Genomic DNA, 115343 nt, shown 5'->3' on the forward strand with positions numbered 1-115343 from the left:
CTTGATCGGGCGCCCTCCCAGAATCACACCGCCATTGGCTGCATTGTCAGAAATCGTGTCAAATACCTTGCGTGGGCGCTGTGTTTCCGGATCGATTTGATGACAGCGGGCATCAATCAATTCCAGGGCCGGAATAACGTAATCTGTCGCATTATAAACATCAAACAGCGTACAGTTCGGGCCACTCAAGGGTTTTGCCAGCACAAATGCAAGTTCAACCTCAATGCGTGGCACAATAAAACGTTCGCAAGGGATGTCACCGCCATCCTGAAAAAACATATCATCCAACAAGACCCCGTAATCCGGTTCATCAATTTGTGAACTGGCTTGCATGGCCTTGGAGGTCAGGCCAATTTTATGGCCTTTGAGATTTCGGCCTTCCATGATTTTTAAATCTACCCATTCGCGCTGAATGGCGTAAGCATCCTCAATCGTCATTTCCGGGTGATCCAATGAGATTTGGCGGATTTGCTCACGATTTTTTTCTGCCTGATGTAAACGGCGAGCAATCAGTGACACGATTTCTTGCTGTAGCATAGCGTCTTACGCTCCTTTGGCTTCTAATCCTCCGAAACAGAGGTATTTTACTTCCAGATAATCTTCGATACCGTAACGCGAACCTTCACGGCCTAACCCTGATTGCTTGATGCCACCAAAGGGGGCAGTTTCATTGGAAATCAAACCTTCATTGATGCCTACCATGCCGCTTTCCAGTGCTTCTGCGACGCGGTAAATACGTCCAATATCCCGGGAATAGAAATAAGCCGCCAGACCAAACTCAGTATCATTGGCTATGCGAATGGCTTCGTCTTCATCACGGAACTTGAACAGAGCCGCCAATGGGCCGAAGGTTTCTTCGTGGGCCACCAACATGGATTCGGTGACATCAGCCAATACGGTAGGCTCAAAGAACAGGCCTCCCAATGCATGGGATTTGCCACCCACCAAAATGCGTGCACCGCCGGAAACCGCATCGTTGATATGAGACTGGACTTTTTCGACGGCAGCCTGATTAATCAGAGGACCTTGTTGGGATGTGAGATCAACGGCCGGCCCGACTTTTAACTGTTGCACTGCCTGTGCCAAACGTTCAGCAAAAGCATCATAAATGCCTTCCTGCACCAGAATGCGGTTGGCACAAACGCAAGTTTGCCCGCTATTGCGGAATTTCGCTGCCAATGCGCCTTGAACCGCGGCATCAAGGTCAGCATCGTCAAAAACGATAAAAGGCGCATTGCCTCCCAGTTCAAGCGAGAGCTTTTTCACGGTATCAGCGCTTTGTGCCATAAGCAACTTACCTACACGGGTAGATCCGGTGAATGAAAGCTTGCGAACGATGGGACTTGCCGTCAGTACTCCACCAATCGCTTTGGCATCCATTCCTGTCACGATATTCAAAACCCCGGCCGGAATGCCCGCCCACTCCGCCAACTTGGCCAAGGCCAAAGCAGAAAGTGGGGTTTCCGCCGCAGGTTTCAGTACGACAGTACAACCTGCTGCCAATGCCGGGCCAACCTTACGGGTGATCATGGCATTGGGAAAATTCCATGGTGTAATGGCCGCGACAACACCAATAGGCTGCTTGATGGTAGTGAGACGGCGCCCCGGCATGGGAGAAGGGAGCGTTTCACCATAAATACGCTTGCCTTCCTCAGCAAACCATTCGATGAAACTGGCACCGTAGGCAATTTCCCCCATGGCTTCTGCGTAAGGTTTGCCCTGCTCCGCAGACAATATTTCCGCCAGTTCATCCTGATTATGCATGATCAGCTCAAACCAGAGCCGGAGTTTTTCACTGCGTTGTTTTGCGGTTAATGCCCGCCATGCCGGAAGGGCATTATTCGCGGCTTCAATGGCACGCAGTGTCTCCGCGGCGCCCAGATCACTGACATTGGCAAGGATGTCACCATTGGCAGGGTTAATGACATCAAAGGTGGTTTTATTGTCAGCATCAACCCATTGGCCGTTGATATAAGCCTGCTGGAGTGCCAATGCTGTATCCAGATTACACGACATAATTTCCTCTTTATTTAAAAATAAGCGCGAGTGTGGCCTTAATTATGCCACCTAATATTCTTATTTTTTTGCTTTAAACAGGTTATGAACGTTATTGGATTTATAATTCAGCACCGGATCGAGTTCTTCCATGGTAAAAGAGATTCCCAGATAGCGCTGCGCCATCAAATCAGCAAAATGGGCTTTGATTAAGGCAAACAGCATTTCGCCGACTGTTTGCCGATCTTCAAGGCTGCGTCCCGCGCCAATTTTCAATGTCATATGGACAAAGGCGTAATCTTGCTGACCATCCGCCATCTGCCAGGTATCCAGCCAGATGGCACGGCTGCGGATACCGCCCTGCGGAAAAATACCGGTATCAGCCAGCGCTTGATTTACTTTGGAAAATAACTCCGGCAGCTTAGCTTCTTCACGGATATTTTCAGTGCATTCTGCATAAAAGTGGGGCATGGTTTACTCCTGTCAGGCATTGATTTTATCGACAACTTTCTCGTCATGGTTTTCATTCATGCTTTTGGCATTGACAACATAATCCGGTAATGGGAACACCGCATTAACCTGTCCTGTCCCTGAACTGGCAAACAATTCGGTCAGAAATTCAACTTTGCCGTCATATTTATCCCATCCCAGCAAGCCGAGCAGCATCACCGTATCGTGCATGTTGCCTTCTCCGCGACAATAGTGGGCATATTCCGGCAGCATCTTGCAGAATGCCTTGAATTCACCGTCTTTCCAAAGCTGCACGACGCGGCGATCCATTTGTTCATCAAACTCACGGGTATAGCTGTTCATGCCTGTTTCGGCGCGTTGATCCTCAATAAAGCTGTGTGATAATGAGCCACTTGCCAGTACCGCAACTGTACCATCGTATTTTTCAATGGCCTTTAATATGGCTTCTCCCAGTTTGCGGCTGTCTTCAAAAGCATGAACAGTACAAAAAGCTGAAATTGAAATGACCTTGAAATGGCGGTCACTGTTCATATAGCGCATGGGCACCAACGTGCCATATTCCAGAGTCAGGCTTGGAATTTCATGTGACTGTGCCCTGACTCCCATTTGGCGCGCTTCTTCCGCAATCATCCTTCCCAATTCAGGATTGCCGTCATATTCATAGGTCATATTGCGGATAAAATGCGGCAGTTCATTGCTGGTATAGATGCCTGAAAAATGGTCAGAGCAGTTAATGTGATAGGCACTGTTCACCAGCCAGTGGGTGTCGAATACAATGATGGTATCAACATCCATTTCACGGCAACGGCGGCTGATCTCTTTATGCCCATCAATGGCGCCTTGTCGGCAGCCATGATGCTTTCCCGGTAATTCAGAAAGATACATAGAGGGGACATGTGTAATTTTCGCTGCTAACGCTAACTTTCCCATAAATCCTCACTTGGTATCAGGGTGGAGAACGTGGTTAACGCTGAAATTTATGTTCCTTTTGCGGCTCAAACGCCCCAACGGGGAATAGGGTGCTCTCCCATTGAAATACAGACGTTTTTTACTTCGGCAAAGACTTCAAAGCTGTACTCTCCGCCTTCACGCCCGACACCGGAAGCTTTTATGCCGCCGAATGGCTGACGCAAATCACGGATATTCTGGGCATTGACGAAAACCATGCCTGCTTCAATACCACGAGCCAAACGCAACACTTTGCTGACATCCTGTGTCCAGATATATGAAGCCAGCCCATACTCCACATCATTGGCCATACGCAAACCCTCTTCTTCGCTCTTGAACGGCAGCAAACAGGCTACAGGGCCAAAAATCTCTTCTTGTGCGACACGCATGCGGTTATCGACATCCGCCAGAACAGTTGGATTCAGGAAATTGCCATTTTTCAGGTGAACAGGGAGGCCACTGGGTTTATCAGGGCCACCGGCCAGCAAAGTTGCCCCTTCTTCAATACCCAAGCGAATATAGCCAGAAACTTTTTCCCAGTGTTGCTGAGTGATCAGGCTGCCAACCTGAGTATTGGGATCTTGGGGATCACCAACCCGTAGACGGCTGGCCCGTTCAGCAAAGCGTTTAACGAATTCAGGATAGATGCTTTCTTGAATGAAAATGCGGGAGCCTGCTGTGCAGCGTTCACCGTTGAGGGAGAAAATGGTAAACAGAGCGGCATCCAGTGCACGTTCAATATCAGCATCTTCAAAAATCAGAACAGGAGATTTTCCGCCCAGCTCCATTGAGTATTTTTTTAGCCCGGCATTTTGCATAATCAGGCGACCGGTTGCGGTTCCACCGGTAAACGAAATCGCCCGAACATCATGATGTTTTACCAGTGCATCACCGGCAGTATTGCCATAACCCTGCACCACATTCAGCACGCCGGCGGGAATACCCGCTTCAAGGGCTAGTTCTCCCAAACGATTCGCTGTAAGCGGAGAAAGTTCGGACATTTTCAACACTGCTGTATTTCCCAACGCCAGACAAGGTGCGACTTTCCACGTTGCTGTCATGAAAGGCACATTCCACGGGGAGATCAGCGCACAAACACCGACAGGCTGAATCAGCGTATAATTGAGCATTTTGTCATCAACGGGATAAGTACGGCCATTCATTTGCTGACAAATTTCAGCAAAGAAATTGAAATTCTGTGATGCCCGCGGAATTAATACATTTTGTGTTTGATGGATAGGAAGACCGGTATCTTGGGTTTCCATTGCAGAAATACCGGGAACATTCTGATCGATTAACTCACCCAAACGGCGCATCAGGCGAGCGCGCTCTTTCATTGGGGTATTCGCCCACTTAGGAAAAGCCTCTTTGGCGGCAGCAACAGCCTGATCAATCTCTTCTTGCCCGCCTGAAGCCACTTCAGCCAGAACTTCGCCTGTTGCAGGATTCGTGGTTTCAAAATAGGTTTTACTGCCAACGTTTTTACCGTTGATCCAATGATTAATCGTGCTCATGACAAACATTCCTCATATTCTTGCTGGCTGACAATATAATTGACCAGACGTCCCACACCTTCGACTTCCACAATGACTTCATCCCCCGGAACAACATCGGACAGCCCCTTGGGGGTTCCTGTGGCGATCATGTCTCCGGGCTGCAAGGTCATAAAATCGCTGAGATAGGCAATCAGGAAAGGAATATCGAAGATCAAATCGGCGGTTGTGCCTTGTTGGCGTAATTCCCCGTTTACCCACGTTTTCAACGTCAGATTATGGGGATTGGCGATGAGGTCTTTATCCACGATCCATGGGCCAATAGGGGTGAGCGTATCGCGGCTTTTTACGCGGAGATTGGGGCGGTAATAATTTTCCAGATAATCGCGGATGGCATAATCATTGCAAACAGTATAACCGGCAACATAATCCATGGCATTTTCACGGGAAACCTTGTGGGTGGTTTTCCCGATAACCACCACTAATTCTGCTTCATAATGCATATATTCCACATTATCCGGTCGGACAGAAACTTGGTGGTGCCCGGTCAAGCTATTGGCTGCCTTGATAAAGACCAGCGGTTCTTCCGGTGGCTTAAACTCCAGCTCTGTAGCGTGATCAGCATAATTCAGCCCCAACGCAAATAACGTTCCGTTCGCCGGAGGAAGCCACACAACCTCTTTATTGCTAGTGCTGCTAGTATTGCCGGCAGTACGGTGGATTGTATTGTGGGTTGTATGGTGGATCGAACAGTTGATCGTACTGCCGTCAGGCAGATGAATATTTTCATGTTCATCAACGGTGACATTCAGGTCTTGTCCCTGATAATGGATTCTGGCGTATCTCATGCCTGACCTCCTGCCAGTACAACCGTGTTTTCCAGATGCGGAAAACCTTCGGCTTTCACGGTGACTTTATCTGAAGGGTGGAGAGTGACGCGGTGATGGGGTGTTCCCAGCAGGATGACATCACCTTCTTTCAGCGTTGCGAATTCACTGAGCGCAGCTATCAACTCGGGTGCGGATCGGACAAGATCTTTGGTTGACCAGCGATCTACAACTTTTCCATTGATTTCAGTGACAATATCAAGTGAATCCACTATCTTTCCTTTGCTCATCTGACCTATCGGGCAAAACCCATCGCGACATTTTGCTTTAATGGCAGGCCGGTAAAATGAGGTTTCCGGCAGGCTGACTTCATTGGCCAATGCAAATCCAAGAATATACTTATCCGCATCTTGAACAGAAACGTGGCGAGCGTTTTTTCCGATAGTATTATTTCCAATAAATAGCGCCAACGTTGCACCACTTTGAACGGTTTCCCCGGGGGGATGAGGGATCACATCTCCTGAGCCAATCACTGTATTACGGGGTTTTATAAACCAAATTGGCGTCTTTGGCGGGGTTTTATAAGGTGATTCATGAAACGCGTCATGCCAGAAATCGATTTGGCTTTTATGGTTAAGGGCGACGGCAAAAACAGTGCCTTTCATTGACAACTCCTTGAAACCTAAGCAAGGTATTGCTGGATAGTTATTAATATATTAATAAACTATCTTTTGATGATCTTCAATATGTTAAATTGATTGTTAATTTTAATTGTGATCCATGTAGCACTGCACCAAGATTAACCATTTTTAACACAGGGAGATCAAGTTGTTATATTTTTAATCAATACCATTTGGTGCTCTTATTAACTTTTATTTAACTTTTTTGTGGCATGGCTGTTTTATTTATTTGTTAATATTGAAGTCTTTTCCCTTTGTGGATGATTATGAGCGTGTTAGTCTTTTTGGTGTTTATGTTATCTATAATAAATAGCATTGGCGTTACACTTATAGATAATGGCTAGTGATTAACTAAAGAGTCTCCTTTACTTATGCATGAATCCTTGACAATAGCATTGCTTCAAGCGAGAGAAACCACGATGGTTTACTTTCGGCCTATCTTGAAGAGTTACAATTTAACCGAGCAACAATGGCGTATTATTCGTGTATTGGTGGGTAGCCGTTCGATTGATTTTCATGATCTGGCTTGCCTCACCTGCATATTGCGCCCAAGCTTGACCGGAATTTTGACGCGAATGGAACGTGATGGGCTAATTTTCCGCCTGAAGCCAATGAACGATCAGCGTAAGCTGTATGTCTCTCTGACTCCACAAGGACAAGAACTTTACGAGCAGGCGAAAGGAAAGGTAGAAGCAGGCTATAAAGCAATTGAAGATGCGTTCTCTCCAGAAAAATTGAGCCAGCTTTTAAGGTTGCTGGACGAGCTCATTGCTATTGGGAACCATTCCCAAGAAGATTTGGATGAAGAAAGCGAACTATAGATTTTATAAGCCTTTATTAATGTATTAATTGACCTATTTATCCAGCAATAGTGTAAGTGTAAAGACCGCCGTAATGAACTGCCTGAACTCTGTATTGCAGTATATTGCGGCGGTTTTTCTATTCTTGGGATGAAAAAACTATTTGAGATATCGATGTTTAATTTGAAATAAAACGAACATCATTTAATTATGTTAATGGAAAAATTAAAGTCCTCGGATTTTATTAAATATTAATTTCATTTCTTATTTTAAGAATAACTTTAGTTATATAATTTAAATTAGCTGAATTTATATATTCCAATCTTATTGGAATAAAAATATTTAACAAATTATTGAAAAGTAACTTATTAATATATTCATGAAAAGTATTTGGCGTTAAAAAAGTGGGCGTTAAAAAAGGGAGTAGCAACGGAGACAGGAGCGAACAGGCGATCAAATTGCAGCCTGTAGCTCAATAAGCCTAAAATCGGTAAAATTCTCATATATTTTTGCTCTTTCCCTGATGACAAATTTATTTCTTATCCAGCCTTATAACTGAAGTAAGGAAAGCCGATATGATGTTCAATAAAATCAGTGAATTGAGCCAATTAAAAGGTAAGCGAGTTGTGGTAACGGGCGGAGGGCGCGATTTTGGGCAAGCGGTTCCATTCTTTTGACCAAAGCGTTATTGCCGAGTCTGCGGCAGTCACAGGGAGCGGATATCGTTGCCATGGTTTCAGTTTGCGGTGTTCCTCAACCCGCAGTTGTCATATTAAAGCTGTTTATTTTCAGGGACCCTCTTTTCAGGATTTTGAATAATCTGCGGTGATCTGTTTACCCTATTGGATTTCAAGTTGCAGCACCCACAAAGCTGCAACTTGACAACACATGCCATTAATTGGCATTTCCTTGCCGATAAGCCAGTGCCACCGCTAAAGACTGCACTAAACACAGCGTTGCGGACTGGGAACGAAATGCATCAACCTGAGCTTCTTTTACGACAAAACAAATATCACTGAAACTGGCCAGCGGGCTAATTTGGCTATCGGTAACCACAATTTGTTTAGCCCCTGCTTTTGCCGCTTGTTCACTGACCATCACGGTTTCTTCGGCATACGGTGTAAAACTGATGGAAACGACAACATCATTGGCATTGATCATATTCATCTGCTCACGAAACATCCCGCCTAAACCATCCACCAGCAGAGGGCGGCATTGCAAGTGACTGAGGGCATAAGCAAAGTATGATGCAACACTGAAAGAACGGCGCAGTCCAATAATGTAAATATTGTGTGCACCCGCCAGTAAATCTACTGCATTATTCAAATCTTCTGCTGATGTACGGGCGGCGAGCTGTTGCATTGCCTGTGCATTCGAATGGGCAAATTCCTGCAAGATATGCTGCGGCTCTTCTGGTATGTCATGCTCACTATCCATCGCCTTAAATAACCTCACCCGATCGGTATAGCTGGCTGTTTCTTCCACCAGATTCATGCGAAACAGTTGTTTCATTTCATTGAATCCGGTGAAATCAAAGGCATTGGCAAAACGGATTAATGTAGAAGGTGGGACATCAGCCTCTTTTGCGATAACGGCAACAGTATCAAATGCGACGCTGTTCGTGTTATCCAGTATGTATCTTGCAACTTGCTGTAATCGTTTGCTTAACTCACCATAACGTGAGCGTACCTGTTCTTGAAGTTCATTCAGATTAGATGCAGCAGACATAATGTCCCCATAAAAAGTGTCATGAAATGGATAATTGATTCATCATCAGGCAATTATGCTTGATGCGGGCGAAGATGCTCGCAAATTGCCGCTATGTAATGAATGTAATTGCATAAAAATAGAGAGTTGATCACATTAATTAAAGTGTATTTCAATTTTCATTGAAAATGAAATGTATATTTCATATACCTGTGGCATCGTAATTCAACGCTTATTGATTCAATCATTATTGTATTCAGAGAGGCTCAGAATGGAACAGATTAAAAACTTTATTGGTGGTCAACTTATTGATAGTAAAAGTAATCGAACTTCATCTGTCTTTAATCCGGCCATCGGGCAGGCGATCCGGCAAGTTGCCCTGAGCACGGCGGATGAGACAAAACATGCCATAGAATCTGCCCATCTGGCCTTCAATGAATGGTCAAAAACATCTCCGTTGAAACGAGCCAGGATCTTGTTCAGATTCAAATCATTGCTTGAAGAGAATCGGGATAGGCTCGCCAGGCTGATTTCTGAAGAACACGGCAAAATCTATTCAGATGCCATAGGTGAGTTGACTCGTGGCCTTGAAGTGGTGGAGTTTGCCTGTGGCATTCCCCATCTGCAAAAAGGGGAGCACTCAGCAAATGTGGGAAGCGGCGTGGATAGCCATTCCCTGATGCAACCATTGGGTGTCTGTGTTGGTATCACACCATTTAATTTTCCGGCAATGGTGCCGATGTGGATGTTCCCGCTGGCATTGGCGACAGGCAATACTTTCGTTCTGAAACCATCAGAAAAAGATCCCTCGCTTTCGATTGAACTGGCGAAATTGTTACAGCAAGCCGGGTTACCGGATGGAATATTTAATGTTGTACAGGGAGATAAAGAAACCGTTGATATTCTGCTCACAGATCCTCGTGTTCAGGCGGTGAGCTTTGTTGGTTCCACGCCGGTTGCAGAATATGTTTATGCCACGGCATCAGCGCATGGCAAACGTTGTCAGGCATTAGGAGGGGCAAAGAACCACAGTATCCTGATGCCTGACGCGGATATGGATATGGCGGTGAATGCCATAGTCGGGGCGGCTTTCGGCGCAGCAGGAGAACGTTGCATGGCATTGTCCGTTGTACTGGCTGTCGGAGATGAGATTGCCGATCAACTGGTAGAAAGACTTCAGCAACACATTGGTCAAATGTCAGTCGGCTCTGGGATTACAGAAGGAAAAGAGAACGACATGGGCCCTGTGATTTCTGAACAGCACAAAGCAAAAATTTGTGATTACATCCGAAGTGGTGTTGACCAGGGGGCCAGATTATTGGTGGATGGCCGCGGATATCAGGTTGCCGGCCATGAACGGGGTTATTTCGTTGGGCCAACATTGTTTGATTACGTCACTCCGGACATGAAAATCTATAAAGAAGAGATATTCGGGCCTGTACTTGTCATTGTCCGTGTTCCGGATTATGGGACAGCTTTGCAATTGGTGAATCACCATGAATATGGCAATGGTGCGGCCATTTTTACCCGTGATGGCGAAGTTGCCCGCCAATTCGGTGAAGATGTTCAGTCTGGCATGGTGGGCATTAATATCCCCATTCCGGTACCAATGGCTTTCCACAGTTTCGGCGGTTGGAAACGTTCTATTTTCGGTCCACTCAACGTACATGGCAATGATGGCGTTCGCTTCTATACCCGCATGAAAACCATCACCAGCCGTTGGCCTGCCAGCGTGCGTCTGGAACATCACGATAGCCACTTTGTTATGCCAACCATGGAGTAGCTACTGCCATGAACGATAAATCAATCAGTGTGAGAGCAATAAAGACGCAAAAAATGACGATGGCGCAGGCGTTGGTCAAATTTCTCAATCAACAGTACATTCATATCGATGGTGAGGAATGTCCCTTTATTCAAGGTATCTTCACGATATTTGGTCACGGCAATGTGGTTGGATTGGGGCAGGCACTGGAGCAACAACCCGGGCATCTTCGGATATATCAGGGCTGTAATGAGCAGGGAATGGCGCATATAGCGACAGGCTTTGCCAAGCAGAAAAAACGTCGGCAGATTTTTGCTGTCACTTCTTCAGTCGGGCCTGGTGCTGCCAATATGATCACGGCAGCCGCAACCGCAACAGCGAACCGAATTCCGTTATTGTTATTGCCGGGAGACACCTTTGCTTGCCGGCAGCCTGATCCCGTTTTGCAGCAGGTTGAACAATATGGTGATGGCACAATCAGTACCAATGATTGCTTCCGTCCGGTATCCCGTTATTGGGATCGTATTTCCAGACCTGAACAATTGATGGCCGCCATGATCAATGCCATGCGGGTATTGACTGATCCGGCAGATACAGGGGCGGTCACCATTTGTCTCCCGCAAGATGTGCAGGGGGAAGTGTGGGATTACCCTGATTACTTTTTCCAGAAGCGTGTTCATCAAATTGAGCGCCGCCCCGCATCTTCATCCCGGGTTCAGGATGCATTGGCATTAATTCAGCGCAAGAAAAAACCACTGATGATTTGTGGCGGTGGTGTACGTTATTCTGAAGCACATGATGCTTTTCGTCAGTTTGCTGAAATATTCAATATTCCCTTTGCCGAAACACAGGCGGGCAAAAGTGCAATTGTGGCAGACCATTCGCTGAATTGTGGCGGAATAGGGACAACAGGATGTTTGGCTGCCAATCTACTCGCTAAAGAAGCGGATTTAATCATTGGTGTGGGAACGCGTTTCAGTGATTTCACCACTGCTTCAAAATCATTGTTTCAGCATTCTGAAGTGGAATTTATTACCATCAATGTTGCGGAATTTGATGCCTGCAAACTTGATGCCATCGGTGTTCTGGCTGATGCCCGTGACGGGTTGAATGCCATAGCTCATGGGCTGGCGAAAACAGCCTGGCGTTCAGGATGGCAACAGGAAATCCCGCAAGCTAAAGCCGCCTGGAAACAGGAATTAGAGCGGCTGTTTTCCATTCAATATCAAGCTGGGTTTAAGCCGGAGATTAGCGGGCATTTAGATGAAAAGTTAGCTGAATACAGTGAGGCCTTGCAGACCAATCTGACTCAGACCCGTGTGCTTGGTTTGATGGATCAATATTTAGAGCCCAATGCCATTATTGTCGGGGCCTCGGGTTCACTGCCAGGGGATTTACAGCGGATGTGGCAACCCAAAGTACCTGATACTTACCACCTTGAATATGGCTATTCCTGTATGGGATATGAAATCGCGGCCTCACTGGGGGCCAAACTTGCCTGTCCGGAACAGCCGGTGTACGCCATTGTGGGGGATGGTTCATATCTGATGTTGAACAGCGAATTGCAAACGGCCATACAGGAAAATATCAAAGTCACCGTATTGCTGTTTGATAATGCGGGGTTCGGATGCATCAACAACTTGCAGATGAGTCAGGGCATGGGAAGTTTTGCCACAGAAAATCGCTATCGCAACCCGCAGAATGGGCAACTGGATGGTGCATTGATACCGGTGGATTTTGCCAAAAACGCTGAAAGTTACGGCTGTAAAAGTTATCGGGTGCATAATGAACAACAATTGATAGCCGCTTTGTTGGATGCGCAAAAACAATCGAATGCAACACTAATCGATATTAAAGTTTTGCCAAAAACCATGACGCATGACTATGAATCATGGTGGAGAACAGGAACTGCCCAGATTGCTGATAATCCTGCTATCACTGAATCGGCAGAGAGAATTCGGGAATATATCGAGAAAAAAGCACGTCAGTATTAAACAATACCTGAAGTGACGGGGAATCAAAATGTGTCATCTGAGAGCACAGGTAACGGCTTATCCTGTGCACCATGGCCCCGTCCTTCAGGGTTGGAATCATATTGAAAATAAGTAAAAAAGTTCAGCTTCATGAAGAAAATAAACAGCAGAATGAGTGAGTCAATGAGCATTTTATGAGCTGGCTCTAAAAAATAAATTTTTCAAATAAAACAAAATTGAAATAAATATTTTATTTGATATATTTTTACCCACACCAAAAGCAGACACCAAGTTATCAAGGAGCATTCATGTTCAATATTGCATTATTTGGCGCTGGGCGAATTGGGCAGGTTCACGCTGCTAACATTGCCAACCATAAAGAAACTTGTCTCCATTCTGTGATAGATCCCCATCTGGCAAATGCTGAGGCATTGGCAAAAAAATATCAGGCAAAAATACAAACCGCTGAAGAGGCTATGTCAGATCCTGACATTCATGGGGTCTTAATTGCTTCAGCCACGGATACTCATGCTGATCTGATAGAACTGGCCGCCCGCAACAATAAAATAATTTTCTGTGAAAAACCGGTGCATCTTGATCTTGAGCGGGTTCGTCAATGCCTTGATACGGTGAAAGCATGTCAGGTTCCTCTGTTTGTTGGGTTTAACCGCCGTTATGATCCTCAGTTCCGTCGACTGAAAAACCTGCTTGGTGCTGGCACTGTCGGCAAAGTGGAATCTTTACTGATTACTTCCCGTGATCCTTCCCCTCCGCCTGTTGAATATGTTCGGGTATCTGGCGGTATGTTCAGGGATATGAGTATTCATGATTTTGATATGGCGCGTTTTATTCTTGGTGAAGAGCCGTGTGCGATTTATGCGCAGGGCAGTAATTTGGTTGATCCTGCCATTGGGTTGGCTGGGGATATTGATACCGCATTCATTGTCATGAAGTTCCCGTCAGGGGCAATGGCGACTATCACGAATAGCCGTCGTTCAGGTTATGGTTACGATCAACGCCTTGAGTTGCACGGTGAAAAAGGCTTGCTGACAGCCGGAAACATCAAAGAAAACAGTGTGGAATTCTGGGGAGAAGAGGGGTGTATTTCAGCAAAACCGGAGCATTTCTTTTTGCAGCGATACCGTGAAGCCTATATCGCGGAATGGCATCATTTTGTTGATGTCATGGCCGGCAGGGCAATTCCTGAAACCAGCGGTATTGACGGGGAGCAAGCATTGTACCTTGCCGATAAAGCGCTTGAATCCCTGAAATCAGGTAAAGAAATCAAATTATAACGATGGCAGACAGTTTTTATCTATCCGGTATTTTTCAGGTTGATATATTTAAAGCCAATCAGTTTCAAATCAATAGATTTTAAACTAATACCTTTCAGATAAATAAATTCCAAGTGCAGATTATACATAATGGGTTGCAATTTTCATCACGGTACTAAGAAAATGGTAAATTTATTGGGAATGAATTTGTTCAGTTAAAAGCTTAATTTCAATAAAAGGCATGATTAATTCTAAGAAATATAGATAACTATATAATGATGAGCATAACTGGAGTTAATGAGCAAAGCCAATAAAGAGGAAAATTGAAAGACGACAGGTATCGATATTAATTTTTGCCATTTCCACAAATAAGAATGGGAACGATTGTTTTTATAAGCTGATTTTTAGGGATTAGTTTATAAGGAATACCTTTCCTGTCAGCTCATTACTGCCTGAAAGCGGTTAATCAGGGTGGAGGGTCATATGTTAGCTTTTCTTTCTTTTATGGGGTTTACCTTATTAGTCGCAGGGTTTTCTTATTATAAAACGCGAAATAAACAATTAAGTGCGTCTACTGAAGGTTATTTTCTTGGAGGGCGATCCCTGACAGGAATATATATCGGCAGTTCTATGTTATTAATGAATTTATCTACTGAACATTTGGTTGGGTTAAATGGTCTGGCATTCAGAACTGGGTTTATTGTTATGGCCTGGGAAGTGATTGCGGCATTGACGATTGTATTATTTGCCATTTATTTCCTGCCTAAATATCTGAAATTGGGAATTTCGACTATTCCTGAATATCTGGAACGTCGGTTTGATAAAAATACATTATTGATTACATCGGTTTTATTTTTGGCGATGTATGTCATTTCATTACTACCTATCGTGCTATATACCGGTGCGATTGCATTGGAAAGTTTGTTTCAGGTTTCACACGTTCTTCATGTCGATAAAACGACGGCGCTTTGGATCATCGTTTGGGGTGTAGGTGGGCTAGGGGCAATTTACGCCATATTCGGTGGGATAAAAGCCATTGCGGTCGCTGACACCATTAACGGTGTTGGCCTGATTGTTGGCGGTTTGATGGTGACTGTTTTTGCTTTGCTGTATGTCGGGGATGGCAATGCATGGAAAGGGTTGGTTGACATCTATGAAACTCATCCGGATAAATTCAATTCCATAGGGGCAGAAGACTCACTTGTACCATTTTCGACGCTGTTTACAGGGCTGATTGTTTCTAACATGTTCTTCTGGTGTACCAATCAGTCTATTGTGCAGAAATCATTGAGTGCAAAGAATCTGGCAGAAGGGCAAAAAGGCGTTATGCTGTGTGCCTTATTTAAGCTCATCATCCCTTCTATCATTATCCTGCCGGGGATCATCGCATTCCATATTTTCAGTGGTCAGATAGATAATCCAGACAATGCCTATCCCGCATTAGTGCAGCTGGTTCTTCCCAAAGTTCTGGTTGGTTTCTTTGCTGCGGTGGTAGTTGGTGCGGTATTTTCAACATTCAGTGGCGGCCTGAACTCTTCTGTGACGTTATTTACCGTTAACATCTATAAACCACGAATTAATCCGGACGCCACAGAAGCCCAGACGGTAATGGTGGGGAAATATCTGGGGCTTGGATTAGCTTTGGCAACGATGATTATTGCTCCGCTTGTCGCCAATGCACCTGATGGCCTGTTTTATTTGATTCAGCAATTACAGGGAATTTTCAATGCGCCGATCCTGAGTGTGGTGCTGGTCGGATTGATGACAAAACGCGTGCCTCCAATTGCAGCAAAACTGGGGCTATTGTTTGGTATGTCGGCTTATATCATGGGTAATTTTATTCTGGATATTGATCTTCACTTCTTCCACTTGGTTGGCATTCTGTTTGTCCTCAATATTATCTTCATGCTGACGATTGGTTATTTCTTCCCTGCCGAATCTTACGAAGAAGTGTACACAGGACAAGTAGATATTACACCGTGGTCCATGGTGAAACCGATGGGCTGGCTAATAACATTAGCGGTCATTTCTATGTATATCTTCTTCGCCCATAACGTACCAGCTTATGTAATGACCCTCTATTATGTCTTGGCTGTAGGTATTTTGGGCTACGTTTTCTACCTGATGGGCAAAGCACTGTTTAAGCGTCCTGTTGCAACAAATTGATACAGATTTTATTGGATTATCAATTGAAGCCGATATTTTTTTCACATAAAAAATGAAACAAACATTTCAGATAAAAACAAAGAGAAATAGGGAATGGAGAGTAAATAGCATGAAAGACATTCGAATCGGGTTGATTGGTACAGGGTATATCGGTCGTGCTCATGCCATTGCGTATGCACAGGCTCCTGCTGTATTTCCGTTAAAAGGCCGGCTGATATGCGACATGATTGCCGATATCTCCGCAGAACGAGCCTGTGAGCAAGCAAAAATGCTGGGTTTTCGCCGGTCGACAGGTAATTGGCATGAACTGGTTTCTGATCCGGATATTGATGTTGTTGATATCTGCACCCCTAATTTTCTGCATAAAGAAATGGCATTGGAGGCCATCAGGCACGGTAAGCATGTTTATTGTGAAAAACCGTTGGCACTGAATTCTGTTGAGGCAAAGCAAATGGTAGAGGCCGCAGCCCGAGCGGGTGTTAAGACACTGATCGGTTTCAACTACATGAAAAATCCCACGGCACAATTGGCTAAGGAGATTATTGCCAATGGTGAGATTGGTGATGTTGTGCATTTTTATGGCACTCACAATGAAGATTACATGGCCGATCCCCTCAGCCCGATTCATTGGCATTGTTTCAAAGAACAAGCCGGCCTGGGGGCGCTAGGGGATTTAGCCGCCCATATCATCAACATGGCGCAATATTTGGTCGGGGACATAGTAACCGTATGCGGTGATATGGAAACCGTTGTGAAAGTGCGCCCAGAGAAAATGGGATCTTCGCTGTTGGTTCCTGTGGAAAACGAAGATCAGGCCCATGCCATGATGCGTTTCAATACTGGGGCAATGGGGATCATTGAAACATCCCGTGTCGCTTGTGGCCGAAAAATGGGCTTGAGCTATGTTGTGACAGGTACAAAAGGCACTTTGAGTTTTACTCAGGAACGGATGGCGGAATTACAACTTTATCGCCATGACGACCCTGTGAATCGCCAAGGGTTTAAAACAATTCTCGTTGGGCCGGAACACCCTGATTACATTTATTTTTGCCAGAGCGCAGGGCACGGTATCGGCTTCAACGATCAAAAAACAGTAGAAGTCAGAGACTTGATTAATGGCATCGCACAGGGGCAGGACATATGGCCTGATTTCACTGAAGGCTGGAAAGTTTCTCGCATACTGGATGCCATTCTCTGTTCTTACCAAGAAAAACGCTGGGTTCATGTCACTGACATTAATTAGATGCTGATACTGAAAATTATCCGGGGTTCAACAACATTAAACGGTTAGCAAGATAAAGCATTCAGCAAAGTACTGTAAAAGTACCGTATCAGGTAAGAGGTAAATCAATGGAGCAGCATAAAAAGTTTGATGTTATCTGCATGGGGCGTATTGCCGTTGATCTATATGGCCAGCAGATAGGTGCGCGTTTGGAAGACATGGGAAGCTTTTCAAAATATCTTGGTGGTTCGTCGGGAAATGTGGCTTATGGTACAGCGCGTCTGGGCCTGAAATCCTCCATGCTGGCAAGGGTTGGTGATGAACACATGGGGCGTTTTTTGCGTGAAGAGCTGGAACGGGTAGGTTGTGATACCAGCCATTTGATAACGGACAAAGATCGATTGACCGCTTTGGTTCTGCTGGGCATCAAAGATAATGAAACCTTTCCTCTGATTTTTTACCGTGATAACTGCGCCGACATGGCCATTACCCGCGATGATTTCAGCGAAGATTATATTGCATCGGCCCGTTGCCTGGCGATCACGGGAACCCATCTCTCTCATCCGCAAACCCGTGATGCTGTATTAATGGCACTGCAATATGCGCGTTGTAACGGGGTCAAAACGGCTCTGGATATTGATTATCGCCCTGTTTTGTGGGGGCTGACTTCACTGGGTGACGGAGAAACCCGCTATATAGCCTCAGAACAGGTAACCAAGCAATTGCAGGAAGTTTTCTCTCAATTTGACCTGATTGTCGGGACAGAAGAGGAATTTCATATTGCAGGCGGCTCAACGGATACCATAAATGCCTTGCATTGTGTGCGGAAATTTACGTCTGCAACATTGGTGTGCAAACGGGGGGCCTTGGGATGCTCTGTATTTCCTGCGGATATTCCCGATACTCTGGACGAAGGAATAACGGTTAAAGGCGTGAAAGTGGATATCCTCAACGTCCTGGGAGCGGGTGATGCTTTTATGTCCGGATTTTTACGCGGTTACCTGAATAATGAAAGTTGGGAACAAGCCTGCACTTATGCCAATGCGTGCGGTGCCTTGGTTGTTTCCCGCCATGGTTGTGCGCCGGCCATGCCTGATAAAATTGAACTGGATAACTACTTAGCGCGTGCAACCAAAATATCGCGCCCAGATTTAGATCCTTATCTCAACCATCTGCACCGAATTGGTAGCCGTCAAAAACAATGGGATGAGCTGTGTGTGATGGCATTTGATCACCGCATTCAATTTATAGAAATGGCACGTAAAGTGAATACTGACCTCAACCGTATCCCGCAACTTAAAAAATTGCTGTTTCGTGCCAGTCAGGAAGCCAGCTCAGAAGTTCATTTACAGGGAAAAACCGGGATATTGTGTGACAGCAGCTTTGGTCAGGAAGTATTGAATGCGGCAACTGGGCAAGGGTTATGGATTGGGCGGCCGATAGAACTGCCAGGCTCCCGGCCGCTTTGCCTTGAGCACGGTAATATTGGCTCTCAGCTTGTCAGTTGGCCACAGGAACATACCGTGAAATGTCTGGTGTTTTTTCATCCGGAAGATGAGCATCCCTTACGTCTAGAGCAGGAAAAAATCATACAGGAAGTTTACTCAGCCTGTTGCCAGTCCGGCCATGAATTGTTGCTGGAAGTTATTTTACCGGTCGATATGCCCCATTCTGATGAGCTTTACCTGCGAGCACTCCAGCGTTTTTACAATCTTGGTATCCGGCCGGATTGGTGGAAACTGCCACCAATGCAATCAGCGGGTTGGGATCAGATGGGCGCATTGATTGAACAGCGTGATCCTCATTGCCGGGGGGTTGTGATCCTTGGTCTTGATGCGCCAGAAGAGATGTTGAAAGCCAGTTTTAAGGCGGCTGCCGGTAAATCAATCGTCAAAGGTTTTGCTGTCGGAAGAACGGTATTTGGGCAGCCTTCATTAAAATGGCTGGCTGGAGAAATTGATGAAGAAACACTGATCCTTCAAATCAAAACAAATTACCTCAACTTGATTCGCCACTGGCATCAGCGCGGGTAAAAAACGAATAAAAGATTCCCTATTTTTCATTTCACAGGAGAACCCTTATGGCTGTTCAACTTGGTATTAATCCCCTGACATGGACAAATGATGATCTTCCTTCTCTGGGGGCTGAAACATCTTTGGAAACGTGTCTGACAGAAGGACGACAAGCGGGATTTGTCGGTTTTGAGCTGGGTAATAAATTCCCTCGTCAGGCACAGATTCTGGGGCCTATTTTGGCGAAGCATGATTTGCAACTGGTATCTGGTTGGTATTCTGGTGAATTGCTGACGCGCAGCGTTGAAGACGAAATTATCGCTGTCCAGCCACATTTGACGTTGTTGCGTGACTTGGGAGTCCGTGTCATGGTTTTTGCCGAAGTTACACATTGTATTCATGGCAATCAAACGGAGCCTGTACATTTACGCCCACGATTCCCCGCAGATTGTTGGCAAGAATATGGTGAAAAACTGACGGAATTTGCTCGTTATACCCAATCACAGGGTGTGCAAATTGCTTACCACCACCACATGGGAACGGTGATTGAAAGCGCAGAAGATATCGATAATTTGATGGTCCATACGGGCGAAGAGGTTGGCTTGTTGCTGGATACCGGGCATCTTACTTTTGCGGGAGATGATCCCTTGGTTGTGGCAAAGCGTTGGTGCAAGCGCATTAATCATGTGCATTGCAAAGACATTCGCCTTGATGTGCTAAAAGATGTCAAAAATAGAAAAACCAGCTTCCTTGATGCGGTATTGAATGGCGTCTTCACCGTACCGGGAGATGGCTGCGTGGATTATCCAGCTATTTTTGAGGTATTGAAATCAAACCATTATAACGGTTGGCTGGTGGTGGAAGCTGAACAAGATCCAGCTGTAGCCCACCCACTTACGTATGCCACGCTGGGTTATCACAATCTGTACAGTTTTGCCAAAGAAGCGGAATTAATTTAACGCGGAGGTGGAAATAAAATGTCTGAACTATTGTCAAAATACCACGCACCTGATCAGGACAAAAGAACACAACATATTACGCCGGAAACAGCAAACTGGGGATATGTCCATTTTGCTGTTTATGAATTGAAGGCAGGGGAATCTGTTGTTTTACCGGCATCGGAAAATGAAACTTGTCTGGTGTTGGTGGCGGGAAAAGCGACAGTGATCACTCCCGAAGAACGGTTTGAACAAATCGGGGAGCGAATGGAGCCTTTTGAACGTAAAAAACCCTATGCTGTCTATGTTGCCCCACAGGAACGGATGGAAATTATCGCTGAAACTTACCTTGAACTGGCTGTTTGTCAGGCTAAAAGCAAGGGAAACTATCCTACCCGCTTAATTACACCGCAGTATATTGGTGCAGAACAACGTGGCAAGGGTAATAACCGACGTTATGTCCATAATATTTTGCCAGATAACGAACCGGCAGACAGCTTATTGGTTGTTGAGGTTTATACCGATGAAGGTTGTACCAGCTCTTATCCTAGCCATAAGCATGATACTGACAATGAACCCAAAGAAACCTATTTGGAAGAGACTTATTATCATCGCTTGGAACCATCACAGGGTTTTTGTCTACAACGGGTCTATACCGACGATCGCTCTCTGGATGAAACAATGGCTGTTTACAACAAAGACGTTGTGATAGTCCCAAAAGGTTATCATCCGGTTGCAACTGTTGCGGGATATAATAACTATTACTTGAATGTTATGGCAGGGCCGACGCGCAAATGGCTATTTACGTGGGAACACGATCACCAATGGGTGAACGGTAAAGAATATGCAGCGAAACATGAGGGTGGCTAAATAGAAAATTGCTCCTTATTAGGGAGCAATTTTACAGGCAGGGCATACTGCAAGCAATTAAGAACGCTGACAGGCTAACTTGATTAACCAGTAGCTGACACTTGCTATTAATAATGAATTAATTGTGGGTACGCCCCATTGAATGACGAGACCAACAATGCTGCCGATTGTGCTGGAAATAATGGCAGCCCAGCCAATCATGGGAGTCTCATTTGGAAGTGTGCCTTGCTGTCTGCTCTCATCCAACGCCTTGCGATGAGAGCGTAAGAGATAATAATCAATCAGCATAACGCCCAAAATGGGGGGAAAGACAACGCCCAGTATGGTCAGAAACTCTTCGAACCGCTCCAGAATGCCCAGAATAGAAAGAAGAGTGCCTAACATGCCAATGACGATAGTGGTGATGCGGTAACGGAATTTTTTTCCGGTGATACCCTCTATGGCATTAATGATACCGAGCGATGAAGAATAAAGATTCAGGTCATTGACTCTTAATGTAGAGAAAACGACAACAAGAAGACCAGCACCACCGGCAGCTTGTGACATGATAGTCACAACATCGCCGGAGTTCAGGGCTTTTGCAATAAGAATAGCTAACCCATTAATGATAAATTCACCCGCAATGATTGTGAGTAACGTAATTCCAAAAACATGCTTGCCTGATTTTGTATAGCGGGTTAAATCAGGCGTCATCAGGCTGGCAACAATCGCACCACCAACGACAATGGTAATACCTGCACTAATGGACAATGTGTTGCCATCGTGAGGAAGTTGAATAATCTCATACAGAGAATTTCCGGTTCCACCGGATAGCACGAGAGTAGAAATATAGATAACCAAAAGAATGAACAGGGGAACAGCAATTCTGGCGGTAAGTCGTAATGCTTTAAAACCAAAGGCAACCAATGTTGTTAATAACATCCCGGATAATGCAGCCGACCAACCAAATCCGAGCTTGTTACCTAATGCGTAATTAAGGGACTTGGCAAAAATGGCATTCTGGATACCGAACCAACCCAATAAACTAATGGCAACAATTAAACCAATCAGTACCGAACCTATACGGCCAAATCCACACCAGCGAGCCAGCAGACTACCGGATAGACCTTCACGCATCCCGGCAAGTCCTAGCCCATAAGTAACAACACCAAAAATCAGACTGCCGATAAAAATGGCGATAAAGGCATCGGTTAATGTCATTGAGTGACCGAGTAATGCACCGAGCATAAATTGATCCAATGCTGTCAACATCCCCATATGGACAATCGCTACGCTTAAAAATGACAAGCGCTGCGTTTGCGGCACTCGGCTAAGTGGGTAGTCTTCAATTTTAACCATGATATTTTGTTATTCCTCGGGAGGCTTAGTCGTCAGATAAATAGAATGCCTTTCTCGATCAGGCGTTCGGGAATGTAATTGTCCAGCTGTAAATGCCGACAGAATTCTTCAAATTGTTGATAAGAATGGACATCGGCTTTTTGGTACATGTTATATATTCTGTTTTCGATGGTCTTATGGCTCACATTGTAAATTTTGGCTATTTCCTTATTTGAAAACCGATGCAATATAAAAAAAATGATATCCATTTCCGCCTTAGTGAATAGCTTGGTATCAATTTCGGTTGTCAAAATACTGGGCTTTTGTTGATTGATATATTGTAAAGGAGACAATGTATTCAATGGTTTAGCATTCCATACTATCCAGATGCACTGTTTTTCATTGTTGTATACGGGGAATTTTTCACTAATGAATGGGGTTAAGAAATTTTTGCCATACCAGTAATGAGTTTCTATGACAGAAACTCTGTCCTGCGATTTTTCAGTTCTTTTATCATGCTCGGTTAAATCTTCGGCTAATTCAGCCCAATCGGCTGGAAATTCATGATCAAGCTTACCGTCTATATCGAATTTTACCGGAGTATTCGTGTAAAGAAATGCAGCCTTATTCATGTAAATATGGCGAGAGTTTAAATCCTTAATTCCCCAAGGCTCACTTAAATGTTCCATCATCGCGATCAGCCCCTTGAGATAGGAATTATTATCGTTGTAGGGTGAATGCATATTTATCCCACTTGGCTAGATATACTTAATTTCTTCGCGAAATAGCGGGCAATGATGAAGCTCTTTTTTCAATTTTTCGCAAGTGTTAAGATCAAATTTTTCATAAAAATATCTGACCTGAAAACTAAAAACGTTTATGCAAGCGACATGGCAGAATCTCTTAAATATGTCATTCAGTGAGCTTGGGTTATCTGTAATGTGTACTTTCATTTTTAAATATACTTCTCAAAAACAATAGTTTTATATATAATTATTATTCAATGAAACTAACCTCTGGCCTAATTATCACTTTTTTGTTTTCATTTCAAGAGTGATCTTCACCTATTTAACTTTTTATAAAAAGTTATTATCTTTATCCGTGGTAGACAGAAAAATACGAAATATACCGTTCCGTAGTAGCTATCTGCCTTTCACTTATTTTTAGTGGAAAGAAGAAGTGCCTGGCCAGGGCATCACCAGGGAAATCTATTTGTACTTATGTTTTTGATATAAAAAATAACCACAAGAATTTCGTTCAAATCTTAGGATAAGATCTATTAAATAATGGTTATTCAAGATGCATAAGCGACATAACAATATAAACATTATCCGAGATAATGACTGATTGATTTTTTTATATCATTAATCGGTTTTGTCTTTTTTATGATGATCGTTGAGCTCTCCTTTTTTGGGGATCGATACTCTGTTTTTGTGTAATTTCTATAAAATAGGCTAAGGGACTGTGAAGGTCTCTGATGCCTTTTGTAAACCACACTTTGTAAACTAATTGTAAAATACTTACATTGTTTGATCTTGATAACAAGACCCTACTGAATTTATTGTTGCTATTTAGCAGAAAAAAAACAGTCTGTCATCTAATGAGTATTTATTTGAAGGCAATATTAAATATATTGTCAACAGTTCATTCTTATAGCTCAATTGTTTTTTATTCACTTCCTCATAGAATGTATTAACCATGAGTTAATTAATCTAAATTCTTTAGATAAGTTATTATATATTTCGTTACTTTATTTTTAGTTAATATATGGTGATTTTTATCATTCTTTAGTGTGGGATAGATCAAATATTAAATTGTGTTAAGTCATATTATCGTTACCTTTCAGAATGTAACTCTATTGCTTAAGCTTACTATATGGTCTGTTAGGTTACCGGTATCAGCTTGTTAACCTTTCGACAGCATCTTGTTTTTTGCCATTCAAAAAAACGATAATTTATTGAAAATATAGTTATTTTAGTAAAATTGTGTGAAAGGGTTAATTGTTGATCTGCTTTTCATTTTTTGTAATGACTAAAAAATATTATTTACTCTTATTCTTTATATGGACTTTTTTATTATGGTTATTTTGGATTACAAAATAACCATAATAAAAAATGTAATACAACCATTGAAAATGGAAATCACTGCATAACGTAAATGCATCGAAGTTGTGTCACTTTATGGAACGCGTTTTGTTCACTTTTATGTAACATATTTTCATTGGACGGAAAATGAGATAGTCAAAAAGACAACTCATTTAATGAACAATGAATGGAAAGCATGATGGGGCAAAAAAAAGATCTGGGTTAGGTAATATTGTTTCTATAGGTGAAATTTTTGTTTTGCCTCTTCTATTATTGCGATATTGATTTTTACAATACCTTGTATTTCTATCTTAAATAGCTATGTTTGTTTGAATAAACAAATTCAACTCTCTCTTTCAATTTTTCTTGTTTTTATAAGATTGCATTTTTAGATTACTTTTCGCCCTATTAAGCGTGTTTCTGAAGTAATCTCCTGCCTCAGCACAATTTGATTATAAAATATTCTAAATATCCGGTGTATGACCCCGAACAATAAGAAAAAATGCAAGTATATACTTAACCAAATCTTCTGATTGGTGCGGTAGCTATTATGCTTTAATCTTAAGTGTTTTGATAAGCTGACTTATCTTTATAGGTGTAACAAAACATGCAAGTTATTTTCCATTATCAGATTAAACTGATAATGGTCATATGCTTGTTGTGTTATTTTGTTGCGGTTTTCTTATATTTTCTATCCAGATCTAGGCTGTTTACATCTAAAAGGATAGAGGGTAATGACATGAAGGAATAACGGGTAATATCACTCAGTTAATTATTTTGTATGGATTTAAGTGATGAAGGGGACAGTATGAATGCAAATTATCGTACTTTTCATTTGTTATATCGACAATATTAATTAATTATATTAATGTTTTATTGCTTTTTAGTATGCTCTCACATTTGAATTGGTTATGACTTAAATGTGTCCTGCTATCTTTTGGTTTATGGTTTGATCTAAGTTGCTGAGCCATTTATTGAGGGTAGAAAAGGACTATTGAGGACAGAAGAACCATTGCTATAGGACAGCAGACAGTCACTTGTTTTGAAGGACAAAAACCATGTCAGACAGTTTCCAGAACGAAGTCCCCAAGGCCCGCGTCAACATCAGGCTTGACCTGCACACGGGCGGGGCACAGAAGAAAGTGGAATTGCCCCTGAAATTACTGGCGGTGGGGGATTACAGCAACGGTCAGGACACCCGTCCCCTGTCCGAGCGCGAAAAAATCAACATCAACAAAAACAACTTCAACAGCGTGCTGGCGGATTTCAGCCCGCGGGTCAACCTGACGGTGGAAAACACCCTGGCGGGGGACGGCAGTGAGGAGAGCGTGGCGCTGACGTTCAGGGACATGCAGGACTTTGAGCCGGAGCAGGTGGCGCGCCAAATCCCGCCGCTGCGGGCAATGCTGGCGATGCGCAACCTGTTGCGCGACCTGAAATCGAACCTGCTGGACAACGCGACGTTCCGCCGGGAGCTGGAAGCTATCCTGAAAGACCCGTCCCTGAGTGACGAGTTGCGCAGTGAACTGGCGGGGCTGGCCCCGGAACACGACTAACCCACTGGACCCATTCATAACAGGATTATGCTGATGTCTGTCAATACGGAAACAACCCAAGCGGCACAGGAGACGGTGCTGGCGCAGCAAGCGGCCAGCAGTGTGTATGCGTCCCTGTTTGAAAAAATTAACCTGACCCCGGTGGGCCGGCTGGGGGATATCAATGCCTACCAGGACAACGCGGCGCTGGCGGATGCGACGGCGGACGAGCGCGTGACGGCGGCGGTGCAGGTGTTCCTGGAGCGGCTGAAGGCGGCGGGCCAGCAAGTAGAGCGGCTGGACAAGACGCTGCTCGACCACCACATTGCGGAGCTGGACCAGCAAATCAGCCGGCAGCTGGACGCGGTAATGCACCACCCGGCATTCCAGCAGGTGGAATCGGCGTGGCGCGGGCTGAAATTTCTGGTGGACCGGACGGATTTCCGCCAGAACGTGAAACTGGAGCTGCTGGACATCGCGAAGGATGACCTGCGGCAGGACTTTGAGGACAGCCCGGAAATCATCCAGAGCGGGCTGTACCACCACACCTACATCCAGGAATACGACACCCCGGGCGGTGAGCCGATAGCGGCGGTCATCTCGAACTATGAGTTTGGCCGGGGCCCGCAGGACGTGGCACTGCTGCGCAACATCGCGAAGGTGGCGGCGTCGGCGCACATGCCGTTCATCGGCTCGGTGGGACCGGCGTTCTTCGGCAAGGACACCATGGAAGAAGTGGCGGCCATCAAGGACATCGGCAACTACTTTGACCGGGCGGAATACATCAAGTGGAAGGCGTTCCGGGAATCGGATGATGCGCGCTACATCGGGCTGACGATGCCGCGGGTGCTGGGCCGCCTGCCGTACGGGCCGGACACAGTGCCGGTGCGCAACTTCAACTACGTGGAAGAGGTGAAGGGGCCGGACCACGAGAAATACCTGTGGACCAACGCGACGTTTGCGTTTGCGGCGAACATGATGAAGAGCTTCATCAACAACGGCTGGTGCGTGCAAATCCGCGGCCCGCAGGCGGGCGGGGCGGTGAAGGACCTGCCCATCCACCTGTATGATTTGGGCACGGGCAGCCAGGTGAAAATCCCGTCGGAAGTGATGATCCCGGAAACCCGCGAATTTGAGTTCGCCAACCTGGGCTTCATCCCGCTGTCGTACTACAAAAACCGCGATTACGCGTGCTTCTTCTCGGCGAACTCGAGCCAGAAGCCGGCGCTGTATGACACGGCGGATGCGACGGCGAACAGCCGCATCAACGCGCGGTTGCCGTACATCTTCCTGCTGTCGCGCATCGCGCATTACCTGAAGCTTATCCAGCGGGAGAACATCGGCACCACCAAGGACCGGCGGTTGCTGGAGCTGGAGCTGAACAACTGGGTGCGCGGGCTGGTGACGGAAATGACCGACCCGAGTGATGACCTGCAGGCGTCGCACCCGCTGCGCGATGCGAAAGTGGTGGTGGAAGACATCGAGGACAACCCGGGTTTCTTCCGCGTGAAGCTGTACGCGGTGCCGCACTTCCAGGTGGAAGGCATGGACATCAACCTGTCCCTGGTTTCCCAGATGCCGAAAGCCAAAGCGTAAGCAGGGGATGATATGAAGATTTACCGCCCGTTATGGACTGATGGAGCCTTTTTGGCTCCACAACAATTCCAGCAGCAAGCGCGCTGGGGATCATATGTTACTGACATCGTGGCAAACATGGGCATTGCTCATCCTTGGGGGGTATTGGAAGCAGAGTTTGATGAAGGTGCATTGGCAATATCCCGATTAAATGCGATCAAACTTATTGTACGTTTCCCCGATGGTACTGTGATTGATACTGCGGTGGCGGATAATCTCCCGCCCGCCGTTGATCTTTCTTCCATTGATGGGCGTGAGAGTGTCGATATCGTACTGTCTTTGCCTTTATTGCAGGCGAATGGCGGTAATCTGGCATTGGACGGGCACAATGATCGGCCCCGCCGCTACCAACAAGAGTGGATGTCTGTTCAGGATCTGATTGGCAATGAACTGACAGATATTGCGATTGAACGTTACGCAATTACCTTGCGTTATGCTCATGAAGAAAACGGGGCTTACCTGACATGCCCGGTGGCGCGTTTGATCCGTAACTCTCAGGGGCAGTGGACATTTGATCGCCACTTTATCCCGCCCATGCTGTCATGTTCCGCCAGTCCCAGACTGATGGAATCACTGACAGATTTGATGCATCGCCTGAAAGCCAAGCGTCGCCGTTTGATGAGCATTCGTCGGGAAAGCAATGAACGTTTAGCGGATTTTGCCGTTGCTGACGTATCGCTGTTTTGGTTGCTTAACTCTTTGAATAGTGCTGAACCGGTACTCGCTGAATTGCTGGAAAGCCCGACCCGTCACCCTGAACTGCTTTACCGTGAGCTGGTTCGTCTGACTGGCAGTTTATTGACTTTTTCGTTGGAACATCAATCAGAGGCGATCCCGACTTATCAGCACACGGCTCCGGCGTCTGTTTTCCCGCCATTATTTGATTTGCTGAATAATTTGCTGGAAGCCAGCCTGCCTTCCCGTGTTATTCCGATTGAACTGACAAAAGACGGTCAATTCTGGAAAGGCGATCTCAATGACAGTCGTTTGCGTGAAGAAGCGGATTTCTTCCTGTCCGTTCGTTCTTCCCTGCCAGCCCATTTACTGCAAACTCAGTTCCCGTTGCTATGTAAAGTGGGCAGTCCGGATGAAGTTGCAAACGTGGTCAACGTGGCACTCAACGGTGTTCCGTTAAAAGCGCTTTCTCATGTACCTGCGGCAATTCCAATGCGGCTTGAAAATCAGTATTTCGCGCTGGAGCTTAATAATGATTCGGCAAAAACCATGCTGGATTCTGGTCATTGCGCTTTCTATGTACCCGGAACGTTGGGTGATGTTCAACTTGAATTATTTGCCGTGCTGCGCTCATGAATAATCAAAACAAAAATATCGCTGTCACCATTGATACGCTTTTTGCCGACACCTGGCTGATGGTGTGCCAGTTACGCAACGGTGTGTCTATCGAAAATGGCAAGGCACTTTATCGTCGGGCCTGTGAACAAATTGACAAAACACGCCAGTCACTTATAGATGCTGGTTTTTCCAACGCAGCAATTGATCATATGTCATATGCCCAGTGTGCTTTACTGGATGAAAGTGTGATGAATCGTGGTGTGAAAGATGCAGGATATGAACAGTGGCTTCAATCACCCCTTCAGACCAAATACTTCAACACACTGGAGGCAGGGGACAAACTTTGGGATCGCATTCGGACCGTACTTCATGAGCCTGCACCTGATCCGGCTGTATTGATTTGCTTCCATCGGGTATTGACCCTGGGATTCAGTGGTAAATACCAAGAATCGGAAAATAATCATCGGGAAGATGTCTTAACGGCACTCACTAATCAAGTCCCCCCTTATGCGCTGGTTGCCAGTCAACCTCTGGTTTCTCAGCCTGCCCGTTATTTCAGCCGCCGTCGCAAATATTGGCTGGGATGGATTGGCGGGTTGGTAGCGCTGGGCGCGTTATGGTGGGGATTGTCATCTTCCTTGCAGCAACTCGTTCACCAATGGCTTAATCAAGGATAATCCTTCGATGCGAATCTTGTTCAAACAAGGACTGTGTTTGCTGGCGGTTTTACTGGCTGGCTTGCTGATCTGGGGATTCTGGCATCTGGGCACTGGTATGCGTCTTCTGTTGACTCTGGTTACTCTGGCGATTGTAGGAGGGTTAATCTTCCGTTGGCGTAGTCAGGTTAAACAGTATCAGGAACAACACACCAGCCTCAGTGAACTGACTCTGCCCGCGGAAGATTTCCGTGGGGCACTGGTTCTGGTATGCGGCCATTCCCAAGATCTGTTCAGCCAGGGCGTTTCCCATCGGGAAACATTGCAGGGGTGGTATATTTCCACGCCTGAGCCTAAAGCATTCGTTCATACAGTCCAGCATATTGCTGAAAATGCGTCGGGTTTACTGGCTAATCTTTCAGTCATGTTTAGTGTTGCACCTGAGAAGTTACATGATCAGGACAAATTGCAGCAATCCGTTCTGGAGTGGCGCAGGGCACTGGGTGAAAGCCGACAATGGATTGGGCATGTTCCGCCTTTCTGGGTGTGCAGTCACCTTAACCCATTGATCAAACCAGATACCTCATCATCCCAGGCTTCATCAACGTGGTTTACGCTGCATGATGCGGCAACCGGCTTTCAGGTAAGGGGAACGACACAAACGACTCAGTCATTATCTGCCTGGTCTGTGTCGGAAAAAGGAAAATATCTGTCACATTCTTCTGAAGTTTTGTGGTTGGATCAGTTTGTGCAATGGCTGAATAAACAGTTCTTGCCCTTGTTAGCATTGCCGCAGCCGGGAACACCTTCATTGACGCCGTGTGCCGTGGCATTGGCATTTGCGCCCGTGAAAGCCGTTTCCAACAACCTCTGGCTACAGCAGCTTAGTGGAACGACAACATTGGGTGTTCCGTCGGCGGCCGATACTGATAATGCCGCTCCATTGCCTTTTCCCGATGTTTTGCTTACCCAACTGCCCCGCCATTCCCGATTGACCACAATAGAAGTCTATACCGGCATTGCAGGTGTCATTGGCGGCGTGTTCTTGCTGCTGGCGCTGTTGGCCAGTTACAGCAATAACAAACGATTGCTGACACAGATCCAGGATGATCTGGTGCTGTTCCACCGTCTGGAAGGTGAGCCTGTCGAGCCGAAAATGCAGGCATGGAACCGGCTGAAAGATGATGCAAATTTACTTTCAGAGTGGCACCGCAAAGGTGAACCGGTTTCTCACTCATTGGGGCTATATCAGGGACAACGCATGTTACCTCCCGTGCAGGATGCCATTGCCAGCTGGGCTCCGCCTTTGCCACCAGAGCCTAAGCCAGAACCCGAACCGATAGTCGAACCAACTCCTCAGACAGTGAGCCTGGATAGTTTGGCACTGTTTGGTGTCGGGAAATCGGCCCTGAAACCTGATGCGAATAAAGTACTTATCAGCGCCCTCGTTCAGATCAAAGGCCAGTCAGGCCATCAGATTGTGATTTCTGGTTATACCGATAACACCGGCAATTCTGCATTTAATCAGCGACTTTCTTTGAAGAGGGCTGAAGCAGTACGCGATTGGATGTTGCAGAACAGCGACATTCCGGCCGCGTGTTTTAGGGTGCAAGGGTATGGTTCAGACCATCCTGTCGCATCCAATGACACGGAAGCAGGCCGTGCGGCCAACCGCCGTGTTGAAATTCGTCTGGTGCCACAGGCGAATGGCTGTCAGGCACCAGCGAGCTTGTCTTCACCGGAACTGGGTGAAGAACTGAACCATGTTATGGAGAAATAAAATGGCAATACCTGTTTATTTATGGCTGCAAGATGATGGTGGCGCGGATATCAAAGGCTCTGTCGACGTGCAAAGTCGTGAAGGCAGTATCGAAGTGGTGGCTCAGGATCACAACCTGTACATCCCAACCGATAACAACACCGGTAAACTGACTGGCACCCGTATTCATACCCCATTTATTTTCGTTAAGGAAATCGATGCGTCCAGCCCTTATCTGTACAAAGCAGTGACTACAGGTCAGACACTGAAAAAGGCTGAATTCAAATGGTATCGGATCGATGACGCAGGTCAGGAAGTTGAATATTTCAACACCACGCTGGAAAACGTCAAAGTGGTGAAAGTGGCACCTAAGATGCATGACATCAAAGATCCCGCCAAAGAGAAACATAACCACCTCGAAGAAATCGAGCTGCGTTATGAAAAAATCACCTGGACTTACAAAGACGGTAACGTCATCCATTCTGATTCTTGGAATGAGCGTAAAACCGCTTAACGAAGTCTTTCTTCAGCAGGCAGGAAACTGCCTGCTTTTTAATTTTTTCATTTTTTAATTTGCACATGCTGCACATAGTTTTTTGCATACAGTTTTTTCTGATTTGTTTTTTTTGCCAAGCCCCTGTGTTGAATAAGCAGTTGAATAACTCGCCAAATAAAGTGAGTTTCCCCTTTTGGATACGGGGATTTGGTAAAGGGAGCAACAACTTATCTTCGCGACCTCATGGGCCTCGGTTAACGGTTATGGGCGGTAGCGTACCGGGATATCGGGATCTCTCTCCGACAAGTAAGCAAGGAAAAAAACTATGGAAAATCAATCCGCAATGCTATTGCGCCGGTTAAACCCGTATTGTGCACAGGCACTGGAAGCCGCTGCTTCCTTGTGCCAGACACGAACGCACGCAGAAATTACGGTGGAACATTGGCTTCTCAAGATCCTGGAGCGGGGTGAAAGTGACATCACCGTGCTGGCCCGCCGTTATGAATGGGATATGGGCACGCTCTGGCAATCTCTGCTGGACCACATTGATAGTTATCCTCGTACTGTGCACAGCCGTCCCCAACTGTCCAACTCATTACTCACGCTCATCAAAAATGCCTGGCTGCTGGCTTCGCTGGATGAGGGCGAGCCAAGTATCCGCAGTGTCCATTTACTGTCAGCCCTGATCGAAACCCCGTCATTGGTGGGTTGTGATGGTGTCTGGCCATTACTGACCCTCGGCTCTTCTCAGCTGCAACGTTTGCGCCCGCTGCTGGATGCGCAGTCTGAAGAACGTCCGGAATTGCAACAGCAAGCTATGTTGGGGCACGACACAACAGGTTTGTCAGTGGAAACATCCGGTAAAACCTCTGCACCACTGGCCGGTCAGCCATTATCCGATGCACTGTTGGCGGTGCTGGATAAATTCACCCTGGATGTCACAGCCAAGGCTAAATCGGGCAATATTGACCCCGTATTTGGTCGGGATGATGAAATTCGCCAAATGGTCGATATTCTTTCCCGCCGCCGTAAAAACAACCCGATTCTGGTGGGTGAACCGGGCGTCGGTAAAACTGCGCTGGTGGAAGGATTGGCCCTGCGCATTGCCGAGGGCAATGTTCCTGAAAGCCTGAAAACCGTCAGCCTGCGTACACTGGATCTGGGGCTGCTGCAAGCCGGTGCTGGTGTGAAAGGGGAATTTGAACAACGCCTGAAAAACATCATTGATGCAGTGCAACAATCTCCAACGCCTATCCTGCTATTTATTGACGAAGCCCATACCATTATCGGCGCCGGCAATCAGGCGGGGGGCGCGGATGCGGCTAACCTGCTGAAACCAGCACTGGCGCGCGGTGAATTGCGTACCATCGCAGCAACAACTTGGTCGGAATACAAACAGTATTTTGAACGGGATGCTGCACTGGAGCGCCGCTTCCAGATAGTGAAAGTGGATGAGCCGGACGATGACAAAGCGAGCCTGATGCTGCGTGGCCTGAAATCCCGCTATGCAAAATACCACGGTGTACACATCACCGATGATGCCGTAAAAGCCGCCGTCACCTTATCCCGCCGTTACCTCACCGGCCGCCAATTACCAGACAAGGCAGTCGATTTGCTGGATACCGCCAGCGCCCGTGTTCGCATGAGCCTTGATACCCAGCCGGACATTCTGGTGCGTTTGCGTGCTGAATTGGCGGCACTGGCGCTGGAATCTGACGCGTTGCTGGAAGACAAGGCAGTAGGCAATCCGGTGGAAGAAACCCGCCTGACTGATATCCAGCTTCGTCGGGATGAACTGGAAACACAGTTGGCACAAATAGAAGAACAGTACCAGAAAGAAAAAGCCCTGACTGAACAGCTACTGGCTTGCCGTCAATCCGACAACAATCCTGATGAAAACACCCGCCTGCAACAACAACTGGCAGAGATCCAGAACGGTGCACCGCTGCTGGGGCTGGATGTGGATGTCCGCACGGTGGCAACTGTTATCGCTGACTGGACCGGCGTGCCGCTATCCAGCCTGATGAAAGATGAGCAGGCTGAACTGCTGGAGCTGGAACACCATCTGGGTAAACGCGTCGTGGGTCAGTCCCATGCGCTGGAAACCATGGCACAGCGTTTACGTGCGGCGAAAACCGGTTTGGCATCTGAAAACGGGCCGTTGGGCGTATTCTTGCTGGTCGGGCCGAGTGGCATCGGTAAAACTGAAACCGCCCTGGCGCTGGCAGATACCCTGTTTGGCGGGGAAAAATCCCTGATCACCATCAACTTATCGGAATACCAAGAACCGCATACCGTCAGCCAACTCAAAGGTTCACCTCCGGGTTATGTGGGATATGGGCAGGGCGGTATCCTCACCGAAGCGGTGCGCAAACGGCCTTACAGCGTTGTCCTGCTGGATGAAGTCGAAAAAGCTCACCGTGACGTGATGAACCTGTTCTATCAGGTATTTGACCGTGGCTTCATGCGCGACGGGGAAGGGCGTGAAATTGACTTCCGCAACACCGTCATCGTCATGACCTCCAACCTCGGCAGTGACCACTTGATGCAGATGCTGGAAGAACAGCCGGAATCATCCGAATCGGTCCTGCATGAACTGCTGCGCCCGATATTGCGTGACCACTTCCAGCCTGCACTGCTGGCGCGTTTCCAGACCGTAATTTATCGCCCTCTGGGCGCTGAGGCATTGCGTACCATCGTAGAAATGAAACTGGCACAGGTTGCCAAGCGCCTGAAACTGCACTACCGCCTGAACTGCGTCGTGGAAGAATCTCTGTATGACACGCTGGTGGAAGCCTGCCTGTTGCCGGATACCGGCGCACGTAACATCGACAGCCTGCTGAACCAGCAGATCCTGCCGGTACTGAGCCAGCAACTGCTGATGCGTCAGTCCGCCCAACAACAGTCAACAACATTGACACTGGGTTACGGGGAAGAGGGAATTACGCTGACATTTGATGACGAAGGAAACTCACATTAAGGGAGATAGACCATGGGCTTATTCGATCTCGCTAAACAAGCAGGCAGTTTACTGGCCGACACATTGAACCGCTATACCCTCACCATTCAAGGCTGCGATGCAGCCTTGGACGTTGAAGATTTCACGGGCCGTGAAGGCATGAGCGATACTTACCGCTATCGCATCGCCTTCACCAGCCCATCGCAGGATATCCAACCCCAACAAATGTTGCGTCGTAACGTAACATTGACCTTGCGTACACTCGGGGAAACCGCATTCGGCATTCCCAAGCCGCCAGAAACACAACGGGTTGTCCATGGTGTCGTAACGGATTTCAAGCGACTGGGGGGTTCTCGTGACGAGGCGCAATACCAGATTATCCTTGAACCGAAATTTGCGCTGTTGCGCAATCAAAAACGTTCCTACCGATTCTTCCTGAATAAATCCGTACCGGAAATCGTCGAAGAAATCTTACGGGAACATCACTTCAAGGGATGGGAGTTTGAGTTCGACCTCAAAAACACCTACCCGAAACGGGAACAAATCAATCAGGTTAACGAAAGCGACCGGGCTTTCATTGAGCGCCTGCTATCCGAACGGGGGATTTTCTACACCTTCCGCTTACAGCCGGATACCCAGACTGAAGTGATCCACTTTGGTGACAAACAGCGCTGCTATGAATACGGTCAAACCCTGCCGTTAAGCAGCCCGTCAGGCATGAATGACACTGGCACGGCCTCCATTTGGGGGCTGACCCAGCGTCATCAGGTGGTGGAGCGTTCCGTCCAGACCAAGGATTACAACTACCGCACTGCCCAGCAAATCCTGAACTCTGCCCAAGCAGACATGACGCGCGGCGATGGCGAAGACATCACCTACGGTGACGTCACCTACTACAAACTGCGCCACTTGGATCGCGGGGATAAACTCTACCCTGAACCAGAAACGGCGAACTTCTGGGCACGTCTTGATCACGAACGCTTCCTGTCACGGCAAACCCTGCTGTACGGGCAAAGTACCGAACCCACCCTGATGGCAGGTCAGGTTCTGAACATTGAAGACAGCATCCTTCCTTCGACACTGCCTGAGATTTTCCGCTCTCCCATTTTGCTGACCCAACTACGCTTTACAGGCAGCCGGGCAGAAGCCTTGTTGGTTAAAATCACCGCCGTCCCATTCAGCGAAATGCTGTGCTGGCGTCCGCCCCTGAAACCCCGCCCGGTGATCAGCGGCACCCTGACCGCCCGCGTCAGCAGCCCCATCGCCAATGACCTCTACGCCCACCAAAACACCGATGGTTTGTATTGGGTCAAATTCGATTCTGATGGCGATGAAAAGCGCAAGGGCTATGAAAGTATGCCCGTCCGGTTGGCGAAACCCTACGGCGGCGATACCTACGGGATGCACTTCCCGCTGATCCAGGGCACAGAAGTGGCGATCGCATTCCACGAAGGCGATCCGGACAGGCCGTATATCGCCCATGCCATGCATGACTCCTACCGCCCTGATCATGTGACCTCCCATAACCATACCCGCAACGTTATCCGCACACCGACGAATAACAAACTGCGGATGGAAGACAAACGCGGGCAGGAACATATTAAGCTGAGCACCGAATACGGCGGAAAAAGCCAGCTCAACCTCGGCCATATTGTCGATTCCGAGCGGAAAAAACGGGGTGACGGCTTTGAATTGCGGACAGATAGCTGGGGAGCAATTCGGGCTGGCAAAGGATTATTGCTCAGTACTGAAGAGCAAGAAACTGCGAACGGTGAACAGCTTGATCTCACTCAAATCAAGCAGCAACTGGAAGATGCCCTGAATTTGGCGGAATCCCTGTCAAATATCATGCGAACGGCTGACGTTGCGCCTTTAGATACCCATAGCCAAGAGCGTTTTCTGGAAGGTTACATTGATGACATCAATGAACCTGTTATTGCGGCGAGTGCACCGGGAGGCATTGCATTATCGACTCCCAACCACATTCAGCACAGTGCCAATAACAACATTGTGATGACATCGGGCGGGAACACAGAAGTCTCTGCGCTAAAACGCATCGCAATCGCGGCAAAAAAAGCAGTATCCGTTTTTGCGCATGAACTGGGCATGACATTGGTTGCGGTAGCGGGGAAACTCCAGATTCAGGCGCAAACAGATGCACTGGAAATCACCGCCAGTAAAAACCTCAGCATCACCAGTACCGATGATGAAATCATCATTTCGGCCAAGAAAAAAATTACATTTGAATGCGGCGGCTCTTACATCACCCTTGATCCCACCAAGATAGAGAGTGGTACGGAAGGAGACTTCATGGTACAGAGCGCAAACTTCAATTATGCAGGCCCTGCGACGATCAGTATGCCGCATCTGAATTTTACCGCCTGTGAAACCATGTCCTCAGAAGCGGCAAGCCGTGGAGATGCCACCGTTCCCTTGAGTTAAGGTATTAGACAATATGTATCCTCATTATTTACAACAATCCCTGCCTTTGGAAAACCATCGATATGCCCTGATAGACAGGGCGTTATTTCCCGAGCTTGAGGTTGAATTACCTGTCATTGAAGTGGTTTCACCACTGTTAGAGCCACAGGCTAATTTATATCCATGGCTGATTTCCATGCATGAACTTTCAGCGAAGCAGTGGGTAAATTTGTTCACCCATATCAGTGAGTCGATAGAAGGAAAAGTTCAGCCAATGGTCTCGCTGTTTTTTGACAGTGAACTCCCTCCCGAAGAGATGAAAAACCGGTTAGTGCACGGTTTATATATTCAGAATGAATCACGCAAAGGATTTATTTTGCGTTATTACGACCCCAGAGTGTTATTTCATCTATCCTGGTTGTGGGATATCAATACCTTTCGCAGCCAGTTAGCGGTGGATGCCATTAAAAACTGGACCTTCTATTTAGAAGGGGAATGGCACACGCTTTCATTCGCAGAAAAAGAGCCAACTAAAATTGCCCCCGCCAATATCAAAATAAACAGTGTTCACCGTATTGGCATGATAAATCAGGTGCTGGCTAAAATGCCATCAATCACTGAGCGCAATGAGAGAAAAAACATGAGCATAGAAATTGAAAATTTATTTCAGGTAGCGTTGGAGAAATTTAAATTAACCCATCGAAATGATTTGGTTGCATTTGCCGTGTGTGGCGTAACGATTCACTCATTGTTTTATGAACATAGTTATTTTAAAGCATTGCTGGTGGAAGGGGCTGAATGCAGAGAGTATTTTTCAATGAGTCTGATGATAGTCAATAATTATCAATTAGAAAAAGCAAAAAGTGAATTATTGAAACCTAATGATAATGAGTAAAATGATTTTTAACTCGTTATCTGATTTTTATTAAAGAATGGAATTTTGGTTATGTATACAGAATTAGGTTGTGGTTTTTGTCAGCGTGAAGGATTACCCGTGTTTTTGGCTCGGCCTGCGATTATGAGTAAATCAGATGATTTGCCTGAATTAAATATCCGTCATCGTGCTAAATTACCAGTTGGTCAGGTTGATGAAGCACGCTACACTGCTCGTATATTGCGTGAAGGTTTTTTATATGTCTATACAGAAAAATCTAATTTGTGGCAAACATATACGGTTAATTCTAAAGGTCATTACTATTTGCAACCAGAATCTGGTAAGCATTCAGAGTGTTTAGAATCAGAGAAAAAAACACTTTGTATGAAGAACGAAAGTAAAGTAGCCAAAGCTTCTTTTATTACTTTACATATTGGGAAAAAAGAAGAAAAAAATGGTATTGTTTGGTTTGCATGGTCAGATGCTCCTTGGTCAGAGGACATGAAAAAACAACATGAAGATAAGAAGCACCGAGTTAAAAACATGCAGCGTTTCGATGTGGATGCATGGTTGAAAGAAGAATTAGATAAAAATGACAATGTGGGTTTTTTGAGTGAATTACAAAATACAGTAATTGAATATAACGATAAATTCAGTAAGGAAATTATTGAAAGAGAATGTTCGTTAATAAAAACAAAAACATTTGATTCTATTAATAAAGTATTGGGAGGATTAGATTCTTACTATGTTTTTTTTAAAGATAAAAATAGAGAGAAAGCTAATAATATAATTAATGAGGCCAATCAACTTCATCCTAAAAAAGGAGTTATTTTATTACTATCTGACCCAGTTGGTATTATTAAAGATATATCATTTCTTTGTAATTATCTTTTTAATGAAAATTTCACAAATAATCCAAATTACTCTAGAGAAGTTGAATTGTCATCGATGTTATCTGGATTAAAAGAAATAGTATGTAATCAGTATAGAAAAGAATGTCAAGAACATGATGTATGGCTAGAAGAATCATATGATAGAGGTGCTAAATCTCGTAATTATTTTGGTACCATTGATGTCGAATATGAAAAAAACAAATATACAGATAAGCATATTAAATCTTTAAATAAAAGGGTTGAAGATTTTTGGAATGAAAAGTATGAAAAATATATAGATAGAAAAAAAGAAAAAGATTTTTTAGAAAAATATCAAAGAGATACTTCTAGTTATATAGAAAAAACATTGTCTCCTATAATTGATATGTACTTAAATTGGTTGAAAAATGACATATTAAAATCTAAATTAATGTATGATTATGATTCAAATAATGAAATATGTTCTTTGCTATATGTACAAGCAGTCAATGATTGCATAGATGGTATGGCAGATCAAGATAAAGTTATTAAGTATATTGTTGATCAGCTAAAACAAGAAAAAATTACTGAAGATAATTTCATACTTCGCGCTATGTTTTTAAATAATGATTCATTTATTAATAAAACTAATGATGCAATAGATGAATCCAATAAAGCAGTAAACAATTCTAACAAAGAAGTAAATGCTTACAATAAAGCAGTAGGTAATTCTTATAATTATGCAAGTTTACCATGGAATAAAATATTTGATGGAGCAGCTGATAGTATTGCTAAATTTGATGATGTTGCAAATAAATTGGAGCTTTATTTAAATAATATAAATGGAGCTTTATTTCGTGTGGTCAATATAGGGATAAATAATGCTCCATTACCTGCAATCATTGCTATGGCAGCTACTAATGGAAAAGAAGTGATGCAAATAATTTTTGAGGGAAAACAAAAAGAATGTATCAAAGTGGTAACAGAGGAATTGGCGAAAACCTTAGATGTGAAAAATAAAAAAATATCGACTAGTTTGTCTCAGGTTGTAGGGAGAGAAATGAGGAAGCTAAAGTTGATCGGTGTAAAAATGGATGTAGACGTACGACGAAAATTTCTAGTTATGGTGGATAGAAAAGAAGCTGAAAAAATAAAGGAATTATTAAAAACTAATAAAGAAATAAAGGAGGCCAAGAAAGTAATAAAAAGAATTGAATACATAATAACATCAGAAAAAGAGCTTAGAAATTACGTTTTTAATGGAGAGGCTAGAAAGAAGCTGGCTGAGGCTAAAGCTAAATATGAAGAAAAATCCAAGAACTTTAAAGATAAATATAATAGTAAATCGGTTCAGAATAAATTAAATAAGACTCAATTTTCAGGGTGTATAGCTTCATTAATTTTTCAAGGTAGTGCATTATATATGGCATGGGGAGATGCTGGAAAAGATTCAGAGAATATACTAAAATACTTAGCTAATATCGTTGGCGCTGCAGGTACTCTTTTTGATACTATTTCTCGTTCATTAGCCAAATTTAAAGATCATAAATATGTGGCAAGATTAGGAAGTGAAGAAAAGATAATAAAATATGCAAGGCGTTTTTCAATTACTTCAAGAGTTTTTGCTGTGGCAGGGTATGTGGCAGCTGTATCGGATTTCTGTTATGGGTTTAATGAGCTTTTTTTAAAAAAAGATGGAGATATATTATTAGGGGGAGCATATATTATATCAGCTGTTTTTGGTGGAGCACTTGTAACGTTTTCAATCGGATGGTTGGCATTAGGACCTGTTGGTATAATTATTGTTACAGCAATATTTTTTGGTTCCGCAATTTATATTAACTCAAACGAAAAGAATGACATACAGAGATGGTTATTATCATGTTTATGGCGAAATATTCCTATGGAAGAAAAAAATACTCCAGCTATATGGGCAAACCAAAAAATGGAAATGGATGAGTATAAACGTTTACTATCATGATTAGCTAGAGGAGAAATAATATGTCAATTCACAAAGGGTTATTAACCCCATATTTGGTTAATCGTTTATTGACTGAGCAAGAAAAAAGAAATCAACTGCATCAAGGTCAGCCACATTCGGAACATCCTTTAGTGTATGAGGATGATACAGTGATTAAGATGAACTCAACTTATTTGGAAACGGTGGATCGACACTACTCAGTTAAAGGCTATCCTAGTTTATTTAGTTTTGTATTATTCGTTACTATACTAGTAATAACAATTTATGGTTGTAGTGTTACATTTGATCGTTATTTTTTTCAACATAACCCATTAAATTCAAAAAGAATATTTGCAATGTCGATAGCTCTTATTTGTATATTTTTTTCTCTATGTTTTTTGTCAAAGATTTTTCTAAAAGAATGGTTCAGAAAAACTCATTATCCCATTCGTTTTAATAGAAAAAATCAAATGGTATATGTTTATCAGGTTGATGGTACAGTTTTATCGGCCTCTTGGAAAAAAGTTTTTTTTACGCCATACGAAGGAAAGCTAGGTATACCTGGTTGGGGAATTGATGGGCATATTTTGGCCGATGATCAAGAAACAGTTTTACGGACATTTAGCTTAGGTTTTTATGGTGACAAGGATGATATGATAGGATATTGGGAGTTTATCCGCTGTTATATGGAAGAAGATGTATTGGACGATCTTTCTAAAACTATTTTTATGTGTCCTCCAATTGCTGAGAAAAAAGAAAGTTATTTATTTGGGCTTCAATATAGTTTTCGTTTTGCATCCAAATTAGAGTGGTATCAATTGCTATTCCTCCCGTATACTTTGTTAGAATGCTTATCTCGTTATATTGCCATGCAAACCAGTAAAATTCCACAATGGCCAGAAGAAATAGAAATTTCATGCAAAGTGGCTTCTGATGATAAGATTGATGTGAGTTATAAGAATAACATACAGTGTTTGTGGCGCTACACATTGGCTAACTTAAAAACGGAAGATTATATCATGCTTCATAAACAGAGAAAAACAGCAGCAAAACGTATAAAAAGAAAAGTTATTGCACGGGTTATAGGGAAATATTAATAATCATTTTTGGCATGTAATTTATTGCTTTTGTTTTACAATTTTAATGAAGTACATGCCCACAATAGAGGAAGCTAACACAATCAAAATATTAGTTAAGTAATTCCTCAAAACTTCACAATGTGAATTATTAAAGATATCTTTTTAAGGGTTAACAGAAGGGTTCTCTGATTTAGTATATTGAAAAGCTAGGAATTGATAATGTCATCAAAGCATCAGGAAATATCAAAAACTCACCTACGTGGCCGTTCACTCACTGGACAAGAAAAAGAGACCGATTTTATCAAGGCCAACCTCATACTGAGAATCCACTGATTTATGATAATGATACGGTTATCAAAATGAATTCAACCTACTTGAAAACTGTGGATGTGCAGTATGCGGATAAAGGTTATGTTAGTTTGATAAGTTTTGGGGCTGGAATAGCGTTCTTGTGTATCATGATTTGGGGGGGATATAGTTTGATTCAAGCTTTGAGTTTGAGAAATGACCCCTTAAGTGCACAAGGCATTTTTAGTTTACTATTACTTAATGGTTTGCTTTGTCTTATCATCTTTGGCTGCGTGAAATTCACACTGATGGAGTGGTTCAAAAAAAACCATTATCCCATCCGGTTTAACCGAAAAAACCAAATGGTATATGTTTATCATGTTAATGGCACTATTTTATCTGCACCCTGGCGCAGTCTTTTTTTACGCTTAATGAAAGGAATAAAAAAGCAATTATCGGACATATATTGGCTGATGATAATGAAACCATATTATGGTCATTCAATTTAAGCATTTTCGATCATCAACTTAATCTTCCGGGTTATTGGGAATTTATCCGTTGCTATATGGAAGAGGACGTATTGGATGAAATGCCTAAAACCATTTTTTTGTGCCCTAACATCACAGAAAAAAGAGAAGGCTATTTATTTGGTCTTCAATATAGTATGCGTGTTAACACCCGATTGGACTGGATTTTACAGTTACCGCTTTTTCCGTACACTATGTTGGAAACGTTTTCCCGCTATTATATTGCCATGCAGACCAGTAAAATCCCACAATGGCCGAAAGAGGTGGAAAAAGCGTGTCAGGTTGACCCTGATGATCCTATAGATGTCAGTTATAAGAATAATATTCCCCATGTATGGCGATATGTTCTGGAGGCTTTAAAAAAAGAAGACCATCTTAGACTTTATAAACAGAGAGGATTGGCAATAAGACGTATTAGAAGAAAAGTTGCAAGACGACATCGAGCACAATAGCAATGATAAGTTTGGGTATGTGTTTAGTTGATTTATTTGTGTTAAATATATCTTGGAACTGAATAATAATTTCAAAGTGGATAATTTATTTGCTATTGAATTTCTGTATATTCAGGCTCTAAGTTCATTAATTATTAACTATTTTATAGTAAGCATAAATATGAAAGAAAACAAAAAATAATATATAGATTTAGACGAGATGGAATGCAGGCTTAAAGGTTTGAGGTATCTTGTAAAATACGAAAATTCAAGATTTGAAAAGGGAGATATAACTCAGGATGAATACGAAGAATTAATAAATAATCACACAAATTCAATAGAAGACGCCACAGACACAACGGGTTGTTCATGGCGTCGTAACGGATTTCAAGCGACTGGGGGGTTCTCGTGACGAGGCGCAATACCAGATTATCCTTGAACCGAAATTTGCGCTGTTGCGCAATCAAAAACGTTCCTACCGATTCTTCCTGAATAAATCCGTACCGGAAATCGTCGAAGAAATCTTACGGGAACATCACTTCAAGGGATGGGAGTTTGAGTTCGACCTCAAAAACACCTACCCGAAACGGGAACAAATCAATCAGGTTAACGAAAGCGACCGGGCTTTCATTGAGCGCCTGCTATCCGAACTGGGGATTTTCTACACCTTCCGCTTACAGCCGGATACCCAGACTGAAGTGATCCACTTTGGTGACAAACAGCGCTGCTATGAATACGGTCAAACCCTGCCGTTAAGCAGCCCGTCAGGCATGAATGACACTGGCACGGCCTCCATTTGGGGGCTGACCCAGCGTCATCAGGTGGTGGAGCGTTCCGTCCAGACCAAGGATTACAACTACCGCACTGCCCAGCAAATCCTGAACTCTGCCCAAGCAGACATGACGCGCGGCGATGGCGAAGACATCACCTACGGTGACGTCACCTACTACAAACTGCGCCACTTGGATCGCGGGGATAAACTCTACCCTGAACCAGAAACGGCGAACTTCTGGGCACGCCTTGATCACGAACGCTTCCTGTCACGGCAAACCCTGCTGTACGGGCAAAGTACCGAACCCACCCTGATGGCAGGTCAGGTTCTGAACATTGAAGACAGCACCCTTCCTTCGACACTGCCTGAGATTTTCCGCTCTCCCATCTTGCTGACCCAACTACGCTTTACAGGCAGCCGGGCAGAAGCCTTGTTGGTTAAAATCACCGCCGTCCCATTCAGCGAAATGCTGTGCTGGCGTCCGCCCCTGAAACCCCGCCCGGTGATCAGCGGCACCCTGACCGCCCGCGTCAGCAGCCCCATCGCCAATGACCTCTACGCCCACCAAAACACCGATGGTTTGTATTGGGTCAAATTCGATTCTGATGGCGATGAAAAGCGCAAGGGCTATGAAAGTATGCCCGTCCGGTTGGCGAAACCCTACGGCGGCGATACCTACGGGATGCACTTCCCGCTGATCCAGGGCACCGAAGTAGCGATCGCATTCCACGAAGGCGATCCGGACAGGCCGTATATCGCCCATGCCATGCATGATTCTTACCGCCCTGATCATGTGACCTCCCATAACCATACCCGCAACGTTATCCGCACACCGACGAATAACAAACTGCGGATGGAAGACAAACGCGGGCAGGAACATATCAAGCTGAGCACCGAATACGGCGGAAAAAGTCAGCTCAACCTCGGCCATATTGTCGATTCCGAGCGGAAAAAACGCGGTGACGGCTTTGAATTGCGGACAGATAGCTGGGGAGCAATTCGGGCTGGCAAAGGATTATTGCTCAGTACTGAAGAGCAAGAAACTGCGAACGGTGAACAGCTTGATCTCACTCAAATCAAGCAGCAACTGGAAGATGCCCTGAATTTGGCGGAATCCCTGTCAAATATCATGCGGACGGCTGACGTTGCGCCTTTAGATACCCGTAGCCAAGAGCGTTTTCTGGAAGGTTACATTGATGACATCAATGAACCTGTTATTGCGGCGAGTGCACCGGGAGGCATTGCGTTATCGACTCCCAACCACATTCAGCACAGTGCCAATAACAACATTGTGATGACATCGGGCGGGAACACAGAAGTCTCTGCGCTAAAACGCATCGCAATCGCGGCAAAAAAAGCAGTATCCGTTTTTGCGCATGAACTGGGCATGACATTGGTTGCGGTAGCGGGGAAACTCCAGATTCAGGCGCAAACAGATGGACTGGAAATCACCGCCAATAAAAACCTCAGCATCACCAGTACCGATGATGAAATCATCATTTCGGCCAAGAAAAAAATCACATTTGAATGCGGCGGTTCTTACATCACCCTTGATCCCACCAAGATAGAGAGTGGTACGGAAGGGGACTTCATGGTGCAGAGCACAAACTTCAATTATGCAGGCCCTGCGACGATCAGTATGCCGCATCCGAATTTTACCGCCTGTGAAACCATGTCCTCAGAAGCGGCAAGCCGTGGAGATGCCACCGTTCCCTTGAGTTAAGGTATTAGACAATATGTATCCTCATTATTTGCAACAATCCCTGCCTTTGGAAAACCATCGATATGCCCTGATAGACAGGGCGTTATTTCCCGAGCTTGAGGTTGAATTACCTGTCATTGAAGTGGTTTCACCACTGTTAGAGCCACAGGCTAATTTATATCCATGGCTGATTTCCATGCATGAACTTTCAGCGAAGCAGTGGGTAAATTTGTTCACCCATATCAGTGAGTCGATAGAAGGAAAAGTTCAGCCAATGGTCTCGCTGTTTTTTGACAGTGAACTCCCTCCCGAAGAGATGAAAAACCGGTTAGTGCACGGTTTATATATTCAGAATGAATCACGCAAAGGATTTGTTTTGCGTTATTACGACCCCAGAGTGTTATTTCATCTATCCTGGTTGTGGGATATCAATACCTTTCGCAGCCAGTTAGCGGTGGATGCCATTAAAAACTGGACCTTCTATTTAGAAGGGGAATGGCACACGCTTTCATTCGCAGAAAAAGAGCCAACTAAAATTGCCCCCGCCAATATCAAAATAAACAGTGTTCACCGTATTGGCATGATAAATCAGGCGCTGGCTAAAATGCCATCAATCACTGAGCGCAATGAGAGAAAAAACATGAGCATAGAAATTGAAAATTTATTTCAGGTAGCGTTGGAGAAATTTAAATTAACCCATCGAAATGATTTGGTTGCATTTGCCGTGTGCGGTGTAACGATTCACTCATTGTTTTATGAGCATAGTTATTTTAAAGCATTGCTGGTGGAAGGGGCTGAATGCAGAGAGTATTTTTCAAGGAGTCTGATGATAGTCAATAATTATCAATTAGAAAAAGCAAAAAACGAGTTGTTGGAATTGAATGATAATAAGTTAAATAATTTTTAGCTTATCAGCTGTTTTTTTATTAGTAATATCTAGTTTAGTTTTTTATTAAATAATGGAATGTTGATTATGTCTACAGAATTAGGTTGTGGTTTTTGTCAGCGTGAAGGATTACCCGTGTTTTTAGCTCGGCCTGCGATTATAGGGGAAGAAAGTTCTTTACCTAAATTAAAAGGCAATGTAAAAATCCCTGTTGAGGCTAAAGGTGAAACTGCATATACAGCCCGTATATTAAGGGAGGGTTTTTTATATGTATATTCAGAAAATTTCAACTCATGGGAAACATATACAATTGACTCTAAAGGACATTATTGTTTGCAACCCGAGAGAAGCTGTATACCACAATGTTTAGAATCAGAGAAAAAAACACTCTGCACGAGTAATGCAAGTAAAGTAGCCAGATCATCTTTCATTACATTGTATATTATGCCAAAAAAACAAGAGAATGGTGTTTTCTGGTTTGCTTGGAGTGAAGCCCCTTGGTCTGAAGAAATGAAAAAACAACATGAAGATAAAGAACATCGCATTAAAAATATGCAATCTTTTGATGTTGATAAGTGGTTGAAAGGTACTAAACATGAAAATACAGAGTTTTTGAGATATTTGGAAAGTACAGTTTCAGAATATTATACTCCAACTTTAAATATGAATGCTATACCTGATGCTTTATCTAAATCAGCTGAAATGGTTAAAGAATCTAAGGTAGTTAAAACAATTGAAAAATCTAAATTAGCTAAATCAATTAAAGAAATAGCATCACCCGTGGTATCAGATATCTCAGAACCTGTTAGTCAATCAATAAAAGGTGGTTATGAACTTATAACAAAAGTATCGGAATTTAAATGGGATTTTTTTTATGGAAAAACGAAAGAGGCTGCTAATAACCTGCTTAATGAAGCTAATAAGCTTTTCCCTGAAAAAGGAGCTATTGTTTTTTTACATGATCCTGTTGCTATATTGAAAGAATTATCAGAGCTTTGTAATTTTCGTATTAAGAATAACTATATAACTGAAAAACATTCGAGAGGATTAGCATTATCATCAATGTTATCAGGATTAAAGCAAGGTTTATGTGATCAAAAAAGGTCAGAATTAGAGTCTTCTGATCAAAGTGAGGCTTATCTGTCTGAAATACCTAGTGGGCCATGTCAACCAGTAAAAATGGGTGAAGATCCTATCTTTAAGAAAAAGGTGGCAGAAAACTTAGATAAATTTGATCAAACAAGAGATAAAAGAGTTAAAGATTTTTGGGATGATAAATATGAAATATATATAGATAGGGACAAAGAAAAATTATTTTTTAAAGAATTTGACCAAGATTTTTCTGTTTATGTTGAAGAAGTTATTTCTCCTATGATTGGTATGTATTTGAACTGGTTGAAAAGTGATATACTAAAATTAAAAATGAAGTATAACTATGATCCAAATGATGAGGCTTGCTCTTTACTATATATACAATCTGTTGAGGATGTTATACAAGGCATGATAAATACAGAGGAAGTTAAAAAATTTCTTTTTGATAAACTTATACAGAAAAAAATTGATGATGATAATTTTATACTTAGGGCAATGGTGGCAAATAATGACAAGTTAGCTAAACAGATAAATGGTGTAGTCAGTTTATCAAATAATTATGCTAGCCTACCATGGAATAAAATATTCGATGGTGTCGTTGAGACAATCGGGAAGCTTAACCAATTATCGCAGCGATTAGAGTCATATGCATTTACTATAAATAATATTTTGATTAAAATAGTTAATAAATTTATAGATCATGCCCCATTACCTATTATTACTATGTTTACCATTAAAGGTGGAATGAAAATAGAAACAATCCGTTTTAAAGGTTCAGAAGTAGAATTAATTAAAGCAGTTTCAAAACATTTAACTAAGATGGGGAGTTTGAGTGGAAAAATATCAGATAATACTATGAAGCGTCGCGTAGCCGCTCAATTGAAAAAAGCGGGTATTATAGAGGGTAACACCTCAAAAGGAAACCAGCAATCAAAGGAAATAATACGTGAGTACAAGGTATTGACAGATATAAATCAAGCTAAACAGATTAGTAAATTACCTATGTCTAATGATGCAAAAGGAGCAGAAATTATCCGAACAATAACGACAGAAAAAGAATTAAAAGAGCATGTTTTTAGAGATATCTATTATAATATGGTTGATGGAGAGAGTAATTTCGTCAAAAAAGCTAAAGAAGTTCAAGGTAAGATAGATAGCCCAAATGTTCAATCTAAATTAAAGGATACACAGCTATCTAGTGCTACAGCATCGTTTGTGTTTCAGTTTTATGCATTAGCTGTATCTAGAAAAGATGCATCAAAAGATTTTGAAAATGGTACTAAATTTTGTGCAAATGTCATTGGTGCTGTAGGTACAGGTGCTGATATGCTGGAACGTGCGCTAGCTAAATGGAGGAACTATAGATATGTGGCAAAATTACCCTATAGTGCAGGAACTGCTGTGAAATTAACGAAATTTCAAAACGTTCTTAGTGCTACTAGTCGATATTTATCTATAGCGGCAGCTGTTGGGGTTGCGTGGGATATTTATCATGCGTATGACGAATTTTTTAATAAAGAGGTTGCAGATCAAAAATTAGGACTAGCATATATTGCTTCAGCGGCATCTAGTGCTGGACTTATACTTTTAGCTCTACAGTTAACCGCATTAGGTGGCCCACTGGGTATAATTGCATGTACATTAATACTTTTTGGCTCTGCTATCTATATTCTGACACAAGATAAAGATAAAATACAGAAATGGTTATTGGCATGTCAGTGGAGAAAAATTCCTATAGGTGAAAAGGGAGTTCCTTATATGTGGGCAAATCAAGAGCAAGAAGTAGATGCATTTAAAACAGATGTACTGGGACAATAAGCTGTGGAAAATAAAATAGTAGGAAAAATATTAATTATTTCAGATATAATAGGTCAGGAGTGATATCATATGTCAATATACACCGGATTACTTACCCCCTATGAACGTAATCGCTCATTAACTGAACAAGAGATCGCTAATCAGCTTCATCAATGGGAAGCGCACCCTGATAATCCCCTTATTCATGATAATGATACGGTGATTAAAATGAATTCCACATATATGGAGATTGTTGACAGATATTATGCCGTTAAAGGATTTCCCAGCTTATTAGTAGGAGCTTTTACCATATCTTTTATTTTGGGGTTTATTTTTTTTATTGTGCGTTTTTTTGAGCGTTATGTTTTATCTGATAAATATCAATGGGAATTCGATGATATTTGGGTGTGGCCTACAGTTTTTTCTATGATGATTTTTATAATATGGTTCTGCTTACGTATCATTTTAAAAGTTTGGTTCCAAAAAACGCATTACCCTATCAGGTTTAATCGAAAAAATAAGATGGTCTATGTCTACCAAGTGGATGGAACAATTTTATCTGTACCTTGGAAAAGTATTTTTTTTACAACTTATGATGGTGTCAGTAAAACTAGTGCCTGGCGAGGTTGGGGGATTGATGGGCATATTTTGGCAGATGATGGTTTCACGGTTTTAAAGACATTTAGTTTGCCTTATTACAGTAGTTTGGAGGAGCTTTCTGGTTACTGGGAGTTTATCCGTTGTTATATGGAAGAAGATGTGCTGGAAGATTTGGCTAAAACCATTGATATGTGCCCGCCGATAGCAGACAGAAAGGAAGGCTATCTCTTTGGCCTTCAGTATCAGTTTCGTTATTCCAGTAAGTGGGAATGGATCAGGTTATTGGGGCTTCCCTATGAATTAATAGAAAATTTCTTCCGTTACATTGCGATGCTAACCAGTAGAACGCCAAAATGGCCGGAGCAGGTCGAAGCAGCCTGCAAAGTTGATTCTGATGACCCCTTTGATGTGAGGTATAAAAGCAATAAATTAAACCTCTGGCGATACACCTTTGCTTGCCTGAGTCAGGAGCATCACAGGAAAAAGAGGGAAGTGCTAGAACGAATAAGAAATAAAGTCGGAAAGCGCTATAAAGAAAATTATTAGTGGTATTTTTGGATATATGTTTGATCAGTATTCAATAAACATATATCCAATTATTTATAAAATTAATATCAATAAATTGATTAGTAAAAATAGAATGTCACATTTAACAGGATTATATACCTCTTACTCGGTTAACCGCCCGTTAACCCAGCAAGAGAAAGTCGATCAACTGCATCAAGGTCAGCAAAACTGCGAGATTCAACGGATCAGGGATAAAGATACTGTTATTAAAATGAATTCAACCTATCTGGAAACTGTTGACAGATATTATGTGGATAAAGGAAATGCCAGTTTAATTACTTTCACTATGTTTTCAATCATTATTGGTTTTATTATATATGGAACGATAATTGTTTTAGAGCGTTATTTTTATTGGGATACAGAATCGGATGTGTCTAAGATAATGCCTCCTGTTATAATGTTTGCTGCAATGATATTCTTTTGCGTAAAATGGACTCTAAAAGAATGGTTCAGAAAAACTCACTACCCTATTAGATTTAATAGAAATAATAAAATGATATATGTCTATCAGGTTAATGGACAGATATTATCCATTCCTTGGAATGAGGTATTTTTCACTTATGCAAAAGGGAAGGGAGCGTTTCCTGAATGGGGTATTGATGGGCATATATTGGCGGATGATAAAGAAACCGTATTACAAACATTCAGTTTGGGTTTTTATGGCAGTAAGTATGAACTATCCGGTTACTGGGAGTTTATCCGGTGTTATATGGAAGAAGATGTGGTAAAAGAGCTTGCTGAAACTATTGTGATGTGCCCACCCGTGGCAGACTGGAAAGAGGGTTACAAATTTGGATTGCAATACAGTTTCCGGCTATGTTCAAGATTTGATAGGGTCCGCTTTATCGTATTACCGATAATTTTGTTGGAATCGATATCACGCTATATTGCGATGAAAACAAGTAAAATTCCTCAATGACCAGAAGAGATTGAACAAGCGTGCTTAGTTTCACCTGATGATACAGTTGATGTGAGTTATAAAAATAATATCCCTGATTTATGGAGATATACGTTGGCTAACCAAAAATCAGAGAATTACATTAAACGGTACAAAAAGCAACACAGGGTGGTAAGGCGTATGAAAAAGATAATGTCTAACAGTGCGACAACTCAGGAAAAATAATTCGTTAAACTTGGATTCGACTAATAAGTGCAATTTTTAAGAAAGGCGCTCGGTTGTTGTAGTAGAAATTATTTTTGCCAAAGGAAAATACATTTTATCTATAACAACTGACCGATACAGAAAGATATCAGCTTTTAAAGTTGAAAGCAGTAGGTTTCTCGTTATGTGACAATGCAAACGAGTAAAATTCCACAATGGCCTGAGGATGTTGAAAAAGCCTGTCAGATTATGCCTGATGACCCGATAGATGTGAGTTACAAGAACAATTCTCCACATTTATGGCGATATGTCTTCTCTAGCTTAAAAAAGAAAGAATAGTATCCGGTATATATTTAATCAGTTTATCTGTGTTGAATATATGCCAAACCCGAATGATGATTTTAGATTGGACAATTGACGCATAGTTCATCTGATGCAAATCCTAACTTTCAGTCAATTAAATATTAACTATTTTATAATAAAAATTAAGATGAAAGAAAATAAAAAAGAATATATAGATTTAGAAAGAATGGAATACGATCTTAGAAATTTTAGGTATGATATAGAATATAAAAAATCAAAATTTAAAAAGAGAGGTGTAAGTAAAGGGAAATACGAGAAGCTAATAAGAAATACCACTAAAGCAATGGATGAATTAACTAAAGAATTAGACTTAGCTCCTCCAAGGCCAGAATTACCACCGCAAGAGCCATTGTTTAAGATAGAAGGCATGATAGAAGAGTTAGAAATACGGTATATAAAAAATTATTTTAATAGTAGCCACTATTATTTGGGTGAGTATGATTATGAAAGGAACATAAAAGAAAATCGTTATGGAGTGTTTAGTGATGGGCCAGATTGTAGGGAGCTGAGTAACAGTGATTTTGTAAAGGGTAGGATTAATGGTAAAAAGTTTTATGGTTGGTTAGGTAGAACAGTTATTAAAGAAGGCGATTATGTAGAAATGGTCGTTGTGGAAAAAGATGATTGTTATATCGTTTATGCTATTACGTTGCCTGAAAAAAGAATACTGATGATGACACCGAAGTGTGAGCACGGTCGTTATATACTTATTCTAGAAGGTGCACGTTGTGCATTTTTCTTCTATTTGATAATGCTTTTTCTTACTGCATTGATTATGATTGGGATGGAAAAGTATTTAGAAAAAATTCTATACATAATGAGTGTTCCCTATCCAATGATGTTTTTTGTATTATATTTGTTTTTTGCTGTTGTTTGTTTAATAAGGCCCAGTCCAACAATTAAATTAGCTGAGAGGATTTTTGTAGCGCTTGGAGTACCGAATTATAAATCAAAATCTTTTGATCTCAAAAGAATAAGTAAATTTAATGAGATAAGTGAAGAGGAAATAGAGCTGTTTCTTGAAGGGGATCCGCATAGGTCTGATTTATATTTTTATTGATTTTTATACGCAATGGATTTCAAGTTGCATCGCGGTGGCAAGGGAATGATAAATTCGTCGGAAACGAATTTCCCCATAATTTTATAGTAAGCATGAGTATGAGAGAAAGTAAATAATAATACATCGACCACGATAAAATGAAAAGGCAATCTTACTGAAATGAAAATATATAGAAATTAAAATGGGGCATTGGTATATTAATTTATGAATATATTTTCAAACATAAAACCACTGAATTTATTTTTTTGTATCAACAACTTACTCGACTTATATTTTGAAAATCGTTGTGATAAGGTCTTTTTGACAACCCGATTGATAACCTAACATTTGCCGCTGATTTTTTAGGCGGTATAATTTTCATTCTCCTCTGGGGGCTTTTAAGCAGAAGCTTTGTTCACTTCAGTAATGCCCGAATCATTGATTCATGGTTTGAATATGAATTTTAGAGTAAAAGCGTAAAAATTTATTCATTTAAAAGAAATGTCAATCATAGAAATCTTATTTCTACAAATAGAGATTAATTTGTTGTGTTTTACCGCTAATGATTTTAAAAAGGACAGAATATAATTCAGGAAAAGTAAAAATGTGATTAGTGATAGTTATCTTAAGTATAGTTATCTTGGGTTTAGTTATCTGTAGCATAGTTACTAAGGGTTATTTAAATGAAAGGCATAATTAGGATTGGGGACCAAACTACACATGGCGGTAAGGTGTTAGAAGGCTCTGCCACAATGAAGTTTGAAGGAAAAGGAGTGGCTCGTCTTGGGGATAAAGTATCATGCCCGAAAGAGGGCCATGGGCCGACTGAAATTATCGAAGGCCATGCTACATTCACTGATAATGGTGTACCCATTGCGTTCCACGGGCATAAATGTTCGTGTGGCTGTACACTGATTTCTTCATTGGGCAATGCAACATCGAGTTAATTATGGCTATTGATTTATTGAATATCCCCGATAAAGCAGATAGAAAAAAGCCTCCTGAAGTGAAACGCTGGCTATCGGTACTGGCCGCTTTTATAGGGATTGCCAGCTTTATTACATTGTTTCTATGGCCAGAAGAAACGTCTAAAAAATCCATTTCATTTTGGTTATATTCTTTTATTTATCCTTTTTTTATTTGGTTATTGGTTTTTTTGGTCAGGAGGCTGTATTTCGATCTCAATCAATTCTGGTCGGATAATTGGGATAAAGAGCGGGAAAGGTTAATTGAGCAGGAAATAGCCCGGGGGCAAAAGACATTGTATCAATTAGGTTCAGTTATCCATATTCCCGATGCTGTTATGCAAGGCACACTGTCTGAACAGTTAGTAAATTCCTTAATATCCATGCGTAAGATCACTGATGAAAATACAGGGAAAGTCATACGTAGAAAATGTTTTTCAACGAATTTGAGTCAAATGGAAGATAAACTTTATGAAAGAATTTGTTTGTTATTGGCTGATAACACGTTTTCTTCTGTTTTAGTCAATGCAATAAAGAAAACAAATGTGAATGTTTGTCTGGAGTTTGATGCCAAATTAGAACGTTCAGCATACGATAAAATATGGAAAAAAGTGTGTGACAATAGCCAAGTTATACTTCCCATGAGTTATTTTTACGGTCAAGGTATGGAATCTGTCGAACAATGGATTGATTCTGCATCTCGTAATGAAACATTATTGATTGTGTCTGTCCATTTGTCCAAATTTGATGATGATGGTCATGGAGATGCCGCAGTTGCACTGCTGGTTACAGCATCGCCGGCCATAGGAGAACATGAGTTAAGTGGCAACATAATTTGTCGCCCGGAAGATTCTTCTCCGAATGAAATGGTTTATGCATTATCTCAAGCCTTATTATGGGGTAAAAGCCGTGGGGAAGACATTCAATACCTATGGATGTCGGGTATGGGCTGTGATAATAAGGCACAAATATTATCAGCCCCTTTGGGTGAAACATTTCCTAATCTGACAGAGTCAGAAAATCAAATCGATATTGATGGGAAAATAGGGTATACGGGATCGGCATCCCCTTGGCTGGCTATATCAATTGCTTCAGAGTCAGCGCAACGACATAAAAAAGCACAATTGGTAATGAGCACTGTGTTTCAGGAGTCAACAAAACCTTGGTTTATGGTGGTTAAATAATTTTGTTTTTTACAATGCATTTTTAGCATTAAGACGCAATAAAAAGCATAAAGTATTTAACTAAGATTTTTATTACATATAAAATAATTATATATGTCGGAGTAAATAATTATTATGCCTGAGTCTAAATCAAAATCAGGAAAATCGGTTTATTTCCTCATGATAGTTTATACATTAGTGATAGCCGTCTTTGTTGTTGTGGGCGCCTTTGTATATTACTTGATTAGTGAACAGGAACTACCTATAAAGCAATTATTGATTCAGGCTGGTTCAGTTTTTGGTATTTTACTTCTCTTTTTTCCTTTTTTTGTATTGGCATGGAGTAAACATGCAGAGGTGAGTTTCACCCTATTATCAGGCAGAGCGAAAACAAAAAAAAAGAGTGAGTCACAACAGACATCAGAATTAAGCGTTACGCTAAAGCAAGTACTAAAGAGGCAGTACGGCCGTTCATGGAAAAAGAAAGTCCAAATCCTTATGCTTACCGGATCTGCCGATCACATTGAACAGCTCGTCCCCGGTCTGATTTCCGAACAGTGGCTTGAAGCTGACAGCACGCTTTTATTCTGGGGCGGGGATGTCACCACGCCACCCGATGAAACCCTCTTTCATACCTTACGCAAATTGCGTCGTTCGCAGCCGCTGGATGGCATTGTCTGGGTCACTGGTCAATATCACCAGTCTGTCAGGATGGATGCCCCTGTCCATAGTCAACCTGTTTCCCCCCAGATGATGGAGATGCTGACGCGTAACCTGAGTAAACGTTTTCAGACTCTGGGCTGGCAAGTACCGGTTTATGTCTGGTCACTGCATCAAACGCAATGGGACAATGCGGATGAACAAACGCAAGCTGCTGGCTGCTTATTGCCAGCCGTTTGTTCATCCGAGAAATTGCAAACCGCGTTGGACAAATTAGTACCCACGATTGTCGAGCAGGGCACGCAGCATGTCGTCAACAATTCACGTCATGATTTCTTACTGTCGCTTGGGAGTTTTCTGCGTCATGGGGGCGGAGAAAAAATCAGTGCTTCCTTGTCCGCTTTTTTCAACACTCACCAACCATTGCCCTTGGCGGGGTTAATGTTCAGTTTGCCTGCCACGGATGGCCTGCGGGCCGATTTACATCATTGGAGCAAAGATGCCCGTTGGGATCATTTGTTGAATTCCGTCCGACAGTTGCCTCCGGGATTAAAGTCGGTGCGCTTGGGTTGGCAATGGAAAAAAACGGGCAATTGGATATTGGCTCTCCTGATGTTGGGAACGGGGGCGGGTATGCTGATTTCTTATGTCAACAACCGTCTGTTGATAGAGGAAGGGGGGTTGCATCTCGCTCAGGCTAAAGATCAAAACGCGCTGATGATTAAACGTCTTCAGGCATGGCAAGGGTTGCAGGAGATGTTATCGAAACTGCAATACCGTAAAACATATGGCCTCCCATTTTATGCCCGCATGGGGCTGAACCAAAATGAGACTGTGCTGAAAGCCCTGTGGCCTGCCTATACGCAATATGTCATGCCGTGGCTGAGGGATTCCATTGATGCGCATATGGAGAAAAAACTCAGTCATCTGGTGAACCTGCCGCCAAACAGTGCCGCCCGCTCTGAAGCGGCCAAGGGTGCTTATGGATCGCTGAAAGTTTATTTAATGATGGGAAGGCCAGAAAACATTGATGCGAATTTCTTCCGTGATTCGGTCATGGCGAATTGGCCTTCAGTGCCGAATGTGCCGAAAACAGTCTGGCAAGCCAGAGGGCCTGAGCTGTTGACCTTTTATGCAGAGAATCTGTCTGCCCATCCGGAATGGGTCAAGAAGCCTGATGAGGAGTTAATCCGACAGTCTCGTACCGTTCTGGTCCGTGAAATTGGTCATCGCAATGGTGAGTCTTCTTTGTATCAGAAGCTGCTGCAACAGGTGGCCAATCATTATTCGGATATGACGCTGGCAAACATGACCGGAGAAACTGATGCTGATTTGCTGTTCACGGCAGACAGTCATGTGCCGGGAATGTTTACCCGCAAGGCATGGGAAGAGTCGGTTGAGCCGGCCATTGAGCATCTGGCGAATGAACGGCGCACTGAAATTGACTGGGTGCTGAGTGATGGTCAGCAGAATGCCAGCGATGATGTGTCACCTGAAGTGCTGAAAGCGAAGCTGACTGATCGTTATTTTGCGGATTTTTCCGGCGCATGGTTGAATTTTTTGAATGGCCTGCACTGGCGCCGTGCGGATACGCTCTCAGATACTATTGACCAGCTGACCCTGATGGCGGATGTTCGCCAGTCTCCGCTGATTGGCCTGATGAATACGCTGGCGTATCAAGGTAAAACAGGGCGCAAGGAAGTGTCAGAATCCTTTGCCCAATCAGCCAAATCTATCTTTAACAAGGATAAGCAACCCGCCATCAGCCAGAAAGTGGGTTTTACCGGGCCGTTGGAGCCGACATTCGGCCCGCTGCTGGAGCTGATTGAACCCAAAGCCGGCGCTCAGGACGGGCAGCATCTCAGCTTGTACAGCTTCTTGACCCGGGTGACCCGCGTGCGCCTGAAACTCCAGCAAGTGACCAACTCTGCGGACCCACAAGCCATGTCTCAAACGATGGCACAAACCATTTTTCAGGGCAAGGCGCTGGATTTATCGGATACCCGGGATTACGGCAATCTGGTCGCTGCGAGTCTGGGGCAGGAATGGAGCGGTTTTGGTCAAACTGTATTTGTCTCTCCGATGGAACAGGCATGGCAGCAATTGCTGGCACCCACGGCTGAAAGCCTGAATGCCCAGTGGAAACGGGCGATTGTGGATGACTGGAATCTCACGTTTGGCGGGCGCTATCCGTTCAAAGCCTCTGACAGCGAAGCATCTTTACCGTTGTTGTCGCAATATCTGCGGGCAGATAGCGGGCGTATCCATCGTTTCCTGGAAAGCCGCCTGAGTGGTGTGTTGCGTCGGGAAGGCAATCATTGGGTGCCAGACAGCATTAATGCACAAGGGCTGAATTTTAATCCGGAGTTCCTGAAGGCACTGAATACCCTGAATGTTTTGTCGGATGTGGTGTTTGCCAATGGGGAAGCCCGTCTGTATTTCGATCTGCGCCCGGATACCGCTCAGGATGTGATGCAAACCAATCTGGTGATTGATAACCAGAAATTGATTTACATGAACCAACGCCCGGAATGGACGCGTTTTGTCTGGCCAAATGATACCCGTGCACAGGGTGCAATGCTGAGCTGGGTGAGTTCACAGGCAAGTACCCGGATTTATGCTGAACAGCCGGGCAGTTGGGGGCTTATCCGATTGTTGGAAAAAGCAAACGTCACCCCGTGGGCAGGTTCAGACAGCAGTTATTATATCAGTTGGCGTGCGCCTGATGGCCTGATATTGAGCTATACCTTACGCACTGAAGCCGGTGCAGGCCCGTTGGCATTATTGAAGCTGCGCAACTTTGTCCTGCCCACCAAGATTTTCTTAGAAAAATAACATTCGAGAGGGTGGGCTGACATTGTTCACCCCCAAATTCAATTTCAAGGATCAGAGATAACACCCATGAGTTTACTGAATACATTATGTCAGTCCTGTTTTGGTGATGACCGCGCTAAGGCCAAAGAATTGGCGGAAAAAAAGATTGCTGTGTGGGAAAAATGGCTGACTCCCATTACCGCAGATCAACCTGTTGGCAGTGATCCGGGTTATGACGATGATTTCGAGCGGATGCGTGAAGAAGTCAATAAGTTATCGGGTGCGGATACAGAGCTGATTTGCCAGCTGGCGGAAAAATTACTGGCAGGCGTTTGCAAAGATGTTCGGGTTGCGACTTATTATCTGTGGGCCCGTCTGCACCGCGAAGGGGAAACGGGCTTTGCTGATGGATTGGGGCTGCTGGCGGGATTGATCATCAAATATGGCGAAGATTTGCTGCCATCCCGGGCCAAAAGCCGTAAAGCATCGCTGGAATGGTTATCCGGGAATCGTGTGCTGGATAGTCTTTCTCTTTATCCAGAGGTCGGCAAGCCGGAATTTGAATGCATCATTGCCTTGCTGGATGTGATTGCCCGGCAGTTTGAAACGTGGGATGAAGACAACCGTCCTTCATTGGGCAATCTTTACAGTGCGTTGGAAAGCCGTCTGGCGCAGTCCGGAGGTCTGGATGCAGTGATCCCCATGAATATGAGTTCCTCGGGATCGGGGGATATGGGGAGCAATGTGAAATCAGGGCCGTCCATTGCCGTGCAGCCCATTCAGTCGGGGCGTGAGTTGTTGGATCAGGCCAAATCCCTGGCGCATTATTTACGTAATCAACAGCAAGGATGGCTTGCCGCTCACCGGTTAATGAAAAGCGTGCGCTGGGACACCATTCACCAAAGTCCGCCACAGGATACCCAGGGTTGTACAAGATTGGCCCCGCCACGCACAGATGCCAGAGCCCAGCTAAAACGTCTGTATATGCAGCAAAGCTGGGGTGAATTGCTGGAGCAGGCGGATCGCCTGTTTTCTGAAGGTGTGAACCACTTTTGGCTGGATGTGCAATGGTATCTCTATCAAGGCTTGAGTAAATCAGGGGCGCCGTGGGATGGCTGGGCGGATATCATCAAACAAGACCTGAAACAACTGCTGGTACGCTTGCCCGGTCTGGAAAAACTGGCGTGGAATGATGGCACTCCGTTTGCGGATGATGTCACGCTGGGTTGGATCAGCCAGAAAGTACTGGATGAAGGTAAAGGCTGGTCTGATTCCACCTTGCCCGGCAACGTGGTAGCAGAAGAAGATGACATTCTTTCCCTTGAAGCGGAAGCGTTGGCACAGGCAGACAGCGATGGCGTTGAGAAAGCCATTGCTTGGCTGCAATCCCGCCCGTCTGTATCAACTCCCCGCCAGCGCTGGATGATACGGTTATTGATGTCCCGTGTCGCCGAGCAATTTGGCAAGAATGATTTGGCACTGCATTTGCTCCATGAATTGGATGCCTCTGCCGAAAATCTGACGTTGGCACAATGGGAGCCGGAGTTGGTATTTGAAATCAAGGCCCGTCATTTGCAGCTGCTGCGTGCTAAATCCCAACGCAATGGCGCCGATAAAATAGCAGTGGCGCAACAGATGGATAGCCTTTTAGCGGAATTGGTCAAGTTAGATCCTGTACGTGCTGTTGTGCTTTATAACTAATCCGCTTCTTCTTTTTATGGTGAGGACTCTTTTTAATGGATGATTTAACACTCCGTTATTTTGATGCTGAAATGCGTTACCTGCGGGAAGCGGCGCGGGAATTTGCCCAAGCACATCCCGATCGTGCTGCCCTGCTGGATTTAGATAAGGCTGGCACACCTGATCCTTTTGTTGAGCGCCTGTTTGAAGGTTTTGCTTTTTCCATGGGGCGATTGCGGCAGAAAATTGATGATGATTTGCCGGAATTAACCGAGGGGTTAGTCAGCCTGTTGTGGCCACACTATTTACGCACAATTCCTTCCTTGTCGATCGTGGGCTTTTCTCCCGATATTTCACAGATGAAAATGGTGGAAAGTGTTCTGGAAGGTTTTGAAGTCCTTTCCCAGCCTGTCGGGCCGAAAAAAACCGTTTGCCGTTACCGCACAACACAAGAAGTGCGTTTGTATCCGTTTACGCTGTCTAAAGCGCGAATTGCCACGGAGCCGGATGGGCTCTCCGTCCTCCGGTTGCATTTTGATTGTGGTGAGCAAGTGGATTGGCCGCAGGTTGATCTCTCCCGGCTGCGTTTTTACCTGAGCGGTGATGCGCAAATCAGCGCCGCCCTGCATTTGGCGCTGACGAAACGTCAATCAGCACTCTATTTGCGTTTGCCGGAAGTCATTGATCGTATTCGTCTTGATGGCTATTTCTCCCCCGGTGGTTTTTCTGACAGTGATCGCTTATGGCCAAAAGGGGATACCTCATTCAGTGGTTATCAATTGCTGCTGGAATATTTCACTTTCCGTGAAAAATTCATGTTTGTTGAATTGAATGGCTTGGAAGGTGTGCGTTTTCCCGAAACAACCCGCTGGTTTGAGTTGGATATTGTCTTGAATGAGTTGTGGGATACGGATTTGCGCGTCAATGAGGAGCATATCCGGTTGCACTGCGTATCGGTTATCAATTTGTTCAGTCTGGAAGCCGATCCTTTGACCGTGAACGGTCTGGAAAGTGAATATCTTTTGCGCCCCCGGCGGTTGCAGGATGGTCATACCGAAATCTATTCCGTGGATGGTGTGACAGGCTCTCAGAATTCGGAAGAGGGCATTTATGTGCCTTTTACCAGTTTCCGCCATCGTGGGGGCATGTTGCGCCGGACAGCTCCGGAACGTTATTACCACACCCGCGTCAGGCGTGGTGTTTCAGGCCTGCATGATACATGGCTGATTTTGGGCGGTCAGGCGTGGGAAAATGGGCGGAATATGCAACCGGAAACCCTTTCCCTGCAAATTACCGGCACGAATGGTCAGTTGCCTCGCAAGGCCCTGCAAAGCACCTTGTTGAACCGCTGTGAACAGACCCTGCAAGTCCCGCTGACGGTGCAGAATCTGTGTAAGCCGACTTTGCCGGCCTATCCTCCCGCAGAAGATCGTTTTCACTGGCGTATATTGAGCCATTTGGGATCAAGTTTCCTGAATATGATGGCAAACGCCGAAGTGCTGCGCGGTACGCTGGCGCTGTATAATTGGCAAGAAAACGAGATGAACAACCGGAAACTGGATGCCATTGTGGCTGTCCGTCATGAACATCTCCAGCGATTTGAAAAAGGCTTCCTGATGCGTGGCATTGATATTGAAGTCACCCTGGACAGCAATGGCTTTACGGGAGAGGGGGATATTCACCTGTTTGGTGAAATGCTCAACCGATTTTTCTCTTTGTATGCCGATATTCATCTTTTTAACCAACTGACCCTGATTATTCAACCAAGTGGAAAATGCCTCCGATGGACAGAGAATCACAACCAGAGCTTGCCACGCTGATTACGCAACTCAAAGATAAACTGCCCCTGATTAATTTCTACCGTTTTTGTCAGTTGCTTGAAAGTATTCAGCCTGAACAACCCGGTTTGGGCAGTACGGTTCATCCCCATGATGATCCCATTCGGTTTCGCCCCCATCCCGGGATGGGGTTTCCTGTCAGTGAACTGAAAGCGATAGAAACAGAACCGGGAGACAAACCCAGCATCAGAACCACTTTTTTGGGACTGTATGGGGTGGAATCACCGCTGCCGCCGTCTTATGTCGATGATATTGCCCAACAGAGGGAAGGGCATGAGGCGGTGATGGATTTCCTTGATCTGTTTAATCATCGCCTGACAACACAGTTTTACCGCATTTGGCGTAAATACTCCTATCCGGCAACCTTTAAGGCGGGTGGCAAGGATGAGACTTCACAATACCTGCTTGGTTTGATTGGCTTGGGGATACCGGGCTGTGCGGCCCATATCGGGACACCGACCTCCCGTTTTCTGGCGTTGCTTGGCACCATGCGCCTGCCCACCCGAACGACAGAAGGCATTTGTGCCTTGATTAAATTATTGGCACCACATACTGCCGTGACAGTAACGCGTCACGATCAGCGCCGGATACCACTGGATAATCCGGTCAAAATGAGTTGCCGTTCTCCTGTCAGCCTCGCACATAAACCGGTATTGGGAAAAAGCGGGATTGATGTCAACAGTCAGGTATTGCTGACGCTGACAACCACAGATCCGGAGGAAGTCAGGCAATGGTTGCCACCGGAAGGGCAATTGCATGCGGATTTGATGGCATTGCTGCATGCCTATTTGGGATCACGGGTTCATGCACGTTTACAGCTGCGCATACCGCGTGAATTGTTGCCTGATGCCCGTTTGAGTGTCATTTCCGGGCAGGGCATGAAATTGGGTCAGACCGCGGTGATGAGGCGGTTATCTTCAGTTGAAGTCAAGAACGTCATGACCGATAACAAAATGGTCGATAAGAAAATAGCCGGTAAGAAATTGACTGACAATAAAATGAATAGGATCACTATTGGATTGGGGCGCTATCAGGCGGCACCAGAACAGGTTTATCGAAAAGAGACGGATGAATATGGCAACTATCGATTCTAAAAGAACTATTGATTCTATAAAAACTATTGATTCTATAAAAACCATTGATTCTAAAAAACATAAGAAAAGCATGAAGTCGGGACTGGCCCTGACGGCGTTATTGTTGGCGGCGACAAGCATAACGGGATGCGGCCTGACCCAGAAAATAGGTGATGGCACAGTTGAAGTCACTAAATCTATTTTTTATAAGCAGGTCAAAACACTGCATTTGGATGTTCAGGCACGGGAAGGGACTAACCTGAATGACAAGGGAATTGCGTTATCCACCGTCGTGCGGGTTTATCAGTTAAAAGATCGCAAGACCTTTGATATAACCGATTATCCGAGCATGTTTAACGACGATAATAACGCATTGCATGCTGATTTACTTATCCAGAAGGATTTGCGCATACGTCCGGGAGAAAGTTACTCCCTTGATATGCCGATGGAAAAAGAGACAAAATACGTCGCCGTTGCGGCGATGTTTCATACCCCTGATTTAGAAAAAAATAACTGGCGGGTAGTGATCCCGAAAGACGAGCTTGATCCTGATAAAGCACGCCAGATTGAACTGATCGATCAACAAATCCACCTGATACCGCTGAAAAAGGACTAAAACAATGTCACAACCTTCACTGTATGAGATGTTGACGGGGAATTTTTCGGGGGGACTCGATATCCATCAAGTTTCTGAAGAAAATCAGGTGATCCTCTCCGTATTGGACAACATCCAGCGCATTATCAATACCCGGGCGGGGACACTTGCCCACTTGCCGGATTACGGTTTACCCGATATGAGCCGTATTATGCAGGGCTTACCGGGGACAGCTCACAGCCTGATGAGTGTACTTTCCAAGACCTTGCTGAAATACGAGCCACGTATTAAGCGCATCGCTTTGACACTGCTGCCGGAACATGAATTTGGCACGCTGCGTTATGCATTGGAGGCGGAATTGCATGAGATTGGCTTGGTGCGTTATGGGACGGAATTTATTCCTGGCGGGCGCGTATTGATCAGGCATTTGAAAAAGCAAAATTTTCTGGAACCCAAATATCAATCGTGAACCGCTTATACGCAATGGATTTCAAGATGCAGCCAACAAAACTGCAACTTGAAAGACGACGGGTATAAAGAATAATAAAGGCATATCATGAATACACGCTCAGAAAAATACCTGAAAACAGGGGGTGACCCCCGAACCCTACCCGATTTCGTTGCTTTGCGGGATGAACTGAACAAATTGCACCATCCGGCTCGTCCTGATGTGAATTGGGAACAGGCGGAACGCCTCTGTTTGTCACTGTTCAGCCAAAATGGTGTGGAATTGCAGACCGCTGCGTGGTACACGTTAATTCGAACCACCCGTGCCGGATTGGCTGGGTTAAATGAAGGTCTGGCCATTATCCATGGCTTGGTGACGCATCAATGGCAGTCCATCTGGCCGCAGCAAGTCCATGCGCGGGTAGATGTTTTGGCGGGACTCAGCCAACGTTTGATCAACGTACTGCGCACACAGACTTTTGTTTATGCCGATCTCTCCTCGCTCTACCAAACCGAGAAGTATCTCAATCAACTTTGCCAGACACTGCAACAGCTGGAATTGAAGCATGTCAGCCAGCTGGAAAGATTAAGTACCTTTATTCACAATGCGGCAATGCGTCTGGAAAGCTTGGAGAGTCTGGAAGGGGCAAACATGGATGTCGCCTTGAAAGAGCCGCTGCAATCCACAGTGGAATTTGCCCAACAGCCGGTTCCGTCGCCGAAAACCCCGCAACAGACCTGGGTTTATGTGGTTAAACCGGAAGAAGACCCTAAACCTAATGTCGTTGTTATGTCACCAGAACCCCCGGAGCCACCGGGGTTTCAATGGAAGGCCTTTTTTGGTGGCATTCTGCTGGCTTTGGTACTCTGCGCGGGAGGAGTTGGGGGATGGTACTACACCATTCAGGATCAGAATAAAGTTGATCCTCGTCTTCAGGCCACTATCCCTCCGTTGCCGGCGATTCTGCCAAATGACGTTTTGTACTCTCTGACGGCGTTGTCAGATAAGGCACGGGAAGAAAACAGTATTGTATTGGAAACAACCCAAGCGCGCCTGAAAACCCTGAATACCTTATCGCCGACCTGGGGGCAAGATTACGGTTTTGCGTTGGTGCATCAGGCAAAAACAATATGGCCACATGCCCCGTTAACCGCCGCGCTGGCAGAACAATGGCAGAAACAACTCACCATGAATGCGACACCGATTGATAGTTTGGGCTATTGGCAAGACAGCCAGGATCAATTGGCTGATTTAACCCGAAGATTAAATGAGCTGGATATAAAGCGCGGGCGTTACATGACAGGCTCAGAATTAAAATCGGCGGTATTTACCCTGACACAAACCCTGAATAAAGCCCCGCCATTAGAAGAAAAGCTCAGACAGCTTGAGGAAGCCAGTGCAAAAGGTGAGCTGCCTCCTGCTTTGATTCAACAAACTGATTTACATTTTATTCAATTATTGAATCGCTATTCTCTGATCAAACAGAATAGAAATACCTCAGATCGGGTTAAATAATAGTGTGTTTATCCGGTATAAAAATAGGGCAGCAGTTAGGTCCTATTTTTTTATAGGTTGGCAATGTTCATTTGCCTTTTTTGAAATGAAATATATGTATTTGTAATATTTAAAAAGAGCTTATTATGCGCTTGGATGAAAACAAAAAAATTATGGATTATGAAGATGTTAGGAATAGGATTAAAGAATGTGAAAGATATATAACATCCTTGAAAGAAGAGTTAAATGAAAGAGAAGTCGATAGCATTGGGTTTGATTACTTTGACAAAGATTTAGATATCAGGATAAAAGAAGTAGAGGTTACACTTATTGAATTAAAAGAAATATTAAAAACAGAACCTCCTCAGCCTGAATTACCGCCACAAGGTCTATTGTTCAAGATAGAAGGTAAGATAGAAGAGTTAGAAATACAGTATATAAAAAATTATTTTGATGACAGGGCTTATACAACAGTTAAATATGAAAGAGATAGAAAGATAGAGATAAGTTTAACAATGATATTAATGGCGCTAGGAAACTTTGCATCAGCAGCGTCTCTTAACAAATTTGAAAATAGAAAAATGAATGTTAGTAGTTTTGTTAAAGGGAAAATCAATGGAAAACCTTTTTATGGTTGGTTAGGTAAAACAGTTATAAAAGAAAATGATTATGTTGAAATGGTAGTGATAGAAAAAGACAACTGCTATATAGCATATGCGATTACTCTTCCTGAGAAAAGGCTTATTATGATAACACCTGAGTGCGAATACGGGCGCTATTACATGGTTAAACTATCAGTGCTTGGTTCTATTATTCTAGGGCTGATTCCCTTTTTTTTTTATTGCACTTTTTAGTATTGGTGATGATAATTATTTAGAGAGTATGCTAGATTATTCAATGACTGTTTTACCATTATTTATATTGATTGGTCTTTTGTTTTTTTCATCAGCTTCACTATTAATGCCTTATCCTGCAACCAAACTAACAGAACGTATTTTTCTGCACTCGGAGTAAAAAGCCCAAAATCTGTGCAGTTATATTTTTTCTCTATAAAAACTTATAAAAAATTAAAGATTGATGAGTTGGATGACAATGATAAGGCCATGCTGCCACTTAAATATCCAGATGGTGAACATTTTTACTTTTATTAAAAACAAACGATTTTAAATAAGTTTTTTTATAATAATTGTCGATGTGATGCATCAATATATTTCCATTTAAATGCAATAATATCAAAAGATACTATAAATATTGTTATTAACTGTGATTATCATGAATATAAAGATAAGTGTTTTTTTTGTTTTTATTATGAATTTGATTATCTTAATTAACTGATAAACTCATTTTTTATATGGCAAAATAAATTGATTTAGTGAATTGGTGGATTTATTGTGCGGCGCTGTTTTTTTAATTAATTGCAGCAGTATTATTTTTGTCCAATACAATTGTGAGCTCATTGCATCAAAATTATGGTAATGAGAATCTGAGGGAAGAAGTATTAAATGAGTTTGAGGGAAGGAATGAAAAAAACGCTCTGATGTTCTTGATGAAATGATTCAAAGAAACAATATAAATCGGATTCTAAATCAATTAAATAATATACAGTAATATTATTTATTCAGCTCATGACAATGGCATTGTCATGAGCTGGAGTTAATTATTTGTTTATTAAATTAATATTGTTCCAATCTTTGTTTCTGAAAAAAGTAAAATAATCAGTTTAAATGATAAGTAATGGAAGTCGGGATTATATAATATCTCACCTAAATATTAATGTTCAGAATAATAAAATATGATTGATATTATCATGCTAAAATTATAAAAATAAACATTTATAATTTTATTGGTGGTGTTGATTTATGATGGTAAAGACCACAAAATTTGTGATAAACCCTTATTCAAGGGGTTCTGATTGAGTGTTAATAAATCATAGTTCGGTGCTGTTTTGGTATTATTTCAATCAAGTGTGTCAGGCGGGATTTTATAGTGGAAATTCTGCCTAATCTTTTTATTTATGTCTGATTTAATGCAAGATATTGTCATTAGCTTGGCAATAAACTCCACTTAGATAAATTTTTCTTTTTAGATCAGTATAATAACAATGTTTTCCTTAAGTTATGGTTACACTCATCATCTTATCTTTTGCTGAAGAACTATAGGTAAGAAAACAGAGGGGTATATAATTAAATTTACGGATTAATATAGTAGATTCTATGGTTTAATTTTAAGTATTTAGATAATTCAATATGTTTGTGTGAGTGTGATGAATAATGCAAATTTCTTTAGCTTTATAGGATTAAACTGATAATATCTGTCCGGATGTTATGTTATTTTTTTCTCTGTTTTCCATCTTGAAAATCCATATATAAATTATTTCTATGTAGAAAGGTCACCTCTGTGTTTTTGGCAAGAAACTAATAATGTTACTTAATTAATGATTTTATATGGGGCTAAGAGAATTAAATATACGTTACGAATGACAGTCAGGATATTTTCATCTTTATCAAAAATTGAATGAACGGAATGAATTAACGTTTGGCATCGATACCCAAGGAGTTTGAAGCCAACAAAGCGGCAATTTGAAAGGCGATGGGTATATGGCTTTCGATATCACATAGAAAATTTTTATCGCTTATCTCATGTCTTGCTATTTTTTTGCCGATGATTTGAAAGTCAAGCATTGCTACTCAATAGCAGACAGTCACTTGTTTTGAAGGACAAAAACCATGTCAGACAGTTTCCAGAACGAAGTCCCCAAGGCCCGCGTCAACATCAGGCTTGACCTGCACACGGGCGGGGCGCAGAAGAAAGTGGAATTGCCCCTGAAATTACTGGCGGTGGGGGATTACAGCAACGGTCAGGACACCCGTCCCCTGTCCGAGCGCGAAAAAATCAACATCAACAAAAACAACTTTAACAGCGTGCTGGCGGATTTCAGCCCGCGGGTCAACCTGACGGTGGAAAACACCCTGGCGGGGGACGGCAGTGAGGAGAGCGTGGCGCTGACGTTCAGGGACATGCAGGACTTTGAGCCGGAGCAGGTGGCGCGCCAAATCCCGCCGCTGCGGGCAATGCTGGCGATGCGCAACCTGTTGCGCGACCTGAAATCGAACCTGCTGGACAACGCGACGTTCCGCCGGGAGCTGGAAGCCATCCTGAAAGACCCGTCCCTGAGTGACGAGTTGCGCAGTGAACTGGCGGGGCTGGCCCCGGAACACGACTAACCCACTGGATACATTCACCACAGGATTATGCTGATGTCAGTCAATACGGAAACAACCCAAGCGGCACAGGAGACGGTGCTGGCGCAGCAAGCGGCCAGCAGTGTGTATGCGTCCCTGTTTGAAAAAATCAACCTGACCCCGGTGGGCCGGCTGGGGGATATCAATGCCTACCAGGACAACGCGGCGCTGGCGGATGCGACGGCGGACGAGCGCGTGACGGCGGCGGTGCAGGTGTTCCTGGAGCGGCTGAAGGCGGCGGGCCAGCAAGTAGAGCGGCTGGACAAGACGCTGCTCGACCACCACATTGCGGAGCTGGACCAGCAAATCAGCCGGCAGCTGGACGCGGTAATGCACCACCCGGCATTCCAGCAGGTGGAATCGGCGTGGCGCGGGCTGAAATTTCTGGTGGACCGGACGGATTTCCGCCAGAACGTGAAACTGGAGCTGCTGGACATCGCGAAGGATGACCTGCGGCAGGACTTTGAGGACAGCCCGGAAATCATCCAGAGCGGGCTGTACCACCACACCTACATCCAGGAATACGACACCCCGGGCGGTGAGCCGATAGCGGCGGTCATCTCGAACTATGAGTTTGGCCGGGGCCCGCAGGACGTGGCACTGCTGCGCAACATCGCGAAGGTGGCGGCGTCGGCGCACATGCCGTTCATCGGCTCGGTGGGACCGGCGTTCTTCGGCAAGGACACCATGGAAGAAGTGGCGGCCATCAAGGACATCGGCAACTACTTTGACCGGGCGGAATACATCAAGTGGAAGGCGTTCCGGGAATCGGACGACGCGCGCTACATCGGGCTGACGATGCCGCGGGTGCTGGGCCGGCTGCCGTACGGGCCGGACACAGTGCCGGTGCGCAACTTCAACTACGTGGAAGAGGTGAAGGGGCCGGACCACGAGAAATACCTGTGGACCAACGCGACGTTTGCGTTTGCGGCCAACATGATGAAGAGCTTCATCAACAACGGCTGGTGCGTGCAAATCCGTGGCCCGCAGGCGGGCGGGGCGGTGAAGGACCTGCCGATCCACCTGTATGATTTGGGCACCGGCAGCCAGGTGAAAATCCCGTCGGAAGTGATGATCCCGGAAACCCGCGAATTTGAGTTTGCCAACCTGGGCTTCATCCCGCTGTCGTACTACAAAAACCGCGATTACGCGTGCTTCTTCTCGGCGAACTCGAGCCAGAAGCCGGCGCTGTATGACACGGTGGATGCGACGGCGAACAGCCGCATCAACGCGCGGTTGCCGTACATCTTCCTGCTGTCGCGCATCGCGCATTACCTGAAGCTTATCCAGCGGGAAAACATCGGCACCACCAAGGACCGGCGGTTGCTGGAGCTGGAGCTGAACAACTGGGTGCGCGGGCTGGTGACGGAAATGACCGACCCGAGTGATGACCTGCAGGCCTCGCACCCGCTGCGCGATGCGAAAGTGGTGGTGGAAGACATCGAGGACAACCCGGGCTTCTTCCGCGTGAAGCTGTACGCGGTGCCGCACTTCCAGGTGGAAGGCATGGACATCAACCTGTCCCTGGTTTCCCAGATGCCGAAAGCCAAAGCGTAAGCGAGGGAATATATGAAGATTTACCGCCCGTTATGGAGCGAGGGGGCGTTGTTGTCACCCCAGCAGTTTCAGCAACAAGCACATTGGGAAGCCTATACCAATGAGTGCATAGCTCACCTGTCACTTGTCCATCCATGGGGAGTTGAAGCCGCTGAATTTGATTCGGAACTTTTGGCACTTCAGCGCCTGCAAGCGCTGAAAATCAGAGTTCGCCTGCCTGATGGGACATTAGTGGATACAGGGTGTGCTGATCTTCTGCCTGCGACTCGTGAGTTGGCACACGAGGAGCTATCTGATAAAGAGCAGGTCATCGTGCTGCTGGCATTGCCTATATTGCAGTCCAATACCAGCAATGTTCAGACAACGGCAGAAATCGTAGAGCGTCCTTTGCGTTACTGGCAGGAATGGGTGAGTGTGCAGGATGCTTTCGGACCGGAAGAAGAATCAATGGCGGTAGCTCGTCATTCTTTATCTTTGCGGTTTGATTTTGAGCAAAATGATGAATATATCGTTTGCCCGTTGGCTCGTCTGGTCAGGGATGGAAGAAGCGGTTGGAAAGTGGATTCGGGTTTTATTCCTCCGTTGCTTTCATTTGCGGCTCACAATGAACTGGTTTTGTCGTTGGATAGGTTATTGACTCAGTTGCAGGCTAAGCGTCGCCGCTTGATGGGCATGCGCCGTGAAAGCAACCAGCGCATGGCGGATTTTGCCGTTGCGGATGTTTCGCTGTTCTGGTTGCTGAACGCCCTCAATACCCACGTGACGGTATTGTCTGAGCTGTTGACACGCCCGGCCCGCCATCCTGAACAGGTTTACTTTGAGCTGACAAAACTGGCGGGTGCATTGCTGACATTTTCGCTGGATCACGATGTGGAAGATATTCCGCCTTATGATCACCATCAACCCGAAACGGTTTTTCCTCCTTTGTTTGCGTTGATCAGTGATTTACTGGAAGCAAGCTTACCATCGCGGATGGTTGCCATCGATTTAGTGAAAATCAATGGTCACCAATGGAAAGCACCACTCAACGATATCAGGCTGCGTGAAGAGGCGGATTTCTACTTGTCTGTCCGTTCGTCATTGCCGGCACACCAATTGCTGGAGCAATTCCCCAAACTTTGCAAAGTTGGGGCGCCGGATGATGTCAATAATATCGTTAATGTGGCGCTGAATGGCGTTCCTTTGATAGCACTGAGCCAAGTTCCGGCGGTTATCCCGTTGCGCATGGAAAACCAATATTTCGCATTGGATATGAAACATCCGGCAGCGATAAGCATGTTGGAATCCGGTGTGTGTATGTTCTATGTTCCTGATTTACTTGGCAATATTCAACTCGAGTTATTTGCGGTACTGCGGGCATGAAGAAAAAGCTCGATATTGATGAACTGATGGCGGAAACATGGCTGACGGTCGTACAGCTACGCCACGGTGTCCCTGCATTACAGGGGGAAGCACTTTATCAACACTGTCAGCTTCAGGTTGAGAAAGTGCAAGAACTGTTACAAATCGCAGGCTATGGGCATGAGAGCATTGAACATATTACTTATGCCCAGTGTGCCCTATTGGATGAAACCGTTCTGGGGCGTCAAGGTGAAAACCAAGAGCAGGACAGTGGTTATCAGGTCTGGATGAAAGCCCCGTTACAGGCCCGGTTTTTCAATTCCCTTCAGGCTGGGGAAGCCTTGTACGAACGAATACGAAGTGTATTGCACCAAACTGCTCCGGATATTGCAGTCTTAACGTGTTTCCATCGTGTTCTGCAATTGGGTTTCCAAGGGCAGTATGGCTTGCAGGCAATAGCACCAGAACAGCGAACACAGACGCTGGCGGAATTATCTTCCCGGGTGCCGTCTTTCAGTGCAGAACCGAATGGTTTACTGAAGTGCGCCAAAGGCCGAAGAGGAAGCCGCTGGCTCCGTTCTTTGTGGTTCTGGAGTTTCATTGTGGTTCTTGTGGTGGCGGGATTGTGGTGGGGAGGGCATCACTATTTGCAATCCCTGCTCGCAGAACAGCTTCAGGGGCTGCATTGAGATGTTACCTCGTCTTCACCGGAAATTGGTGAAGAATTAAGACACATTATGGAGAAATAAAGTATGGCAATACCTGTTTATTTATGGCTGAAAGATGACGGCGGATCGGATATCAAAGGTTCTGTCGATGTCCAAAGCCGTGAAGGCAGTATCGAAGTGGTGGCACAGGATCATAACCTGTACATCCCAACCGATAACAACACCGGTAAATTGACTGGCACCCGTATTCATACCCCATTTATTTTCGTTAAGGAAATTGATGCGTCCAGCCCTTATCTGTACAAAGCAGTCACCACGGGCCAGACATTGAAAACGGCTGAATTCAAATGGTATCGGATCGATGACGCAGGCCAGGAAGTGGAATATTTCAACACCACACTGGAAAACGTCAAAGTGGTGAAAGTGGCACCTAAGATGCATGACATCAAAGATCCAGCGAGAGAAAAACATAATCACCTCGAAGAAATTGAGCTGCGTTATGAAAAAATCACCTGGACTTACAAAGATGGCAACATCATTCATTCCGATGCCTGGAATGAACGCACAACAGCCTAATCCGGCTTTCCCTCCAGCAGGCGGTTTCTCCGCCTGCTTTTTTACAACTTTTACCTAGTTGCTATTTTGCCAAGCCTTATTTTTTGTTTTTTTCAAACTATTGGGATGAATAGCTTGGCAAAGGGAGCAACAACTTATCTTCGCGACCTAATGGGCCTCGGTTAACGGTTATGGCGGTAGCATACCTGAAATATCAGAATGGCCTTATCCCGGTAAGTTCTCGAGCAGGAGAATCATCATGAAACATCAATCTGAGGGAAATAGATCATGGACTTAACCAACATACTTAATAAAGCTGAACAAGCGTTGAGCGGGGCACAAAACCGTTATCGACTCGAAATCTGGCAATGCCCCGCCTCACTGGATGTACTTTCTTTCCGTGGACTGGAAACATTGAGCCAACCCTATCAATATCTAATAGATGTCACCAGCCCGGATGGCGATATCCGCCCTGAACAGGTCTTATTGAAAGAAGCGACTTTTACTCTCCAGCCACCGGTACTGAGTCTCGGTGATCTCATTGGGCCGACGAAAGCCGTACATGGCGTGATCTGCAATCTCAAGCGCATTTCAACCTCGGCTGATGAAACCCGTTATCAGTTCGAACTCGTGCCAAAACTGCAACTGCTTTCCCATCGTGAGCGCTGTGCGATTTACCAGAATCAATCGGTGCCGGAAATCGTTGAACAAGTTTTGCGGGCGCATGAACTTGAAGGCACGGATTTTGAATTCCGTTTAAATCAGGCTTATCCGACACGGGAACTGGTGACCCAATGGCGTGAAAATGACCTGGATTTTGTCCAGCGCATCCTGGCAGAAGTAGGTATTTACTATCGTTTTGAAATGGATAGCCGCCTTGAAAGGGAAGTGGTGATATTTGGCGACAGCCAGCAGCAATACCAGTTTGGCATGACACTGCCGTTACATAATCCGGCGGGAATGAGCGACAGCGGCACCGACAGCGTTTGGGGGATCAAAATTGGTCACAAAGTCATTTCTCAAAGCATCACGACCAATGATTACAACTACCGCGATGCATTGACCCCGCTCCAAAGTGATGCCAACGTCGCCGCCAATGATACAACGACCTATGGTGACGTCTATCGTTATGCCGAGCCGTATCGGGAAGCGGGCGACAGCTTAGAGCCGGATGCAGAGAGCGGTGCTTTCTTTGCCCGCTTGCACCATGAGCGTTTGCTGAATAACCAGCATCGGGTCACAGGCATGAGCACCAGCCCGCAACTGGCGGTCGGGCAAGTGTTGGAATTGAACGGCAGTATGCCTGCTGCCCTGCAAGAAGGGGTATTGCTCACGTCTTTGGCGAGCAGTGGTTCGCGGGATAAAAGTTATCGCGTCCTCCTGCAAGGAATGCCTTACAGTGAAACCGTCTGCTTCCGCCCAGATTTGCTCCCACGCCCCGCCATTTCAGGCACACTGCCTGCCCGCGTGGAAAGCACTGAAAAAAACGATACCTACGCCTGGCTGGATGAACACGGGCGTTACCGGGTGAAAGTCAATTTTGATCTTGATGGCTGGGAGCAAGGCTATGCCTATTTATGGGTAAGACTGGCGAAACCGTATGCTGGTGACACTTACGGCTGGCACGCGCCTTTGCTGGATGGCACCGAAGTGGCGCTGGCCTTTGATGGCGGTGATTGTGACCGTCCGTACATTGCCTATGCCTTGCATGATTCAAACCATCCTGATCATGTGACGGATGCCAACCACACCCGCAACGTATTGCGCACCCCCGCCAACAATAAACTGCGCATGGAAGACAAGCGCGGTGAAGAGCATATCAAACTGGCGACAGAATACGGCAAAAGCCAGCTGAATATCGGGCATCTGGTGGATGCACAGGGAAAACAGCGCGGTGCGGGTTTTGAAGTCAGAACGGATGGACATGGTGCGATCCGGGCAGGGAAAGGGATCTTCATCAGCGCCCACACCCAAGCCAAAGCCCAGAATAAAGTGCTGGAAATGTCACAGCCATTGAGCCAGTTGCAACAAGCAAACAGTGAAATGCAGGCCCTGAGCGATGCAGCAGAACAGGCGACGGCCCTGGCATCGGATATTAAGCAACAACTGAATTTTGCCAAAGAGAGGCTGACCCAGCTTCAATCGGCGGTTATTCTCGCCAGCGCGCCACAAGGCATTGCGCTGACAAGCGGCGAGCACCTGCAACTGGCTGCCGGTGAAAACCTAATGGTCAATGCAGGGAAAAATGCAGATATCGGCGTGATAAAAAACTGCTTTATCGGCGTAGGCGAAGCCTTTGGCGTATTTGTCCAGAAACAAGGCATGAAGTTGGTTGCCAACCAAGGCAAAGTGGAAGTTGAAGCCCAGGGCGATGCGATGTCCCTGACCTCCAAACAAACCCTGACCATTACCAGCACCGAAGATGAAATCATTATCACTACCCCGAACAAACTAACACTGAACGGCGGCGGCTCTTACCTGACCATGGACAGCAATAAAATCGAACACGGCTCTTCAGGGGATTTCACTTTGAAATGTGCGAGTTACACCGTGCCGATGAGCGGGGCTGAGATGAATAGTGAATTACCGGGATTTAATCAAACTGAATTAGCGCAGTTTGAAAGACCGGGAGGAAAAGTTTTCTCAGATGAATATGAGTAAAAGGAACGGGTGATTAAAAGTTATTATAAATTGTGATTATAACTATATCTAAATTTTATTTAACCATTACCCTGCCATTATATAGGCAAGGGAAAGGCATGATAAAATAAATCGATAATGGCTTGAAATATATTTTTTATCCAATGAATTGAAAGGGGAAAAATGAAAAAGTATTCATTATGGGGTGTTTCATTATATTTGATTATTTCTTTGTTACTGATAGGTCAGGCAAATGCATTCGCTAAGGCAGAGCAACAATCACCGGAACTGGTAACGAAAGAGTTTTATACATGGTATATGAAGGAATATTTTGAATTATCAGATGTATCTCCAAATGACCACCAAAATAAACTGAAGAAATATGTCTCAGAAACATTATTGAAAAAAATTGATGAAGCTACAAGCTGTAATGAACCAGGAGAGTTTGATGATTGTGGCTCAAAAGAAATTCAATATGACGAGAATTATTTTATTAAAAGTCAAGATGCATATGATTATTGGATAAATGTGAATGTAAGTACAATAAGTGAAGCCGAAAAAATCTCTAAAATAAAGGTTATCTTAGGAAAGGATGGAAAATATCCTGCCAATCTATTGGTCATTTTGGAGAAAGAGAATGAAGGCTGGAAGATAGTGTCAGTTTCAAGATTTTAAACGGAAATTTGAGCAATTAATTATTCAATGTCAGAGGATGATATAAAATATGTGGAATAAAGATATTGCAATAAATACTCTTAATAAAAGAGCAAAACCTAAAAGCCAATCTGATTGCGCAAAGTTTACACGAATAGCGATTGAATCAGGAGGTGTCAAAATCGAAATACCACCACCTCGCCCAGGCAACGGTGCAGCTTCAGCGAAAGATTATGGACCTTCTTTAGAAGATGTAGGTTTTGTTGCTGTTTATCGGTATTCAGGGAATCCGGCTGAATTGGCGGATGTTTTTTCAATACCAGGGCAACAGGCTGGAGATGTGGTCGTTATTCAGTCGAAAGAAGGCAGTCCACATGGGCATATGGCTATGTTCAATGGCACACATTGGGTTTCCGATTTTAAACAATCTAATGGCCCTTATCCGGGGCCTGGTTATCGAAAATTGAAACCCTCTTTTGTCATGTATCGCTATGGCGCAGAAAAAACAGAAGAAAAACCCAAAGAGGAGCCAGTCAAACAGAATAAAAAAATAAAAATCAGTTGGCCTATATCCAAAAACAACCGTGGTGCTGAATTCAGCAATCAGGATGAAATACTGGCCCATTTGGAAGGCGAACCTTCCGGCTATTATCTTCTTGGCCGTAATGGCATGTGGCATGGTGGCATTCATATCACCAGCGTGACAACCCCGTGGTGTGCCTTGAGTGGAAACGACCCAGCAGAATTGAAAGATTTACCCAAGGAAGAAGACAGATATAAAGGAGAACAGGCGCTACGTTGTGTGGCTGATGGTGAGGTGGTTGCCTTCCGGGTGTGCAAAAACTATCTGGAAGCGCCATGGATTGCCGGAAACCTGAAATATTCGGGTTCATTCCTGTTGGTTCGCCATCGAATTCAGCCGGGAAAAACAGACAAAAGTGCACTGACATTCTATTCTCTTTATATGCAAATGGCACCGTGGTTGGTGTATGAATACCAGCACTCCCAGCAGGCGAATGATTATGTGATTCAGGGTAACTTAGCCGCCTATGAGGATAAGGAATTATCGCAGAAGACAAAAAAAGTATTGCCTAAACAAACACGGGTCACTTGGGATGAAAAAAATACTGAATTAGTCACGGAAAATAAGGCGGGCCGCAAATTTGGTTGTGTGACTCTGGAGCAAGACGTCAAATTCAAACAATTTACGTTCACAAAAGGTGAAAAAGTGTGGGTATTGGTTGATCGGGACAATATCAAAAAAGGGGGAAAATCGCTGGAGCAGATAGCGCCGGGCTGGCTGAAACCTTATCTGCCGGGCGGTAAAGAACCACTGGAATTTGATAAGGTGGTGTCGGTTAAAAAACCTTATTCCATTAGTGCAGGAGATGCCGTCGGGCACTTGGGTTATGTTCAGTTACCGATTCGTGAAGGGCATAAAGCGCGTTATCGTGCTCATATTGAAACACTGACCATTGATGACAATCTGGCGACATTTTTAACTAACCCCGATGCGGTGAAAGAAGGCACAGAATACCTGAAATATAAACCCGGTTTGACGCGTTACAGTTTTGATGTCAGGACTAAAGAGTTCGTGAAACAGGAGGTGAAAACTCGCTCAAACGGCATTATTACACTGTCTAAGGCGAAAAAAGAAATTGTTAAAAACGAAAAGGATAAAACGCAAAAAGAGTATTACCAGATTCATAAAGAAGCCTGTTGGTTGGAGAAAGCCGATGTGGAAATTATTTCCCAATACGATTTGGGCAAATTAGGATTTACCATGTTAACGGAAAGCCCAGTGGAATCTTTCGACCATCTGGATGGTAAAAACGCTCCGACGGTACTTGTGCGCAATTTATTGGAGCTATTAAAAAAAGCGGCGGAACAAGATTTGCGCCTGACCCACGCATTGGCTCCCCGTAACTACCAGCGTTTGTTGGATAAGATAGACAGCTTAAAAGTCAGTGATAAACCTGCCCGCTATTCCGAAGCTGAATTTTTGCAGGCAGTTCATAATCCCCATGTCAGGGATGAATTGTATCGAACGATAGTCAAACACCCCAGCGAATGGTATTACCGGAGCACGGATTCATTCTGGGAAACGTTATTAACGATCTGGAAAAAATCCAGCTCGGAGATAGCAAGGTATAATATCGAAACCATTGATAAATTGGTGTGGATGCCGGATGTGAAGGAATTTAAGAGCAAGCCTGAGGTATGGCATATGCATCCATTGGTGTTATTAGATTCTATAAAAATTGATGAATATCCGAAAACTATCATAAATGGTAAATTAGAGCCTATAGAGTTTTTGGCAAAATACGATAATGAGAAAATAGATGAAAGCGATTATATATCAGCTGCTAAGCAATTAAATTGTGAAGTGGCAGCTATAAAAGCAGTAGCACAAACTGAAACAGGATCAGCCGGCAGTTATTTCAAATTTGATAATGATGATGACTATGTCTTGTCAATTTTGTTTGAACGGCATCATTTTAGTAGATATACAAATGGAATATATGATTCTGAATACTCTGAAATATCTAATAAAAAAGCCGGAGGATACGGGAGGCATTCTGAGCAATATAGGAAAATAGCTCTTGCTTACTCACTAAATAAGGTAGCTGCCTTAAAATCAGCATCTTGGGGAAAATTTCAAATTTTAGGTTCTAATCATATAACTTCTGGTTACTCTTCTGTAGAGGAGTTTGTTTTAGATTTAAGTCGATCTGAAAAAAATCATTTAAAAGCTTTTGTGAATTTTATACAATCTAATAAAAAACTCCACAATGCAATTGTAAATAAAGATTGGTTATCTTTTGCATTGATATATAATGGCCCAAGTCAAAAAGGTTATGATGCTAAAATGAAGGCTAATTATGGTAAAATCACTTCTGGTAATTAAAGCTTTTCTCTCAACTCTAATTTTTTTTACTTCTCATGCTGTAGGAGAGGTTAATTCAAAAGTATATTTCTCATGTGATACAAAAAAAGGAAATGTAAAACTTGAAGTTAAAGGAAATAAAATTATATATTCTATTTCAAAGGATGGAATCAATGATTTTTCTTTTTCTTCTAAAGGAAATGATTTTTCCGGGTTTTTATATAATAGTTATTCAAGGTATCAAACAGAATATATAACCATATCTTTTAATAATGGAGTATATACATATTCTGTTTTTAGTAACTATGAAGATGGAATGACAAGCTCGGGAGTTACTGTTGTTAATAATAGAAATAGCAAAGAAACTAAATTTGAATGTAACTCTGTACATATCAATGATATGTACGATTTAACTTCATTTTTGATGTGCGATAAAAATAATGCCCTAGGTTGTGGTTGATATTATTTTTCATTAAAAAATAATATATAGTTGAAGGAACCATCCTAGATTATATTGGTAACCTAGGGTGGTTTTATTGGGATGGTAATAAAAATTTCGATAAATTTCAAGCTAATACATCATATGAAGAAAATATAAAGGTCGAGATAAGAATAAGAGGTATCACCTTATTTAATAGCCAAGAATAAATCAGGCTATAAGGTTATTGGGAAGGGTAGGGCTTATTTTTATACCTCCCCAAATATCAATTGTAAGAATGATAACGTTTTTATAATTAAAAATGATCTAGTCAATGCTTATTCTGTTTATGGAGATTTCACTTCCATAATGTATTTAGATAAAAATCAGAATTTGATTTAGGGATGGGTTCAGTCTAGCAGGTTGATCCCAACGGGGACTGGAATAGGGCCATCAGATGAAAACAAGTAATATCTTCCAATATTCAGTGAAACTTCATTATAGTCACAGTATACCCATGGTATTGAAGATACATGATTTTTAGCTCATGTCAGATCCTGATGCACCAGGAACAATGCAATATGCTACAGGGATTAATTGGGCGTTAAATCAAAAATATAATATGAAGAAAAATTTGATTTATTTCCAAATGCAAGTTTATCATTTGAAATCCCAATATATTTAAAGGGTTAATATGAAATTAATGTTTTTTGTTTTAAGCTTGGCTATCGCTTTTAATTCATTTTTGGTAGTTATGAAAATAAGAATGGTGATCGTACTACTGGGTGGATTGAAATTGGAAATGTTATAAATATATCAAATTCACAGTTTGTTCCACCGAAAATAAATTCGAGTGACTTTATATTATATTCATCATTCAAAAAAATTGAGTTAGGAGATGCTTACCCCATATTCTATAAATCTTGGGGAGAGTGTGAAATAAACAAACAGCCAGAAATTGGAATTTCTGGGAATTTTGTCACTGTTGATGATGTTAATTATAAGTATTTTGATAATTATTGGGGTGGGTTTCATATAAGATCATAAAATATAAACTTCATGCAACTAAATAATGATTTTGATTTATATAGAATTACAACAATATCAGTAAATAATAATCAATATATGACCGATAGAGGAATTGTTATAGGAATGAAAGTAGATAGTGTACTCAAAGTTTATGGAAAACCTGACGAAGAAAATGAAGAGATGATACAATACAAATTCACTAATAAAGTATTGAGTTTTAAATTTGAACAGGAATATATCTCAGGTATTACTATGGAAGAATTGCCCATTTAAAATATCATATAAATAGATACCCAACCATTGGAATCGTTTGAAGCTTCATCACTTAAGATGAAGTTAATTATAAGTGTTGAGAGTATTCTGGATAATCAATATAATTTAGAATAGTCCATGAATTATCCTGACTAAATCTTAATGAAAATATCTATACTGTTATTAAGAGTTAATTAAAATAGCGTGATAAATTTTTAAGTAGCTTTAGTGCAATAATTTAAAAAGGTAAAATAGTGTACAAATCCACAGTTGTTATTATATTTACCTTGTTTTTGAACTGTATGAATGCGTTTGCTTCTGAAGTTAGTTTAGAAGAGAAGTTTAAGGATGTTAAATGGAAGGGGCCTTATATTTCAGATTCAATCATGAATTCTGATGATGACAGAAAAAAAGTAGAAGAGTTATTTTCGGGAAAAGACATTTTATTCTCCAATGGTTATGTATACATTAAAGACACATGTCAATATGAGTATGCAGCTAAAAAAATAACGCCAATATCATATTGGATGAGTGAAAAAACTGTAGAATTTTATCGTTTATTTTTATCTGAATATGTTATTAATATAGATAAAGGTTTATATGAAGTTTCCACGTTAAACCCTGAAGATGCTTGCGGTTATCCATTTTAAGATTTTATTATAATTGATAATGTCATTATGTTTGTTAAGGATAGTAGAGCAGTTTTTTATTTCTCATTAGAAGATAAATGTAGAGAACTGGATGTTTTTAAATTTCCTTTAAAGGATAAAGGCATAACACTCGATGCCTTTAATGTTTTATTAAAAGATAAATCTAAAAGCATGGCTTATGGTGATACATTGTGTGAAAGCATAGCAATACCACCAGAAGAAATTTTTGGATATGAATCGATGGGGGGATGCTTTTTCAAAGGAATGCATATTGTTGAGTCCTACTTAAAATACAAAGATATGTTTAAAGGCAATGATGAAACCTTCCCCATTCCTATTGTCGTAAATAAAAATTTTAAATCAGAGTGCGAGGTTGAATGCATGGAAGTTAATTTTGAGTGGAGAAATAAAAGTTATCTTATTGTCACTCAATTTTTTGCAGGGGGAGTGACAACCCTATCTTTCACTCAAGATGATAGTGGGACAAAAGTGATTACTGAATATGCTCCTGATTAATTAAATATAGCAAAGTATAAAATAATGAAGAAGAATAATTTTTTTGTTTTATTCACTGTTTTTCTTTTCTCTCAGATGGCTTTTGGTGAGAGTGGAGATGTATCAGAATATTGTAATAAAGTCTCTAATATTGCAAAAAGTTATGTTAATTATGGTGAGAAGAGTCATATTCCTGATTTTCCGATATGGATTGTTGAAAATAAAAAAAGAACTTGGTTTTATCATGCTCCTGATGAAAAATGCAAAAGTGGCACCTTTATTATAGAAGGTGATATTGTCAGTCTTTACAAAATCGTCAAAGATTATGGGTATGCCAGCTATATATCTAAGGATAATATAGAAACAAAGGGATGGGTGAATCTGGAAAGCCTTGCTAAATTAAATTTAGCATCTTACAAAGGGAACAAAAAGCATTTGAATGTTTCAGATTTCATTGTTACAAATGATGAAGTATGGATCATACTTAATGAATCCTACCATTTATTTGAACAAAAACGTATGGTTGGCGAGCAGAATTACCATAATTTTATCGGCGGGTTTATTTTTGGAGATTATTATTATAAATTAAATCAACATGATTATAATGATTTTTCTTTAGTGACTTCTAATGTTAATTATGATAAGAAATTAATTGGTATGGATGATGATTATGTTATTTCATCAATAACTTTAAAAAATAAAAATTATAAAACATTGAGAGGTGTTAGGATTGGTGATTCTGTAGATAAAATAATGGAACTTTATAATCATATTCCTTATAAACAGACTGATAACGAAATTGAATTCTCTTTGAGAGATATGAGCATGTCTTTTGAATTAAAAGAGGGTAAAGTTTCTTCCATTGATATAGGTATTGAACTTAAGGATAATTAAATGCCTTTCTTGTTTTTATTGTTGCAATTTTTTTCTTTTAGTATTTTTGCGAATAGTAATGTAAAAAGATCAGGAAGTTATGAATGTAATGAATTTTATTGTGGTGGATATAAAATCCCTGATACAGCCAAAAATGAGATTGATAATGGGTATGAATCCATCAGCATGGCTGAAATATTAGGCAATGAATATTTATTGGTTAGTACTTTGGGGAGTGTTAATCGTTGTTCTAAAATGTATCCGGTAAAAAATGGCATTATTCTTTCAGAATACATTAAATTTGGTGAAACAAAGGAGGTGTGCAATATTACATCTATAGAAGGTAATATAGTCAGTTCTTATCGAGATGGTGCGAAGTGGTATGAAGAAGTTTATCATCTTGACATACATGGCAAAACTGATTTGAAATTAAAAGATTCTTGTGTTGGTTGTGATAGGGTTAATCGCATTATCTATAAAAATGGAGAAGCTATAGACCATGTTATTGTTTCTGATGGAGATAAATACACGGATAGGTATCCTTTGAAGGTAATGATAAATAAGAAGTCATATCTTTATAAAAAACCAGAAGGAAAATATAAAAGTAAAATGTATTTAATCGAGAATGATACGGTATGGTTAAAGAAAAGTAATGAGGGTGAAAAATATTTTTATATTATTTATAAAAGGAATGGGGAGAGTAATATAGAAGGGTGGGTGTTGGCCGATAGTTTGCAAATGGAGGAAGATAAAAAATCAGAAGTTTATTCTTCCATATTAAAGGTTAAAACCACCGACTTTAGTCGGTCAGCTTTAGCTGCGATACTGTGTTGCACGGGAGGTGCAACATGGATTACAGATATGGCAGCCACACGGTATTTAATATCGAATATCATTTTGTGTGGGTAACAAAATACAGGTACAAGGTGCTGACGGGTGAAGTCGGTATTCGGGTGCGAGAGTTAGTCCGTCAGACGTGTGAAGCATTTGAAATCAGAATATTAAGTGGTGTCGTGAGCCAAGATCATGTTCACATATTGGTGAATAGTCCGCCGACATTAGCACCCTCAGAAATCATGAGGAGGCTGAAAAGGAGGACAGCGAGTAAGTTGTTTGAGGAGTTTACTCATCTGAAAAAACGCTATTGGGGTCAGCATTTTTGGGGCAGAGGCTATTTTTGTGCCACGGTGGGTCAGTTAACAGAAGAAATGATTGAGGCTTATCTTGCCCACCATTTTGAACCGAACCCAAATGATAATTTCAAGATGGACGATTGACGCATCGTTCAGCCGATGCGTATCCGGACTTTCAGTCCGTTAATCACTAACCCACCGACTTTAGTCGGTGGTTGTTGAGTATTTTAAGATGGGAAGTTAATTATGATGATGAGCCATTGTATCAATATTATTATGAAATTTATGCTTATGAAAAAGATAAGGATAGCCTTGTGAAAAGTAAAATCACTGAAGATCCGATGTTTTCTGGTTATCAGATTATTGAATCAGGTGTGAAAAGACGTTATGCATTGGATAATGCGCAGAAAGTTAAGAATTATATTGATAAAAATTACAAATAAATAATATGGTTAACGATTAGTTGAAAAATGGTTTTCTATATGTAGGTTAGGGGACGAATTAAATGCGAAGTGCAATGTTTTTTCTGTTGTTTTTTTCTATATCATGTTTTGCAGAAAATGGGTTTTCAGGAGGCATGTGCTCTGATATCGATAATAGTGATCAAGTTTATTTATGTTCCACAAAAAAAGCTCTCTGAAAGCGATATGATACTCAATAATGAATATAAGGAGCTAATCTCTAATATCAATTGTGAATATAAAGGGGATGAAAAATTAAGAAAAGAGTATATCCATAAATTAAAATTAGCTCAAAGAGCTTGGATTAGCTTTAGGGATAAAAATTGTGATGTGAAAGCATTCCAGATTGAATCTCAATCACAAACGTATGAAACATTAATTAATGATTGCAAGAATAAAATGACACTGGCTCGCATAGAAGAGATAAAAGAACTAAAATAGTATTAAAATTTATTCAATGGATTATGCTTGATATTCGAAGGATACATTATGGTGAATGGCAATTTGTTATCAGGCGGGATAAGAAAGAAATGTATTTTATCTTAAGAATTCTGTTTTTTCTTATTTTTCTGATAAATGAGGGAAATTGAATAAATCGAATTGATTTTTAACGCCTTTGCATTGGAAGTCGCTAACCTACTGTATATCATGAAGGTTCAGGGGAATCGTATGCGTATTTTGGTCATCATATTATTGATTTTTAGTACCCGGGTTTTTTCTTATGAAATTGATGATAGATTAGATAAATGTCTGGGTAACGATTACACCACGTTGGGTATGGCGGCTTGTTATGCTAAGGCTGCTGGAGAGTGGGATAATGAGTTAAATAAAGAATATCAGTTAATACTTTCATCTTTAGACGATAACGGAAAGAAAACCTTCAAAGCATCACAATTAGCATGGGTTAAATATCGCGATAACTACTTTGAATTTCTCAAGAACGGCTACCCTGGCAGCGGAACGATGTGGCGAGTTTTTTCAGCGGAAGAGAGAATGAATGTGGTTAAGCAGAAAGTGGTTTCTTTACAAAATCTGAGAGAGAGCCTTTCCCCTAAATGATGTGTTTGCTTCTGAAAATGCCGGGCAATGAAATACCTGTTTCTGATTTTAATAGCGTTCTCGGCTTCATGGCTGGCTAACAAGAGAACATTAAATGTTGGTTTTATCACCGTGATGGAAAAAATCCGTTACATATCGCTATGGAATCATTACGGAAAAATCCAGCCAACAGATACGATTTGGGGTGATTGATCCGGAACAAAATCTGGTTTGTTGTCATCAATGGTTTGTTGATCAAGTGGATGATGAGTACGCTGAACTGGTTTCAGGTATTGGGCATCACTAACCGATTTTTACTTCAGAGAAACAAAACCAAAATCATATCTTTATTATTATTTAGTCTATTAAGTAGAATCCATATGCCTAGAAAATGTATATTTTAATTGATATTATTTTACTTTAGTACTTTCCGATTGTTTTTTAATACAAATGCTGAGTTATTTATTTGGCTTTTATTATTATTTTATAAGGTATTTTAATTAGGGTTGATTCTACTGGGTATATGAAAACCCACGACTCAATCATAAGAATTAAATAAGATAATAAAGCGTAAAAGTGTGATTATCACAAAATCAAATGTTAATTTGATTTTGTGATAATGGACGAGCCGCAGAATGTTATTTTACCATTAATATTATTGTTATTTTAAATCAATTAGTTGCTGTTATCTTAAAAAAAGAAAGTTTATCTTAACGGAAATATCACTATTGAAAAATATTTCAATATAAAAAGTGGTGACGGGTATATGGGAATTAATTATTATTGAAAAATTACGATGATCTCATCATTGGGTTGTGTCCTGATGAGAGTATGATCAAACTATTTTTTTATTTATGGAAATAATATAAAAATGCTAACTCTCTGTTTGCCCTGAATAGTGTCAGGTCACAAAGATAAATGGCATTGATTGGTTGTTTTTGTATTTTATGCCCTTTGGATTTCAAGGTCCGCTGACAAAGCGGTAACCGGGAAGACAACGGGTATAGGCTCCCTTCTTAAGAACTGCCAAAAATAAGGATATATCATGAAATCCATTGTTCGCCTCGGCGATAAAACGACTCATGGTGGTGCGGTATTAACCGGTTCCAGCACAATGTTTTTCGGCAATCTGGCGGTTGCCCGCAAAGGTGATGCGGTGTCCTGCCCAATCCATGGGGTTACGATGATTATTGAAGGACATCCGGATTTTTTGGATGAAGGCATTCCGGTCGCATTTCATGGTCATGCCTGTGGTTGTGGCTGCACGTTGATCAGTTCTTTGCCTGCTGCGATGGTGGGCTAGTTATGCCTGTTGATTTAGACGCCATTCCTGATAAAGCCCCTAAAATTCCACGCCCTAAAACGCGTCGTTGGTTGGGGTTCTGGTTGGTTTGCCTAGTCATCGGGATGTTAGCCACTGTGTGGTTTTGGCAGGCTGATCGCAGCAGTGCCACTTTTTGGTTTACTGCTTTGGGAGTCCCAACCTTTTTCTCCGGTGCCATTTTCAGCTTGCGGCGCATTGGTTATAAGAGCGATCAGGTCTGGGCTGCATCATGGGATGCTGAGCGTCATCGTCTTTACCAACAAGAAACCGCACGGGGGCAGCGTTGTGCCTGGATGATAGATGCCAGTGTCGTCACAACACTGTCGGAAGGGCGGGAAGCATTGGTTGATGCAGTGCTTGATAATGATCCCTTGATGTCTTCCATCACACCGAGAAGTGGGAAAGGCACTCTCCGGCACACTTATTTACAAGGGTTCGAGAAAACACAGTCTGAATTGTTGGTCAGGTTATTTAATACCCTGACATCACGATTGGCTGAGCCCATGGCTAAACTCCCTGAAAGTATGCCTTGTATGCTGGCGTTACAGGTAGGTGCTGACCTTGAACCTTCGGTCATCGAACGGCTTTGGAAAGAGACATCTCATTCTTTGTCACGCCAGTTTATTTCGCTGAATGAGCCTGAATTCCATGTTTTGGATCGTTGGCTGGATACTTATTACGATATACCCTCCGCACTTTTAGTGGTATCCGCCCAGATTAACTCAGCACCTGTTGAAGGCAGCGGGGAGGCTATAGTAGGAACGTTGTTGGTCAATCGCCCTTCTCCTGAATACCCTGATGCTGTTTTTGTCCATCGTCCTCAATTGGGTTCACCTGACAATCTTACTCAAACGCTGTCGCGTGCATTGTTGTGGACGAAATCTGCCCCGGAAGAGATTAAGTATTCATGGCTGACTGGTGGTGCACTGGCTCTGGATGGTTTGTGGGGAATGGCATGTGAAAGTAATGGCGTGGTTCTGAATATGCAGACTCAAAGTTCTTCGTTGGACATGGTGGTGGGATATACCGGCCACGCCGCTCCTTGGCTGGCTTTGGCCGCAGGGGCAACGCACGCGGAGCAGGGTGGAATGAAGCTGGTATTGGCAGTGCAAACTTCACAGGAACATATTTGGGTGGGCGGAGTCTCTCCTGCCATCCTTAAGTAGGAAACACAGGATACGTTATCGTGACAATAAGAACCCTCCTCGGCGGCACCTTGCTGCTTATTCTTTGTGTGCTGATTTTGATAGCAGGTATTTTAGTCTTTTATCCACAATGGGTGCATTCCACGTTAGGTCTTGGGCCGTTTTCTTCTTCTCAAATTTGGATCGGGTGTGTCAGTACCGCCGCAGTGCTTTTGGGATTGTTCTGGTGTCTGGAACGATTGTTTGAACGGGTAGGTAAGGCAGGGGTACGCATTCAGTGGCGTAAGCAACAAGAAAAAAACGGCGGAATTGTGGCAACAGAGACACTCTCCACCGGAAACGCTGATGCTGAAGTTGCATTGAATGAACTCATGGTGCAGGTACGTTACCGTTATGGCCGCTTTTGGCGACGGAAGGTCAGTTTGTTATGGGTGATGGGAGAACCTGCCCATGTTGAACAGGTTGCGCCGGGATTAACTCAACAGAATTGGCAGGAAGGAGAGGGAACGGTGCTGTTGTGGGGTGGCCCTGCGGGAAAAGTACCTACTGAATCTTATATCAAAGCGGTACGTCGACTTCGGCCGCATCGTCCGTTGGATGGTGTTGTTTGGGCTGTAGACAGTACGCCATGGCCTGCTTCCCATCAGGTGGATGAAATGTTGCGCCAGAGCCAGAAGCGTGATGCGCTGCTGGGATGGCAAGCCCCCTTGTACCTATGGATAATCGGGCATAGTGAATGGCCTCAAAAGGAGCGTGAATCCCAATCCGTCGGCTGTTTGTTGCCTGTGCAGACAACTCCGGCCGGGGTAGGGGAGTCTCTCCGTGATTTAATTCCTGCGATGAGGAAACAGGGCGTGCAGCAAATGCTGGAGAAAAACAGTCATGATTTTCTCCTGCGCCTGTCTCAACAACTGGAAAATAGCTGGATTTCTCAGTTACAAAATCTGTTGACTCCCGCATTAAGAGGTCCTTCAGCATTGTATTTGAGAGGGCTGATGTTCAGTTTGCCACTGAGTCAACGAGGCGCTGACGTGAATACATGGCTGCCTGCATTTGAATGGCAGGGAGTTCTCAGTGATTGCCGCCAGATACGCGGAAAACGCATCGGGTTGCCTTGGGAAAAAGCCTTTCAATGGGGGGGCTTGGGGCTGGCTCTGTTTTGGGGGATTGGAACGTTATTGTCACTATGGGTTAACCAGACCCAAATATTGGAATCTCATCAACAAGCACTGGCTGCGGCAGACCCCAAGAAGTTATTGTCAATCCGCTTGCGTAATCAATTGGCATTGCAGCAGGAAATCGCGCGTTTGCAATATCGTGAATCCATTGGTGCGCCTTGGTACTCTCGTTTTGGTTTAAATCAGGATCCTGCATTGTTGGAAGCTTTGTGGCCTCGTTACCAGATTAACAATGATGAGTTAATTATCGCGGGAGCTAAGGAGCAGTTACAGCGGGCATTCAAAGAGATTGCCAACTTGCCTCCGGGCAGTCACGAGCGTAAATCTCAGGCGCAGCTGACATATGATCAACTGAAAGCCTACTTGATGATGACCCGTTCAGAAAGAATTGAACCGGATTTTCTGACCCGTGTTCTGATGGCTACGTGGCCGACAAGGGAAAGTGTACCGCATGCATTGTGGCAGGATGTCGGGCCACAACTGATCGATTTTTACGCCCGCAACTTGTCTGCAAACCCGCAATGGAATATTAAGGCGGATCGCAACTTGGTGGGGGAGGTACGCCAGATTCTGCTCAGGCAAATTGGTCAGCGTAATGCAGAAACTACGCTTTATCAGGAAATGCTCAGGAAAGTAGCCAATAATTATTCTGACCTGACATTAATGGACATGGTGGGCAACACTGATGCCAGTATGTTGTTTGCCAGCGAACAAATCGTGCCGGGGGTGTTTACTCGTCAAGCCTGGGAAGAACAAGTTCAGGATGCCATTGATCAGGTTGTGAATGAGCGCCGCGACGAAATTGACTGGGTTCTGAGTGACAATAAACAGCCTGTTTCGGCTGAGCTTTCTCCTGAAGTTCTGAAAGCACGTTTAACGGAGCGTTACTTTACTGATTTTGGCAACGCCTGGCTGAATATGGTCAATAGTTTGCATTGGCAACACGCCACTTCATTATCCGAAGCCATTAACCAGTTGACTTTGATGGCAGATGTCCGCCAATCCCCATTGGTTGCTCTGATGAATACTCTCGCATGGCAAGGCAAAACCGGTCAGTTGGGAGGCGCATTGGCAGATACGTTGGTGGAGTCGACCAAGAAATTGATTAAAGGCGATAAACAACGGCAGCTTATTGCTCAGGCAAGTGGGCCTCGCGGGCCGTTGGACCCATTTTTTGAACCCGTGTTGAGCCTGATGGGAGAAAAAGAGGGGGCGGTGGGGAATACCAATCTGAGTTTTCAGGCTTACCTGACCCGTGTGACTCAAGTGCGTTTGAAACTCCAGCAAATTACAAATGCACCAGATCCGCAGGCGATGACCCAGATGCTGGCACAAACCGTCTTTCAGGGAAAAGCGGTTGACCTTACTGACACCCGTGATTATGGCAGTTTGATTGCAGCCAGCCTTGGTCAGGAATGGAGTAATTTCGGCAATGCGGTCTTTGTCCAGCCGCTGGAATTGGCTTGGAAACAGGTATTACAGCCTGCCTCAGGCAGCCTGAATGTGCAGTGGCAACGCTCAGTGGTGGATGAGTGGAATAAAGCTTTCATTGGCCGTTACCCTTTTTCCAGCACCGGCAGTGATGCTTCCTTACCGATATTGTCCCAGTACTTGCGTGCCGGCACGGGGCGGATCGAAGTGTTTTTGAACGCGCAGCTGGGTGGGCTGTTACGTAAAGAAGGGAATCGTTGGGTTCCTGATCCGATAGCCAGCCAAGGGCTGACATTTAATCCTCAATTCCTGAAAGCCATCAACCAGTTGAATGATCTGGCGGATGTTGTTTTTGCCCAGGGAGATGCAGGGCTGCGTTTTGAGTTGATGCCACGCCCTTCACATAATGTGGTACGTACCCAATTGACCATTGATGGGCAAAATCTGGATTATTTCAATCAGATGGAAAGTTGGCAAAGCATGGCTTGGCCGGGCAATACCTATTATCCCGGTGCACAACTGAGCTGGCGCAGCACCAATGCCGGAACGAATTTGTATGCCAATTATGCTGGTCCTTGGGGAGTCATTCGCCTGTTGGAAAAAGCTAAGGTGGCGCCAATAGACAGCAGCCGTTATCAATTGGAGTGGGTTGCCCCGGATGGTTTGCCGCTGAAGTACATTTTGCGTACGGAACTGGGAGAAGGGCCGTTGGAGCTGTTGAAGTTGCGCAATTTTGTACTGCCGTCTCAAATATTTTTGAATCAGTAATCAGCCTGACAGCGTGATGGTTTCAAATGAATTGAATGCCGATGCAAGAATGCTGATAAAAACAATGCCGATAAAAACAATGCCGATAAAAACGCATTGACTCAATAAATGGATAATTTGCTGGCAGAACTGGTGAAGTCAGATCCAGTTCGATCCAGTTCGCATGGTCGTACTGTATCGCTGATGATTTTGTATTACTGACCGTTTTGCCTTTCATGGTAAGGAAACAATGCCAATGGATGATTTAACCCTGCGTTATTATGAAGCCGAAATGCGCTATTTGCGCGAGGCTGGACGCGAATTTGCCCAGGCACACCCGGACAGGGCTGCGTTGCTGAATCTGGATAAAATTGGTGCGCGTGATCCTTATGTCGAACGCCTGTTTGAAGGCTTTGCCTTCCTGATGGGGCGGTTGAGAGAAAAATTGGATGATGATCTGCCGGAATTGACAGAAGGATTGGTCAGTTTGCTCTGGCCGCATTATATGCGCACTATCCCCTCGTTGGCGGTGGTGGAATTACTTCCGGAATATCGTCATCTCAAACATGGTGAAAGTATTGAAAAAGGATTTTCCATCCTTTCACAACCCATCGGGCCGCAAAAAACCAGCTGTCAATATCGCACAACCCGCGATTTGCCATTGTTGCCGCTGAAATTGTCTGATGCCCGCTTACAAACGGAACGGGATGGCCGTTCTGTTATCCGGTTACGCTTTGAATGTGGGGCGATGGCAGACTGGAATAAAGTCGATTTAAGCCAACTGAGTATTTACCTCAATGCAGATACCCCTGTGAGCAGTGCGTTGCACCGGGCATTGACCCGTCAGGTTGATGCAATGTACCTGCGCTTTCCTGAGCAAAATGATTCTGGGCAGTATAGTGCTGACCGCCGACGTTTTGATGGCTGGTTCATGCCGATGGGATTTGAAGAAGACGATAATTTGTGGCCGAAGGGAGAATCGGCTTTCAGTGGATATCAGCTACTTCTGGAATATTTTACCTTCCGCCCTAAATTTATGTTTCTGGCTCTCAATGGGTTGGAAAAAATCAAAATAGAGCCGGGTACACCTTGGTTTGAGCTGGATATTGTCCTGGGGGAACTCTGGCCGTATGACTTGCCGTTTGATGCGGAGAATTTCCGTCTGCACTGCGTACCTGTCATTAACCTGTTTACCTTGGAAGCTGACCCGCTACAACTTAGCCCTCTGGAAAATGAATATTTGCTGCGTCCATTGCGGTTGCAGGATGGGCATATTGAAATTTACAGCGTTGATCGGGTTCAGGGTTCAGTCAAGAACGGTAAAAATACCTATGTTCCTTTTTCCAGTTTCCGCCATCGGGGTGGAATGATGCGCCATGATGCCCCCGAACGTTACTACCATACCCGGGTTCGTCGCGGCCCTTCAGGGCTGCATGATACCTGGTTGATATTGGGCGGCAATGCGTTTGACTTGGATCAATCGGCAACCCAGCGTGAAGCGTTGTCACTGAGGATAACGGGGACTAATGGCCAGCTCCCGCGCAAGGCGTTGCAGAGCACGGTCCTGAATCGAGTGGTGAAACCGGGGAAAGTGCCGGTTCAGGTACGTAACTTAACTGCACCGACGTTGCCTGTTTACCCTCCCGCCAATGATCGTTTCCATTGGCGGGTAATGAGCCATTTGGGTTCCAACTTCCTTAGCATGATGGATAATCCTGAAGTTCTGCGGGGAACGCTTGCCCTGTATGACTGGACAGATGACGAAATGAACCGTCGTCGGCTGGAAGCAATTGTGGCGGTGAAACACCGTCTTATCCAGCGTTTTGAGCAAGGGTTTATGCTACGGGGCATTGATATTGAAGTTACCCTGAATACCGATAATTTTGCCGGTGAAGGGGACATCAAGCTGTTCGGTGAATTGCTGCATCGCTTCTTTGCCTTGTATGCCGATATTCATCTGTTTAACCAGTTGACGCTGGTCTTGCAACCTACAGGAAAACGACTGAGATGGTCCGAGAATCACAGTCAGCGCGTACCCGGCTGATAAAGGCCCTGCAACCGCAGGCCTCCCGAATTAACTTTTACCGCTTTTGTCAGTTGTTGGAACAATCGCTGCCGGCAGGTACGTTGCTGGGCAGTGATTCAACACCGGCGACAGATCCGATACGTTTTCGCCCTCATCCTGGTATGGGATTTCCGGTTAGCGAACTGAAAACCATTGAGTGGGATGAAAACCAACCTGAGACACTACCTTCGGTCAGAACCACCTTTTTAGGGTTGTATGGGGTGGATTCCCCGTTGCCACCGGATTATCTGGATGACATTACCCAGCAACGTGAAGGTCATGAAGCACTGGAAGCTTTTTTGGATATCTTCAACCATCGCGTGATGACCCAGTTTTACCGGATTTGGCGTAAGTACGCCTATCCTGCCACCTTTGAAAAAGGCGGAACGGATGCAACATCGCAATGTTTGCTGGGATTGATTGGTCTGGGGATACCCGGTACGGCAGAACAGGTTGCAACACCCGTTTCCCGCTTTTTAGCCTTGCTGGGCACGATGCGGCTGCCAACCCGTACCGGTCAGGGGATTCGGGCTTTGGTTTCCCTGCTGGCTCCGAATACGACGGTTGTGATCAAAACCCATGATCCGGTGGCTGTTCCCATTCGGGAGCGCAGCAGTTTATCGCGTTCTCAGCGCGTGTCATTGTCTCAGCGCAGTGTACTGGGGCGTAAGGGACGGGAGGGAAATAGCCGGATAGGTGTGCAACTGACTACACATGATCCCAAGGAAGCACAGCAATGGTTGCCCGGCGGCCAGTTACATACAGATTTTGCGGTTTTGATGCGGGTTTATCTGGGATATCGCTGTGATGCCCGCCTGACGTTGACTGTACCGACATCTCTGTTGCCAGAAGCGCGTTTGGGAACAAAACAGCGCCTTCATCTGGGACGCACGGGAGTGCTGGGACTGAAAGCGGAGCATCGTGAACGAATGCCTGCCTCCATTACCGTCAATCTGGGCAGTTATCAGGGGGTGAAAGAAGTCCCGTTACCGCCCGCGGATTCAGGGCAGTACCGTTTTCGTTAAGGGAAACCCGCAAGGGTGATGTGGATTGATTTGATGAACTTTTGCAGAAGGATGTGTAAAGCAATGGCGAGAAGATTTCGTTCACCGGCGGGAAAACTGGGCGGCGTGTGCTTGTTGGCCTCCCTGTTGGCGGGGTGTGGTCTGACCCAAACTGTCAGTGAAGGTACGGTAGCCGTAACCAAGGCCATTTTTTTTAAGCAAATTAAGGTATTGCGCCTGGATTTTACGCCACGGGCAGCCTTGAATACCGATGGGGATCAGGCTCCGCTGACCACCATGGTACGGGTTTATCAGCTGAAAGACCGCAAAGCTTTTGACGGAGCGGATTATCAGCAGTTGCTGCGCCAGGATGAGGTGATTTTGAAAAATGACCTGTTGGCTCAGCAAGCAGTGCTGGTCATGCCGGACGGAAGCGTATCACTGGACATGCCGATGGAAAATGACACCCAGTTTGTCGCGGTCGTCGGCCTGTTTCGTGTGCCGGATCATCAAAAAGGGGACTGGCGGATAGTCCTGCGGCGCAGTGATCTCGATCCGGATAAACCCCGCACATTAGAATTGGGGGATGGCGCCCTGACGCTACTGCCCTTGAGGGACTGAAAACTAAGGAGAGTATCATGTCTGACCCTCTGTTGACGGCTGCCCAGTCTGTGCTGGGGCGGTCCCGCTATCATTTGGCTGTTTTGCAATGTCCGCCAGAATTGGATGTCCAATCTTTTCGAGGGCGAGAAAGCCTGAGCCAGCCTTACCGTTATCTGATTCATGTGACCTGCCCGGAGGCGGATATCCTGCCGGAGCAGGTATTGTTGAAAACCGCCACGTTTACCCTGCAACCGCCGGTATCCGGCATTCTGGCCGGATTGTCTTCGTCCCATCCCGACGGTGGCGTCAAAGCGGTACACGGGGTGATCCGTCACTTCAAGCGCCTGTCAACCTCGGTGGATGAAACCCGCTACCGGCTGGAGCTGGTGCCCAGGTTGCAACTGCTGGCCCAGCGTGAACGTTGCGCCATCTATCAAAATCAGTCCGTGCCGGAAGTTGTTGAGCAGGTATTGCGTGCCCATGACTTTGAAGGGGCAGATTTTGACTTCCGGCTCAGTCAGGCCTACCCGGCCCGTGAACTGGTCACCCAGTGGCGGGAAAGTGATCTGGCGTTTGTGCGGCGGTTACTGGCGGAAGTGGGGATCTACTACCGCTTTGAGATGGACAGCCGGCTGGAGCGGGAAGTGGTGATTTTCAGTGACAGTGCGGAACAGACAGTGTCTGGGGCTTGAAAACCACCCATCAGGTGGTGACGAAAAACCTGACGACTCAGGATTACAATTACCGCCACGCTCTGACGCCACTATTCAGCCGGGGTAATGCGGCCCCGAATGATCCCCTCACGGTTGGTGAAATGTACCGTTATGCCGAGCCGTACCGGAATGCGGGGGCTGAAACCAATACTGAACCGGAAAGCGGCGGTTTTTTTGCCCGTTTGCACCACGAACGATTACTGAATAGCCAGCATACCGTGACGGGCTGGAGCACATCGCCATCGCTGGCCGTCGGGCAGGTGCTGGAGCTGGCGGGGGATTTGCCGGCCGCGCTGGCAGAGGGCATTCTCCTCACGACCCTGACGTGCAGCGGGGCACGGGATAAAAGCTATCGGGTCCGGTTGCAGGGGCAGGTTTACCGTGAAACCGTCTGTTTTCGCCCCCCTTTATGGCCGCGCCCGGTGATGGCCGGCACTTTACCAGCCCGCATTGAAAGCACCGAGAAAAATGATACCTACGCGTGGCTTGACCCGCATGGACGCTATCGGGTGAAGGTGCAGTTTGACCTTGACGGCTGGGAGGCAGGAGAAGCCTATTTGTGGGTCCGGTTGGCCAAACCCTATGCCGGCGAAACCTACGGCTGGCATACCCCGCTATTGGACGGCACGGAAGTGGCGCTGGCCTTTGACGGCGGAGACTGCGACCGGCCCTATATCGCCCATGCTTTCCACGACTCTGAGCACCCTGATTTGGTCTCCGGCACCAATCACACCCGCAATGTCCTGCGAACCCCTGCCAACAATAAACTGCGTCTGGAAGACCGACGAGGGGAAACCCATGCCAAGTTGGCAACTGAGCACGGCAAAAGCCAGCTGAATCTGGGCCATTTGGTGGATGCCAAGCGTCAGCAACGGGGCAGTGGATTTGAACTGCGAACCGACGAACACGGCGCTGTACGGGCGGGCAAAGGGCTGTTTATCAGTGCAGAAGAACAGCCCAAAGCACAAGGGCAGGTGCTGGACATGACAAAAGCGCTGGACGAGATTGCCTTCCTGCAAAGACAGGTGGAGCAGCTTTCCGACGCGGCCGAGCAAGCCAACACACTGGCGGCTGACCTGCATGAGCAGGTGGCGATGTTTGAAGAACGCCTGAAACCCCTGAATAAAGCGATGCTCGCCAGCGCCCCCAGCGGCATGGCCCTAACCAGTGACAGCCATGTCCAACTGGCTGCGGGTGATAACCTGATGGTTAATGTGGGCGGCCATGCCAATATCGGGGTGATGGAAAACATGACTTTGCAGGTGGGGCATTCACTGGGGGTCTTTGCACAGCAATCCGGCATCCAGCTCAAGGCCAACGGCGGCAAAGTAGATGTACAGGCGCAAAACAACGCTCTATCCCTGCTGGCAAAGGGCAAAATCAGCCTGACCGCCGTAGACGGGGATGTGCTGTTTGCCGCGAAAAAGCGCTTCAAAATTAATGCGGGCGGCAGTTACCTGATCTTGCAGGACGGGAAAATTGAGTACGGCACAAGCCATGACTATGTGCGCAAGACTGTGCATTCGGTGAAGACGAAAAGTGCTCCGCAAAATCTACCGATGCCGTACTTGCCTGGTGATGGGCGCTATGATTTGTCACTGGATTTTCGTGATGATGACAATGAACCGATTGCTCAAGCCCTTTACAAAATCACGTTTGATAACGGGGCAGTTCTGTCAGGGCAACTGGATGAACAGGGCTATGCCCTGCACAAGAATGTACCGTTGGAGTCTGCGGTTGTGGAATATATTCTGCCTGATCCGCAACCCGATCCGCCATGGAAGCGCTATGACGTTTTGCTAAGTGAGGTTGATGCGGCCTTTTCGAATGCACAGGGAGTTAGTGAAAAATGAACAAGTATCTTGAAGATGCTTTGGCTTTTTTTAAGCCTGCCCCAGATAGCTGGGTGAATCAGGTATCAGCAGAAGCTACGGGCGAATGGATTCGGGAGGTTTTAAAAGGGGATTTTCATGATGATCCTTCGACTGCTCAAGTCGTGACGGGAACGGTGATTTCTGTCATTCCGTATGTGGACCAGATATGTGATATCCGTGACCTTATTGCTAACTGTAAAAAATCCGTGAAGACGAGAATGATGTCTGCAATGCGCCCAGTTCAGGCAGGGACAAGACCTACCTGAATGGACAGATCGCAATGGGCACGCCCATCGGGTACTCTGGACATTGTTAGAACGGGATGACGGCGGCAGTGTGTATGTGCCAAAAGAACAATAAATTATAGCATCATCATTTATGTGGGCTGCGTAAGGTAGCCCGTGATTTTTTCTACCTTTGCAATTGGTGGTAGGGAAAATATCTGGCAAGCGGTCGAAAATCAGTGTTAATGATAGACAAACACAGGGAGGTAAACCTATATCAGGCTGAGTACCTGATGGGCAATGATGAGGTCAGCCGCAAAATTTGGGTGAATGAAAAAGCGAACAAAATTTGCACCATCGTTTTCATTGTAGTCATGTTCCTATATAGCGAATTCAAGTAGGAGATGCAGCCATGACTATTACAACCTTTGCAAGGGAGGCCGTCATGATGTCTTTGGCAAAAGCAAAAACAGAAAAACTGCACCCATAAAATAACAGGTACAGTTTTAGTTTTATAAAAACAGTTCCAACAATGAATTCAAAAATAACTTTCCGTGTTTAGTGATTTGCCAGTGTGTATCGGTTTCAGTGATATAACTTTTAGCCAATGCTTCATCAACTTGTGGACGAATGGTATGTTCCGGTAATCCGGTGAACTCACTGAAATCCCGGCGTGGCATGGATTCCAATAACCGAAAACGGTTCATGAAAAATTCAAATGGGCGATCTTGATGAGCCACCTGATTTTTTTGGTCCAAATAACGGCCTTGCATATAACCACGTGGGTGCTTGGTTTTCACTGTACGGAGAATATTTCCATCTTCAAACGAAATTTTTCCGTGTGCACCACAACCAATACCTAAGTAATCACCAAAACGCCAGTAATTGAGGTTATGTTGGCACTGATAACCCGGTTTGGCGTAGGCTGACGTTTCGTATTGGTGATAGCCCGCTTCTGTCAGCAATTGATGGCCTTGTGAAAAAATATCCCACAGTGCGTCATCATCCGGTAAAACAGGGGGACGGGAACCAAAGCTTGTGTTTGGTTCAATCGTCAGTTGATACCAAGACAAATGCGGCGGAGAGAGTTCAATCGCCTGACGTAAATCATTCAGTGCTTCATTGAGAGTCTGATTGGGCAATCCATGCATTAAATCTAAATTGAAGCTGCGCAGTCCCAGCCCGTCAGCCAATTTAGCGGCACGTTTGGCTTCTTCAGGGCCATGAATGCGCCCCAAGCGGATCAATTTATCTGAACCGAAACTTTGTACACCGATGGAAATCCGGTTGATTCCGGCTTGTTGATAAGCACTGAAACGATCAGCTTCAACGGTTCCCGGATTGGCTTCCATTGTGATTTCTGCTTGTGGGGAAAGCGTGAGTGAGCTTCTGACACCATCGAGCAGCCGTTGCATTCCTTCGGCACTTAACAGGCTTGGTGTTCCACCGCCAATAAAAATTGTAGATACTTCACGATCACCAACCATCGGCAGATCAGCGCGTAAATCTGCCAATAAATGGTCGACATATTCCTGATGCGGAACTTCTCCCTTTAAAGCATGTGAGTTGAAATCACAGTAAGGGCATTTTTGCACGCACCAAGGAATATGAATATAAAGACTCAGAGGTGGCAATTTAAGCATTACGCATGGCTTCCAACAACATTCCCAATGCTTTTCCACGGTGAGAAACGGCATTTTTTTGCTCGCGACTCAATTGAGCGGCGGTACAACCAAATTCAGGCGCATAAAAAACAGGGTCATAACCAAAGCCACCTTCTCCGGCAGGTGCATGGGTGATAACACCTGACCAGCGGCCATGGAATACCAGAGGTGTCGGATCTTCAGCATGGCGCAGGAAAACTAAAACACAATTGAATTGTGCCTGACGTTGTTCATCAGGAACATCACTCATGGCTTCCAGTAGTTTTTCCAGATTTTCCTGATCAGAGGCATCACTGCCTGCATAGCGGGCGGAATAAATGCCCGGGGCGCCCCCTAATGCATCAACAGATAATCCTGAATCATCCGCAATGGCGGGTAACCCTGTGATTGCTGCGGCATGGCGAGCTTTGATGATCGCATTTTCGATGAAAGTGAGGCCGGTTTCGTCAGCGGAATCAACATCCAATTCAGTTTGAGCCACAATATCCAAGCCAAAGTCAGCTAATAAACCTGCCAGTTCGCGAACTTTGCCCGTATTTCCTGTAGCGAGAACAACTTTTTGCATTGCCATTTATGTCATTAACCTATGTATTTAGTTGATTTAATTAATTAAAAACATTGAAATCAACCAGCTGATGATGTCATTGCTCAGGTAATTCAGTGCGTAGAGGATGAGAATGACAATCATGGCCGAGAAATCAAGGCCTCCCATAGAAGGAATAATACGACGGATAGGAGACATGAGTGGTTCGGTCAATTGCAGCAAAACATAGTCAACGGGATTACGACCTTGGCTAATCCAACTCAATAATGCCCGGGCGATGACCAGCCAGAATACCAATTTCCCTGCCTCAGTCAGTAATTGGATCAGACTATAGGGGAACAGGAATGTTGAGTTTATTTTCAGATTAGGCAAAACTTCAATTTCGGAAGGAAAAAACTGCCCGGTATTCAGCCAAATAGGCATCATAATCTTCAAGAAAACGAGCACAAAAGCCAGCACAACGGATGCCATATCGATCGGGCCAACAGAAGGGATCACCCTACGTAATGGGCGCACGACTGGCTGGGTAATTTTAACGACAAATTGTGAGAATGGATTATAGAAATCACAACGTGCCCACTGCATCCAGATGCGCAGCAGTAAAACGGCAGTATATAAATGCAGAACCGTAGAAAAAATAAAGTTTAAGAATTGCATGTAGCAGCCCTGATATGAATTAAACCAATTGAGTTAAAATAATGTTTCCATTTCCTGCGCCCGGCGGATTGCTCCTTGCATAGCATTGGACACAATTTCAGGCAAATTGCCTTCATAAAAAATGCGTAATGCTTCAGCCGTTGTACCTCCTTTAGATGTTACCTGCTCACGTAGGATAGCAAAAGGAAGATCTTTTTGCGTTTCAGCCAGTTTAGCTGATCCTATCGCTGCTTGCAGGACAAGCTCTCTGGCGGTTTCGCTGTCGAATCCCAAACGTTCAGCTTCTTGTTGCATTGATTCCATAAACAAGAAGAAATAGGCTGGGGCACTTCCTGCGATGGCGATAATATCATTGATCCCGCTTTCGTTATCTACCCAACAGACTTTTCCGACACATTCCATCAATGATGTCGCGAATTCGCGATCAGGTTGAGAAACGTGTTCAGGTGCGAACATTCCGCTAACGCCTTGCCCAACCAGTGAAGGAGTATTTGGCATGATGCGGATGATGTTAAGGTTATCTTGTAAAAGCGCATAAAAACGGGAAACAGACATGCCGGCAGCAATGGAAAGAACCAGTTTTTGGTCAAAATTGAGCTGTGGGCGCAGTGCATCACAAACTTCTGCCATCATTTGTGGTTTTACGGCGAGGACAATGACGTCTGCTTCTTGCGCATGGCGAATATTATCGTGTTGGCTGTTAATACCGTATGTTTTTGCCAAAACGTCGCGGCGGGTTGTATTTGGAGAGCAGACAGTGATGAATTCAGCGGGATAACCTTTCCGGACCAGCCCGGCAATAATGGCATGGGCCATATTTCCTGCGCCTATAAAGGTAATTTTACGGTTTTCCATTAAATAATCTCGCATATGAGTTAATTTGGAGTATTGGGTCAGATATTGTTTAGGTTGAAATTCAGTCCTAAATTAAGCGCGATATTGACGTGCCCCGAATATTGCTGTCCCAATCCGGACGAGTGTAGATCCACTGGTAATAGCGGCTTCCATATCATCTGTCATGCCCATTGAAAGTGTATCAACTTGTGGATACAGGGCTTTCAATTGGGTAAATGCTTGTTCCATTTTGCGAAAAATAGCGACTTGGTGTTCAAAATGGTTTTCTGGTGCAGGGATGGTCATCAAGCCACGTAATGTCAGATTAGGCAGAGAACTAATCTTGGCGGCCAAATCAACTAATTCTTCTAATAAAATACCTGACTTACTCTCTTCACCGCTGATATTAATTTGAATCAGCACATTGAGGGGCGGCATGCCATCAGGACGCTGCTCACTCAGTCTTTGGGCGATTTTCAGCCTGTCAATGGTATGACACCAATCAAAATGTTCTGCCACCAGACGGCTTTTATTGGACTGCAACGGGCCAATAAAGTGCCAGACCAAATCCTCATGATTGCTGAAATATTGAATTTTTTCGACTCCCTCCTGAACGTAATTTTCGCCAAATTCCCGTTGACCAGCGGCGATAGCTTTTGCGATAGCATCCGTGGGTTTGGTTTTGCTGACTGCAAGCAAGGTAATTTCTTCTGGAGAACGCCCGCATTTTTGAGCTGCAAGGGTAATGCGGTTCCTGACATCGTGAAGATTTTGTTCAATATTGTTCATAGGTGACTCAGGAGATTAAAAAGTGAATATGGAAAAATTAGTGTCCCTTAGTGTAAAGCATAATGCCTCCGATCTGCATCTTTGTGTCGGGCAAGTTCCGGTTTTGCGCATCAACGGCATATTGTATCCACAGATGCAATTGGAAGAAATTCAGCCAGATACGATTGAGAAATGGAGTGAAGAAATATTATCGGATATGCAAAAACAGCAGTTGCAAGAACACGGACATGTTGATTTCGTGATAGTGATGCTTGATAGGCAGAGGCTCAGGGGAAATTTATTTTATCAACAATCTCATTTGTCATTGGTGTTGAGGTTAATTCCGGATAAATGCCCGACTCTGGAACAATTGTATGCCCCTGAGATCATTCAACGCCTTATTTTGCAAGAGGTGAGTGGATTGATATTAGTCACAGGTGCGACGGGAAGCGGGAAATCGACAACACTGTCAGCCATGATTAATGCGCTGAATAGCCAAAGCAGCAAACATGTCATTATGCTGGAAGAACCCATTGAGTTTGTTCATCAAAGCCGGAATTGCCTGATACAGCAAAGGCAGATAGGTGAAGATGCGCAAAATTATCAAATGGCATTGAAAGGTGCATTGCGGCAAGATCCTGATGTGATTTTGCTGGGGGAATTACGGGATAAAGAAACGATCCGGTTGGCTCTGACGGCGGCTGAAACAGGGCATTTGGTTTTATCAACGTTACACACCCGTGGCGCAATTCAAGCGATAGATCGGTTGATTGATGTCTTCTCCGCAGAAGAAAAAAGTTGGATTTGTAGCCAATTGGGAGGGAGTTTAAAGGCTGTTATTGCTCAACAATTGCTGCCTGCCAAAAAAGAAGACAGGGTAGCCATACATGAAATTCTAGTTGTCAATCAGGCTGTCGGGCATTTGATCCGTGAGGGTAAAAATCATCAAATAGCCACATTAATGCAGACAGGTGGTGCTTACGGTATGCAGACTTATGAGCAAAGCAGGCAACAACGTAAATCTCTGGGGTTGTTAGCAGAGTAAACAAACATGCTGGCTGGGCAATTATTAGTATGATATTAAGCGGCATTAGTCGAAAAAAAGGCCACAGTGCTGTAGCCTTTCTGATGTTATCTTCTTAAAGTCATTATTCCTAATACCATGCTTAACTCATCAAGATGAATTGCCTGACGGGCAGGTGTTAAGCATGGTTATTGAGAATCGATATTATGAGCTATGAATAATGTTGTTCAAACCAGCTTTCCAAAATCACAACAGCGGAAGCTGAATCAACGCGGCCTTTATTCAACGCCCTGTAGCCGCCATGATCAAATAAGTGAGAGCGGGCTTCTACAGTAGTCAATCGTTCATCGTGCAGTTCAACCTGAACCCCAAAGCGGCCATGTATACGATTCGCAAATTTACGGGCTTGTGCTGTAACGGGTTGTTCAGTGCCGTCCATATTCAATGGCAGGCCGACAATAACGAGATCGGGTTGCCATTCTTTAAGTAATTTGCCAATAAGTTCCCAATTTGGAGAACCTTCATTGGCTTTAAAGGAGGATAAGGCTCTGGCGGTACCTGTGATTTCCTGCCCGATAGCGGCGCCGATGCTGCGGGTGCCAAAATCGAAGGCAATGATTGTGCGGTTTTTCATCAGGCATGTCCTGCATGTGATGCGAGGTTATAAATATTGATCCCTAATAACGAAGCGGCTTCCCGCCAGCGATCAGCAATCGGAGTATCAAAAATAATAGAAGGCTTGGCACTGACAGTAAGCCAGCTATTTTCCATAATCTCTTTTTCTAATTGACCTTTTTCCCAGCTGGAATACCCGAGAGTCATCAAAATATTTTTCGGTTGGCGCGGTGTTCCCAGAGCTTCCAGCATATCCTTAGATGTCGTGATCATCGTATGCTCGGAGATCTGAATGCTGGAACTGAAACCTGATTGGGGTGTATGCAAAATAAAACCATGTTCTTCCGACAAAGGGCCGCCCGCCATGACAGGCTGATCCAGATCGATATCCTCGTTTCTATCGTCGGGGCAAATCTCCAATTTCTTCAAGATACTTTGGATAGACACTTGCGCTATCGGTTTATTGATAATTAATCCCATTGCCCCGTTTTGATCATGTTCGCAGATGTAAACTACAGATCGATTGAAATAAGGATCAGAGAGCGAAGGCATGGCAATAAGAAAATTGTGCTGTAATTTCATGTGGTTTCTGATAATTATTTTGGCAATGTAAGAGTGATGTGGCCCACAAGTATGTGGGCACTGATTATAAATGGCAAATGCCGTTGGGTATCGAAAGCTATTCAGGCTTTTATGCTGTCTGTTTATCCAATCGTTTTTCAATAGCATCCATCAGCATGCCCGTAACAGAAATGTCTGGGTAAGCTGCTTCTATTTCCCGTGCACATGTTGGACTGGTGACGTTAATTTCAGTTAAACGGTCACCGATAATATCAAGCCCGACAAAAATTAAGCCTTTTTCTTTCAATACTGGCGCAACTGCACGGGCGATTGCCCAATCACTTTCCGACAGCGGACGGGCTTCTCCACGGCCACCTGCTGCAAGATTGCCCCGGGTTTCTCCCTGGGCCGGGATACGGGCCAGGCAATAAGGCACAGGCTCACCATCAACAATAAGTACGCGCTTATCACCGTCTTTAATGGCAGGCAGGAAATTTTGTGCCATGCAATAGCGGCTGCCATGTTCAGTCAGCGTTTCAATAATAACGCCAACATTGGCATCATCCTGTTTCAGCCGGAAAATGGAAGCGCCTCCCATACCATCCAGCGGCTTAAAAATGACATCGCCATGTTTTTGATGAAACTCACGCAAACTTTTTGCGTTACGCGTCACCAGCGTGTCGGGGGTTAACTCAGGAAACCAAGCTGTAAATAGTTTTTCGTTGCAATCGCGCAGGCTCTGGGGTTTGTTAACAATCAGGCTGCCTTTTGCTTCAGCACGTTCCAGAATGTAGGTTGCGTAAATGTATTCTGTATCAAACGGGGGATCTTTACGCATCAGGATGACTTGCAAAGTATCAAGGGCGATTTCTTGCTCACTGCCGAATTGATACCATTGTTGCGGGTTTTCTTCTACCGCCAGTAATCGGGTACGGGCACGGGCTTCTCCCTGATGAAGGTAAAGATCATCCATTTCCATGTAATGGATTTCCCATCCGCGCTTTTGTGCTTCCAACAACATCGCGAAACTGGTGTCTTTTTTGATTTTGATGGATGAAATAGGGTCCATCACTATGCCTAGCTTGATCATTCTTTCTCCTTAGCCTAGATCACCGAAACGTACTTGCAGTGCGGTAATTGCGGTGAGAGCTGTTGTTTCTGTTCTTAGGATACGAGGGCCCAACAGGATATCAGTAAATTGATATTTTGCCGTCATTTCAATTTCTTCAGCAGATAACCCCCCTTCGGGCCCAATCAACAGACGTACTTTTTTAACCGGAAGCGGGAGGGTATTAATGCTTTGACTGGCACGAGGATGTAAATTTAATTTCAGGTTGTCATCGTTTTCCTTGCACCATGCTTCAAGTGACATGGTCGGGCGGATCTCAGGAATACGGTTCCGGCCACATTGCTCACAGGCTGAAATGACGATTTTTTTCCATTGTTGTAATTTCTTGTCTAGTCTCTCGGCATCCAGTTTTACACCACAGCGTTCAGAAAGTAATGGGGTAATGGTGCTGACGCCCAGTTCCACGGATTTTTGGATAGTGAACTCCATTTTTTCACCGCGTGACATAACCTGCCCTAAATGCAGATCCAGCGGAGATTCCTGATCCGATAATCTGGCCTCAAGGATACGCACTTTGACTGTTTTTTTAGTGGATTCAGTGAGTTCTGCATCAAAAACCTGATTGCTACCATCAAAGAGTTGTACTTTTTGCCCGCTACTCATTCGGAGCACGCGACCCACATGATTGGCAGCGTCATCACTCAGGTAGATTTCAGTGTTTATAGAGAGTGGTTCGGGGTGATAAATGCGGGGAATTCGCATATTTCTTTTTTCCTTCTTTTTCCGGTAATACCGGTCTGGCATATACCAATAATTTCAATGTGTTGCGGGAGCTATGTGGCTGGAGTGTAGCGGCAAAGAATAGAGTAACATAGCTAACAACGCGACAACTTGAAAGATGACAGGTATAGACAGCCATATGACAACGTTGATTCATGTCCATGATAAATGAGCGCTGTTTGCGTGATCAAGTTATCTCTTGTTTACGTTGATACCCTATTCTCTTGCGAGCGGGCTCGCATATTTATTTTGTTATCGGTATTTTTACGGGATTTTTATTGCCAATAAGTTGGTGGGTAAATTAATATCACTCTTGTCCTGATTAAGGTCAGGAATTAAGGGAATAAATAAGTAACAAGGATGTTATTTTAAATAGGTTGATTTAAACATTGAATTCATATGGAAATAAAAGGATGATTTATTATTTTAACAGAAGTTGACTATATAATAATAATGTTTTTTTGTAGCACTTTATTACTCTTATCCATTATCGATATTAAAACATATTATTTGCCTGATGCTATTACTATTCCTTTATTGTGGGGTGGGGTTTTATTTAATATTGATGGAAACTTAGTGCCGATAAAAAGTGCGATATATGGCGTCATATCAGGGTATTTATTTTTATGGTTTTTATATTGGTTATGTTGGTATACCTTAAAGAAAGAAGGGATAGGGTACGGTGATCTTAAACTGACCGCTGCAATTGGTGCATGGATAGGTGTGGAAATGATACCAATCTTGATGCTCATGGCGTCCTTATCCGGTTTATTCGGGTTTATGATAATGGGGTGGAAAAGAAAATCCTATCCTGACTTTATCGCCTTTGGGCCTTATTTATGTCTGTCTGCGATAGTGCTGGTGGGGTTTTGCCTAAGTCATGTCATTGATATTTGATGGTTCTCGGGGAGCAGCATTAGTTAACCGGGGAACAATGATTGTTATTTATCACGGCATAGCTTGCAGGTTTTCATTAAAGAGTTCATGCTCTTACTACGTTTATACCTATTGAATTTCGAGATACATCAAGATAGTAACTTGAAAGACGGCAGGTATATAAATACTGCGTTTATAGAGAAGATGAGCTCTGTTATGACATTAAAAATAACGGCCTTATTGGAAAACCAGGTTTTTGAATCTTACAAAGGAAGTTTAATCGGTAAGCCTGGTTTAAGTTTGTTCATTCAAGATAACAAACACACTATACTTTTTGATACCGGGCCAGATAGGAGTTTTATTGATAACGCTAAGAAATTAAATATCGATTTATCTTCTGTTACAACCGTGATTATATCTCATGGGCATTTTGATCATTGTGGTGGACTGGGTTTTTTATCCAGCGATGCTAAGTTAATTGCTCATCCGGATGTTAAAAATGAAAGGTATTATGGCTGGGCTGTGACAAAAAACACGGCGATAAGACTTAAAAAAATATCAAAGGATGTCGATTTTGATAAGTTTGATGCTTTTTTCTCAAAGGATGAAATGCATATCAGTGAGAGGTTCTTATATTCGGGGGAAATAAAAAAGAATGAAAATAAACAGTATGGCATCATTATAAATAATGACGGTGATGAGAAGTATTCACCTGATTTTGTCAAGGATGAAGGTGTGTTGATCTATAAATCAACAAAAGGGCTTATTATATTCATTGGGTGCGGGCATCGAGGTGTTATTGATATTATTGAGTATGCGAAGAAAATAACTGGAATTGAAAAAGTATATGCAGTTATTGGCGGCTTGCATTTGCGTCGTGCTTCACCGTTTAAATTATTAGAAGTGAGAAAATACATCAAAAAAGAAAATATATCGCACATTTATGCATGTCATTGCAGTGGTGCATGGGGAAGACTGTGGTTGCCGAATGCAAAAAATCTTTCTACAGGGCAGTCTATTGAATTTGATTGATGTTATTTAAAAATGGTCAAACTTATCGTTTCTGTTGAAAATAATCAGGATGAAGCCGTGATTAGTGATTAGTGATTAATGATTAGCAATAGTTGTGATTGTATATAGACGCTGCTATTCGCAGCGCCTGTTGTATATCAAGTTGCAGCTTTATGGATTGCTCTTATATTTTCAACTTATTGAGGCCACTGCATTTCACCTTTTAATACCTTGGCTCCCAGTTCAAGGCTGGATTCGTCAGCAAGGTCAGGATAGTGCTTTTTCATCGTTGCTATCAGGGTTTCGGCATCTTTTGCTTTCGGTAGCTCTTTTTCCAAGGTTGTCAGATAGTTTTGGGTGAAACTCACTGCTCCTAAAGTCATTGTTGAATTACCCAAATAATGGCTTGGCACGACAGTATCCGGCTTCAGGCTTTTTATGCGATCCAGTGTTTGTATCCAATGTTGGCGTGATTCTTTGGTCTGGGTATCCGCAGTCCAGACGTGGATGTTGTCAGAGACAATCACACCACCAACAACGGCTTTCAATTTAGGGATCCAGACAAAAGTACGATCGGGTGCCGGGCCATCCAATCCTTCAACAATAAATTTTTCACCATCAATGGAGAATGAGTTTCCTTTCATTGGTTCAGGAACGATGATTTTTTGAGGGGCTTGATCCGCCAGAATGCCGCCCCAATAGGCGAGTTTGCCATCTTTAGTTTCATTGATTGCTTTGATTGTTTCTGGAGATGCAATAACTTTGGCTTTAGGAAATGCATCCGTGATCACATCAAGGCCAAAGTAAAAATCAGGATCAGAATGGCTGATATAGATCGTTGTTAGCTTTTTACCCGTTTTTTGGATCATTTTTACCAGCTCTTGGGCATCGTTTTTCTTAAACTGAGCGTCAATCAGAGCAACTTCATGATCACCACTAATGATTTCGGAAGAAACAGGGAAAATGCCTTTTTCGCCCGGATTGTAGATGTCGAGTTTAAGATTGGCGGCTTGAGCCATTGTTGCCATGCCCAAAGAAAGGGTCGCTGCGAGTGCGATATTTAATTTTGTTTTGCGAGTCATCATCGAATTCCTATACCAAAATGCCTATTTGCATGAATGAGATGTATGATAAGTTGCATATTTCGATTGAAAAACCCCGTAACTAGCAACTATTTGTTGCATATATCGAACTAATTAAAAAAAGCAGGCGTTCTAAAATGGATAGAGTTACAGCAGCACGGGTATTTGTCACCATTGTTGAGCAGGGAAGCCTGATTGCTGCGGCAGAATATTTGGATATGTCCAGAGCAATGGTATCCCGTTATTTGGCTGAAATGGAAAAATGGGCAGGTATTCGTTTATTGCACCGAACGACACGCAAGATCAGTCTGACTTCGGCGGGAGAGAGTGTTTATCAGCATAGTCTTAAGTTAATGGAATTGGCGGATACCATGCCCGTTCAACAGTCTTCAGAAGCGCAGACTTTAAAAGGATTGTTGCGTGTAAGCTGTTCCCAATCATTGGGCATCAGTGCATTGGCCTTTGCCATTCCTGAATTTATGAGGATCTATCCACATATTGCTGTCAATTTGCAACTCAATAATAAAGCGGTCAATTTGATTGAGGAGCGGATTGATTTGGCGATCCGCATTACTAATAATTTAGAGCCGAACTTAATTGCTCGCCCTTTATCTACATGCCACTCCGTTGTTTGTGCTGCGCCTTCTTATTTAGCAGGAAAATCTATTCCTCAAAGTCCTGTTGATTTAGCGGCACACAATTGCCTGACTTATAATTTTTTCGGGAAAAGTTTATGGCTGTTTGAAAAGCAGCATGAACAATATTCTGTTCCGGTGAGTGGAACGCTGAGTGCCAATGAATCGACTGTATTGATGGAGGCGGCTTTACAAGGGGCAGGAATAGCAATGCAGCCCTATTATTCTGTATCTTCTTATTTGAAATCGGGTCAGCTGGTCGCATTGCTACCTGATTATCAGCCACAGGTAATGGGGATCTACGGTATTTATGCCAGTCGCCAGAATATGCCTGTAACATTGCGGGTATTGCTGGATTTTCTGGTCGAATGGTTTTCCACATCACCACATTGGCAATCATTAACGCTGGAAAGCTAATGCCAGCTTTGCAGGAAATAAGCCTGCCTGTTGTTTCAGGTGCGCAATAAAGGCTTCAACAGGCTCTGAAGATGGCCGGTGTATTGGCTTGATTAAACTTACAGTGAACGGGATGTCGATACTGAATGGCCGAATGCGAATATTTGCGTTGATATCCAAATAATTCAATGCGGTTAGCGGGTTGACGATAGATAATCCAATACCTTCGTTGACCATGGCACAAATCGAGGTTGCACTGTGGGTTTCCATCACCATATTGCGATTGACGTGATGTTCCGTAAAGATGGTATCAATGAGTTGCCTGTAGCTGTCGGTAATTGACAGGCTAATGAATTGTTCTCCATTGAAATCTTCTGGTGTCAATTGGGGTTTCTGGCATAGAGGGTGATCAATGGGTAAAACACACACTTCATTTAATGTCATCAGTGTTTCTTGTTGAGTGCCGGCAGGAGTCCGCAAATGCTCGGTCAGGCCGATGTCGTGTCGCTGTGCTGAGAGCCATTCTTCCAAAAGAGGAGATTCCTGCGGAATAATCGTCAGTTTTACGTCTGGGTAGCATTGGATAAAACTGTGGCAGGCTTTTGGCAGCAGAGACTGAGAAAACATTGGCAGGCAGGCAATAGATAACTGAGCATGTTCAAATTGTCGGATGCTTTCAGCCGCACCAAGTATTCTTTCTAACCCATAATAAGAACGCTGAACTTCTTCGAAAAATCGTAACCCTTGTGTCGTAGGAAACAGGCGTCCTTTAATTCGATCAAACAGTTTAAATTTCAACAAAAGCTCAAGGCGGGCAAGTTCACGGCTTACTGTTGGCTGGGACGTTTTCAATAATATGGCGGCATCAGTGAGATTTTTAGTCGTCATTACAGCATGAAAAATTTCAATGTGTCGCCATGAACAGGAATGCATAAGCATCATCTCATGTCGATAAAACAATCAAATCGATATCATAAATGAATAGACTACCATTAAATAGATATTTTTATTCCTGTCTGACCGCTGTTGATAATAGAGCAATATCGGTTTTTTAGGACATTTCAATGACAACATCAATTTTTGCCGGCGACTCGACAAGATATTTTACCCCTGAAAATTTACTCAGCCTGCCTGAGCAATACGGGACACCACTGTGGATTTATGATGGCGATGACATCATTGAGCAGATAAAAAAATTAAAACAATTTGATGTTGTTCGGTTTGCTCAGAAAGCTTGCTCCAACACACATATTTTGCGTTTGATAAGGGAGCAGGGCGTGAAAGTGGATGCGGTATCATTGGGAGAAATTGAACGGGCACTTTATGCCGGTTTTCAACCCGGTCGCGATAAATCAGAAATTGTATTTACTGCGGATGTCATTGATGAAGACACACTGGATCGTGTTATTGAATTAGATATTCCGGTAAATGTCGGCTCTATTGATATGCTCGATCAGATTGGGGAGCGAGTCTCTGGTCATCCGGTTTGGTTACGTATCAATCCCGGATTCGGGCATGGGCATAGCCAAAAAACGAATACAGGCGGTGAAAATAGTAAACATGGGATTTGGTACCAGGAGCTTCCCGCCGCGCTTGAAAAACTCCATCAACATGGATTGAAATTGGTAGGTTTGCACATGCATATCGGTTCAGGTGTGGATTATCAGCATCTCTCCAATGTATGCGATGCCATGGTGGAGCTGGTCATATCGTGTGGTGAGGATATTCAGGCCATTTCAGCCGGAGGCGGATTATCAATTCCCTATAAAACAGGTGAAGAAGTGGTTGATACTGAGCACTATTACAGTTTGTGGCATGAGGCTCGTCAGCGCATTGAACAGCATGTGGGGCATCATGTGGAGCTGGAAATTGAACCCGGCCGTTTTTTGGTGGCGCAGTCAGGCATTTTAATGGCAGAAGTGCGGGCAATAAAATCTATGAGAAGCCGTCATTATGTGCTGGTGGATGCCGGTTTCAATGACTTAATGCGTCCGGCCATGTATGGCAGTTATCATCATATCTCTGTTTTGCCGAATAGGCAGGATAGTGAGGCAGATTCTCAGGAAGGCACTTTACAGGAAACATTAGTTGCTGGGCCGTTATGTGAATCAGGGGATGTGTTTACCCAATTGGAAGGTGGGGATGTTGTACCGCGTATGCTACCTCAGGCCCGTGTTGGCGATTATCTGATTTTTCATGATACAGGGGCTTATGGTGCATCCATGTCTTCAAATTATAATAGCCGGCCTTTGATCCCAGAACTGCTATTTACGGAAGGAAAAGTACGCTTGATTCGGCGTCGCCAGACGATGGAAGAGTTATTATCTTTGGAAAGCGTTTAAAATAAAATACGGGGACTTATTATCCCCGTATTGATTGTTATTCTTCCGGTCTTTCACGTTTCAACTTGAAGCCCAGTGAATGCATTTATACCTTTTTGTCAGCATCAAGCTGCTTTTGTCTGGTGCTGACTGCTAGGCTTTTTTTCTGGATTGGGTACAGCAAATGCATCAGCATCAAAGTCATCAACATTAATTGAACGAAGCCGGCTGGCTTCAGCACGCTTCAGAATATCAGCCTCTTCCTGAGAAATTTTGTGCTCAGCCAACGCTTTTTCAGCTAATTGATCCAAACGCGTAAAACTCAAATGTTTGCCGGCTTCACGATTCAAGCGAGCATGGATTGGTTCTGCGGCGATGATGTCGTGCAATGCTGCTTCCAGTAATCCATGAGGATTGTGCTCGCTTGGTGTCAGGTATTGTCCGCGTCCGATACGGCTACGGGTAGCGGAAGGCGTTTGCAATATCTGAGCCAGTTTGTGATCAAGTTTATCGGATGGCGCTGTATGCAAACGACCCAATGGGAAGACGAGTACGCGCATTAAACCAGACACTAAGCGGTTAGGGAAATTGCGCAGTAAATCGTTCATTGCCACTTCAGCTTGATACAGGCTATCTTCTACTGCCCATTGAACCAAAGGTAAATCTTCTTTTTGGCGGCCTTCATCGTCATAGCGTTTTAAGGTTGCAGAAGCCAAGAATATTTGACTCAGGATATCACCCAGACGCGCTGAAATACGTTCACGACGTTTGAGGCTGCCACCTAATACTCCCATTGAAACATCAGAGAGCAGAGCAAGGTTGGCACTTAACCGGTTAATTTGCTGATAATAACGGCGAGTTGCATCACTGACCGGTGAATGACTGGTCCTGCCTTTGGTAATGCCAAGCCACAAGCTGCGCAGCGTGTTGCTGGCAACATGGCCTAAATGACCAAACAGGGCTTTATCAAATGCTTTGACATTATTACTTTCTGCCGCGGCGATTTCAGCCAGTACATAAGGGTGGCAGCGAATTGCGCCCTGACCAAAGATGATCATGCTACGGGTCAGGATATTTGCGCCTTCCACCGTAATGGCAATGGGTGAACCCTGATAGCCACGAGCAAGGAAGTTTGACGGCCCAAGACAGATGCCTTTGCCACCGGCGATATCCATGGCATCAATGATGGCGCGCTGGCCTCGGTGGGTACAGTGATATTTCACAATGGCGGACAGAACGGCAGGTTTTTCTCCCAGCATGATACCGCTGGTAATCATGGTTGCCGCCGCATCCATCAGGTAAGAGTTACCTGCGATACGCGCCAGGGGTTCTTCAATGCCTTCCATTTTGCCGATAGGTAATTTGAACTGACGGCGAATATAGGAATAAGCGCCAATTCCCATGGCTGCACTTTTTAAGCCGCCTGTTGCGTTGGATGGCAAGGTAATGCCACGGCCAACAGACAAACATTCAACCAGCATACGCCAGCCTTGGCCTGCCATCTTCGGCCCACCAATGATGTAATCGATAGGAACGAAAATATCGTGGCCACGGGTTGGACCATTCTGGAATGGAATGTTCAGAGGGAAATGGCGGCGGCCAATTTCAACACCCGGCGTATTGGTTGGGATCAGGGCACAAGTGATACCCAGAGATTCAGTTTCACCCAGCAGGTGTTCAGGGTCATACAGTTTGAATGCCAATCCCAGAACGGTAGCGATAGGGGCCAGAGTGATGTAACGTTTGTTCCAGTTCAGGCGCATGCCCAGAACTTGTTTGCCTTGCCATTCACCCATACAGACAACGCCAGTATCAGGAATAGCACCAGCATCGGAGCCAGCTTCAGGGCTGGTCAGGGCAAAGCAAGGAATCTCCTCTCCGCGCGCAAGGCCGGGAAGATAATGTTTTTTCTGTTCATCAGTACCATAGTGTTGCAATAATTCGCCTGGCCCCAAAGAGTTGGGCACACCGACAGTAATCGCCAGAATACCGGACACACCAGCCAGTTTTTGCAGAACCTGAGATTGAGCATACGCAGAAAATTCCAGACCACCATATTCTTTCTTGATGATCATAGCGAAGAAGCGTTGCTCCTTCAGGTAAGTCCAGATTTCTGGCGGTAAGTCAGCCAATTCATGAGAAATTTCGAAATCATTCGCCATGCGGCAGACTTCTTCAACCGGGCCATCAATAAACGCTTGCTCTTCAGCTGTCAATTGAGGTTTCGGATAATTATGCAGTTTTTGCCAGTCTGGATTACCACGGAAAAGATCGCCTTCCCACCATGTTGTCCCAGCATCAATAGCTTCTTTTTCTGTTGTGGACATGCTTGGCATGACCTTGCGGAACGCT

Annotated in this window: 92 protein-coding genes and 3 pseudogenes (2 of these 95 only partly in view); 72 read left to right on the forward strand and 23 right to left on the reverse strand. The window is 44.0% G+C overall.

Going from position 1 to position 115343, the window contains the following annotated elements:
• The 7 genes from hpaH to Xsze_RS10325 all read right to left on the reverse strand — a co-directional run.
• Positions 1–537, reverse strand: partial view of a 2-oxo-hept-4-ene-1,7-dioate hydratase gene (gene hpaH / locus Xsze_RS10295; protein WP_038237753.1) — the 5' portion only. It extends 267 nt beyond the left edge of the window; 537 of the gene's 804 nt are visible here — the first part of the coding sequence; the start codon lies at positions 535–537; its stop codon lies off the left edge, out of view.
• A 6-nt stretch (positions 538–543) separates the two neighbouring features.
• Positions 544–2016: an NAD-dependent succinate-semialdehyde dehydrogenase gene (locus tag Xsze_RS10300; RefSeq protein ID WP_038237751.1), complete on the reverse strand. Its 1473-nt coding sequence runs from the start codon at positions 2014–2016 to the stop codon at positions 544–546.
• 60 nt (positions 2017–2076) lie between these two features.
• Positions 2077–2466 carry a 5-carboxymethyl-2-hydroxymuconate Delta-isomerase gene (locus Xsze_RS10305; RefSeq protein WP_038237748.1) on the reverse strand — a complete coding sequence of 130 codons (390 nt, stop codon included), beginning with the start codon at positions 2464–2466 and terminating at the stop codon, positions 2077–2079.
• A gap of 12 nt (positions 2467–2478) precedes the next feature.
• On the reverse strand, positions 2479–3396 hold the full coding sequence (hpaD, locus tag Xsze_RS10310) for a 3,4-dihydroxyphenylacetate 2,3-dioxygenase (RefSeq protein ID WP_051462383.1): 918 nt from the start codon (positions 3394–3396) through the stop codon (positions 2479–2481).
• A 65-nt stretch (positions 3397–3461) separates the two neighbouring features.
• A complete protein-coding gene (gene hpaE, locus Xsze_RS10315; protein ID WP_038237746.1) occupies positions 3462–4928 on the reverse strand; it encodes a 5-carboxymethyl-2-hydroxymuconate semialdehyde dehydrogenase in 1467 nt (488 codons plus the stop codon).
• Positions 4925–5755, reverse strand: coding sequence for a fumarylacetoacetate hydrolase family protein (locus tag Xsze_RS10320; RefSeq protein ID WP_038237744.1), 831 nt, complete (start codon positions 5753–5755; stop codon positions 4925–4927). The genes hpaE and Xsze_RS10320 overlap by 4 nt, the downstream gene beginning before the upstream one ends.
• Positions 5752–6399, reverse strand: coding sequence for a fumarylacetoacetate hydrolase family protein (locus Xsze_RS10325; protein WP_038237742.1), 648 nt, complete (start codon positions 6397–6399; stop codon positions 5752–5754). Before Xsze_RS10325 ends, Xsze_RS10320 begins: the two co-directional genes overlap by 4 nt.
• A gap of 386 nt (positions 6400–6785) precedes the next feature.
• Between Xsze_RS10325 and hpaR the strand changes: the two genes are divergently transcribed.
• Together hpaR and Xsze_RS22720 are read left to right on the forward strand one after the other, a co-directional pair.
• A complete protein-coding gene (gene hpaR / locus Xsze_RS10330; protein ID WP_038237740.1) occupies positions 6786–7235 on the forward strand; it encodes a homoprotocatechuate degradation operon regulator HpaR in 450 nt (149 codons plus the stop codon).
• Between the two features lie 637 nt (positions 7236–7872).
• Positions 7873–7971 (forward strand): annotated as a pseudogene (locus Xsze_RS22720) (deoxygluconate dehydrogenase); the annotation flags it as partial.
• Positions 7972–8108: 137 nt separating this feature from the next.
• On the opposite strand, the gene Xsze_RS10340 reads toward Xsze_RS22720, so the two are convergent.
• Positions 8109–8942 (reverse strand): MurR/RpiR family transcriptional regulator, encoded by an 834-nt coding sequence (locus tag Xsze_RS10340; protein ID WP_038237737.1) that lies wholly within the window; start codon positions 8940–8942, stop codon positions 8109–8111.
• Between the two features lie 250 nt (positions 8943–9192).
• Between Xsze_RS10340 and Xsze_RS10345 the strand changes: the two genes are divergently transcribed.
• The 8 genes from Xsze_RS10345 to iolB all read left to right on the forward strand — a co-directional run bounded on the left by Xsze_RS10345 (position 9193) and on the right by iolB (position 21138).
• A complete protein-coding gene (locus Xsze_RS10345) occupies positions 9193–10704 on the forward strand; it encodes a CoA-acylating methylmalonate-semialdehyde dehydrogenase (protein ID WP_038237734.1) in 1512 nt (503 codons plus the stop codon).
• Between the two features lie 38 nt (positions 10705–10742).
• Positions 10743–12677, forward strand: coding sequence for a 3D-(3,5/4)-trihydroxycyclohexane-1,2-dione acylhydrolase (decyclizing) (gene iolD / locus Xsze_RS10350; protein ID WP_209435277.1), 1935 nt, complete (start codon positions 10743–10745; stop codon positions 12675–12677).
• Between the two features lie 287 nt (positions 12678–12964).
• Positions 12965–13951, forward strand: a complete 987-nt coding sequence (gene iolG, locus Xsze_RS10355; RefSeq protein WP_038237730.1) for an inositol 2-dehydrogenase — start codon at positions 12965–12967, stop codon at positions 13949–13951.
• Positions 13952–14413: 462 nt separating this feature from the next.
• On the forward strand, positions 14414–16096 hold the full coding sequence (locus Xsze_RS10360) for a solute:sodium symporter family transporter (protein ID WP_038237728.1): 1683 nt from the start codon (positions 14414–14416) through the stop codon (positions 16094–16096).
• 109 nt (positions 16097–16205) lie between these two features.
• Complete coding sequence (locus Xsze_RS10365) at positions 16206–17339, forward strand: Gfo/Idh/MocA family protein (protein ID WP_038237725.1); 1134 nt, start codon at positions 16206–16208, stop codon at positions 17337–17339.
• Between the two features lie 107 nt (positions 17340–17446).
• Entirely contained in the window at positions 17447–19351 is a 1905-nt protein-coding gene (locus tag Xsze_RS10370) for a bifunctional 5-dehydro-2-deoxygluconokinase/5-dehydro-2-deoxyphosphogluconate aldolase (protein ID WP_038237723.1), read from the forward strand.
• A gap of 47 nt (positions 19352–19398) precedes the next feature.
• Entirely contained in the window at positions 19399–20289 is an 891-nt protein-coding gene (gene iolE, locus Xsze_RS10375; RefSeq protein WP_038237721.1) for a myo-inosose-2 dehydratase, read from the forward strand.
• A gap of 18 nt (positions 20290–20307) precedes the next feature.
• Positions 20308–21138: a 5-deoxy-glucuronate isomerase gene (gene iolB / locus Xsze_RS10380; RefSeq protein ID WP_038237719.1), complete on the forward strand. Its 831-nt coding sequence runs from the start codon at positions 20308–20310 to the stop codon at positions 21136–21138.
• Positions 21139–21195: 57 nt separating this feature from the next.
• On the opposite strand, the gene Xsze_RS10385 is transcribed toward iolB, so the two are convergent.
• Positions 21196–22476 (reverse strand): cytosine permease, encoded by a 1281-nt coding sequence (locus Xsze_RS10385; RefSeq protein ID WP_038237717.1) that lies wholly within the window; start codon positions 22474–22476, stop codon positions 21196–21198.
• Positions 22477–22508: 32 nt separating this feature from the next.
• Positions 22509–23198, reverse strand: coding sequence for a helix-turn-helix transcriptional regulator (locus tag Xsze_RS10390; protein ID WP_038237714.1), 690 nt, complete (start codon positions 23196–23198; stop codon positions 22509–22511).
• A gap of 2399 nt (positions 23199–25597) precedes the next feature.
• Between Xsze_RS10390 and tssB (Xsze_RS10395) the strand changes: the two genes are divergently transcribed.
• The 30 genes and pseudogenes from tssB (Xsze_RS10395) to Xsze_RS10535 all read left to right on the forward strand — a co-directional run bounded on the left by tssB (Xsze_RS10395) (position 25598) and on the right by Xsze_RS10535 (position 66807).
• Positions 25598–26095 carry a type VI secretion system contractile sheath small subunit gene (gene tssB / locus Xsze_RS10395; RefSeq protein WP_099138330.1) on the forward strand — a complete coding sequence of 166 codons (498 nt, stop codon included), beginning with the start codon at positions 25598–25600 and terminating at the stop codon, positions 26093–26095.
• Between the two features lie 27 nt (positions 26096–26122).
• Positions 26123–27670: a type VI secretion system contractile sheath large subunit gene (gene tssC / locus Xsze_RS10400; RefSeq protein WP_099139126.1), complete on the forward strand. Its 1548-nt coding sequence runs from the start codon at positions 26123–26125 to the stop codon at positions 27668–27670.
• Between the two features lie 12 nt (positions 27671–27682).
• Positions 27683–29020 (forward strand): type VI secretion system baseplate subunit TssK, encoded by a 1338-nt coding sequence (tssK, locus tag Xsze_RS10405; protein WP_038241802.1) that lies wholly within the window; start codon positions 27683–27685, stop codon positions 29018–29020.
• Complete coding sequence (tssL, locus tag Xsze_RS10410; protein ID WP_038241805.1) at positions 29017–29679, forward strand: type VI secretion system protein TssL, short form; 663 nt, start codon at positions 29017–29019, stop codon at positions 29677–29679. Before tssK (Xsze_RS10405) ends, tssL (Xsze_RS10410) begins: the two co-directional genes overlap by 4 nt.
• A 7-nt stretch (positions 29680–29686) precedes the next feature.
• Positions 29687–31438, forward strand: a complete 1752-nt coding sequence (locus Xsze_RS10415; RefSeq protein ID WP_038241808.1) for an OmpA family protein — start codon at positions 29687–29689, stop codon at positions 31436–31438.
• A gap of 1 nt (position 31439) precedes the next feature.
• A complete protein-coding gene (locus Xsze_RS10420) occupies positions 31440–31931 on the forward strand; it encodes an Hcp family type VI secretion system effector (protein ID WP_038241809.1) in 492 nt (163 codons plus the stop codon).
• A 307-nt stretch (positions 31932–32238) separates the two neighbouring features.
• Positions 32239–34893 (forward strand): type VI secretion system ATPase TssH, encoded by a 2655-nt coding sequence (gene tssH, locus Xsze_RS10425; RefSeq protein ID WP_038241811.1) that lies wholly within the window; start codon positions 32239–32241, stop codon positions 34891–34893.
• Between the two features lie 12 nt (positions 34894–34905).
• Entirely contained in the window at positions 34906–37314 is a 2409-nt protein-coding gene (locus tag Xsze_RS10430) for a type VI secretion system Vgr family protein (RefSeq protein ID WP_099139127.1), read from the forward strand.
• Between the two features lie 13 nt (positions 37315–37327).
• Positions 37328–38188, forward strand: coding sequence for a DUF4123 domain-containing protein (locus Xsze_RS10435; RefSeq protein ID WP_099139128.1), 861 nt, complete (start codon positions 37328–37330; stop codon positions 38186–38188).
• A gap of 51 nt (positions 38189–38239) precedes the next feature.
• Positions 38240–40999, forward strand: coding sequence for a T6SS effector BTH_I2691 family protein (locus tag Xsze_RS10440; RefSeq protein ID WP_038241833.1), 2760 nt, complete (start codon positions 38240–38242; stop codon positions 40997–40999).
• Positions 41000–41019: 20 nt separating this feature from the next.
• Positions 41020–42075: a DUF6708 domain-containing protein gene (locus Xsze_RS10445; protein WP_051462609.1), complete on the forward strand. Its 1056-nt coding sequence runs from the start codon at positions 41020–41022 to the stop codon at positions 42073–42075.
• A gap of 440 nt (positions 42076–42515) precedes the next feature.
• Positions 42516–42854: a DUF6708 domain-containing protein gene (locus Xsze_RS23340; RefSeq protein WP_422645802.1), complete on the forward strand. Its 339-nt coding sequence runs from the start codon at positions 42516–42518 to the stop codon at positions 42852–42854.
• On the forward strand, positions 42800–43324 hold the full coding sequence (locus tag Xsze_RS10455) for a DUF6708 domain-containing protein (RefSeq protein WP_339352150.1): 525 nt from the start codon (positions 42800–42802) through the stop codon (positions 43322–43324). The genes Xsze_RS23340 and Xsze_RS10455 overlap by 55 nt, the downstream gene beginning before the upstream one ends.
• A 341-nt stretch (positions 43325–43665) precedes the next feature.
• Positions 43666–45189 (forward strand): annotated as a pseudogene (locus tag Xsze_RS10460) (type VI secretion system Vgr family protein); the annotation flags it as partial.
• A 15-nt stretch (positions 45190–45204) separates the two neighbouring features.
• Positions 45205–45798 (forward strand): DUF2345 domain-containing protein, encoded by a 594-nt coding sequence (locus Xsze_RS23215; RefSeq protein WP_339352151.1) that lies wholly within the window; start codon positions 45205–45207, stop codon positions 45796–45798.
• Between the two features lie 13 nt (positions 45799–45811).
• A complete protein-coding gene (locus Xsze_RS10465; RefSeq protein ID WP_099139131.1) occupies positions 45812–46684 on the forward strand; it encodes a DUF4123 domain-containing protein in 873 nt (290 codons plus the stop codon).
• Between the two features lie 66 nt (positions 46685–46750).
• The gene (locus tag Xsze_RS10470; RefSeq protein WP_038240695.1) at positions 46751–49573 is read left to right on the forward strand and encodes a T6SS effector BTH_I2691 family protein; all 2823 of its coding nucleotides are present in this window, start codon (positions 46751–46753) and stop codon (positions 49571–49573) included.
• A 69-nt stretch (positions 49574–49642) separates the two neighbouring features.
• On the forward strand, positions 49643–50698 hold the full coding sequence (locus Xsze_RS10475; RefSeq protein WP_038240696.1) for a DUF6708 domain-containing protein: 1056 nt from the start codon (positions 49643–49645) through the stop codon (positions 50696–50698).
• 16 nt (positions 50699–50714) lie between these two features.
• Positions 50715–51638, forward strand: coding sequence for a DUF6708 domain-containing protein (locus tag Xsze_RS10480; protein WP_038240697.1), 924 nt, complete (start codon positions 50715–50717; stop codon positions 51636–51638).
• A 673-nt stretch (positions 51639–52311) separates the two neighbouring features.
• Positions 52312–53244, forward strand: coding sequence for a putative type VI secretion system effector (locus Xsze_RS10485; protein WP_141557212.1), 933 nt, complete (start codon positions 52312–52314; stop codon positions 53242–53244).
• A 662-nt stretch (positions 53245–53906) separates the two neighbouring features.
• Positions 53907–54170, forward strand: a complete 264-nt coding sequence (locus Xsze_RS10490) for a PAAR domain-containing protein (RefSeq protein ID WP_038240699.1) — start codon at positions 53907–53909, stop codon at positions 54168–54170.
• Between the two features lie 2 nt (positions 54171–54172).
• The gene (locus Xsze_RS10495; RefSeq protein ID WP_038240700.1) at positions 54173–55372 is read left to right on the forward strand and encodes a hypothetical protein; all 1200 of its coding nucleotides are present in this window, start codon (positions 54173–54175) and stop codon (positions 55370–55372) included.
• A gap of 114 nt (positions 55373–55486) precedes the next feature.
• The gene (locus tag Xsze_RS10500; RefSeq protein WP_244431846.1) at positions 55487–58846 is read left to right on the forward strand and encodes an ImcF-related family protein; all 3360 of its coding nucleotides are present in this window, start codon (positions 55487–55489) and stop codon (positions 58844–58846) included.
• A gap of 66 nt (positions 58847–58912) precedes the next feature.
• Entirely contained in the window at positions 58913–60526 is a 1614-nt protein-coding gene (tssA, locus tag Xsze_RS10505) for a type VI secretion system protein TssA (RefSeq protein ID WP_038240701.1), read from the forward strand.
• Positions 60527–60561: 35 nt separating this feature from the next.
• Positions 60562–62325: a type VI secretion system baseplate subunit TssF gene (gene tssF, locus Xsze_RS10510; protein WP_038240702.1), complete on the forward strand. Its 1764-nt coding sequence runs from the start codon at positions 60562–60564 to the stop codon at positions 62323–62325.
• Positions 62289–63437, forward strand: coding sequence for a type VI secretion system baseplate subunit TssG (tssG, locus tag Xsze_RS10515; RefSeq protein WP_038240703.1), 1149 nt, complete (start codon positions 62289–62291; stop codon positions 63435–63437). The genes tssF (Xsze_RS10510) and tssG (Xsze_RS10515) overlap by 37 nt, the downstream gene beginning before the upstream one ends.
• 70 nt (positions 63438–63507) lie before the next feature.
• A complete protein-coding gene (gene tssJ, locus Xsze_RS10520; RefSeq protein WP_038240709.1) occupies positions 63508–64032 on the forward strand; it encodes a type VI secretion system lipoprotein TssJ in 525 nt (174 codons plus the stop codon).
• 4 nt (positions 64033–64036) lie between these two features.
• Entirely contained in the window at positions 64037–64480 is a 444-nt protein-coding gene (gene tssE / locus Xsze_RS10525; RefSeq protein ID WP_038240704.1) for a type VI secretion system baseplate subunit TssE, read from the forward strand.
• An 87-nt stretch (positions 64481–64567) separates the two neighbouring features.
• Complete coding sequence (locus Xsze_RS10530) at positions 64568–65974, forward strand: VasL domain-containing protein (protein WP_038240705.1); 1407 nt, start codon at positions 64568–64570, stop codon at positions 65972–65974.
• 125 nt (positions 65975–66099) lie between these two features.
• Positions 66100–66807 carry a putative type VI secretion system effector gene (locus Xsze_RS10535; protein WP_038240706.1) on the forward strand — a complete coding sequence of 236 codons (708 nt, stop codon included), beginning with the start codon at positions 66100–66102 and terminating at the stop codon, positions 66805–66807.
• Positions 66808–68481: 1674 nt separating this feature from the next.
• On the opposite strand, the gene Xsze_RS22165 is transcribed toward Xsze_RS10535, so the two are convergent.
• Positions 68482–68634 carry a hypothetical protein gene (locus Xsze_RS22165; protein WP_156935904.1) on the reverse strand — a complete coding sequence of 51 codons (153 nt, stop codon included), beginning with the start codon at positions 68632–68634 and terminating at the stop codon, positions 68482–68484.
• A gap of 45 nt (positions 68635–68679) precedes the next feature.
• Between Xsze_RS22165 and tssB (Xsze_RS10540) the strand changes: the two genes are divergently transcribed.
• The 27 genes and pseudogenes from tssB (Xsze_RS10540) (at position 68680) to Xsze_RS10670 (ending at position 98196) form a co-directional block, all read left to right on the forward strand.
• A complete protein-coding gene (gene tssB, locus Xsze_RS10540) occupies positions 68680–69177 on the forward strand; it encodes a type VI secretion system contractile sheath small subunit (protein ID WP_099138330.1) in 498 nt (165 codons plus the stop codon).
• 27 nt (positions 69178–69204) lie between these two features.
• Positions 69205–70752 (forward strand): type VI secretion system contractile sheath large subunit, encoded by a 1548-nt coding sequence (tssC, locus tag Xsze_RS10545; RefSeq protein WP_099138329.1) that lies wholly within the window; start codon positions 69205–69207, stop codon positions 70750–70752.
• Between the two features lie 12 nt (positions 70753–70764).
• On the forward strand, positions 70765–72114 hold the full coding sequence (tssK, locus tag Xsze_RS10550) for a type VI secretion system baseplate subunit TssK (protein ID WP_038241280.1): 1350 nt from the start codon (positions 70765–70767) through the stop codon (positions 72112–72114).
• Positions 72111–72782 carry a type VI secretion system protein TssL, short form gene (gene tssL / locus Xsze_RS10555; protein ID WP_038241276.1) on the forward strand — a complete coding sequence of 224 codons (672 nt, stop codon included), beginning with the start codon at positions 72111–72113 and terminating at the stop codon, positions 72780–72782. The genes tssK (Xsze_RS10550) and tssL (Xsze_RS10555) overlap by 4 nt, the downstream gene beginning before the upstream one ends.
• A 63-nt stretch (positions 72783–72845) precedes the next feature.
• Positions 72846–73337: an Hcp family type VI secretion system effector gene (locus tag Xsze_RS10560; RefSeq protein WP_038241274.1), complete on the forward strand. Its 492-nt coding sequence runs from the start codon at positions 72846–72848 to the stop codon at positions 73335–73337.
• A 267-nt stretch (positions 73338–73604) separates the two neighbouring features.
• Positions 73605–75977 (forward strand): type VI secretion system Vgr family protein, encoded by a 2373-nt coding sequence (locus Xsze_RS10565; RefSeq protein ID WP_038241272.1) that lies wholly within the window; start codon positions 73605–73607, stop codon positions 75975–75977.
• A 162-nt stretch (positions 75978–76139) separates the two neighbouring features.
• A complete protein-coding gene (locus Xsze_RS10570) occupies positions 76140–76631 on the forward strand; it encodes a DUF3828 domain-containing protein (protein ID WP_051462554.1) in 492 nt (163 codons plus the stop codon).
• 49 nt (positions 76632–76680) lie between these two features.
• Entirely contained in the window at positions 76681–79518 is a 2838-nt protein-coding gene (locus Xsze_RS22725) for an N-acetylmuramidase family protein (RefSeq protein ID WP_051462553.1), read from the forward strand.
• A complete protein-coding gene (locus Xsze_RS10580; protein ID WP_051462552.1) occupies positions 79493–79957 on the forward strand; it encodes a hypothetical protein in 465 nt (154 codons plus the stop codon). The genes Xsze_RS22725 and Xsze_RS10580 overlap by 26 nt, the downstream gene beginning before the upstream one ends.
• A 1017-nt stretch (positions 79958–80974) precedes the next feature.
• The gene (locus Xsze_RS10585) at positions 80975–81217 is read left to right on the forward strand and encodes a hypothetical protein (RefSeq protein ID WP_038241270.1); all 243 of its coding nucleotides are present in this window, start codon (positions 80975–80977) and stop codon (positions 81215–81217) included.
• Between the two features lie 233 nt (positions 81218–81450).
• Complete coding sequence (locus Xsze_RS10590; protein ID WP_038241269.1) at positions 81451–81846, forward strand: hypothetical protein; 396 nt, start codon at positions 81451–81453, stop codon at positions 81844–81846.
• Between the two features lie 27 nt (positions 81847–81873).
• Positions 81874–82362, forward strand: a complete 489-nt coding sequence (locus tag Xsze_RS10595) for a hypothetical protein (RefSeq protein ID WP_038241268.1) — start codon at positions 81874–81876, stop codon at positions 82360–82362.
• A 24-nt stretch (positions 82363–82386) separates the two neighbouring features.
• On the forward strand, positions 82387–83235 hold the full coding sequence (locus Xsze_RS10600; protein ID WP_038241267.1) for a hypothetical protein: 849 nt from the start codon (positions 82387–82389) through the stop codon (positions 83233–83235).
• Positions 83236–84123 carry a hypothetical protein gene (locus Xsze_RS10605; protein WP_099139132.1) on the forward strand — a complete coding sequence of 296 codons (888 nt, stop codon included), beginning with the start codon at positions 83236–83238 and terminating at the stop codon, positions 84121–84123. It begins immediately after the preceding gene.
• Positions 84063–84491 (forward strand): IS200/IS605 family transposase, encoded by a 429-nt coding sequence (tnpA, locus tag Xsze_RS10610; RefSeq protein WP_099138321.1) that lies wholly within the window; start codon positions 84063–84065, stop codon positions 84489–84491. Before Xsze_RS10605 ends, tnpA begins: the two co-directional genes overlap by 61 nt.
• A 74-nt stretch (positions 84492–84565) precedes the next feature.
• Positions 84566–84790: a hypothetical protein gene (locus tag Xsze_RS10615; RefSeq protein WP_099139133.1), complete on the forward strand. Its 225-nt coding sequence runs from the start codon at positions 84566–84568 to the stop codon at positions 84788–84790.
• A 156-nt stretch (positions 84791–84946) separates the two neighbouring features.
• Positions 84947–85249 carry a lysozyme inhibitor LprI family protein gene (locus Xsze_RS10620; protein WP_167331024.1) on the forward strand — a complete coding sequence of 101 codons (303 nt, stop codon included), beginning with the start codon at positions 84947–84949 and terminating at the stop codon, positions 85247–85249.
• Between the two features lie 228 nt (positions 85250–85477).
• Positions 85478–85867 (forward strand): lysozyme inhibitor LprI family protein, encoded by a 390-nt coding sequence (locus tag Xsze_RS10625; protein WP_038241349.1) that lies wholly within the window; start codon positions 85478–85480, stop codon positions 85865–85867.
• Between the two features lie 1024 nt (positions 85868–86891).
• Positions 86892–87149, forward strand: a complete 258-nt coding sequence (locus tag Xsze_RS10630; protein WP_038241347.1) for a PAAR domain-containing protein — start codon at positions 86892–86894, stop codon at positions 87147–87149.
• A 2-nt stretch (positions 87150–87151) separates the two neighbouring features.
• On the forward strand, positions 87152–88336 hold the full coding sequence (locus Xsze_RS10635) for a hypothetical protein (RefSeq protein WP_038241345.1): 1185 nt from the start codon (positions 87152–87154) through the stop codon (positions 88334–88336).
• A gap of 20 nt (positions 88337–88356) precedes the next feature.
• Positions 88357–91692 (forward strand): ImcF-related family protein, encoded by a 3336-nt coding sequence (locus Xsze_RS10640; RefSeq protein WP_038241343.1) that lies wholly within the window; start codon positions 88357–88359, stop codon positions 91690–91692.
• A 235-nt stretch (positions 91693–91927) separates the two neighbouring features.
• Positions 91928–93715 carry a type VI secretion system baseplate subunit TssF gene (gene tssF / locus Xsze_RS10650; RefSeq protein ID WP_038241339.1) on the forward strand — a complete coding sequence of 596 codons (1788 nt, stop codon included), beginning with the start codon at positions 91928–91930 and terminating at the stop codon, positions 93713–93715.
• Positions 93679–94761: a type VI secretion system baseplate subunit TssG gene (gene tssG, locus Xsze_RS10655; protein WP_038241337.1), complete on the forward strand. Its 1083-nt coding sequence runs from the start codon at positions 93679–93681 to the stop codon at positions 94759–94761. The genes tssF (Xsze_RS10650) and tssG (Xsze_RS10655) overlap by 37 nt, the downstream gene beginning before the upstream one ends.
• A gap of 63 nt (positions 94762–94824) precedes the next feature.
• A complete protein-coding gene (tssJ, locus tag Xsze_RS10660; protein WP_051462563.1) occupies positions 94825–95361 on the forward strand; it encodes a type VI secretion system lipoprotein TssJ in 537 nt (178 codons plus the stop codon).
• Between the two features lie 17 nt (positions 95362–95378).
• Positions 95379–96817, forward strand: a pseudogene (locus Xsze_RS10665) (type VI secretion system Vgr family protein); the annotation flags it as partial.
• Positions 96818–96862: 45 nt separating this feature from the next.
• Positions 96863–97909 (forward strand): DUF2345 domain-containing protein, encoded by a 1047-nt coding sequence (locus tag Xsze_RS22730; RefSeq protein ID WP_422645803.1) that lies wholly within the window; start codon positions 96863–96865, stop codon positions 97907–97909.
• A complete protein-coding gene (locus Xsze_RS10670) occupies positions 97906–98196 on the forward strand; it encodes a hypothetical protein (protein WP_038235407.1) in 291 nt (96 codons plus the stop codon). Before Xsze_RS22730 ends, Xsze_RS10670 begins: the two co-directional genes overlap by 4 nt.
• Positions 98197–98666: 470 nt before the next feature.
• On the opposite strand, the gene hemW is transcribed toward Xsze_RS10670, so the two are convergent.
• The 5 genes from hemW to Xsze_RS10695 all read right to left on the reverse strand — a co-directional run bounded on the left by hemW (position 98667) and on the right by Xsze_RS10695 (position 102642).
• On the reverse strand, positions 98667–99797 hold the full coding sequence (hemW, locus tag Xsze_RS10675) for a radical SAM family heme chaperone HemW (RefSeq protein ID WP_038235405.1): 1131 nt from the start codon (positions 99795–99797) through the stop codon (positions 98667–98669).
• Positions 99790–100383: an XTP/dITP diphosphatase gene (locus Xsze_RS10680; protein WP_038235429.1), complete on the reverse strand. Its 594-nt coding sequence runs from the start codon at positions 100381–100383 to the stop codon at positions 99790–99792. The genes hemW and Xsze_RS10680 overlap by 8 nt, the downstream gene beginning before the upstream one ends.
• Positions 100384–100419: 36 nt before the next feature.
• The gene (locus Xsze_RS10685; RefSeq protein WP_038235403.1) at positions 100420–101019 is read right to left on the reverse strand and encodes a YggT family protein; all 600 of its coding nucleotides are present in this window, start codon (positions 101017–101019) and stop codon (positions 100420–100422) included.
• Positions 101020–101052: 33 nt separating this feature from the next.
• Positions 101053–101874: a pyrroline-5-carboxylate reductase gene (proC, locus tag Xsze_RS10690; protein WP_038235401.1), complete on the reverse strand. Its 822-nt coding sequence runs from the start codon at positions 101872–101874 to the stop codon at positions 101053–101055.
• Positions 101875–101946: 72 nt separating this feature from the next.
• Complete coding sequence (locus Xsze_RS10695) at positions 101947–102642, reverse strand: YggS family pyridoxal phosphate-dependent enzyme (RefSeq protein WP_038235399.1); 696 nt, start codon at positions 102640–102642, stop codon at positions 101947–101949.
• 22 nt (positions 102643–102664) lie between these two features.
• Here Xsze_RS10695 and Xsze_RS10700 point away from each other — a divergent pair, with 22 nt between their 5' ends.
• Positions 102665–103666, forward strand: coding sequence for a type IV pilus twitching motility protein PilT (locus Xsze_RS10700; RefSeq protein WP_038235397.1), 1002 nt, complete (start codon positions 102665–102667; stop codon positions 103664–103666).
• Between the two features lie 190 nt (positions 103667–103856).
• On the opposite strand, the gene ruvX is transcribed toward Xsze_RS10700, so the two are convergent.
• The 4 genes from ruvX to rsmE all read right to left on the reverse strand — a co-directional run bounded on the left by ruvX (position 103857) and on the right by rsmE (position 106652).
• Complete coding sequence (gene ruvX / locus Xsze_RS10705; RefSeq protein ID WP_038235395.1) at positions 103857–104279, reverse strand: Holliday junction resolvase RuvX; 423 nt, start codon at positions 104277–104279, stop codon at positions 103857–103859.
• Positions 104279–104842, reverse strand: a complete 564-nt coding sequence (locus tag Xsze_RS10710) for a YqgE/AlgH family protein (protein ID WP_038235393.1) — start codon at positions 104840–104842, stop codon at positions 104279–104281. Before Xsze_RS10710 ends, ruvX begins: the two co-directional genes overlap by 1 nt.
• A gap of 109 nt (positions 104843–104951) precedes the next feature.
• Positions 104952–105911 carry a glutathione synthase gene (gene gshB / locus Xsze_RS10715; protein WP_038235391.1) on the reverse strand — a complete coding sequence of 320 codons (960 nt, stop codon included), beginning with the start codon at positions 105909–105911 and terminating at the stop codon, positions 104952–104954.
• Positions 105912–105920: 9 nt separating this feature from the next.
• A complete protein-coding gene (gene rsmE / locus Xsze_RS10720; RefSeq protein ID WP_038235389.1) occupies positions 105921–106652 on the reverse strand; it encodes a 16S rRNA (uracil(1498)-N(3))-methyltransferase in 732 nt (243 codons plus the stop codon).
• 471 nt (positions 106653–107123) lie between these two features.
• On the opposite strand from rsmE, the gene Xsze_RS10725 reads away from it, so the two are divergent.
• Both Xsze_RS10725 and Xsze_RS10730 read left to right on the forward strand, forming a co-directional pair.
• On the forward strand, positions 107124–107567 hold the full coding sequence (locus tag Xsze_RS10725) for a prepilin peptidase (RefSeq protein WP_051462313.1): 444 nt from the start codon (positions 107124–107126) through the stop codon (positions 107565–107567).
• A gap of 195 nt (positions 107568–107762) precedes the next feature.
• The gene (locus Xsze_RS10730) at positions 107763–108578 is read left to right on the forward strand and encodes an MBL fold metallo-hydrolase (protein ID WP_038235387.1); all 816 of its coding nucleotides are present in this window, start codon (positions 107763–107765) and stop codon (positions 108576–108578) included.
• A gap of 176 nt (positions 108579–108754) precedes the next feature.
• Here Xsze_RS10730 and Xsze_RS10735 read toward each other — a convergent pair whose 3' ends face one another.
• A complete protein-coding gene (locus Xsze_RS10735) occupies positions 108755–109639 on the reverse strand; it encodes an MBL fold metallo-hydrolase (protein WP_038235385.1) in 885 nt (294 codons plus the stop codon).
• A gap of 137 nt (positions 109640–109776) precedes the next feature.
• Here Xsze_RS10735 and Xsze_RS10740 point away from each other — a divergent pair, with 137 nt between their 5' ends.
• Positions 109777–110691, forward strand: coding sequence for a LysR family transcriptional regulator (locus Xsze_RS10740; protein ID WP_038235382.1), 915 nt, complete (start codon positions 109777–109779; stop codon positions 110689–110691).
• Here the strand turns inward: Xsze_RS10740 and Xsze_RS10745 are convergent.
• On the reverse strand, positions 110674–111603 hold the full coding sequence (locus tag Xsze_RS10745) for a LysR family transcriptional regulator (protein WP_038235379.1): 930 nt from the start codon (positions 111601–111603) through the stop codon (positions 110674–110676). The genes Xsze_RS10740 and Xsze_RS10745 overlap by 18 nt on opposite strands.
• Before the next feature lie 131 nt (positions 111604–111734).
• On the opposite strand from Xsze_RS10745, the gene lysA reads away from it, so the two are divergent.
• Positions 111735–113012 (forward strand): diaminopimelate decarboxylase, encoded by a 1278-nt coding sequence (lysA, locus tag Xsze_RS10750; protein WP_038235376.1) that lies wholly within the window; start codon positions 111735–111737, stop codon positions 113010–113012.
• Between the two features lie 104 nt (positions 113013–113116).
• Here lysA and fadE read toward each other — a convergent pair whose 3' ends face one another.
• Positions 113117–115343 carry the 3' portion of an acyl-CoA dehydrogenase FadE gene (gene fadE, locus Xsze_RS10755; RefSeq protein WP_038235374.1) on the reverse strand. Its footprint extends 221 nt past the window's final position, so 2227 of the gene's 2448 nt are visible here — the last part of the coding sequence; its start codon lies beyond the right edge, outside the window; it ends in the stop codon at positions 113117–113119.

This window comes from Xenorhabdus szentirmaii DSM 16338 (assembly GCF_002632585.1).
Taxonomy (GTDB): Bacteria; Pseudomonadota; Gammaproteobacteria; order Enterobacterales; family Enterobacteriaceae; genus Xenorhabdus; species Xenorhabdus szentirmaii.

Coding starts and splice junctions, on each gene's coding strand:
- Xsze_RS10585 (WP_038241270.1), top strand. CDS start 80,975: ATGCAACTAAATAATGATTTTGATTTATATAGAATTACAACAATATCA.
- ruvX (WP_038235395.1), bottom strand. CDS start 104,279: ATGAAAAACCGCACAATCATTGCCTTCGATTTTGGCACCCGCAGCATC.
- iolE (WP_038237721.1), top strand. CDS start 19,399: ATGGCTGTTCAACTTGGTATTAATCCCCTGACATGGACAAATGATGAT.
- tssF (WP_038241339.1), top strand. CDS start 91,928: ATGGATGATTTAACCCTGCGTTATTATGAAGCCGAAATGCGCTATTTG.
- Xsze_RS10670 (WP_038235407.1), top strand. CDS start 97,906: ATGAACAAGTATCTTGAAGATGCTTTGGCTTTTTTTAAGCCTGCCCCA.
- tssC (WP_099139126.1), top strand. CDS start 26,123: ATGCTGATGTCTGTCAATACGGAAACAACCCAAGCGGCACAGGAGACG.
- Xsze_RS10345 (WP_038237734.1), top strand. CDS start 9,193: ATGGAACAGATTAAAAACTTTATTGGTGGTCAACTTATTGATAGTAAA.
- Xsze_RS10605 (WP_099139132.1), top strand. CDS start 83,236: ATGCCTTTCTTGTTTTTATTGTTGCAATTTTTTTCTTTTAGTATTTTT.
- Xsze_RS10580 (WP_051462552.1), top strand. CDS start 79,493: ATGGTAAAATCACTTCTGGTAATTAAAGCTTTTCTCTCAACTCTAATT.
- Xsze_RS10495 (WP_038240700.1), top strand. CDS start 54,173: ATGGCTATTGATTTATTGAATATCCCCGATAAAGCAGATAGAAAAAAG.
- Xsze_RS10595 (WP_038241268.1), top strand. CDS start 81,874: ATGTTTGTTAAGGATAGTAGAGCAGTTTTTTATTTCTCATTAGAAGAT.
- Xsze_RS10710 (WP_038235393.1), bottom strand. CDS start 104,842: ATGAAATTACAGCACAATTTTCTTATTGCCATGCCTTCGCTCTCTGAT.
- Xsze_RS10340 (WP_038237737.1), bottom strand. CDS start 8,942: ATGTCTGCTGCATCTAATCTGAATGAACTTCAAGAACAGGTACGCTCA.
- rsmE (WP_038235389.1), bottom strand. CDS start 106,652: ATGCGAATTCCCCGCATTTATCACCCCGAACCACTCTCTATAAACACT.
- Xsze_RS10435 (WP_099139128.1), top strand. CDS start 37,328: ATGTATCCTCATTATTTACAACAATCCCTGCCTTTGGAAAACCATCGA.
- Xsze_RS10440 (WP_038241833.1), top strand. CDS start 38,240: ATGTATACAGAATTAGGTTGTGGTTTTTGTCAGCGTGAAGGATTACCC.
- Xsze_RS10565 (WP_038241272.1), top strand. CDS start 73,605: ATGGACTTAACCAACATACTTAATAAAGCTGAACAAGCGTTGAGCGGG.
- tssB (WP_099138330.1), top strand. CDS start 68,680: ATGTCAGACAGTTTCCAGAACGAAGTCCCCAAGGCCCGCGTCAACATC.
- Xsze_RS10445 (WP_051462609.1), top strand. CDS start 41,020: ATGTCAATTCACAAAGGGTTATTAACCCCATATTTGGTTAATCGTTTA.
- Xsze_RS10480 (WP_038240697.1), top strand. CDS start 50,715: ATGTTTGATCAGTATTCAATAAACATATATCCAATTATTTATAAAATT.
- Xsze_RS10300 (WP_038237751.1), bottom strand. CDS start 2,016: ATGTCGTGTAATCTGGATACAGCATTGGCACTCCAGCAGGCTTATATC.
- Xsze_RS10385 (WP_038237717.1), bottom strand. CDS start 22,476: ATGGTTAAAATTGAAGACTACCCACTTAGCCGAGTGCCGCAAACGCAG.
- iolB (WP_038237719.1), top strand. CDS start 20,308: ATGTCTGAACTATTGTCAAAATACCACGCACCTGATCAGGACAAAAGA.
- Xsze_RS10570 (WP_051462554.1), top strand. CDS start 76,140: ATGAAAAAGTATTCATTATGGGGTGTTTCATTATATTTGATTATTTCT.
- Xsze_RS10535 (WP_038240706.1), top strand. CDS start 66,100: ATGCGCTTGGATGAAAACAAAAAAATTATGGATTATGAAGATGTTAGG.
- tssH (WP_038241811.1), top strand. CDS start 32,239: ATGGAAAATCAATCCGCAATGCTATTGCGCCGGTTAAACCCGTATTGT.
- Xsze_RS10420 (WP_038241809.1), top strand. CDS start 31,440: ATGGCAATACCTGTTTATTTATGGCTGCAAGATGATGGTGGCGCGGAT.
- hpaR (WP_038237740.1), top strand. CDS start 6,786: ATGCATGAATCCTTGACAATAGCATTGCTTCAAGCGAGAGAAACCACG.
- hemW (WP_038235405.1), bottom strand. CDS start 99,797: ATGCTTAAATTGCCACCTCTGAGTCTTTATATTCATATTCCTTGGTGC.
- Xsze_RS10305 (WP_038237748.1), bottom strand. CDS start 2,466: ATGCCCCACTTTTATGCAGAATGCACTGAAAATATCCGTGAAGAAGCT.
- tnpA (WP_099138321.1), top strand. CDS start 84,063: ATGGATTACAGATATGGCAGCCACACGGTATTTAATATCGAATATCAT.
- tssK (WP_038241280.1), top strand. CDS start 70,765: ATGAAGATTTACCGCCCGTTATGGAGCGAGGGGGCGTTGTTGTCACCC.
- Xsze_RS10415 (WP_038241808.1), top strand. CDS start 29,687: ATGCGAATCTTGTTCAAACAAGGACTGTGTTTGCTGGCGGTTTTACTG.
- Xsze_RS10725 (WP_051462313.1), top strand. CDS start 107,124: ATGTTTTTTTGTAGCACTTTATTACTCTTATCCATTATCGATATTAAA.
- Xsze_RS23215 (WP_339352151.1), top strand. CDS start 45,205: ATGCGGACGGCTGACGTTGCGCCTTTAGATACCCGTAGCCAAGAGCGT.
- Xsze_RS10390 (WP_038237714.1), bottom strand. CDS start 23,198: ATGCATTCACCCTACAACGATAATAATTCCTATCTCAAGGGGCTGATC.
- Xsze_RS10500 (WP_244431846.1), top strand. CDS start 55,487: ATGCCTGAGTCTAAATCAAAATCAGGAAAATCGGTTTATTTCCTCATG.
- Xsze_RS10630 (WP_038241347.1), top strand. CDS start 86,892: ATGAAATCCATTGTTCGCCTCGGCGATAAAACGACTCATGGTGGTGCG.
- Xsze_RS10730 (WP_038235387.1), top strand. CDS start 107,763: ATGACATTAAAAATAACGGCCTTATTGGAAAACCAGGTTTTTGAATCT.
- Xsze_RS10465 (WP_099139131.1), top strand. CDS start 45,812: ATGTATCCTCATTATTTGCAACAATCCCTGCCTTTGGAAAACCATCGA.
- tssG (WP_038241337.1), top strand. CDS start 93,679: ATGGTCCGAGAATCACAGTCAGCGCGTACCCGGCTGATAAAGGCCCTG.
- Xsze_RS10735 (WP_038235385.1), bottom strand. CDS start 109,639: ATGACTCGCAAAACAAAATTAAATATCGCACTCGCAGCGACCCTTTCT.
- Xsze_RS10485 (WP_141557212.1), top strand. CDS start 52,312: ATGAAAGAAAATAAAAAAGAATATATAGATTTAGAAAGAATGGAATAC.
- tssJ (WP_038240709.1), top strand. CDS start 63,508: ATGAAGTCGGGACTGGCCCTGACGGCGTTATTGTTGGCGGCGACAAGC.
- proC (WP_038235401.1), bottom strand. CDS start 101,874: ATGGAAAACCGTAAAATTACCTTTATAGGCGCAGGAAATATGGCCCAT.
- Xsze_RS10685 (WP_038235403.1), bottom strand. CDS start 101,019: ATGCAATTCTTAAACTTTATTTTTTCTACGGTTCTGCATTTATATACT.
- tssG (WP_038240703.1), top strand. CDS start 62,289: ATGGACAGAGAATCACAACCAGAGCTTGCCACGCTGATTACGCAACTC.
- Xsze_RS10490 (WP_038240699.1), top strand. CDS start 53,907: ATGAAAGGCATAATTAGGATTGGGGACCAAACTACACATGGCGGTAAG.
- Xsze_RS10470 (WP_038240695.1), top strand. CDS start 46,751: ATGTCTACAGAATTAGGTTGTGGTTTTTGTCAGCGTGAAGGATTACCC.
- tssL (WP_038241805.1), top strand. CDS start 29,017: ATGAATAATCAAAACAAAAATATCGCTGTCACCATTGATACGCTTTTT.
- Xsze_RS22165 (WP_156935904.1), bottom strand. CDS start 68,634: ATGCTTGACTTTCAAATCATCGGCAAAAAAATAGCAAGACATGAGATA.
- tssA (WP_038240701.1), top strand. CDS start 58,913: ATGAGTTTACTGAATACATTATGTCAGTCCTGTTTTGGTGATGACCGC.
- hpaD (WP_051462383.1), bottom strand. CDS start 3,396: ATGGGAAAGTTAGCGTTAGCAGCGAAAATTACACATGTCCCCTCTATG.
- Xsze_RS10360 (WP_038237728.1), top strand. CDS start 14,414: ATGTTAGCTTTTCTTTCTTTTATGGGGTTTACCTTATTAGTCGCAGGG.
- Xsze_RS10745 (WP_038235379.1), bottom strand. CDS start 111,603: ATGCATTCCTGTTCATGGCGACACATTGAAATTTTTCATGCTGTAATG.
- Xsze_RS10320 (WP_038237744.1), bottom strand. CDS start 5,755: ATGAGATACGCCAGAATCCATTATCAGGGACAAGACCTGAATGTCACC.
- tssK (WP_038241802.1), top strand. CDS start 27,683: ATGAAGATTTACCGCCCGTTATGGACTGATGGAGCCTTTTTGGCTCCA.
- Xsze_RS10530 (WP_038240705.1), top strand. CDS start 64,568: ATGAATACACGCTCAGAAAAATACCTGAAAACAGGGGGTGACCCCCGA.
- tssE (WP_038240704.1), top strand. CDS start 64,037: ATGTCACAACCTTCACTGTATGAGATGTTGACGGGGAATTTTTCGGGG.
- Xsze_RS10475 (WP_038240696.1), top strand. CDS start 49,643: ATGTCAATATACACCGGATTACTTACCCCCTATGAACGTAATCGCTCA.
- Xsze_RS10740 (WP_038235382.1), top strand. CDS start 109,777: ATGGATAGAGTTACAGCAGCACGGGTATTTGTCACCATTGTTGAGCAG.
- hpaE (WP_038237746.1), bottom strand. CDS start 4,928: ATGAGCACGATTAATCATTGGATCAACGGTAAAAACGTTGGCAGTAAA.
- Xsze_RS10635 (WP_038241345.1), top strand. CDS start 87,152: ATGCCTGTTGATTTAGACGCCATTCCTGATAAAGCCCCTAAAATTCCA.
- tssJ (WP_051462563.1), top strand. CDS start 94,825: ATGGCGAGAAGATTTCGTTCACCGGCGGGAAAACTGGGCGGCGTGTGC.
- Xsze_RS10430 (WP_099139127.1), top strand. CDS start 34,906: ATGGGCTTATTCGATCTCGCTAAACAAGCAGGCAGTTTACTGGCCGAC.
- tssC (WP_099138329.1), top strand. CDS start 69,205: ATGCTGATGTCAGTCAATACGGAAACAACCCAAGCGGCACAGGAGACG.
- Xsze_RS10370 (WP_038237723.1), top strand. CDS start 17,447: ATGGAGCAGCATAAAAAGTTTGATGTTATCTGCATGGGGCGTATTGCC.
- iolG (WP_038237730.1), top strand. CDS start 12,965: ATGTTCAATATTGCATTATTTGGCGCTGGGCGAATTGGGCAGGTTCAC.
- Xsze_RS10680 (WP_038235429.1), bottom strand. CDS start 100,383: ATGCAAAAAGTTGTTCTCGCTACAGGAAATACGGGCAAAGTTCGCGAA.
- Xsze_RS10625 (WP_038241349.1), top strand. CDS start 85,478: ATGCGTATTTTGGTCATCATATTATTGATTTTTAGTACCCGGGTTTTT.
- tssF (WP_038240702.1), top strand. CDS start 60,562: ATGGATGATTTAACACTCCGTTATTTTGATGCTGAAATGCGTTACCTG.
- Xsze_RS10560 (WP_038241274.1), top strand. CDS start 72,846: ATGGCAATACCTGTTTATTTATGGCTGAAAGATGACGGCGGATCGGAT.
- Xsze_RS22725 (WP_051462553.1), top strand. CDS start 76,681: ATGTGGAATAAAGATATTGCAATAAATACTCTTAATAAAAGAGCAAAA.
- Xsze_RS10695 (WP_038235399.1), bottom strand. CDS start 102,642: ATGAACAATATTGAACAAAATCTTCACGATGTCAGGAACCGCATTACC.
- tssL (WP_038241276.1), top strand. CDS start 72,111: ATGAAGAAAAAGCTCGATATTGATGAACTGATGGCGGAAACATGGCTG.
- Xsze_RS23340 (WP_422645802.1), top strand. CDS start 42,516: ATGATTTGGGGGGGATATAGTTTGATTCAAGCTTTGAGTTTGAGAAAT.
- Xsze_RS10325 (WP_038237742.1), bottom strand. CDS start 6,399: ATGAAAGGCACTGTTTTTGCCGTCGCCCTTAACCATAAAAGCCAAATC.
- Xsze_RS10600 (WP_038241267.1), top strand. CDS start 82,387: ATGAAGAAGAATAATTTTTTTGTTTTATTCACTGTTTTTCTTTTCTCT.
- lysA (WP_038235376.1), top strand. CDS start 111,735: ATGACAACATCAATTTTTGCCGGCGACTCGACAAGATATTTTACCCCT.
- tssB (WP_099138330.1), top strand. CDS start 25,598: ATGTCAGACAGTTTCCAGAACGAAGTCCCCAAGGCCCGCGTCAACATC.
- gshB (WP_038235391.1), bottom strand. CDS start 105,911: ATGATCAAGCTAGGCATAGTGATGGACCCTATTTCATCCATCAAAATC.
- Xsze_RS10365 (WP_038237725.1), top strand. CDS start 16,206: ATGAAAGACATTCGAATCGGGTTGATTGGTACAGGGTATATCGGTCGT.